This window comes from Pseudorhizobium halotolerans (genome assembly GCF_902153235.2).
In the GTDB taxonomy this organism is placed as follows: Bacteria; Pseudomonadota; Alphaproteobacteria; order Rhizobiales; family Rhizobiaceae; genus Neorhizobium; species Neorhizobium flavum.
Genome location: NZ_CABFWE030000016.1, coordinates 1 through 106,941 on the forward strand (window position 1 = coordinate 1; position 106,941 = coordinate 106,941).

Below are 106,941 nucleotides of genomic sequence, written 5' to 3' on the forward strand. Positions count from 1 at the left end.
CCGCCGCTACCGCCGCAAACACAGCAACCCAAAACCGCCGGAGCGAACTCAAAACTGGATAAAACTTGGGGGCAAGCTCACAACCTGGACACCAGAGAGACTGGAAGTTAAAATTGCAGAAAGCATCGAACGCCGGCGGAATACAGGTCTGCCAGCGCCGCAACTCCAGCCACCAACCAGATGAAACAGAAAGGCCCGGCTTGCGCCGGGCCTCCGAAAACCGCGAACTGCTTACAGCGATTAGTCTTCCTTCTGGAAGTAGCTGTAGTTGCCGTCTTCGCCCTTCTTCCACTCGTACATGACGTAACCCGGGAGCTTCGGGTCGCCCTTCTCGTCGAAGCCCATGTCGCCCAGAGCGGTCGCGAAAGTGTTGGCCTTCATTGCCTCGGCAACGGCTTCCGGATCGTTGGAACCGGCCTTCTTCGCAGCTTCGGCGAGCACCTGCATCGCTGCATAGGAGTACAGCGTATAGGCTTCCGGTTCAAAGCCCGAGGCACGGAACTTCTCGACAAGCTCCTTGTTCTGCGGGGCCAGGCGCGGGTCGGGGCCGAAGGTGTTCAGCGTGCCTTCAACGGCGTCGCCGGCGATCGAGGCCAGTTCGTTGGAGACGATGCCGTCGCCGGAAACGAGCGTGGCGTCGAGGCCCTGGTCGGCAGCCTGGCGGATGATCAGACCAGCTTCGGTGTGGAGGCCACCCCAGTAGATGATCGAAACGCCGGCTTCCTTCATCTTGGCGATGAGGGCGGAGAAGTCCTTGTCGCCGGTGTTGACACCTTCGCGGACGACTTCCGTAACGCCGGCAGCGTTCATCGCCTTCTTCGTTTCCTCGGCAAGGCCCTGACCATAGGGGGTCTTGTCATCGATGATCGCGATCTTCGCGTCCTTGAACTTTTCAGCAAGGTAGGCGCCGGCGATCGAGCCCTGCTGGTCGTCACGGCCGCAGGTGCGGAAGGTGTTCCACAGGCCGCGCTCGGTGAACTCCGGGTTGGTGGAGGCCGGCGTGATCTGCAGGATGCCGTTCTCGGCATAAACCTCGGAAGCAGGAATGGAAACGCCCGAGTTGAAGTGACCAACCACGAACTTCACGCCGTCAGCAACGAACTTGTTGGCAACCGAAATGCCCTGCTTCGGATCGGAGACGTCATCGCCGAGGACAATCTTGACCTGCTCACCATTGATGCCGCCGGCAGCATTGATCTCTGCAGCCGCCTGCTCGGCACCCTTCTGGAGCTGCGCACCGAAGGCAGCGTTCGGGCCGGTGAACGGACCACCGACGCCGATCAGCACGTCAGCCCATGCGCTGCCGCCGAAGGCGACCACAGCTGTCAGTGCGACGGCCGAAAGAAGAGACTTCTTCATCATGTTACTCCCAGTTTTTATAAGCGGGTTGGGTTGAGAAAGCCTGCACGATACCCACCATTATCGCGCCGGAAACTGTTCCACTCTAAGGTCTTGTCACGGTTGAACCTTTCCCCAATCTGAGGCCAGTTTTCCGTGACTGTCAATCTTTCTTCTTCCATGAGAAAGCTGAGGTGCGTTCGTAGAGCCAGTAGTAGTTATTGACCATCTGGCGCGTACGGCAAATGCGGAATCCGATCGTCGAGAACACCAGCAGCAGCACAACGTCAACGACGTAGAAGAAGGGGCTGATGAACGGTCCCTGGAACAGCGCGTAGTGGAGGAACCGCATCACGATCGCGAGCAGCAAGGTGTAGACAATGACGGTGGGATAATTGTCCCACCCCTCGGCCACAGCCTTTCCAGTCCGCCACGCGGTCCAGAAGCCGATCAGCAGGACCAGTGCGCGCAGGACATAGCGAACGCCGGTATCCGTTTCGAAGAATAAACCTTGCATTTCAATCTCTCCCAGTCGCGCCGATCAATGCCGCCCACCCTCGAGGTAGGCAGCGCGCACTTCAGGATTCGTCAGCAGTTCCTTGCCGGTTCCGGACATGGTCACCTTGCCGTTGACCATGACATAGGCGCGGTCCGACAGCTTCAGTGCCGCGAAGGCGTTCTGCTCCACGAGAAAGACCGTCAGTCCCTCTTCCTGGTTGAGTTTCTTGATGGCTTCGAAGATCCCCTTGATGATCAGCGGCGCGAGCCCGAGCGACGGCTCGTCGAGCAGGAGGAGCTTCGGCCGCGCCATCAGCGCGCGCCCGATCGACAGCATCTGCTGCTCGCCGCCGGAAAGCGTGCCGCCACGCTGGCTCTGCCGCTCCTTCAGGCGCGGGAACAGAGTGAAGATCTTCTCGACGTCCTCGTTGAAGTATTTGAGGTTGTCGAGGCCCGCACCCATCTGCAAGTTCTCGTAGACCGTCATGCGCGGGAAGATGCGCCGGCCTTCGGGTGACTGCGCAATGCGACGCCGTGCAATGAGATGCGTCGGTTGCTGCGTGATATCCTCGCCATCGAATATGATCGAGCCGTGGCGGGCCTGCGGGCTGCCGCAGATCGTCATCATCAACGTCGACTTGCCGGCGCCATTGGCGCCGATCAGGCTCACGATCTCCCCACGGTTGACATGCACGTCGACGCCGTCAAGCGCGCGGATATTGCCGTAGAATGTCTGTACGCCCTGGACTTTGAGGAGAGGTTCATCAGCCATCAGATGGTCCCCTCATCCAGTTTTTCCTCGATTTCTTCAACTTCATCATCCTCGACGCCGAGATAGGCCGCGATGACCTTCGGGTCGTTCTTCACGTGGTCCGGCGTGCCATCGGAAATCTTCTGGCCGTATTCCAGCACCACGACATGGTCCGAGATCTCCATCACCACCGACATGTCGTGCTCGATCAGCAGGATCGAGACGCCCTCGTCGCGGATGGAATGCAACAACGCGTTCAACGCCGCCGACTCGCGCGGATTGAGACCCGCGGCCGGCTCGTCCAGGCACAGAAGCTCTGGTCCCGTACACATGGCGCGGGCAATCTCCAGGCGACGCTGAGCGCCATAGGGCAGATCACCCGCAGGATCATCGGCTCGCTCGGTGAGATCCGCCTTGCCCAGCCAGTATTTCGCCTTGTCGATCGCGGCTGCCGATGCCCTGGTATAGGCGGGCAGGCCAAGAAGACCGAGGATCGTGTAGCCTGAAGCCTTCATGAGCGCGTTGTGCTGCGCCACGAGAAGGTTCTCCAGAACAGTCAGCCCGGAGAACAGGCGGATGTTCTGGAAGGTGCGGGATACCTTCGCGACCTTGGTGATCTCGAAGTCCCTTAGCCGCTCGAGAAGATAGGTCTGGCCGTCCTTCTGCTGCAGGGTGATCATGCCCATGGTCGGCTTGTAGAAGCCGGTGATGCAGTTGAAGACGGTGGTCTTTCCTGCCCCGTTGGGGCCGATCAGGGCGGTGATTTCGCCCCGGCGGGCCTCGAACGAGAAGTCGTTGATGGCCATCAGGCCGCCGAACTTCATCGACAGGTGGTCGACCTTGAGGATCGTGTCCTTGTTCATGCTGTTCGTTCCGAGGGTCATCAGCCGTGGCCCTCCTTGGTAAAGCTGCCTGAGACCGCCTTGCGCTCCTTGAGGAAGGCCGTCGGCTGACGCGAACCGACCAGACCACGCGGCTTGAAGACCATGACGGTGATCATCGCCAGTCCGAACAGCAGCATGCGGTAGAGTTCCGGCGTGAAGTCCGGGCCGAAGACGTGCTTCAGGAACTCCATCTCGCGCAACAGCTCCGTACCGCCAACCATGACGACCGCTGCAATGGCGATGCCTGTCAGCGACCCCATGCCGCCGAGGACGACGATCGCGAGGATCACGGCCGACTCCAGGAAGACGAAGCTTTCGGGCGAGACGAAGCCCTGGCGGGTTGCGAAGAAGGCGCCGGCGAAACCACCGAACATCGCCCCGATGGCAAATGCCGTGAGCTTCGTGGTCACCGTATTGATGCCGAGCGAACGGCAGGCGATCTCGTCCTCACGCAAGGCTTCCCACGCTCGGCCAATCGGCATGCGGCGCAGCTTGATACTCACATAGGCTGTCAGCATGCAGAGCGCGAGGATCAGGTAGAAAAGGAAGATCTTGTAGTAGGCGGAGGACATGGAGAGTCCCCACGCCTTGGTGAAATTGTTCGCTGCTCCGACGTCGAAGGACCAGATGCCGAAGAAGGATGCTTTCGGGATACCGGAGATACCAAAGGTGCCCCTGGTCACGTCCGTCCAGTTGATCAGCACGAGGCGGATGATTTCGCCGAAGGCGAGCGTCACGATGGCAAGGTAATCGCCCCGCAGGCGGAGCACCGGAAAACCGAGGATGATGCCCCAGAAGGCGGCAAGGATGCCCGACAACGGCAACAGGACCCAGAAGGACAGGCCGAAATGCTGGGAGAGCAAGGCGTAGGAATAGGCGCCGACGGCATAGAAGGCGACATAGCCGAGATCGAGGAGGCCTGCGAGGCCAACCACGATATTCAGGCCCCATGCCAGCATGACGTAGATGAGGATCTGGATGCCGAAGTTGTCGACATACTTGAGCGATCCCTGCGTTCCGGCGAGCGTTACCGCCACGAACGGATAGATCAGCATGCCAGCGAGCGCGATCTTGAGGAAGTGCGTGTGGAAGAACCCCTTCTCGTCGGATACTTCGGGGACCCCCGCCTTGGCTTTGGCAAGCTTTCGCTTGTCAAGGTGCGGCTTCACGAAGGCAACGACGATGAACCGGCTGACCGCGGCAACGACCACGAAGATCGCCAGCAATCCCCACCGGGTGCGCCAGACCAACTGGTTGTTGATGTTCTGGTACGTCTCGATGCCGACATAGAGAAGGAAGAGGCCGAGGGCCATGGCGCCCGCGAAGAGCGCTTCCTTCAGGGCCTTGCTCATGAGGCCCGTGTTTTCGGAAGTAGAAGCTTGCGACATGTCAAACCTTCTCCACTTCCGGACGACCGAGAATGCCGGTCGGCTTGAAGATCAGCACGAAGGCGAGCAGCGCGAATGTTGCGACGTCCTTGTAGGCGATCGTGAAATAGGCAGACCAGAGCGATTCAATGAGACCGATCAGCAGGCCGCCGAGGACAGCACCCGGAAGGGATCCGATCCCGCCGAGAACGGCAGCCGTGAAGGCCTTGACCCCTGGGATAAAGCCGTCGTTGAACGTCGCGACGCCGTAATACATCAGGTACATCGTGCCGGCGACGGCAGCGAGTGCAGCACCCATCACGAAGGTGATCGAGATCGTGCGATCCACATCCACGCCGAGAAGCGCCGCCATTTTCCGATCCTGCTCCGTGGCGCGCTGGGCACGCCCGAGTGGCGTCTTGTTGACGATATACCAGAAGATCGTCAGCAAAACTGCGGTGACGGCGATGATGATGATCTGCTTCAAGGAGATGGTGATCGCGCCGAAATGGTAGACATCGGTCACGAGCGACGGGATCGGCTTGTTGCGGGGTCCCTGCGTTACCTGGATGAAGTTGGACAGCACGATCGACATGCCGATCGCCGTGATCAGAGGCGCCAGGCGGAATGAGCCGCGAAGAGGCCTGTAGGCCACGCGCTCGATCGTCCAGTTCCACAGGCTGGTCATCAGCATGGCGACCACCAGCATCACCAGCAGCGCCAGCGCGACAGGCACGCCAGCGATGAATGAGGTGAGGATAAGGAAGACGATCAGTGCGGCGAAGGCGCCGAGCATGAAAATGTCACCATGGGCAAAGTTGATCATGCCGATGATGCCGTAAACCATCGTATAGCCGATTGCGATCAGGCCATAGATAGATCCAAGCGTCAGCCCGTTCGCGAGCTGCTGGATAAAGTACTCCATCAATTTTCCCCTGGATGCGGTTCCCGAAGGCCGCATCTTCTCTATTCCCGCCCCGGCGAGTCTCCCGGGCTCCGGCGCGCATCCAATACCGGTTTCAGGTCAAATGTGAAGACAAAAAGCCGAGAACGAGGCGAAAACGCGTCTTTCTCAACAGCCTGCCTATTGAAAAGGCGCAGTTTTCGGTTCCGAGGCAGTCATTCGCCCAAAATTGCTGCGCCTCGCGTCCAAGGCTGTTTCCGTCCCGCGCGCGCACCTGGCAGGCTCGCTTGAGCGGGTGCGAATTTGCGCATGCAGCATCAGAAAAACAACCAGTTGCTTGGTGCGCCATCCCCGCTGTCTCCACCCCGCCTATTCTGAAGCTCCATCAGCGGAGCAAAGACAATGGCCGACAGGACCACCAATCTTGAAATGCCTTTCATCCTTCCCTCTCAGGCACAGAAGCATGTCACCCACAATGAGGCACTGCTTGTTCTGGATACGGTGGTGCAACTGACCGTTGCCGAAGATCGTGCCGATCCCCCGCCCAATCCACCGGAGGGCACCTGCTTCCTGGTCAAAGAAGCAGCTTCCAGCGAGTGGTCTGGCAAGGAGGGACAGATCGCGGCATGGCAGGATGGTGGGTGGACCTTCCACCAGCCTCTTACCGGCTGGCGCGCATGGTTTGCAACGACCGGCGCGCTCAAGGTCTTCTGGGAGGACGAGTGGCGTTCTGTCCTGCCTCTCTCGCCGAGGTTCGAGGGCATCGGGATCAATGCCGACAGTAACGCCACCAACCGGCTGGTTGTCGCCTCCCCCGCCTCGCTTTTCGACCATACGGGAAGCGGCCACCAGATGAAGATAAACAAGGCCGCCGCCGGCGATACCGGGTCGCTGCTCTTCCAGACAGCGTATACGGGCTATGCCGAACTCGGGCTCGCCGGAGAAAACGCCTTTTCGATAAAGGTCAGCGACGGAAGCATATGGAAGACCGCGCTCGCCATCGACGCCGGTGGTCGCCACACGCGACCAAACCAGCCGGCGATGAGGGCCTATCGGACAGGCACCAGCATGACACCGGAGAACGGGCAGCAAACAGGCTTCACGCATTTCGGCGTCAATCGCGGCGGCTTCGAGCTATCGGGCTCGACCTCCGGCGGTGGCAGCGCAATCCTGGTGCCGGCAAGCGGAATCTATCTGGCGAGCCTGCAGGTCAGGACGGCCTCTTCCTCCAGCCATGTGATTGCGGTCGCCGCGAACGGAAGTCCGACCGCCCTCCAGGTCACGGGCGCCTCCGGCTCATCGGGAACACTTTCCGCCAGCATGATCATGGAACTGGAAGCCGGGGACCTTCTATCCCTTCATCACAGCGGTACCGCCACGGTTCTGCTCGGCGATGGCAGCACGAACCTGTCGCTGGCGATGCTTTAGGTGGCGCGAACAGCAGCATTTGCCGACCGATCAGGCAGGTGGAAGAGATATGCAAACAAGTCCGATCGGCACAAAGCCTGAGGCGTCAGACGGATTTCAACCGCTGGCAGCTTCTGGAACAATTGCTTCGCCACATTTAGGTAAATGTTAAAACTGCGGGTCTAGGCTCCCCTCCGTGGTCTTGTGTTTGTGTAGAGAGTCCCATGACCGAATTGATACGACCCCGAGTTAAATATGTCATCGGCCCCGATGGCAGTCCGCTGACGATCGCCGACCTGCCGCCGGCCAATACCCGCCGCTGGGTCATCCGCCGCAAGGCGGAGGTGGTTGCCGCGGTTCGGGGCGGGTTGCTCAGCCTCGAAGAGGCGTGCGAGCGCTATACCTTGACCGTCGAGGAGTTTCTCTCCTGGCAGTCCTCCATCAACGATCACGGGCTTGCCGGTCTACGGACGACACGGATACAGCAGTACCGGCACTAGGTCCGGTACGGAACGACTTGCAACTTAGGCGCCGAACGGGAGACCACACCGCGGCGCCTTTTCGCATTGGCGACCTTGTTCGATGCCTGCCATGGGGTCTTGGAGCCGCGCCAGCCTTCCCTTCGGGGCCGGCCTCCCTATGTGCGCCCGGTATGCGGTGTGTTACCCAGCGCATAGGGGAAATCAATGGACATCGAACATGAGCCGGCGAAATCCGGCGGCCGTTCCGTGGCACGGATCGAGGGCCACGAGGCAGAGCTCACCTACTCGCGCGCGTCAGCCTCGCTTGTTATCGTTGATCACACCGGTGTTCCGGATGCCTTGCGCGGCCGGGGCGTAGGGCAGGCGCTGGCGTTGCACGCCGTAGAAGAGGCGCGCCGCGGCGGCTGGAAGATCCTGCCGCTCTGCCCGTTCATGCGTGCGCAGGCTCTACGGCATTCAGATTGGAAGGACGCGATAAGCACTTAGGCGACCGTCGGCAGAAAGCCGGCGGACGTTCTCGAAAGGTCAGGAGTGAGATGCGCCAGAACCGCTCGTTCAGGCGCGGGCGCGCATTGCGCCGTCTCGCTCCTCCAGGGCTGCTGCCTTGGCGAATTCGGCCTGGGCCTCCTCCAGCGCCAGTTCCGCAGCCTCCTGCTGGACCTTCAACTCGCGGATCGAGACCTGCAGGTTGTCTGCCCTCTGGCGAGCCGCCTTCGCAAAGGTGGGATAGGCGAAATGGGCCGGATCAGAAATTCCGGACTTCTTCTCCTCCAGACCGATCTGGTATTCGAGTTCCTTCGCCATCCGCTCGAACTCAGACATCATCATCTGTAGCTGCTGCAACTGGCGGCGTTTCTCATTGACCTGAAATTCCTTCAGGCGAACTAGGCTGTCACGCGACTTCATACGCAATACTCCGTGGGTAGCGGCACCCCGCCTGTAACCGGATCGATACACTCCCGGTTAAAAATATCCGTTCGTGTTAATCCAGACTCCGTCCGCGTTAACCTTTCGTTTACGGGCATCATTAACAATACGGGTGATCATTTAAGGGTCGGTAAATGCCGAGGCCGAAATTGGGCGCGACAATGGAGAGTCGCATGAATCACTTAGCGGGTTTTCTTCACGCGATGGTTCAAGTCAGGCGATGACCAATCCTCATGGTAAATCAGTTGGCTGAGCTTTATGCTTAATAAGTTCGATATCTCTTGCCAGAGTGAATCAGAATTTGTTAACCATTTGGTGGCAGCTTCCAAATCAGGCGCGGCTGGATCCGTATCGCTCAGGTGGGACGGACTGCCTGAGCGGCGGTAAAGGGGAAAAACATGCGGGTTCTACTCATCGAAGATGACAGCGCGACAGCGCAGAGCATCGAACTGATGCTGAAATCGGAAAGCTTCAACGTCTATACGACCGACCTGGGCGAAGAGGGCGTCGATCTCGGCAAGCTGTACGACTACGACATCATCCTCCTCGACCTGAACCTGCCCGACATGTCGGGTTACGAGGTTCTCCGCACGCTGCGGCTTTCCAAGGTCAAGACACCGATTCTTATCCTCTCCGGCATGGCCGGCATCGAGGACAAGGTACGCGGCCTCGGCTTCGGCGCCGACGACTACATGACCAAGCCTTTCCACAAGGACGAACTGGTAGCCCGCATTCACGCCATCGTTCGTCGTTCCAAGGGCCACGCGCAGTCGATCATCATCACCGGCGAGCTCATCGTGAACCTCGACGCCAAGACGGTGGAAGTCGGCGGTCAGCGCGTTCACCTCACCGGCAAGGAATACCAGATGCTGGAGCTGCTCTCGCTCCGCAAGGGCACGACGCTGACGAAGGAAATGTTCCTGAACCACCTCTATGGCGGCATGGACGAGCCGGAGCTGAAGATCATCGATGTCTTCATCTGCAAGCTGCGCAAGAAGCTCGCCAATGCGGCCGGCGGCGCCAATTACATCGAAACGGTCTGGGGCCGCGGCTATGTGCTGCGCGAGCCGGAAGGCAACGAATACGCCGAGATCGCCTGAACGGGCACCCCGCCCAATCGCCTTGACGACGCCCGCGCTTGCCGCGGGCGTTTTTGTATGTGGCAACAGGTTGCGGTCACGCTCCCTGCAGTGCTTGAACAGTCGCAGCCGTGCAGCTGTCGATATACGCTTGTCCGGAGGGGATATCAGGCGGCGACCGCCAGGCCACCGAAGACCGAGGTGAGGATCTTACGGTCGAAGGGCTTGAGCAGGAAGTCGTTTGCGCCGGCGCGCTTGCCGAGCATCATCTTCTTCAGGTCCGCCTCGATGACACAGTAGAAAATGCGGACATCCTTGCCGTTCGGCAGGCCCCTGACCGCCTGGATCACGTCCAGGGCGCCTTCCAGTGCGGCATCCACGATGAGGAAGGCTGGCAATTCGGCTTGGCAGCGACTGATCGCCTCGCGAGCGCTCTCGGCCTCGACGACCACGAACCCGAGTTCGGACAGGATACGCTTTCCGACCTTGCGGACGACATCCGAACCATCGGCAATCATCAGGCGCTGCATTGACCACTCCCACCAATGGCCCTGCCTTTGGACAGGGACAAGCTCCAGCATAGGCCTATGCCGCTAAGGAATGGTTACCGGACGTCTTAAAGTCGATCAGGTCGGACGGGCTTCGGCGATGAAGACGATCTTGTCCTCCGACACGACGTGCCGGAGATCCATGCGGCATTCCTCCGCCAGAAGCACGGTATAGTAGGGCTGGATGGTGTGAGCGTCGACCGGCTCTTCCAGCGTGCTTTCAGCGATCTCTACAAACTTTGCCGGCACGCGCATCATCCGCCCCTTGATGGTGATGATGAACCGGGCATCGTATTCCGGGTTTTCCAGCGTGACGTCAATCGAGCCGCCGCGCGGGATGCCGCCATAGGCCACCAGGAAGAGGTTGAGCAGGAGCTTGACGCGGTTCTTGGCGACGATGGCGCGCGGTCCGTTCCACGTCACCTCCGTCTTCTTCTCTGCCGAAGCGAAATCCTTCGCCGCCTTCTCCGCCTCGCCAGTGTCGATCGACGCACCGACGGAACCGGATGCGCCGAAAGCAAGCCGTGCGAACTTGAGGCGAACGGCGGCATTGAGCGCCGAGGTGCGGATCAGGTCGAGCGCATCGCTGTCGGACGCGCCCTCGTCGAGAAGTTCCAGGCCGTTGTTGATCGCGCCGACCGGCGAGATGACGTCGTGGCAGACGCGACTGCACAGGAGCGCCGCAAGATCTGGCCCTTCGAGGGTGAGATTCGGGTTCTTGGGCATATTTCTCTCCTGATGCTGGTCACGCGACCGCTGATGCCTCAGCAAGGTTGCGCGAACATGGCGTGACCCCGGCCATAATGACAACATATTTGGTAAACCGATTGTTAAGACCCCTCGACACAATATGGGAAACCCGCACCCGTACCGACAAACAAGACGGACCGAACGATGCGCCTTTATGACAACTCCCCCCTCGCCCGCCTTGCTGCGACGATGCTCGCCCTGCTCGTGATCACCGCGGCAACCGTGCGGCCAGCGCTGGCGCAGGACAGCAGCCAGTACTCGGCGCAGGAAGTGATCGACGCCGGCCACAGCTTCTTCGGCAATACCAGCGGCGGCCTGGCCAAGGTCGTGGAGAGAGCCTTCGAGCAGTATGGCCTTCCGAACGGCTATATCCTGGGCCAGGAGGGCTCGGGCGCCTTCATCGCCGGCCTGACCTATGGCGAGGGCGAACTTTACACGAAGAACGCAGGCCAGCACCCGGTCTTCTGGCAGGGCCCGTCATTGGGCATCGACTATGGCGGCCAGGGGTCTCGCGCGATGATGCTGGTCTACGACCTGCCGGCGATCGAGGCCCTCTACGCCCGCTTCGGCGGCGTCTCCGGCTCTGCCTTCGTCGTCGCCGGTGTCGGCATGACCGTCATGCGCAACAATGATGTCGTCCTGGTGCCCATCCGCACCGGCGTCGGCGCGCGGCTCGGCATCAATGTCGGCTACCTGAAGCTGACACGTTCACCGACGTGGAACCCATTCTGATCCAGCCGATTATCCCTTCCGGCCACAGGGAGGGATTTCATGCATTCCGAACCATTCGACGACGATGCACTCGCTTGCGGGCGAACAGGGGTTATGCTTAAAGGCTTGGCAATCCCTCAAACCATCCAGGCCGGCGGTACCGCATCGTGATCCAGTTCGCCCTTCTTTTCGGCTTGGGTTTCCTGACCGCCGCACTCCTCGCAATGCTGATCGCGCCTGCCATTCACGGCAGGATTGTCCGGTACACGGAGAACCGCCTCAAGGCGACCATGCCGATCAGCCCGCAGGAGGTGCGTGCCCAGCGGGATCTTGCACGCGCTGTGTATGCGGCCGAGAACGCCCGCACAAAGCAGGAGCTGGTGGACGAGCGAGACAAGTCGCTGGCCTTGAAGCTGCGCCACGAAAAACTGGCGGAAGAGGCGCGCCGACTCCAGTCCGAGAACCACGACCTGCAGATGCAGATCAACGACATGGACGTCGAAGCAGCGGACCTGCGTTCGCGCCTGCGCCAGGAAGACAGCTACATCCAGCAACTGAAAGCGGCTGTCGAGGCGGCCGAAGAGGCGGATGCGGCAAAGGGCATGGAAATCGAGACCCTCGAGCGGCAACTCGCGAAGATGACCACCGACCTGGACGGTCTGCGCATCGACATCTCGGCGCGCGATACCGAGATCGAGAACCTGAAGTTCCGCATCACCTCGCTTCGGGACGAGCGCGACGCGCTACGGGCCGACATCAAGCTGCAGACCTCGCGGGCCAAGGACGCAGAAACGAGGCTGTCTCAGGAAGAGCACCGCGCCATGCGCCTGGAGGACAAGCTCGCCCGCGAGATTGCCGCTCGCAGCGACAAGGAGAATGCACTCGAAAGACGCCTTCAGGAGATCGAGCGGCTGAAGGAGAAGCTCAGGAACTCCGGATCGGAAACGCGTGAAGTGTCCCGCGTTTCAAGAAAGTCTGGCAAGTCCAATGGCGTGTCATTGAAGGACGTCTCGACTCCCAGAAACGAAGCTGCCGAACTGCCTGAAGCGAATGGTAACGCAGACGCTTCGATTTCCGATGTGATCGCGGCCTCGCCCGAACTGTCCGCCATGGCCGACGATGTCCACAATCGCTCCAGGGCGCTTTCTGACCGGCTGCTGAAGGCGAAATCGGATGTTCATGATGAAGCCTTGCGAGATGAACTTGCGTCGATCGCCGCGACTATGGTTGCGCTGACGGCGAAGGCGGAAGGACCGGATTCGCCGATCTTTCCAATTCTCGCCACCAAGCAGTCCACCTCATCGGCCGACCGCGAAAGCCTGGCCGCGCGCGCGGCAGCGGCGATCGGTGCGCCCCAGGAGGCCGCAAGCTGACCTAGATGCGGCCTTGTCCGGCGGCGATCTGGTAGAGAGCCACGGCAGTTGCGGTTGCCGCATTAAGGCTGTCTAAGCCCGGCGCTTGGGCGATCCTCGCCGTATCGAACCTCTCCAAAATATCCTGGGGAAGGCCCGCCCCTTCCGTCCCAGTCGCAAGTGCGACACGGGGAGCCGCAGGAATATCGCGGACGTCGGTCGATCCGGAAGGCGACAGCGCCCACACATGAAAACCGGCCTCCACGAGCGCCGAGAGATTGTCCGCGATCGTGCCACCCCTCGCATAAGGCACCTTGAGCACCGTCCCGACGGACACCCGCAAGGCCTTCCGGTAGAGCGGATCGCAGCAGGTCTCGTCCAATAGGACGGCATCGGCTCCGAAGGCCGCAGCATTGCGGAAGATCGCGCCGATATTGTCGTGGTTCGAGATCCCGCAGGCGGCCACCACGAGCGAGCGCTCCGGCAGCCCCTCCAGCAGTTGTGCAGGCTCTAAGCAACTGAGACGCCGGCCAAGGGCGAGCACGCCCCGATGCAGGTGGAAACCCGCGATCGCATCGAGAACCTCGGCCGACGCGACATAGACAGGCACATCAGCGGGGAAGGCCGACAATTCCTCGGATAGTCCGGCGACCCTGTTCTCGAGAAGCAGGATCTTCCCCGCAGCGAAAGCATCTTTCCGCGAATGCGCGGCCGCAAGCATGCTCAGCACCACCGTGCCTTCGGCAATGAACCGGTGCTCGCGGCCGGTCAGGTCGCGCTCACGGATGTTCCGGAACTCGGCGATGCGCACATCGTCCGGATCGCAGATGCGGATCAGGTCAGCGGCCACGGCTCAGGGTGCAGTCCCGACCGAGACGTCGGCGACCATCCGGCCAAGCGAAAGGTCAAAGACCAGTGCCTTCTGCGCGCCCGCAACGCGCCCGTAGAACAGAAGCTGCGAACCGGAGATCGAGACCGACTGGATCTCGAACCCTGCTGGAAGATCGACGGAAGAGGTGAGCGGCTGGTCCGACGGCACTGCAAAGCCCGACGAGGCAACGGGAGCATCATCCGGCCGCTGCGAGACCTTGTAGACAACCGCTGCGAGGACCGCCATAAAGCAGACGAACAGAATGCCGCCCGAGACGAGTTGCAGAAGTACCATCTTCCGGCGGATCCTTTCCATTGCCGGATCAAGCGGTTCTTCCTGTTCCTCGGGATCAGGATGGGCCATTGCTGAACGTCCTCGCTGCTTTCGGATTACCGTGAATGAACGACCCCTTTAAACAAGCCGGTGCGCCAAGGAAAGTGCTGGTTGCCAATGAAGACGCGCAAGGCCGGCTGGACGCCTGGCTGACAACGGCGCTGGAGGGAGAGTTTTCGCGCAGCCGCATCAAGGGCCTGATCGAGCAGGGAGCCGTCTCGCTGAAGGGGACAGTCTGCACCGAGCCGAAGCGGAAGATTGCGCCGGGCGATGCGGTGGAGATTGTTCTGCCCGAACCGGAGGATCCGGAACCGAAGGGCGAGGACATACCGCTCGACGTGCTCTACGAGGACGAGGACGTCATCGTCATCCTGAAACCTCCCGGACTCGTCGTCCATCCCGGCGCCGGCAACTGGACCGGGACCCTGGTCAATGCGCTGATCCACCACTGCGGGGAGAGCCTGTCGGGAATAGGTGGCGTCCGGCGACCGGGCATCGTCCACAGACTGGACAAGGATACCAGCGGGGTGCTGGTTGCTGCCAAGAACGACATTGCCCACCGGCACCTGGCCGCGCAGTTCGCCGATCACGGACGGACCGGGCCACTGGAACGGGCCTATCAGGCGGTCGTATGGGGCCGGCCGAAGCAGTTGAAGGGAACAATCGATGCACCGCTCGGCCGCGGAGGCGGCGACCGTACGAAGCGTGCGGTGAAGCGCGAGGACAGCGACGACGCGCGTGAGGCAATTACCCATTACGAAGTGGTCGAGCGCTTTCACGAGAAACCCGACGCAACCGCCCTCGCCTCGCTCGTCGAATGCCGGCTGGAAACGGGACGCACGCATCAGATCCGGGTCCACATGGCCCATATTGGCTGCCCGCTTATCGGAGATTTGGACTACAGCGGCGGCTTTCGGACGAAGGTGAACCTCCTGCCGGAGCCGGCCAAAACGGTCGCCGGCCGCTTCAATCGGCAGGCCCTTCACGCGTTCCTCCTTGCCTTTGAGCACCCCCGTTCCGGGGAGGTCATGGAGTTCGAGGCTCCGATGCCGGAAGACATGCAGGAACTGGTCGACGCCCTGCGATGTTAGGCACCATATCGAAGGCGCAGCTTCATTACAGATATGTAATGGAATAACGTTCATGTGATGCCGGCCCGCCGCTTGCATCAATGTTCTGCCGTACTTATCTGTCACTTGGGTCGGTGCGGGATCGGAAATGATCCGTGCCGTTTGGCTCGCCTCAGCGCCTGTCGCTCGTGAAGAGGGAGCCAGGAGAAATCTATCGGAAGGGGGTGCTTTATGGCCCGCAATACACTGCCGTCGATTACGGCCGGCGAAGCCGGTCTCAATCGCTATCTTGATGAAATCCGCAAATTTCCCATGCTTGAGCCGCAGCAGGAGTACATGCTCGCCAAGCGTTACGCCGAACATGGGGATCGCGACGCCGCACATCAACTGGTGACCAGCCACCTACGCCTCGTGGCAAAGATCGCCATGGGCTACCGCGGCTATGGCCTCCCCATTGGCGAGGTCGTCTCGGAAGGCAATGTCGGCCTCATGCAGGCCGTCAAGAAATTCGATCCGGAACGCGGCTTCCGTCTCGCCACCTATGCGATGTGGTGGATCAAGGCCTCGATCCAGGAATACATCCTGCGCTCGTGGTCGCTCGTGAAGATGGGCACTACCGCCAACCAGAAGCGCCTGTTCTTCAACCTGCGCAGGCTGAAGGGCCGTCTTCAGGCGATCGAGGAAGGCGACCTGAAGCCCGAGCAGGTGGCCGAGATCGCCACCAAGCTGAATGTTTCCGAGGAGGAAGTGGTTTCCATGAACCGCCGGCTCTCCGGTGATGCCTCCCTGAATGCGCCGATCCGCGCGACGGAAGGCGAATCCGGACAATGGCAGGATTGGCTCGTGGATGACCAGGACAGCCAGGAAGAAGTGCTGATCGAACAGGACGAACTGGATACGCGGCGGCGAATGCTCGCCAAGGCAATGGGCGTCCTGAACGAGCGCGAGCGCCGTATTTTCCAGGCCAGGCGTCTGGCCGATGATCCGATCACACTGGAAGAGCTCTCGGCCGAATTCGACATCAGCCGCGAGCGCGTCCGCCAGATCGAAGTTCGTGCCTTCGAGAAGGTTCAGGAAGCGGTTCAGAAGGAAGCACTGGCCCAGGCCAATGCACTGCGCGTCGTCGACGCCTGATCGCGATACGATTTTGTGACATCCAAAGAAAAGGCCGGCGGATCGCTCCGCCGGCCTTTCCTGTCACTGCCCCGCTGGTGCCGGGGCTGGGGCCGGTGTTGTGCTTCCGCTGAGCGCGCTCCACTCGCGGATTGCTTCGTTGAAGGCCTGGGTTCCCGCCTCCCCCTTCTGCATGGTCAGGAGCGCCCGTCGTCCGTTGCGGTAGGCAAGCGGAATATCGATCCAGTTCCGCGTCCGCAGAAGTTCGATATTGGTCGCCCGGGCGTCGGGGAAATCGTTCAACGCGATCATGTGGAAATCGTCGGTGATCTTCGCCGGCACGGCGATCAGCGCGTCCCCACGATCCTGCTCCGTCTGCTTCATCGCGATCCGCTGGACGCTGTCGATCGCTCCGCCTTCGAAACCGGGCGGAACCGCGAAGACGATCTCCACCAGATGGCTGGCGGGGAGCGATGGATCGGTATTGCGCTTGAACGTCAGGAGCGCGGTCAAACCACGGCCAGGCACGTTGATGCGGCCCTGCACGACAGGTTCCTGTCTGCCATTCTGGCCGGCTTCCTGCTGGAGGGTCCATGACACGGCACCCTCGATGGCCGTCGGCGCCGTCTGGCCAAGACGCTCCTCGTAGAGGAACATTTTCTCGCCAGCGAGCGCCGCGGCATCCGCCGGAGTGGCGGACGGTTCGGCCGGCGCCTCGGCAGCAGCACCCGCTTCCGCAGGCGTTGCAGGTGGAGCGTTCAGCTGCGCAACCGATTGTCCTTCCCCGGTGGCACCTGCCGCTGCGGGACCTTCGTCTACCTCTGTGCCATCGGGCAGCAGCCGCTGCGTGAACTTCGCGTCCGCGGCAACACCGTCTTCCGGCGCCGCAGGAGCGGTGTCGGTTTCGGCGGCTTCACCTTCAGGGGGAGCAGCCTCCTGTACCGTTTCCGGTGGTTCTGCAGCCGGCTCCTCCGTCGTTGCCGTCGGGGCTACAGCGGGTGTCGATGTGTCGGACAGGCCCGCGACATCGGTGATCGCGTCTCTGTTGATCCAGAGCGCATAACCACCGGCGGCAACGATCAGCAGGCCGATCAATGCCAGGATCGGCCCGGTATAGCTGCGCTTCTTGGGCGCCACGCGGTAGGTGCGCGGCGGCGGCGGAACCATGTCCTCGTCGGCCTCGGCGCCGAGAACAGCCGCACCGGCCGCAGGAAGCGCGTCCTTGTTGTAGCCGATGAGTTCCTCGAGATCGCTCCAGGGATCGCTTTCGTCCTTCCGGGGCGGCTGGTCGGTGGCAACCGGCGAGGCATAAGCGGCCTCGTCTTCCGGCCGCCCCAGGCCCGCGTGCTCGGCCTGCCCAAGGGCCGGGAAATCGGCAACCGACGGCATCCGCACGGAGTCGGCGGAGACATGCGTCTCCTCGCCAAAATGCGCCTCGACCGGTTCGATCAGGCGCTGGTGCTCCGGCGAAGCATCCGCAGGCTGAGCGCTGGTCTCGAATGACTCGCCCTGATCCCAGGCAGGCGTGGCATCCTTCCGAGGCTCCTCCGGCGGCCAGATCCACTCGTCCGCGGCAGCGGGTGCGGCTGGCTGAACCTCCTCGGGATGCCATCCCCGGTCCTCTTCCACCGGGGGTACCGGGGAGACCGTCTCCTGCGGCTCGTGATCAACCCGGGGCTCTTCTTGGGCGGGATACGCGTCCTCCTCTGCCGGCCAAGCGGCAGGCTGGACCTCCGTTTCCACGTGAGGCGGTTCGCCGGTTTCCGCCGGTCCGGCCCCAAAGTCCGGATACTGGTCGTGCTGGCTGCGAGCCTCGGTCTCCTGCGCCCACGGCTCCTCTGACGCTTCGGCGAATCTATCGGGTTCCTCCGACGGCGCCACGTAGTCCTGTTCGTGCGCCGCAAGTGGCTCTGCCGCATGCGGATCCGCGACAGGCTGGTCGTACTCGTGAACAGGCTGGCCGTAATCGACCTGGCTCTCCGCCGCCTCGCCAAAAGGCTCTCCGGTGTCTTCGGGCCGCGTCGCCGGAAGCTCGTCGTCCTGCCGCCACTCCATTGCAGATGCCACCGGAGCTTCCGGTTCGGCCTCGGCAAACGGCGGCTGCTCGGGCACCGGCTCCTGCTCATCAACGACATCAGGCGCCAGTGGTATCGGCGCGGCGGAAGGTTCGTCGGCCGGCAGTGCCTCGGCATGCTCCGCCTCGACGGCTTCGATCGCCGCCTCGAGCTTGCCCATCTGCCTGAGGATCATGTCCTCGGACGGCGTGGGCTTCATGTTTTCGAGCTGCCGCCGAACCGCACCGCGCGCCTTGTCGTACACTTTTGCACGCATGTCCGGCGTGTTGTTCGCCAGACCGTCCACAGCGCGGCGGATAACCGCTACAAAATCTGCCATCAGCACTTTCTCATGGTCACCGGTCGATTAACCGGCTGGTAACGATACGTGGCCGGAACTTTAATCCTCAAACGGATCGGTCACAAGTATGGTGTCGTCGCGTTCCGGGCTCGTGGAAAGTAGGGCGACAGGGGCGCCGATCAACTCTTCCACCTGGCGGACATACTTGATCGCCTGCGCCGGCAGGTCCGCCCACTTGCGCGCCCCGACGGTCGATTCCTTCCAGCCTTCCAGCGTGATGTAGACGGGCTCGACACGGGCCTGCGCCGCCTGGCTTGCCGGAAGGTGGTCGATCTCCTGGCCGTCGAGCTTATAGCCGACGCAGATCTTCAGTTCGTCGAGGCCGTCGAGAACATCAAGCTTGGTGAGCGCGATCCCCGTTATTCCATTGGTGGCCACCGACTGGCGCACCAGAGCCGCATCGAACCAGCCGCAACGGCGCTTCCGACCGGTGACGGTTCCGAACTCATGACCCTTTTCGCCGAGGAACTGTCCGATCTCGTCGTGAAGTTCGGTCGGGAACGGCCCCTCGCCGACCCGCGTCGTATAGGCCTTGGTGATGCCGAGGATATAGCCGAGCGTACCGGGACCCATGCCCGAGCCGGCGGCCGCCTGGCCGGCGACGGTGTTCGACGAGGTCACGAAGGGATAGGTGCCGTGGTCAATGTCGAGCAGCGAACCCTGCGCGCCCTCGAATAGGATGCGGGCGCCCTTGCGGCGCTCCTTGTCGAGAAGCAGCCAGACGGTTTCCCGGAACGGCAGAACGCGCTCGGCAACCGAAGTCAGTTCCTCCATAATCGTCTCGTGGGACACCTCCGGCGCACCAAGACCGCGGCGGATAGCATTGTGATGGGTCAGGATGCGGTCGACCTTGCCGCCCAGCGTATCGAGATCGGCGAGATCCATCACCCGGATCGCACGGCGGCCAACCTTGTCCTCGTAGGCCGGACCGATGCCGCGCCGCGTCGTGCCGATCTTCGTGCCGCTGTTGGAGGCCGCGTCCTCGCGCATGCCGTCCAGTTCCCGGTGGAGCGAGAGGATGAGGGTCGCATTGTCGGCGATGCGAAGGTTATCCGGGGTGATCGTCACGCCCTGCTTCGCCAGCTTGTCGATCTCGGCGATCAGCGCATGCGGGTCGACCACGACGCCATTGCCGATGACCGCCATCTTGCCGGGACGCACGACGCCCGAGGGCAGCAGGGACAGCTTGTAGCTGACGCCGTCGATCACGAGGGTATGACCGGCATTGTGCCCGCCCTGGAAACGCACGACGATGTCGGCACGCTCCGAGAGCCAGTCCACGATCTTGCCCTTGCCCTCGTCACCCCATTGGGAGCCGACTACCACGACGTTCGTCATCTTTCGCTTTCCTGTTTCCGCGCAAGCTCTTGCGCCAACTCAAACCGGCGCATCTATAAGGCCTAGTTTCGAGGATTGCGATCTGTTTGTGCCTCCAAAAGAGGTTTTTACGTGACAAAACCGCGGGCCGCGGTCTATCTGCGATCGGCCCACGCTGCATCCACCCTGCTCTCCGACGGAGATGATCTTGCACAGAACCGCATATCTTTGTCTCGTGATCGCAACGCTGTCATGGGGTGGCAATGCCGTGGCCGGCAAGCTTGCGCTCGGGCATATCAGCCCGATGATGCTGACCTTCTGGCGCTGGGCGATCGCAGTCGCAATCATCTTCGCGATCTCCCTGCCGCAACTGAGGAAGGACTGGCCTGTCGTGCGAAAGCGGCTGCCGATCCTGATCTTTTACGGCGTCATCGGCTACACGACCTTCAACGCAGTGCTCTACACTGCCCTCAAATACACCACGGCCATCAATGTCGCGATCGAGCAGGCCGGCATTCCGATGCTGATCTTCCTCATCAACTTCGTGCTGTTCAGAACGCGGGTATCGCTCGCGCAGGTATTCGGCTTCTCCCTGACGCTCGTCGGTGTCGCCCTGACGGCATCGCATGGCGACCTCGCCAGCCTCCTCGACCTCACGCTCAATTTCGGTGATGCGCTCATGTTGATCGCCGTCGTTGCTTATGCCGTCTACACCGTATCGTTGCGGTGGAAGCCGGTCATCGACTGGCGCACGCTGATGGCCATCCCGGCGTTCTTCGCGCTTCTGACGACGGTTCCGCTGGTCCTGTGGGAACATGCCGGTGATGCAGCAATCTGGCCAGATACACGCGGCTGGGTAATCGCCCTCTACACCGCGCTATTCGCGTCGCTGCTCGCGCAGGTGCTCTACATCAAGGGTGTCGAAGGGATCGGCCCGAACCGCGCGAGCCTTTTCATCAATCTGATCCCCGTCTTCGGCACGCTGCTTTCCGTGGCGATCATCGGGGAGGAACTGCAGTTCTTCCACATTGCCGCGCTCGTGCTGGCGCTGGGCGGAATCGCGATCGCCGAAAAGGGAAAGCCCGCCTCCTCTTGAAGGAAGGCGGGTGCGGAGAAGGACCGACACTGCAGAAGATCAGATGTCGGCGTATGCCGGCTGGATCGCGCCCTGCCCCCAGGTGCTTGCCGAAGAACGGGAACCGGCCGTGATGCGCTTGCCGATCATCGTCAGGCGCTCACCGAGGATGACCTGCCCCCGGTCGGTCGAGACGACGAGAACCCGCTCCACACTGCCGGAGCTCGTCAGCGCGTAGGAAATCCGCATAGCACCAGCAGGCCAGCCGAGCGCAGCGAGACGTTCGCGCTTCAGATCCGCACAATCGTGGCAGCGCTCGCTGCCGATTGCGCTGGCGAGATCCGGAGCAAAGCCGTCGAAGTAGCTGTCGATGGCTCTGATGGACGTGTTGACGCTGCGGTTGATGCGCGCCAGTTCCAGGGCGCGTGACCGGGTCAGGGCCGGAACTTCTGCTCCCACACTGGACCGGATCGGACCGTTCATCGCCAGGTCGTACTGGACGGCAGGCGACGAGGCAAAGGAGCGGGCAAAACCGCCGGGGCCGCCAGCCTGCGCGGAGCCGCCAGAGACGAGAGCTGCCATGAATGCCGCAGCCAGGAGAGTTTTCATCGGCATGTTCGAAACCCTGTTTTGATGGACAGCGTTTTCCGCCGTCTCGCTTGATGTTCCGAAGTCATCTCGGATCTATGGGCTTCATGCCGCCTATGCCCTCACCATAGACGAACGCCTTTTCGGGGCGCTTAAGTCGAAAGATGCAATTTTACGGAAATCGGATTTTTTCCTGTCTTGGCACAGGTCGCGACGGGACGCCTTTCGGACACGCGACCGCGGCCCTGAAACCTTTCGTTAAATTTTACGCGTCATTAATCTTCCGAAACGAGAGGTTAAGCGATGCGTATTGCGTTCTCCATCGCGCTCCTGTTGCTGCTGTCTGCCTGCGCATCGGCACCGAGCCGGATCAACAATGCCTGTGCAGTGTTCGAGCAGAAGGACGGGCTATTCAACAACTGGTCGCGAGAGGCGAGGAAGGTCGAGCGCGAGTTCGGCGTCCCGGTGCCGGTGCTGATGGCGACGATCTACACGGAATCCGGTTTCAAGGCACATGCCCGCCCGCCCCGCACCAAGCTGCTCGGCTTCATCCCATGGAAGCGGCAGTCGTCTGCCTATGGCTATGCGCAGGCGCTTGACGGCACCTGGCTCGAATATCAGCGATCCACCGGACGCTGGTCTGCCCGCCGCAGCGATTTCGGCGACGCGATCCATTTCGTCGGCTGGTACCACAACCGCAGCAGCGTCAAGAACGGCATTCCCCGCAACGACACCTACAACCTTTACCTCGCCTATTATTCCGGCCATGCCGGTTATTCCCGAGGCAACTTTACCGCGACGGCCAGGAAGGCAGCGCAGCGCTCCGCCGGCATAGCGCAGAAATACGAGGCCCAGTTGCGCTCCTGCGGCTACTGACGAAAAAGCCGCCGGACAAGCCGGCGGCCGCATGAGACTGTTTCAGCCCGATCAGTAGATATCGAAGGGGAAGTATTTGGCGACGATCTTGCCGTAAGTGCCGTTGGCAACGATCGCGTCGATCGCCTTGTTGAAGCGCTCCTTCAACTCTTCCTCACCCTTGCGGATGCCGATACCGGCCTCTGTCTCCGTGCCCGGCACGTCGCCCACCATGGCGCAGCAATCCTTGCCGTCACCGTTCAGCCAGTCGACGACGACGAACTTGTCGGAGATCAGCGCGTCGATACGACCGTTCTGCAGATCGGCTGCCGCTTCTTCCTGCGTCGGATAGAGCTTCACCTCGATGCCGGCCTTCTCATAGACGTCGGTGGCATAGTTGGCCTGGGTCGTGGAGGCCTGGGCACCGACGACCTTGTCCTTCAGGTCCTCGACCGAGACGCCCTTCACGTCGCCATCCTTCGGCGCGATGACGGCAAGCGGCGTCGTATAGTACTTGTTGGTGAAGTCGATCTGCTGCTTGCGCTCCTCGGTGATGCTCATCGACGCGACGATGGCGTCGTACTTGTTGGCCATCAGGCCGGGAATGATGCCGTCCCAGTCCTGCGCCACGATGGCGCACTTCGCCTTCATCTCCTCGCAGAGTGCATTGGCGATATCGACGTCGAAGCCCTTCAGCGACCCATCCGTGTCCGTGAAGTTGAAGGGCGGGTATGCTCCCTCGGTCGCAATACGAATTTCGGCGTCCTGCGCCGCGGCGAAGGACGTAAAGGCGGCGGTCATGGCGAAGACTGTCGATGCTAGCAGTGTTTTTTTCATGTGCTCCATCCTCTGTGACGGCACAGGGCCGTACGGCATCCTAGCGGCAGGAGACGCCGCTTGAGAAGCCGTTTTCGTCGAACCGGCGCGGGTCATACTGAGGGAAACAAGAATGGCCGGCTCCAGCCAGCGACCGTCGATGAAGAACTTGGTGATTGCTCATGGGCGCGGCTCCGCTGCGGAAGGCGGCCCCACTATCGGGCACACCCGATCCGTCCGCAAGCGGAATGCCTCGCCTTTCTAGCTGCCGTAGCGGGCGAGAAAATGCTTGGCCGCATCGATCTCGACCGCACGGATCTCGTGCCCGCCCGGATGCCATTCGAGCTCCACCTCGTCGCCCGACCGCCGGAAATAATCGGCGAGCGACTGAGTCAGTTCTACGGAGGCGATCGGATCGCGCTCTCCCGCGGTAATGAGGACCCTTCCACCCACCTTCTCCGTCCTTTCCCTTGGCTCGAACGGGATGAGCGGATGCATGAGCACGGCGGCCTCGAAGAGGCCCGGCTTGTGGATCAGCATGCTCGCGAGGATGTTGGCGCCGTTGGAAAAGCCGAGCCCGATGACCGGGCCTGCCTTGTAGAACTCCCGGTTCGCGGCGACGAATTCGCTCATGCGGTTCGTCGCCCGGGCCAGATCCTCGCAGTCATAGACACCTTCCGCCTTGCGACGGAAGAAGCGTGCCGCTCCGTGTTCCGAAATGTCGCCGCGTGGCGAGATGATGGTCGCCTCCGGCAAGAGGTGGCCACCGAAATCGAAAAACTGGTTCTCGTCGCCGCCGGTCCCGTGGAACACGAAGAAGATCGGCGCACCGGCTGCACCGGGCCGCGCCCGGTGCATGTAACTGTCATGGCTCATGATTGCCTCCTTGCGCGCCTAACATCCTAAGCGTCCAACGGTTCGAGATGTTCTTCGAGCATCGCGCGCAGATGTGCGTGCTGCGTGGGCAGTTTCAATGCTTCGCCGAGATGCGCGGTGTCTTCGTCGCGATCGAAGCCGGGTTCGTTGGTGGCGATCTCGAACAGCACGCCGCCGGGCGTGCGGAAGTAGATCGCCCAGAAATAGTCCCGGTCGATAACCGGGGTGACGTTGTAGCCGGTATCCATCAACGCCTTGCGGACCTCGAGCTGCTTCTCGCGGTTTTCGACGGCGAAGGCGATGTGGTGGACGGACCCCGCACCGAGCCGGGCGCCATTGATGTTCGGCATCGTCTCGATGTCGATGACGTCGGCACCGTTGCCACCCGGAATACGCAGGCGCAGGACACCGTCCTTGGCATCGACCTGATCATAACCCATGAACTTCAGGAGTTCCGCCGTCGCCCCCTCGTCCCGCAGCCGCAGCGAGGCCGAGTGGAAGCCGCGGATCGCGTGATCGTCGCCGACGCCATTACCGGTCCAGGCTTCCCGCGGATCATCCTTGACTTCAACGAGGGCAAACCCGTCACCATCAGGCCCCGCGAAGTGAAGCCGGTTTTCGCCAAAGGCGCTGTCCGTCTTCAGTCCCTCGACGCCCGCCTTCGTCAGCCGTTCTCTCCAGTATCCGAACGACCCTTCCGGAACAGAGAACAGCGTGGTCCCCACCTCCCCCGAACCGGGACGGCCGCGGGCGATATGCGGGAACGGGAAGTACGTCATCACCGAACCGGGCGTACCGACCTCGTCCCCGTAATAGAGGTGGTAGACGTCCGGCGCGTCGAAGTTGACGGTCTTCTTCACCCGGCGCAGGCCGAGCGTATCGGTGAAGAACCTGTTGTTGGTGCGGGCGCTCGCCGCCATCGACGTGACGTGATGCAGCCCCTTTATCTGGTCGAGCATGTGAAAACCCTTTCTGGCTCCGTGAGCCTTTCTTGGGGCTATATTTGGCCATTGCGACCGCCTTCGCATAGAGAGCCGAAACGAACGCATTGTTCACATTTCATACGAAGACCCCGCTAAGGGCGTTCAAGAAATCATACCCATTCCGGCAGTTTCCAGTCGATAGGCTGTCTGCCCTTGGAAACGAGGAAGGCGTTGGCCTGCGAAAAATGCCGGCTGCCGAAGAAGCCGTTATGCGCCGACAAAGGCGATGGATGCGGCGCACGCAGGACGAGATGCCGGTCGCGGTCGACAAAGGCCGCCTTCTTCTGGGCGTAGGAGCCCCAGAGCAGGAAGACGACGCCGTCGCATCTTTCGTTGACGGCGCGGATTACGGCATCGGTGAACCGTTCCCACCCCCTGCCCTGGTGCGACGCAGCCTGCGCCTCCTCCACCGTCAGCACGCTGTTCAGGAGGAGAACACCCTGCCTCGCCCAATGCTCCAGGAAGCCATGACTGGCGGGCGAGATACCGAGATCGCTCTGCAGTTCCTTGTAGATGTTGACGAGCGACGGCGGGATCCGCACGCCGGGCTGGACGGAGAAGCAGAGGCCATGGGCCTGGCCAGCGCCATGATACGGGTCCTGCCCGAGGATCACGACCTTGACCTGGTCGAGCGGGGTCAGGTCGAGGGCCCGGAAATATTCCCCTCCCTTGGGGAAGATACGCTTTCCCGCTTCCTTCTCGCTCATGAGGAAGCGGCGCAGTTCGCTCATGTACGGATTGCCGAACTCGGGCGCCAGCGCCTGTCTCCAGCTCTCCTCCAGTCTCACCCCCTCCACCACGGCGACCTCTACTGGAACCGGCCGCCGCGCTGCAGCACCTCGATCTTGTAGCCGTCCGGATCGGTGGCGAAGAAGAAGCGCGCGAACGGCTTGCGGTCGCGCGGCATGTCGACGAGCTTGCCCACGGTGAAGCCAAGTTCACTGAAGCGCCTGTATTCGGCCTCGACGTCCTCAACCGTCACCGCGAGATGGCCATAGCCGTCACCCAGGTCGTAGGGTTTCTCGCGTCCGGCATTGACTGTCAATTCCACTTCGAACCCGGTTTCGGCGTTCGAGAGATAGATCAGGGTGAAGCCATCGAAAGGGACGCGCTCCGCAATCCGGAGGCCGAAGGCACGCTGGTAGAAATCGACCGATCGTTCCTCGTCCAGAACGCGGATCATCGAATGGATCATCTTTGCCACGGCACAGCTCCTCTGATGCATCGGACCGCTTTATCGGAAATCCCGCGTCCTTTGCCAATCGCGCTATCGTGCAATTCACATCAAGCTTGCGGCGTCACGGCTGATTGAAATAGGCGGGCGGGATGATCATATGGCGCTGTGCCCCGCGTCGGCGCCGCATGGCATGGATGGAAACCGGCTGGTCCGGAAAGGGACTTCATGCGCATCGTCTATCTCAGCCTCGGCTGGCTTCTTCTTACGATCGGCATTCTCGGCGCCTTCATGCCGATCCTCCCGACGACGCCTTTCCTGATCATGGCAGTTGCCTGCTTCGCCCGTTCCTCACCACGCCTGGAGGCCTGGCTGCTCGACCACCCGAGGTTTGGCGGCCCCTTGCGGGATTGGCGAGAACGAGGCGCGATACCCCGAAGGGCGAAGATTGCCGCCGTGGTTATGATGTCGATCAGCTACGCGTTCTTCTGGTTCGTCACCTCGCCGCCGGCAACGCCCGCGGCCATCGTCGCGGCTGTCATGATCCTGCCAGCCATCTACGTCGTGACGCGGCCAGAGCCACCATCCGCATGAAGCCCGGCCAGGCTGTCAGGCGCTCGGTCGATGCCGTGCCTGTGGCAGGACAAAGGGAATGTGTTCTGCCGGAAGCCGCCCGACGGCACCGGAAATCCCGTAGACGCCACCAATCGTGGAGTCTTTGACGGTCTCGAGGCACGCCCCCTGCGAGACCACCTTGCCCTTGTCGAGCACCAGCAGGTGATCTGCGAATTCGGCCGCGAGGTTCAGGTCGTGAAGGATGGCAAGCACGATGCCGCCGGCCTCTGCGAAGTTGCGAGCGACCTCCAGCACTGAGATCTGGTGGCCGAGATCGAGGCTTGCCGTCGGCTCGTCGAGGAAGAGCGCGCGCGGCACGCCAACGATGACAGGTTCCGGCACCTGTGCCAGCGCTCTCGCAAACTGGACGCGCTGCTGCTCGCCCCCGGAGAGCGAGGGATAGGGCCGCGCCTCGAAGCCGCGCAGGCCGACGCGCGACAGTGCCTGCCTCGCCTGCTCCGTCGGATGGCGGGAGCCCTGGGCGACCGCGCCCATGCGGACAATCTCCAAGGCTGTAAAGGGAAAGGAGAGCTGCACCGATTGAGGCAGGACGGCCCGCAGACGTGCAAGCTGGACCGGTTGGTAGCCGCCGATCTCCCGACCGTGATAGGCGACACTGCCGACATCCGGCCGCATCTCGCCCGAAAGTACCTTCAACAGGGTGGACTTGCCAGCGCCGTTCGGCCCGATGATGACGGTGAAGCGTCCAGGCTTCAGGTCTACGGCGACATCGTCCAGAAGCTTCCGGTCGCCTCTCGTGACACTGATGGACTGGGCGGAAATCATGGCATTTCTCCCATCCGGATGCCGCCCTTGCCGAGCAGCAGGAAGAGGAAAACGGGAGCGCCAAACAAAGCCGTTATCACGCCGATCGGCAGTTCCGCGGGTGCGGCAACGGTGCGCGCGACGCTGTCGGCGATTAGCAGCAACGCGCCGCCGCCAAGCGCCGATGCAGGCAGCAGGAAGCGGTGCGATGGGCCAGTCACGAGACGCAGGAGATGCGGTACGACGATGCCGACGAAACCGATCGACCCCGCGACGGCGACGGTCGAGCCGCAGGCTGCTGCCACCGCGACGATGACGATCCGCTTCAGCCGCTGCACCGGCACGCCCATGTGAAAGGCGGCCGCGTCTCCGAGGACGAGCGCATCCAGGCCGCGTGCCACGAAGGGGATCGTCGCCATCACGAAGACGATAAACGGCAGGATGGAAAGCACCCGCCCGAAGGTGGCGCCGCCGAGCGACCCCAGGCTCCAGAAGGTGATGTCGCGCAATTGCCGGTCGTCGGCGAGAAAGATCAGGAGCCCCATCACCGCTGCCGCCAACGCGCCGATGGCGATCCCTGACAGGATGAGTGCGGTCGTGGACGTGCGCCCGTCCCGCGTCGCGATGACGTAGAGCACCCACGTGTTCAGGAGGCCGCCCAGGAAGGCCATCAAGGGCAGGAATTGATTGCCCAGCACAATCGCGATTGGGGCAAGCAGCGTCGGAGCGAGGACGATCGAGACGACGGCGGCGAGTGCCGCACCCGACGTGACCCCGACGATGCCCGGATCGGCCAGTGGATTGCGAAACAGGCCCTGCATCATTGCGCCGGAAACGGCGAGTCCTGCCCCGACCAGCAGGCCAAGCGCCGTCCGCGGCAGACGCACCACCTCCAGCACGACGATGTCCTGGTCCGACAATTCTCCCTTGCCAAGCAGGTAGTCAAAGAAATCGCCCAGGCCGACGCCGGTAGGCCCACTCGACAGAGAGATCAGTGACGCCACAGCCACAAGCACGACCAGCGCGGCCAGTGTCAGATAGCCATGCAGCGTCCGGTCTCCCTCCACCCGTGAAGTCTTCGTGGGCAATGCCATCGTGCTCATCAGTTCGTTCCGGCGGGGTAGAGCTCCTTCATCACCGTGCGCGCAGCTTCCGGCGTGCGGGGACCGAAGCCCAGAAGCAGAAGGCCATCCAGCGACACCAGCGCCTTTACCTGAGCCGCGGGGCTGGTCTGCAGCCCCGGAAGGGTAAACACATCCTCCGGCTTCAGTTCATGGTTTCCACGGATCATGGTAAGGACGACGTCGGGCTTGGCAGCGATCACCGCTTCGTCCGACAAGGGCTTGTAGCCGGAGATGCCGGAAGCGGCGTTGATGCCGCCCGCCATTTCGATGATGGCGGCCGCCTCCGTATCTGCGCCGCCGGCCATGACCCGCCCGTTTGCGAGCGACAGCACGAAAAGAACCCGTTTGCGCGGCTCAGCGATTTTCGCGACATCCTCCGCAAGCGCCGCAAGTTCGCTTTCGGTCCTTGCAGCGAGCGCTTCCGCTTGGCTGTCCAGGCCGACCGCTGCCCCGATATCACGGATCTTCTGGCCGATCGCCGTGCCTTCCGGAGGCGTAGGCACCGTCACCATCGGGATCTTGCTGGCATTCAGGATTTCAATGACCGGTGGCGGTCCCGAGCCTTCTTCGGCCAGCACCAGATCTGGCTGCTGCGCCAGAATTCCCTCAGCAGAAAGCGCACGCATGTAGCCGATATCCGGCTTGGACATTGCCTCGCTCGGATAGGTGCTGGTCGAATCCACGGCGATGACACGGTCCCGCGCGCCAAGCGCATAAAGCACCTCGGTGATCGTCCCGCCGATGGATACGATGCGTTGCGCCGAAGGGTTGCCTTCGCTCGCAGCCAGGACCGGCAAAGCCGACATCAACACCGTGGCCACAGCCGCAAGAAAATTCGTCCTCAACATTCCGACATATCCCGTCATGTGCCACTTTGCGCCCTGTTGTGGGGCCGGTGGCGCCCTTGCCCAGATAACTTGAGTTGACTACGCAAGTTTTTTCAGCTTTTCAAGCTAGCGGCCAAGAGATATCTTGAGCATAAAGTGAAACTTTAGAGAGGGATCTTGGAGAATGTACATCGCGATGAACCGCTTCCGCGTCGTTCCAGGCTATGAAGAGGCTTTCGAGGCCATCTGGCGCGGCCGCGAAGGCCGCCTAGCCGAGATGGCGGGCTATATCGAATTCCACATGTTGAAGGGCCCGAAGGCGGAAGATCATACGCTCTATGCATCGCACACCGTCTGGGAGAGTTTCGAGCATTTCCAGGCTTGGACGAAGTCCGAGCAGTTCCGTGCAGCCCACGCCAAGGCCGGCGAGAACCGAGGCAAGGTGGAATACCTCTCCGGTCCGCACTTCGAAGGCTTCGAGGTCATCATCCACGAAGACCGCAGTGGCGCCCGCAAAGCCGATGCTGCGTGAGGGCGGCATGAGCGCACTCGCACAATCTCCTGGCGATCGCCGAGAACGGGCGCTTGCAGCACTTGCGGAAAAGCCCGATGGCGTCGTGGAGGCGCTTGCAGCCAAGGCCGAGGTCACCCCCTCCGAGATCCTCGGCCTCCTGCCCGAAGGCGCGGCGGTCACTGTCCCCGAGGATGCATTCGCTGACATCTGGACCGACATGACCGGCTGGGGCGAGATTCTCCTGATCGTGCACACCGAGGATATCGTGCTGGAGGCGGAAGGCAGCCTGCCGCAGGGATCTGAGGGCCATGGCTGGTTCAACATCCACGGCGACAGCCCGATCGGCGGTCATATCCGCAAGGACAATTGCGCCGCGATCACCTTCGTCGACCGCCAGTTCCATGGACGCCGCTCCTGCTCCGTCTGGTTCATGAACGAGAAGGGCTCTGCCATGTTCAAGATCTTCGTCCGCCGCAGCGAGCAGCGGGAATTGATCAGCGAGCAGTTGGCGAAGTTCGAGGCGCTGCGCGACCGATACGCCGGCGCCTGATTTTCTTATCCGTGGAACATCCGGCACATGCCGGATGTTTGCCCGTCATGAGCGAGAACGACTGGACCGGTGGATGTCTCTGCTGCAAGCGCCGCTATCGCTTCCGGCAAGCACCTTCCAACGCGGCTACTGCCATTGTAGCATGTGCCGCCGGGCAACCGGCGGACCTTTCGCCTTCCTGATGAGGGTAGATGAGGCGGCGCTTGAATGGACCGTCTCCCCGCCAGCCGTCTATCGCTCCTCCCCGATTGCCGAGCGCGGCTTCTGTCCGGATTGCGGCAGCCCGCTTTTCCTCCGCTATGACGATGACAACAGGATCCGCCTTACGGGCGGCTCGCTGGATCATCCCGAACGCGTCAGGCCGCAGTATCACTACGGCGTCGAAAGCCGGCCTCCTTGGATGGACTGCGGGCAAGGGCTTCCGGAGCAGGAAACGGAAGAGAGCTTTTGAGCCGCATCAGAGCGCGGGAACCCACTTCCAGAACACCCCCTCCTGCCTCTCGGGATAATACTTGAATTCGCATTCGAAGCGCCGGCCATAGGCCTCCGCCGCCTTCAGCGCCTCCGCACTGACCGGATTCATGCCGGTTCCCGGCGCAAACCAGTCCTCCAGCAGATCATCCGGCACATACGTCCCCACCCGAAGCGGGAGGGCGGTCAATGTCCTGTCGAGTTCCTCGGGCGGCATCGGAAAGTCCTCCTGTTGCAGCGCAACGCCGCCATCCGCTTGTTAGATGGCGGCGTCAGGTTCACAGATCGGAATATAGCGCGCGCGTTGCGCATCGCTACGGCTGAACCTTCGCTTTATTGCGACGCGTGCTCTGGTTTTCCCTTCCGCTTGGTCGAAGCCATGTCGTGGAGTTCCTTCTCGCTCATCGACTTCTCCATGCTCTTCGATGCGCCCTTCAGTTCGCTCTTCTTAATGTCGCCGCGCTTGGCGGCGAGCGCAGCACCCGCCGCCTTCTGCTGTGCCTTGGATTTTGCCGGCATGTCTGCCTCCTTCGGTTGCAACTGCAGGATTCAACCGGCGTCGGCGCGACTGGTTCCGCCCCATGCAGGGAACCAAGCGGATTGGCTGCCGTTGGAAGGCGGCATAGCTATGAAAGGACCCCGGCCATGGACGCCAAGGACAAGATTGCAGACCAGACGAACTCCTCCGCACGCTTCGAACAGGAAGGTCGCGAGCGATCGGAAGACGCGCTTCACGCAACCACCGACATGACCAGCCTCGACGCGGTCCGGGAGGCAACGAGGCTCGGGGGCGGTGATACCTACCTGGTCGACAGCGATCTGGAAGAGCTCGAACACCGCGAGGACATCGAGAACGACGACGGCAGCATCAGCGCGCTCGCCAATGCGGATAATCCGGAGCGCTGAACGGCGCTCCAAGGCAGCAACCCTCTGGAGAACCCAATGGACGCCGAAATCGCACCGCCTCCGGAGCGGGCCCAGCGAGACATGATCGACACGATGCCGCAAATCGAGGCGAAGGCGGCACCGACGCTGGTCGATGCAGAGGCCGAAGCATTCGTCAGCGAGGCGCTGCAGGAACTGGCGCGCACGGATATACCCTTCCTGCTCGCGGGCACCTATGCCGTCAGCGCCTATACGGGGATCTCCCGACCCACGAAGGATCTCGACATCTTCTGCCGCGCCGGCGACTACGCCCGCATCCTCGCCCACTTCAAGGCGAAGGGGTATGACATCGAGGTTGAGGACGACCGCTGGCTGGGCAAAGTGATCAGGGGCAAGCACTTCTTCGACGTCATCTTCGCGGGCTCCAACGGCACCATGCCCATCGGCGATGGCTGGTTCGACAATGCCCGCCAGATCGACATGAACGGGCATCCGGTGCGGATTGTCGCCCCCACTGAACTCATCTGGTCGAAATGTTTCGTGCAGCTTCGCCACCGGTACGACGGCGGCGACGTCGTGCATATCATCCTGCGCGCCCACGACCAGATCGACTGGCAGCGGCTGCTCAACCATATGGAAGTCCACTGGGAGGTGCTCCTGATCCACCTCCTGAACTTCAGGTGGATCTATCCGACCGAGCGCGACAAGGTGCCTGACTGGCTGCTCGACGAACTACTCGATCGTCTGCAGGCGCAGCGCCAGCTGCCCCTGCCGCAGATGAAGATCTGTCGCGGCCGCATGTTCAGCCGGGTGGATTTCGAGATCGACGTCAAGGAATGGGGGTTTGCCGACGTCGGCGGCGAAGGCGAATGGCGCGAAGGCGTAAACGAGGAACCGGCATAAGGAGGTCTGGCGTGGCAAAGGCGACGACCGAAGACGCGGTGGCGAAGGCGCCGCAGAAGGGTAACGGCAAGCAGAAGATCGCGGCGATGGGGGACCTGCACGTCAAGGAGAATGGCAGCAGTTCCTACAAGGAGCTGTTTGCCGAGATCTCGCAGGCTGCCGACATCCTCGTCCTGACCGGCGACCTGACCGACCTTGGCAAGCCGAAGGAGGCCGAACTGCTGGCGGCGGATATGCGCTCCTGCTCCATCCCGATCGTCGCCGTCCTCGGCAACCACGACTACGAATGCGGCCATGTCGAGGAGGTAAAATCGATCATCAAGGATGCCGGCGTACAGCTGCTCGAGGGACAGGCGGTGGAAATCAATGGTGTCGGCTTTGCCGGCGTGAAAGGCTTCGCCGGCGGCTTCGGCCGGTACATGCTGGGCTCCTTCGGCGAGCCCGCCATCAAGGCCATGGTGGCCGAAAGCGTCGAGGAAACCATGCGGCTGGAAAACGCCCTGCGGCAGGTGAGGTCCGAGCGCGCCATGGTCGTGCTGCACTACGCCCCCATCCCCGAGACGGTCGTCGGAGAGCCACAGGAAATCTATCCCTTCCTCGGCTCCTCGCGGCTGGCGGAAACCATCGACCGCTTCCCCGTCTCGGCCGTCGTCCACGGCCATGCCCATCGCGGCACCTACGAAGGCAGGACGCCGGGCGGTGCGCCGGTCTACAACGTCGCCTCCCACATCGAAAAGCCGACCGGTCGCCCCTATGCGCTGCTGGAACTCTAGGAACAAGCCGGCGTGCCGGCGGTTCGGATAGCAAGGAAGGAGACCGTCACCATGACAGACCCGAAGAACCACCCGGAGCAGGACCCCGCAGAAGGCTCCCGCGAGACCATCGACCGCGAACTGGCGCGGCAGGACAGCAAGGACCGGAACGCAGAACAGGAGAAGACGAGCCGCGAGTCCGGCACCAGGGGCAGCCCTGCGCCGGGACCTTGAACGCAGGCTCTAGATATGGAGGGCGTGCCCGAGCGCCTTTAGCGAGGCCTCCGCAAATGCCTCCGACTGGGTCGGATGGGCGTGGATCGTGCCGGCGATGTCCTCCAGTCGCGCGCCCATCTCGAGCGCCAGCGCAAAGGCGGCGGAAAGTTCTGATATCCCGGCCCCGACAGCCTGGATGCCAAGGACCAGGTGGTTGTCGGCCCGCGCGACGACCCGCACGAAGCCGTCTTCCGATGCCAGCGTCATCGCTCGTCCATTCGCAGCGAACGGAAATTGGCCGACCTTCGTCTCGTGGCCCGCTCGCCGCGCTTCTTCTGGGGCAAGCCCGACCGAGACAATTTCGGGGTCGGTAAAGCACACCGCCGGGATCGCCACCTTCTCCCAGCTACGTCGTTTGCCGGCAACGATTTCCGCCACCATCTCGCCCTGCGCCATCGCCCGGTGCGCCAGCATGGGTTCGCCCGTGACATCGCCGATCGCGTAGATCCCGCGCATGGAGGTCCGGCACTGGCCGTCGATCCGGATGAAGCGGCCCTCCATGTCGAGTTCAAGCTCCTCCCGGCCCCAGCCTTCCGTGACCGGACGGCGTCCGACGGTAACGAGGATCTTGTCGGCAAGAATGCGCCGATCCCCGCCGTTGTGTTCCACCACGAGACCGTCGCCATCCGGGGAGAGCGCCTTGACCGACGTTTTCGTCAGCACCTCGATCCCGAGCGCCGCCATCCGCTTGGCAACCGGCTGTGTCAGCGCAGAGTCGTACAGTGGCAGTATGCGCTCCTGCGCCTCCACGATCGTCACCTTCGATCCCAGCTTGGCGAAGGCCGTGCCGAGTTCCAAGCCGATATATCCGGCACCGACGACCGCAAGGCTCTTCGGCATTTCCGTCAACGACAACGCCTCGGTCGACGAGATTACATTGCCGCCGAAAGGCAGCACCGGCAGTTCCACCGGCGTCGATCCGGTGGCGATGACGACATTCTCGCAGCGGACAACCTGCAGGCCCGTTTCCGTTTCCACCTCTACCGTCTTGCCGTCGCGAAAGCGTGCCCGACCGACAAGTGCCTTCACGCCGGCCTTCTTCAGGAGGTTGACGACCCCCATAGACAGGCGACCGGTGATGCCGTCCTTCCAGGCGATCGTCTTGCCGAAATCGATGGCCGGATCGGCAGCGCCTATCCCCATCGGGTTTCGCCCCGCCGCCATGCCGACCGCGGCGGCGAACTCGTCTGCCGCATGGATGATGGCCTTGGACGGGATGCAGCCGACATTGAGGCAGGTGCCGCCGGCCTTGGTCATCTCGACGATCATCGTGTCGATGCCGAGCTGTCCGGCCCGGATGGCGCAGACATAGCCGCCGGGACCGGCACCGATGACGAGAAGCTTGCAGGTGATGTCCTTCATCTCATCCCTCGACGAATATCATGGCCGGCGCCTCCATGAGCGCCTTGAGGCGCTGCACGAAGGTCGCAGCGTCCCAGCCGTCGATCACCCGGTGGTCGAAGCTGGAGGACAGGTTCATCATCTTTCGCGGCACGAACTGGGTGCCGTCCCACTGCGGGCGCATTGCAATCTTGTTGACGCCGATGACCGCCACCTCCGGATGGTTGATCACCGGCGTCGAGACGATCCCGCCCATGGCGCCGAGCGAACTGATGGTGATCGTCGAGCCGCTCAGCTCCTCCCGCTGCAGGGTGCCGTTGCGGGCGGCATCGCTGAGCCGCGCAACCTCCCGGGCGCAGTCGAAAAGGTCGCGCGCCTCCGCATGCTTGACCACAGGCACGACCAGTCCCGCCGGCGTCTGCGCCGCAATACCGATATGGACACCGCCATGCTGGCGGATGATTCCGGCGTCGTCGTCATAGAGCGAGTTGACCATGGGTTGCTCGGCCACCGCCCTGACGATCGCCCGCATCAGGAAAGGCAGGATCGTGAGCTTCGGGCGTCCCGGCTTCTGGTCGGCATTGAGACGGGCCCGCAGCTCTTCCAGCGCCGTCATGTCGACCTCCTCCACATAGGTGATGTGTGGAATGCGCGACTTCGACAGCGCCATGCGCTCGGCAATGCGGCGGCGCAACCCGACAACCTTGATCTCCGTGATGGCGTTGTTTGGCTGCAGACCGCCCCTGACGGGAGCGGCACTTCCCTGCTGGAGAAAGGCATCCAGATCGTCGTGGGTGATGCGCCCCGCGGGTCCGCTGCCGGATAGCTGCCGCAGGTCGATGCCGGCATCCTTCGCCCGCAATCGCACGGCCGGCGAGGCGAGCGGCTTTTCACCCTGCGCTCGCGGCGGTCCACCGCCGGGCATCGCTTGAGGCATCGGCGATTTCGCTTCCGGCTGGCGCACGGGCTCCGAGACATCTGCCGGCACAACCGCGGCAGGCTTCTCGTCGGCAACGGCGGGTTCTTCAGGAGGAGCCGCCTCCGCTGCCTCTTCGTCGCCGCCCTCGCCTGCGACCTTGATCTTGAGGATGACGGTACCGGTGGCGATCACGTCCCCGACGTCACCGCCCCGCCAGACGACCTCGCCCTCCACGGGCGACGGGATCTCGACGGTCGCCTTGCCGGTCATCACTGCGGCGAGCACCATGTCCTCGCGAACCGTATCTCCCACATTGACATGCCACTCCACCAGTTCGGCCTCGGCAACGCCTTCGCCGACATCCGGAAGCTTGATCGACTGAATTCCCATCCTACGCCTCCATCAGGTCGCGAAGCGCTTCGCCGAGCCGCGCCGGACCCGGGAAATAGTCCCACTCCTGGGCGTGCGGATAAGGCGTGTCCCAGCCGGCCACGCGCGCGATCGGCGCCTCGAGATGATAGAAGCAGTGCTCCTGCACCAGGGCGACGAGTTCGGCGCCGTAGCCGGACGTCAGCGTGGCTTCGTGCACGACCATGCAGCGGCCAGTCTTCTTCACCGACTGCAGTATCGTCTCCAGGTCGAGCGGAACCAGCGTCCTGAGGTCGATGATTTCGGCGTCAATGCCGGTCTCCTCCGCCGTGGCCTCGGCGACATGGACCATGGTGCCATAGGCGAGAATGGTGGCGGCCGAACCTTCGCGTCGCACCACCGCCTTGCCGAGCGGGACCGAGAAATAGTCCTCCGGCACCTCGCCGAGCCGATGGCCCGCCCAGGAGGTCACCGGCCGCTCGTGATGACCGTCGAAGGGGCCGTTGTAGAGACGCTTCGGCTCCAGGAAGATCACCGGGTCGGGGTTTTCGATCGCCGAGATCAGCAGGCCCTTCGCGTCGTAGGGGTTGGAGGGAACGACGACCTGCAGGCCGCAGACATGCGTGAACAGCGCCTCCGGGCTCTGGCTATGCGTCTGGCCGCCGAAGATGCCGCCGCCGGTCGGCATGCGCACCACCATCGGGCAGGTGAAGTCGCCGTTGGAGCGGTATCGCAGGCGCGCCGCCTCCTGGGTCAACTGGTCGTAGGCCGGGTACATGTAGTCGGCGAACTGGATCTCGATGCAGGGCTTCAGCCCATAGGCCGCCATGCCGATCGCCGTGCCGACGATGCCGGACTCCGAGATCGGCGCATCGAAGCAGCGGGTCTTGCCGTACTTCTGCTGGAGCCCCTGCGTGCAGCGGAAGACGCCGCCGAAGTAGCCGACATCCTCGCCATAGACCACCACGTCCGCGTCGCGCCCCATCGCAACGTCCATGGCGCTGCGGATTGCCTCGATCATCGTCATGCGTGCCATGGCTCAGACCCCCGCCTTCTGGCGCTGACGCCTAAGATGAGCCGGCATCTCCGCATAGACCCCCTCGAACATATCGCGCATCGACGGGCGGCCGCCCGAATGCAGCGTACCGTGCCGTTCCGCCTCCTTCTGGGCGGTGACGACGGTGTCGCGGATCTCCGCCTCCATTTGGGTGTGGCGTTCCTCGCTCCAGGCGCCGATGCGGATGAGGTGGTTCTTCAGCCGGATGACCGGATCGCCGAGCGGCCAGGCTTCCGATTCCTCCTTCGGCCGATAGGCGGACGGATCATCGGAGGTCGAGTGGGCTCCAACCCGGTAGGTGACATACTCGACAAGGGTCGGCCCGATGTTCCGCCGAGCCCGCTCCGCCGCCCATTTCGCCACCGCATGGACGGCGAGGTAATCGTTTCCGTCGACCCGGAGCGACGGCAGGCCGAAACCGAGGCCGCGGGCGGCGAAGGTGCCCGAGCCGCCGCGGGCGATCCCCTGGAAGGTCGAGATGGCCCATTGGTTGTTGACGACGTTGAGGATAACGGGCGCGCGGTAGGTCGATGCGAAAACGAGCGCTGCGTGGAAATCCGATTCCGCCGTGGAACCGTCGCCGATCCAGGCGGCGGCGATCTTGGTGTCGTTCTTGATCGCCGAGGCCATGGCCCAGCCCACCGCCTGTACATATTGCGTGGCGAGGTTGCCGGAGATGGAGAAAAAGCCGTGCTCCTTGGAGGAGTACATGACCGGCAACTGACGACCCTTCAGCGGATCGGCATCGTTGGAGTAGATCTGGTTCATCATGTCGACGAGCGGGTAGCCGCCGGCGATCAGGAGGCCCGCCTGCCTGTAGGTCGGGAAGTTCATGTCTCCGAGCTGCAGCGCGCGCCGGAAAGCGCAGGAGACCGCCTCCTCCCCGAGATGCTGCATATAAAAAGAGGTCTTGCCCTGACGCTGCGCCATCAGCATGCGCTGGTCGAAGGCGCGAAGCACCATCATGTGCTTCAGCCCTTCCATCAGTTCCTCGGTCGTCAGCGTTCCGGCCCAGGGACCGACTGCCTCGCCCTCGCGGTTGAGGACCCGGATGATGGAAAAGGCAAGGTCGCGGATACTCTCCGGGTCGGCATCGACCTCAGGCCGCCGCACGGAGCCCGCCTTGGGAATGGTGACATGGGAAAAGTCAGGCTTGTTGCCCGGCCGCACTTCCGGTTCCGGCACATGCAGACTGAGCTTCGAGGCTTCGGTCATTCTCGCTTCTCCTCCCTGAGAACCGATCGGCAGGCTTGTTTCCTCCTCGAAACGAAACCTTCCGCTAATCTAGGGCCGAGTGGCTGGTTGAGCAATTTTATTGCGTGACGCTAAACTGCGAATTGAAGTGCGGGCCGGCAATTTTCTTGCGGCTTCCGCGACGCCTGCGACAGGAGCGGAACCCGCGGCCATTTCGCCCGTTTGGCGCACTCTCTCTCAAGGGGTGATACATGACTTCCGCTATCCAAGCAGCCGACGAATTCCATGTCTTTCCCCGCACCTGGGGTGCCGAGTATACCGCGGTAGGGGAAGTGCGTTTCCGGCTATGGGCGCCGGGCCAGGAGCAGGTCGCGCTTCGCCTCAACGGCAGCGAGACGCCGATGACGCGGGATGCCGATGGCTGGTTCGAGCTTCTGGCCGTCGGTGTCTCCGCCGGAAGCGAGTATTCCTATGTGCTGGCGGATGGCACCGCGCTTCCGGATCCGGCCTCGCGCGGTCAGAAGGATGACGTCAACGGGCCTTCGCTGGTCATCGACCCGACCTCCTACGAGTGGCGGAACGCCGAGTGGCGCGGACGCCCATGGGAAGAGGCCGTGATCTACGAAATGCATGTCGGCACCTTCACCGAGGAGGGGACGTTCCGCGCCGCGATCGAGAAGTTGCCGCACCTCGTGGAACTCGGCATTACCGCGGTTGAGGTCATGCCCGTCGCCCATTTCGGCGGCAATCGCGGCTGGGGCTACGACGGCGTGCTGCTCTACGCCCCGCACAGTGCCTATGGCGCGCCGGAGGAGTTCAAGGCCTTCATCGATGCCGCCCACGGCCACGGCCTGATGGTGCTCCTGGATGTCGTCTACAACCACTTCGGGCCGGAAGGGAACTACCTGCCGCTCCTCGCACCGGAGTTCTTTCACCCCGACAAGCATACTCCTTGGGGCGCTGCGATCGCCTACGAACTGCAGCCGGTCCGGCGCTTCTTCGTCGAGAACGCCCTCTACTGGCTGCATGAGTTCCAGCTCGACGGGTTGCGGTTCGATGCCATCGATCAGATCGGCGACGAGGAGTCCGACCAGCACATACTCCTGGAGATGGCCGAACGGATTCGCCGCGAGTTCCCGGACCGCCACATCCACCTGACGACCGAGGACTCCCGCAACGTCACCTTCCTGCACGAGCGGGGCGAAGACGGCAGCGTGCCGCGCTTCACCGGCGAATGGAACGACGACTTCCACAACGCCATCCACGTTTGCGCCACCGGTGAGACCGACGGTTACTACAAGGATTTCGCCGCGGAGACCGAGCGACTTGTTGCCCGCACGCTTGCGGAAGGCTTCGCTTATCAGGGCGAGGTCTCGCAGCATTCTGGCGAGGCACGTGGCATCACGAGCACCGGCCAACCACCCGTCGCCTTCGTCGACTTCATCCAGAACCACGACCAGGTCGGCAACCGCGCCTTCGGCGAGCGGCTGCTCACCCTGGCCGGCCCGGAGAAGACGAAGGCCCTGCTTTCGGCTCTCCTGCTCTCGCCGCATATCCCGCTCCTCTTCATGGGCGAGGAATTCGGCGAAACCCGGCCCTTCCTGTTCTTCACCGACTTCCACGGGGATCTGGCCAAGGCTGTGCGCGAGGGACGGCGGAAGGAATTCGAGGGCCATGCCGGGCATGGCAAGGAGGATGAGGAGATTCCCGATCCCAATGCGGAAGCAACGTTCACGGACTGCAAGATCGACTGGCACAAGCCGGCCTCGCCGGATGGAGCCGAATGGATGGACCTGACCCGCGACCTGCTGGCGCTGCGCCGCGAGGTGATCGTGCCCATGCTGGGAACAGCGAGGGCAGCAGGCGGTCGCGTCCTGAAGGCAGAGGATGGATTGGTCGCAGTCGCGTGGGACTTCCCCAAGGGAGAGATCGGCATGGCGATCAACCTCGGCGACAAGCCGAAGCCGCTGCCGGAGCTCCCGGGCGCACACGTCCATCGCCTGCCTGCGGATGCGGGCGCGGGCGGCGAGCTTGGTCCCACCAGCATCGTGGTCACCATCAGGGCCGGAGAGCGGGCATGACGATCCCGACCTCCACCTATAGGCTCCAGTTCCGCAACGGCATGACCTTCGATCGCGCGGCTGGTCTGGTGCCTTACCTCCAGCGGCTCGGCATAAGCCATCTCTACGCCTCGCCGGTCTTCTCCGCCACCAACAGCTCCACCCATGGCTACGACGTGACCGATGCCAACGAGTTCGACCCCGTCCTCGGGGGCCGCGAAGGCTTCCTGAGGATGTCGGACGCGCTGCGGGAGCACGGCCTCGGGCTGATCCTCGACATCGTGCCCAACCACATGGCCGCGTCGCTTGAGAACCCATGGTGGCGCGACGTGGTGGAGCACGGGCAAGAGAGCCGCTACGCCCGCTATTTCGACATCGACTGGAGCCGCAGGCTGACCCTGCCCTTCCTCGGCGACACCTTCGAGGAGGTGTTGGCGAGGGGCGAACTCTTGGTGAAGGCAGATCCGCGAACCGGCAAGCCGGCGATCGCCTATTACGAGAGCTTTTATCCCCTCACCCCCTCCTCCTATGAAGGACGGGAGCGAGAGGTCCTGGAAGCCACGAGGCCGGATCAGATTGCGGCACTTCACGACCGCCAACCCTGGCGGCTGATGTCCTGGCGGGACGCTCCGCGCGAACTGAGCTATCGACGCTTCTTCGAGATCACCGGTCTGGTCGGGCTGCGGGTGGAAGATCCCCATGTCTTCGATGCAGCGCACCGGACGGTGCTCGATCTGGTTCGGGAGGGTCGCGTGGATGGCCTGCGCATCGACCATGTAGACGGCCTCGCCGATCCGAAGGGCTATCTAGACCGGCTGCGGGCAGCGGTCGGGCCGGATACATACATCGTCATCGAGAAGATCCTCGGCGAAGGCGAGCAGATCCCGCAGGACTGGCCGGTTTCCGGAACCACCGGCTACGAATTCATCACGGCACTGGGCAACGTGTTCGTGGACGGCAGCACGCATGAAGCGCTGACGGCAGCCTACCGGAGCGTGGCCGGCGACGTTGCGACACCAGAAGATGAGTTGCGCGACGCCAAATTATCCATGGCTAACAACAACTTCGAAGGCGAAGTCGCAACGCTTCTGAAGCTTGCTCTCAGACTGCATGAAGCAGAGGACGTCACGGCCATTCCATCCGAGGCGATGCATGAGGCCCTTCGGGAACTGCTGGTCGCCTTTCCCGTCTACCGCACCTATGGCACGACGGACGGCATGCCCGCCGAAGGAAAGGCGCTTCTGGATCGCATCGTGGGCGACGTCAGAGGCGGCAGCCACGCACCGGACGATCAGGCGCTCACCTTCCTGCATCGCCTGCTTGCAGGAACCGCCGGCGACGACAGTGATGAGGCGCGCCTCTTCCGTACCCGCTTTCAGCAGCTTACCGGGCCGCTGATGGCAAAGTCGCTGGAGGATACGCTTTTCTTCCGCAATCACCGCCTTCTGGCGCTGAATGAAGTCGGCAGCGAAGCCGATCCGTACCCCGCATCCCTCGCCCGTTTTCACCAGGAGATGAAGGCTAGGCTGCAGCATCAGCCGGATGCCTTGTCGGGCACCTCTACCCATGACACGAAGCGCGGCGAGGACGCCCGCGCCCGCCTCTATGCCATCAGCGAGGCTCCCGATCACTGGGCGGAGTCCGTGAACCGCTGGTGCGAGATGAACCGGGCCGCAGTCAAGGCGCTGCCGGATGGGCCGGCACCCGAGCCGGCGACCGAATGGATGCTCTACCAAGCGCTCGCTGGCGTCTGGCCGACCGATCTTGCGCCGGATGACGCAGACGGGTTGAAGGCACTGGAGGAGCGCTTTCTGCAATATCTCGAGAAAGCCCTGCGGGAAGCCAAGCAACGAACGACATGGGGAGATCCGGACGAGGCTTACGAGGGAGCTGTTCGCGCCTATGCAAGCCACCTGCTTTCGTCGAAAAATAGATCCTTCCTCGAAGACTTCCGGGCAACGCTCGAACCTTTCGTCAGAGCTGGACTCGTCAATGGCATCACACAGACGCTCACCAAGCTCGTGGCACCGGGAGTACCCGACATCTACCAGGGCAGCGAGCGGCTGGACCTGAGCCTGGTCGATCCCGACAACCGGCGCGAGCCGGACTTCGACACCCTGACGACGGGACTTGCGGAAGGTAGGCTTCCCACGGAAGAGGAGGATTGGCGATCGGGGCGGCTTAAGCAGCAGATCGTCCGCCGCGTCCTCAACTTGCGCCGCAACCACCCGCTCCTGTTCCGCACCGGCGACTACCTGCCGCTGGCGCCTGAGGGCAAGCGGGCAGAGCACCTTGTCTCCTTCGCCCGGCAAACCGAAGACAAGTCACTTATTCTGATCGCGCCCCGTCTTGTGCTGGGCGCATTCCGGCAAGGGGATCGACCACTGTCGGACCGGTGGCAGGAAACCCTGCTGCCACTGCCAGGCTCTGTCGGCGGCCGGGCCTATCGGGACGTCTTTACAGGTCGGCGGTTCGATCCTGCCGAAAGACTGCCGGTGGCCTGGGCATTCGTCGACCACCCGTTCGCGCTGCTTCTCTCGGCATGAGGCGTGAGGCCACGAAAAAGGGCGCCGATCGCGAGATCGGCGCCCTTTTTCGTGTCGATTATAGTTCCTCTCAGCCGAGGCCGATAAAGGACAGGATGGCGAGAACGATAACGACCGCTCCGACAAGCCAAACAATGCTGTTCATGTCTCTCTCCTTGTTGATCAGATCTCTGGGAAGTGGGGGATCAGGCGAAGCCGACGAGGTTGAGAATGGCGATGACGATCACTACGGCGCCCACCAACCACACGATGCTGTACATAGCGTTCTCCTTTGTTTCTCGGGGAAGGGAACGGCGACTCGTGGAAAAGGTTCCGTCTGTCGAAAGACCCTGGAACATTTTGGCGACAGGCGATGTTGACTTTCGCCAGGGCAAGGAACCAGCGTCAACGAGGGGATCAGCACGTGCTTCAAGCAACGGATCAGAATGCTGCGGCGGCCAGGCGTCACGTCGTGATCGTCGGTGGCGGCTTCGGCGGTCTGGCCTGCGCCCGCGAGCTCGGCAACTCCGACATCGAGGTCACCGTCATCGACCGGCGCAACCACAACCTGTTCCAGCCATTGCTCTATCAGGTGGCGACCGCCGCCCTGTCGCCCGCCGATATCTCTGAACCGATCCGCAGGACGCTGGGGCGCTACCGCAACATCCGAGTGCTGCTGGGAGAGGTCGTCGGTCTGGACCTTCCGGCCAAGCGTATCCTGCTCGATGAGGGCGAGCCGGTCCCCTATGACATCCTCGTCCTCGCCACCGGCTCAGAATACAACTATTTCGGCCACGAGGACTGGCGTGCCTGGGCGCCCGGCCTGAAGACCATCCACGAGGCACGCCTGATCCGCCAGCGACTGCTTCTCGCCTTCGAGAAGGCGGAACTCTCGACCGATCCCGAGGAAAAACAGGCGCTGCTGACCAGCGTCGTGATCGGCGGCGGACCCACCGGCGTCGAGATGGCGGGCGCCATCGCCGAACTTGGGCATTTTATGATCGCTCGCGATTTCCGCCGGCTGCGGCCGGAGCATTTCCGGGTCATCCTGGTCGAAGCCGGCCCCCGCATCCTGTCCGCCTTTCCCGAGGAACTGGCGGATTATGCGCACAAGGAATTGGAGAAGGCTGGCGTCGAGGTACTCACGAACCTGCCGGTGGAGTCGATCAGCAAGGAGGTTGTCGTTGCAGGCGGCCGATCCATCAGGACCGGCAGCGTCATATGGGGTGCCGGCGTCAAGGCATCGCCTGCTGCCTCATGGCTCGGGATCGAAGGAAAGTCCGGGGGCCGGATTCCCGTCAACCCGGACCTGAGCGTCACAGGCCACCCCGACGTCTACTCGGTGGGCGACACCGCGCTCGGCCTGGCGGAAGACGGCAAGCCCCTGCCCGCACTGGCGCAGGTCGCCAAGCAGCAGGGCGAATACCTCGGGAAGGCGCTGCGTCTGCGCCTGACGCAGGACCGGCAGCCTGAATCCTTCCGGTTCAACGACCGCGGCAACACCGCTGTCATCGGCCGAAACGCCGCCATCTTCGACTTCGGGAAACGGCGCCTGAAGGGGCGGTTCGCCTGGTTCCTCTGGGCGATCGTGCACGTCTACCTGCTGGTCAACTTCGAAAAACGCCTGCTCGTCAGCATCCAGTGGATTTGGCGCTATGCCACGAGGCAACGCGGGGCGCGGATCATCGACGAGAATGCCGCCGCGGCAGTTCCCGCATCGACGGAAAGGACAGAGACATGAACACCGCCAATCCTCAACTCGAGGGCCTCTATCTTGCCATTGCGGCCATCAACAGTCTCTTGGTCAGCAAGGGGATTGTCAGCCATGAGGAAGTCGAGCAGGCACTGCAGGCCGCCGAGCAGACCGTGCTCGACGACAGCAAACCGCTGACTGTCTCGCAGTCGCATCAGAAGGCGGTGGCTTTCCCGATCCGAATCCTGCTTCTCGCCAACGAGGCCGCACAACGGGGCGAGAGCTTCGACTTCGAGGACCTTGCACGAGAGGTCGGGCGCCGTACCTGAGCGAAACCGATGAGACGGCACGGCGCCCGCTGGCGCCGCGCCCGGACGTCAGATGATGGGCTTGCCGCCGGTCACGGCGATGGTCGCACCCGAGACGTAGCTCGATAGCGGCTCCGCAAGCATCACATAGGCTGTGGCGAGTTCCGCTGGCTGGCCGGGGCGCTGCATCGGCACCTGCTTGCCGAAGTTCTTCACCTTGTCCGCCGTCATCGTGGAAGGGATGAGTGGCGTCCAGATCGGACCGGGCGCCACGGCATTGGCGCGGATCTCCTTCTTCGCCAGCAACTGCGCGAGGCCGGCCGTGAAGTTCTGAATCGCGCCCTTGGTGGTCGCATAGGCGAGCAGGCTCGGATTGGGACTGTCGGAATTGATCGATGCAGTATTTATGATCGCGCTGCCGGGCTTCATGTGGGGCACCGCGGCCTTGGTGAGGTAGAACATGGCGTGGATGTTGACGCGGAAGGTAAGCTCCCACTCCTCGTCGCTGATGTCGCCGATATCGGCGAAGGTTGCCTGGTGGGCGGCATTGTTGACGAGGATATCGACGCCACCGAGTTCGCTGACCGCCGTGTCTATGATCTTCCGGCAGTGCTCGGCCGACTGGATGTCGCCCGGAACGAGAACGGCCTTGCGACCCGCTTCCTCGACCCACTTCTTCGTTTCCTGCGCGTCCTGATCCTCGTCGAGGTAGGAAATCAGCACATCCGCGCCTTCGCGGGCATAGGCGATCGCCACGGCCCGGCCGATTCCGCTGTCGGCGCCGGTGATGATCGCCTTCTTGCCGGCAAGTCGGCCTGATCCCTTGTAGGACTGCTCGCCATGGTCAGGGATCGGCTGCATCTTGCTCGTGTAACCCGGCATCGACTGCTGCTGGTCGGGAAAGGGCGGTTTTGGATAGTGGCTCATGATGTCCTCTTTGCTGGGAGTTCAACGTCCGAACGGCAACGCTGGAGCTAAGTTCCCGGCGGATCGAGGAGCAGCCAGCCAAGGGGCGAAACAAAAAAGCCGCCGCATCCATGAAATGCGGCGGCATGAAATTGATATTGCTGGAGTGTCTCCGAGAGAGCGGTCGCAGAGCCGCGGGCACTGGTCAAGCGCCAGGGGTCACCTGACCGTCGCCACCGCGCAGCCGCCGCAAGTGATCGATGATGCGGAGCGAACCGGAAGCACGTGCCGCCGAAAAGTCGGAACTCTTCGAGAGTATGCGCAACATGTCTTCGGCCTCGTCGGCCGAGATTGTGCCGCGCGCCGCCAGCCCATCGATCAGCATGAGCATCGCTCCTTCAACGGCGAGAGCGCGGCGGTGGGTTTCGTCATCGTTGTTGTTCTCGACATTCAGCATCATCAGGCTCCGTCCTTATCTGTACCTGACGAATTGTTTCAGGCGGGAAAGGTTCCTTGATCTTCGTGGAGCCCGCGCCGCCCGCGCCCGTCAGACAGGATGTCGCCCATGCTCCCGGTCGATCCGTCCCTGCTCTGCCTTGTAGAAATACTGGCTCGCCACCAGCCACCCCTTCAGCGGCCTCAGTGGCGGAATGCATGTCAGCAGCATGAATGGCAGCGAGGTCAGCAGGTGCACCCAGAAAGGCGGCTGGAAGGCCACTTCGATCCAGACCGCGAGGGCTACGCTCGGAACGCAGGCGAAGCACATGACGAAGAAGGCAGGGCCATCCGCAGGATCCGCGAAGGAATAGTCGAGGTCACACACCTCGCATTTCTGCCGGAGCGTCAGAAAGCCGTTGAACAGGTGGCCTTGGCCACAGCGCGGGCAGCGTCCCCGGACGCCGGTGCTATAGGGAGACAATGGGGGCCACAGGGCATCAGATGACATGCTATTTCCTTTCCCGAACCGGTCCCCTTAAACGCCCAACCCCGGCAGGCGGCAAGGGTTTCGTGCCGTGCGCGTCAAAGTGACCCGATGCGGGAGAGGCACCCTATGGAAAGTCAGGCAGTCACAGATCGTCGAAGGGCCAACCCCGATAGATGCGCCGCCAGACGAGCTTGAGGCTGCGATCCGGCTGGATCACGTAGCGCTCCTCGACCCGCTGGCCGAGATTGTTGGTGAACTGATGGTTGACCGAGCTGCCGACTGGCGCCTTCGTCAACCGTGTGCGCGGCTGGCCGCCATAGGTGATGCTGCCGGGAATTGGCTCCAGACCTGGTGCATCGCTGAGTGAGCCGGATGTGCATCCGGCGACGGTCAGCGCCACGGCCGCAATGATCAGGAAATGCCTCATAGCCCACTCTCCTTGGTCAGTCTGCTTCACCAAAAACGACAAGAGATCGCACCCGTTCCTCCGGCATCAAACGCCCCGCAGCCGATTGTGGACGGCGACCGCGGCGATCTCGCCCTGCGCCATGGCCACTCCCAGCTGATTGAGCCCTGTCACCACGTCGCCGACCGCAAAACAGCCGTCAACCGCCGTCTCCTGATGGGCGCCGGTACCGATCCGTCCATCTTCCTCAAGGACGATCCCGAGGCCGGCCGCAAGGCGCGAGCGTGGACGCACCCCGAGAGCGGAGTAAAGAACCACCTGTTCAAGCCGCCTCCCGTCAGAAAATGTCAGCAAAGTCTCGCTCTCCCCCGCCCGCTCCACCGATGAAAGAGAGCCCGTGATGACTTGGATCCGCTCCTCGGCAAGGGATGCCTCCGTGTCGCCGTCCCATTCCGCAGTTTCGCCCAGCGTGGCGATGCAGACGGCATCGCTGAACGTCTGCAGGAAACGGGCTTCGGCCACTGCCCGCAGGCTATTGCCGATCACGCAGACCGGCCGGCCGGCGATCTCGAACCCGTCGCAGATCGGGCATATCCGCAGATAACCGCCGGCGATCATGTCTTCCGCGTCCGCAAAGGGCGGGAGGTTGTCCTTCAGCCCGGTTGCCAGGATGATGTTCTGCGCCATCAAGCCCGAACCGTTATCCAGGCGGGCTCGGAAGAAACCGTCCTCTGTCTTTTCGAGGCTTGACGCCGCGGCTTCGGCCACCGGGACCCGCAGCAGTGCCAATTGCTCGCGCATTCGCGCCAGAAGAGCCTCGCCTTTGATACCGCCGGGAAAACCTGGATGGTTGTAGGAACGCGGAATGAGCGAGGCACGGCTTGCTCCGCCATCGACGACGAGCGTCTTGCGGTTCATCCGGGCGAGATAGATTGCGGCCGTCATACCGCCGGGCCCACCACCGACGACCACGCAGTCAAATGGCGTCGTTGATACGTCCTGACGCACGGCACCCGCGCCTGTCATACCGCCTCCATACTGTTTCTCGCCTACCGGACCTTCAGGCCGCGACAACTCACCTGGGAGATCAGGGTTCCAGAAGCGGTTTGACAGGATGCTCTCGCGACGCGGGCCTGCCGGTCAACGGACCAGAAGCGTGGGGAGTTTGACACCCTTCATCATCGAACTGGTCACGCCGCCGAAGATCCGTTGCCTCCAGCGGGCATGGCCATAGGCGCCGAGAACCAGCATATCCGCCCATACTTCGAGCGCCCGCTGGTTCAGCACGTCTTCGACGGGCCGGCCGCCGCTTGGTATCTGGTCCACGGTCACATTCACCCCGTGCCGCGCCAGGAATGTCGCAAGTTCGGCGCCGGGCTCGCCGTCATGATCCGCATAGGGGCTCTCCGGATCGACGACGACCACATAAACCGCCTCGGCGGCCATCAGCATGTCCATCGATTCCCGAACCGCCCGTATCGCCTCGATCTTGTTGTTCCAACCCAGCATGATCCGTTTCGGGCGCAGGCTTGCCTGATCGCCCTCGGGCAGGAGCAGCACCGGCGACATGGCGTCGAACAGCCCACCGTTGACAGTGATGCCGATCAGAGAAGCATTTGCCATGACCCGGGGGCCTACCGTTATGAGGTCGGCATAAAAGGCGCGGCGGGTCAGTTCCTCGGTCAGGAACACAGGCTCGTCGTAGAAGCTGGCGAAGTTATAGGAGATCCCGCTGGCAGCGCAGGCCGCATCATGCGCCTCGGCAGCCGCCTTGAAGTCGTGCTGGTGATGATGCCGGCGATCCAGCCAATCCGTGTCCACTGGATAGTCGCTCAGTGTCGGCGACAGCGCGACCTGCAACGCCAGGACCGAAAGATGCGCCTCGCTCCCGGCGCAAAGCGAAATCGCCTGCTGAAGGCCAGCGGCAGTATCCTTGCCCCCGACAACGGCCAAGACGGTCTTGAACGGCATTCCAATCTCCTCTCGTAACAATCTCGAAGCCGTTCACCGGCATCGACAGTCTGCGGGGAGCTACCCCAGGCATGCTGATCCTTGCACAGGGAGCAGAACCGTTGTTGACATATATCAACCTCGGCTTGGTTATCTCGAATAGGCTGGCGGACAACCCCTATGTTTGACAATGACCGGAAAAGCCGAGTGAACGACCCGACCTCTGCCACGATGGGATTGACAGCGCTCGAAGCAGAGGAACGGCTGGCTCGCTTCGGCGCCAACCTCCTGCCCGAGCCGAAGATCCCTTCATTCCTGACGACTTTCCTGCTGCAGTTCCGCAGCCCGCTCATCTACATCCTGCTTGTCGCAGCCGCACTTGCCGCAGCCTTGGGAGACCTTGAGGACAGCTTCTTCATCGGGATCGTGCTCATCTTGAACGGCATCGTCGGCGGCTTCCAGGAGCATTCCGCCGGACGGGCCGCCGCGGCTCTGCGCAAGCTCGAGGAGGCAAGCGCCACGGTGCTGCGTGATCAGGTCGTGACGACCATCCCGGCCCGGCTCGTCGTGCCGGGCGATGTTGTCCTTTTGGAGGCCGGTGCGCGGGTACCTGCGGACGTCAGCGTCTTCCAGGCCAACGACCTTCAATGCGACGAGTCCCTGCTGACGGGTGAATCGGCTCCGGTCAAGAAGATCATCCCGCCCGACCAGGACGATGCCGTTCCCGCCTTTGCCGGCACCCTCGTCACGAGGGGGCGCGGGCGCGGCGTGGTTGTCGCCACGGGCATGTCGAGCGAGATCGGCAGGATCGCGGCGGAGCTTGGAAAGGAGTCTTCAGCCAAGCCTCCGCTGATGATCCGGCTCGCGAGGTTCTCCAACCTCATTGCCTGGCTCGTCGGTTTCGCCATGCTCTTCCTCATCGTGGTCGGCCTGATGCGGGGAATGGTCTGGGGCGACCTCTTCCTGATGGCGGTCGGCCTCGCCGTCAGCGCCATACCGGAAGGACTGCCGGTGGCCATTTCAGTCGCCTTGGCCATCAGCATGCGCCGCATGGCGAGGCAGAACGTGATCGTGCGCCGCATGCCCGCCGTTGAAGCGCTCGGCTCCTGCACGATGATCGCGACCGACAAGACCGGCACGCTGACCCTGAACGAACTGACGGTGACGGATATCGTGCTTCCGGACGGCAGCCGGTTCGAGTGCGAGACCGGGGCGGAACTCGATGCCTGCCGGATCCTCGGCGATGCAGGACACGACGTCTCGGCAAACCACCGTGTCTCCCGTCTTTTCAAGGCAGCATCAATGCCCAACGAAGGCGCATTGATCCGTGATGAGAGCGGCTGGGCTGGGGTCGGTGACACCGTCGACGTCGCCCTGCTGGCCGCCGCACGCAAGGCAGGCCTGGAGCATCAGGCACTGGCGGAGCACTATCCGCTTCTCACTCGTATCCCTTACGAGCCGGACCTGAAGTACGCCGCCTCCTTCCACCAGCGCGGCGATGTCGTGCGCGTCTTCGCCAAAGGTTCCCCGGAGACGCTGATCGGCATGGCGGACCGGATGGACATGGGTACGGAATTCGTGCCGATCGACCGGGAAGCCCTTCTGCGACAGAAGGAGGAGATGGCGGCCCGAGGCCTTCGCGTGTTGGCCTTTGCCGGCGGCGAGATTTCTTCAGGAGAGAGCATCTACCTTGGGGCCCACCACCTCGTCGATCTCGTCTTCCTCGGCATGGTCGGCATGCAGGATCCCGTTCGTCCCGAAGTGCCCCAGGCAGTTGCCGATTGCCGTTCGGCGGGCGTCGAAATTGCCATGGTCACGGGCGACGACCCGCAGACGGCCGCCACCATTGCACGGCACGCAGGACTCTCCTTCAACGAGGACCAGGTGGTTACTGGCCATGACGTCCAACTGGCCGAGGAGACTGGAGAAGCCGGCCTCGATGCACTGACTGGGCGCGCCCGCATCTATGCTCGCGTGGCGCCGGCACAGAAGCTTGCCATCGTTCGGTCGCTTGCCCGCAACGGGCACTTCGTCGCTGTCACCGGCGACGGCATCAATGATGCGCCGGCGCTGAAGCATGCGCATGTCGGCGTAGCCATGGGCCGGAAGGGGACGGACGTCGCAAAGGAGAGCGCCGATATCGTTATCACCGACGATAATTTCTCCTCCATCGTCAGAGGAATCCGCGAGGGCCGTGTCGCCTACAGCAACATCCGCAAGGTCATCCTGATGCTGGTGACGACCGGGATCGCGGAGGTCCTGCTGTTCCTGCTGGCGATTCCGCTCGGGCTGCCCATGCCGCTCCTGCCCGTCCAGTTGCTCTGGCTGAACCTGGTAACCAACGGTATCCAGGATGTGGCCCTGGCCGGCGAGAAGCGGGAGGGAGACGAACTCCAGCGCCCTCCGCGACGCCCCCGGGAGCCGATATTCGACGCCATCATGATCCGCCGCATTCTTGTCACCGTCGCGGTGATGGGCGTCGGGGGCTTTGGCCTGTTCTACTGGCTGCTCGCGCAAGGATACGAGGTTTCCCAGGCGCGCAACCTGCTACTCCTCCTCTTCGTGATGTTCGAGAATGTCCAGACCTTCACCAGCCGGTCCGAGCGCCGCTCGATCTTCTCGATCCCCTTCTTCGGCAACCCGCTCCTGCTGGTGACCGTCATCACCGCACAGGGCCTCCATATCGCTGCCATGTACATACCCTGGCTGCGCGACACCCTTGACCTCGCCCGGATCAGCCTGGCGGAATGGGCCCTGATGCTTCTTGGCGCAGCATCGATTATCGTGGTGACGGAACTGGACAAGTGGCGCCTGCGCCGCGCCGAGGCACGGCGAGGTTCAACATCCGAATGATATGTCGCGGCAAGGTGCCGGAACCTGCGCTGCCACGTATTTTCTAACGGGGAGGCCAAGTTTGGAGGAATTTGCCTCCTGCACCATCCGTCGGTCTGGTAGTCGTCTGCTCCCGCAGTCGAGTACCCGCCCCCATGTCTCTCCTCCGACGTCTCAACCCTTCGATCGTGCCGGTCAGTTCGGCGGAACGCATGCGAGCGTCCGTCGGTGCTTTGGTCGGCATCATGCTGACGGGTCTCCTGTCGCGGATAGCGCTCGGCGATAGCGACGCGCTCCCCCTGCTCATCGCGCCGATGGGTGCCTCTGCCGTGCTGCTTTTCGCGGCGCCGAGCAGCCCGCTGGCCCAGCCCTGGTCGATCCTTGGCGGCAATCTCGTCTCGGCCGTCATCGGCGTCACCTGCGCACTCGCCATTGCGGATCCGGTGATCGCCGCCGGAAGTGCGATCGCGCTCTCGATCGCGCTCATGCTGCTCCTCAACTGCCTGCATCCACCGAGCGGCGCCGTCGCGCTCACCGCCGTTGTCGGCGGCGCCTCGATCCACGAACTGGGCTTCTGGTTCGTCGTGTCGCCGGTCGGGTTGAACACGATCCTTCTGCTGGTCAGCGCCTATGCCTTCAACAATGTCACCGGGCGGCGCTATCCGCATGTCGCGCCGCCGGCCGCGCCAAACGTCCATGGCACTCGCGATCCCGCCCCCTCGCAGCGCATCGGTGTCGTTCCCGACGATCTTCGTGCGGTGCTGGAGCAGTATGACGAGGTCGTCAACATTAGCCTCGAGGATCTCGACGCTCTCCTTCACCAGGCGCAGATCCGCGCCTACGAGCGTCGCTCCGGCGAGATCACCTGCGCCGAGATCATGTCTCGCGACGTGCTGACCGTCTCGCCGGAAACCAGCCTGAAAGCTGCTTGGGAGGTGCTGGTCCGCGCGAAGATCAAGGCGCTCCCCGTAATCGCACCGGACCGCCAGCTTGTCGGCATCGTGACACAGACGGATTTCATGCGCATGTCCGTCCTCAACCAGACAGGCGGGCTGAAGCTCGCCACGCGCGCCGGCGGGCTAGTCCGCCGGCCAGGTGTGCCCCGAACCGTCTCCGACATCATGACGCGGCGCGTCCAGTCCGCTCTCCCCGAAACCATGATCGCCAAGCTTGTGCCCCCGATGGCGGACATGGGCCTGCACCACATGCCTGTTGTCGACCACGACAATCACGTGGTCGGCATCATCACCCAGTCCGATCTTATCGCGGCACTCTTCCAGAATGGTCGAGCAGGAATGGCAACGTTTGCGTCCGGCTACGCTGAAGCCGGGTGACTGCGCGTAGTATTTTCGGACCTCTGAATTTAACCAAGGTACGAAAATACTTCTGGGGGCGGCTTGAATGCAGCGCAACGTGAGTAGAGGATACAATACGCACAAAAACAACTACGTTGAATGCGTATCCATCCAGTGGGAGCGTCATGCAGGACCCGATAGCAGTGATGGCAAGGAGACTGGCAGGCGACGATACTGTGTGCAGCGAGGAGATCGCTGAGGCGCTCGACTATGTGGAGGAGCAGATTCGCTCTGCCCGGGATGGTCAGGGGCCACTGCCGATGGCTGCCTTCCGGACGAGATCGCTCCTTTCCGCCGCGCTGAGGCTACGGCAGGAAGCCGGAAACTCACTCTAGAGAAATGCGGCAGCGATCGATCTAGCCCCTCCGGGGATGCAGCCACGGACGGTGTTGTCTTTGGGGATGCTGGTCCTTTCAATCGTTTCGGAGCAACGGCTTTCGTTGGTCAGATCCGCCGGACGCAGCAGCGACTTGCTGTCGCAGACGATGCTGCGATCTGAGAGGGCGTGAAAATAGCTGCTAGAACAGTCGGATTGCGAAGCGAGGACCGGTTCAATGGCCAACGACTTCAATGCCGAACTGCATGCGCGTCCCTCCATCAAATTTCTTGGACCCGCGATTGTCGAGCACGTTGCACTCATGCCGGCCAAGTTCGTTGGGCAGCATAGTACGCAGGCGGTTGTCGGTGCGTCTGTTGCTGGCGACAGGCATGTTCGCAGCCAGATCGAGTATCATACAGAATTCATCACCATCACCGTGGTGACGCAACTGGACACCCAGCCGGTGGAATGGCCTGAAAGCCAGCTTTCGGTCGCGGACTTTCAGGAACTGGCGGCGACACCCGATGCTGAGCTTATCTGCCGGACGTCCATCCTGGTCGCCGGTCCGGCCCCGCCCGAGATCGCACCGGTCCTCTCGAAGCTCGGTTTCGGCGACACCGCCGTCTCCTCGGTCGGTCGAGGTTCTGCCCATGTCTGCTCCGACTTCCGTCTTCACGGCGACGGGTCGACCCGCGTCGTCCTCTTCAATCAGGACCTGAACGCCTCCCGTCTGGGGCGGATGGTGAGGAGAATCTACGAGATCGAGACCTACCGGGCCATGGCACTACTGGGCCTGCCTGAGGCGCGACGCCTCGCACCGCTTCTGGGAGATTATGATGCGAAACTGGTTGAACTGAGCAATCGCAATCTGGCGACGCCGAGGTCCGAGCATAAGAGATTGCTGGACGACATTACCGCCCTTTCAGCCGAGGTGATCTCGGCGACGGCAGAGACCCGCAACCGCTTCGGCGCAACAGCCGCCTACGCGGCAATCGTCGATGAACGGATCGCGGAGCTTCGCGAAGAACGCGTCGAGGGCTTCCAGCGCTTCGGCGTCTTTGTTGACCGGCGGTTCAAGCCTGCCGTGCGCACCTGCGCCGCGACAGCCGTGCGCCTCGATCAGCTGTCACGCGCGACCATGCATCTGATCGACCTGCTGCAGACGCGCATACAGGTCGAGATCGAATATCAGAACTCTCTGCAGATAAAGGCGATGGCGGAGCGGACCGCCACGCAGATCAGGATCCAACGGGCAGTCGAGGGATTCTCGATCATCGCCATCAGCTACTACCTCCTGAGCCTCCTGAAGGTGGTGATGGAGAGCATGAAGTATGCCGGCTACAACGTAAGCCCTCTGGTGATGCTGATATCCATACCTGTCGTGGTCGGCGCCGTGGCACTGACGATCCTGCGGGTAAGGCATGCCCTCACGTCCGGAAAATGAAGAAGGCCCAGGGGTCGCAGACGCGTCCTGGGCCTCAGCAGATCAATCGATACCGCCACCGGCTGGCTGGTCGTCTTCGCCGGCGTCCTCCGGAGTGACGTCGAGGATGGCAGCGTGCATGCTGATTTCTGCCTTGCCGGGACGGCAATTTTCCATGCACGGCTCTTTCTTCTCCGCATAGAACGGCTCTTCCCGGCGATCGTCGTCGATGAAATTGGGTTCATTCGGCAACTGAATCTCGGTGAAGTTCTCCTTGGACAGCTCGAATTCCTCGTCCGTCACGACATCGTTGAGGTAGAGCAGATAGGCGGTGAGCGCGTAGACGTCGTCGTCGGAAAGGGAGCGTGCGTTGCCGAATGGCATGGCCCGCCGCACATAGTCATAGACTGTGGATAGATAGGGCCAATACGAGCCGATCGTCTTTTCCGGACGTTCCGCCTGAAGCGTTCCCTGGCCACCGGCGAGAACCGGCCAACGTCCGACCGCCTCGCCGAAATCGCCATGGCAGGAGGCACAGTTCTCGTCATAGATTTCCATGCCATGGGCCACGGTTCCGCGACCCTCGGGCAGACCGAGGCCGTCCGGGCGCACGTCGACATCCCATGCAGCGACCTCTTCCGGCGTTGCCGCGCGGCCGAGGTTGAAGTGCTTACCCGCCCCGGGCTCCGTGCCCGCCGATGTCTCCGCAGTGTCGGAAGCATCCTGCGGGGCCGCGGAAGGCGTCGCTTCCGCCACATCCTCTGCCGCTTCTGCCTCGGGCTCCGTTACCGTCTCTGGTGGCGTGGCGGCTGACGCCTGCTTCTCCGAAAACGTCTCGAGATAGGCGATGACATTGCTCAGATCATCTTCGGACTTGAGGCCGGCAAAGGCCATCTTCGTCCCTTTGACGAGGCCGCGCGGATTGGCGAGATAGGCCTTGAGGTTGTCCTCATCCCAGACTAGTCCGCCCGCGCCGGCTTCGCTCATCGCCTTCGAGTACTTGTAGTCCTCGACCGCCCCGGCCTTGCGACCGATCACGTCATTGAGATGCGGGCCAACCCTGTTCTTTGCCCCCTCTCCCACCGCATGACAGGCCGCGCACTTGGCGAAGACCTTCTTGCCGGCTTCCGGATCGTCCGCCAATGCACTGGTCGCGCCTGCGAATGCGGCGAAGCCCAGAACCGCGATCGTCTTAAGAGATCTCGACATTTTCGATGCCTCCGTCCTTGTTGACGTACCACGTCTGGATGCCGTTGTTATGGTAGATGGAATTTGCTCCGCGGACCGATCGCAGCTCGTCCTTCGTCGGCTGAACAAATCCATCCTCGTCGATAGCACGCGACTGCAGAAACAGTTCAGAACCATCCCAGTCGAATTCGTAGTAGAAGCGGTGAAGCGCCTTCGGCAGGCTCGGCCCGTCAATCCGGGCGGTGTGCCAGTTGCGGCCGCCATCCGTCGTCACGTCGACGCGCTTGATGCGGCCATTCCCGGACCAGGCAAGCCCGCTGATCACCAGTGGCCCCTTGCCGTGCGTGATGGGCGCCTGGGGGCTGGGTGTTGTGATGACGGACTTCACATCCATCACGTAGGTAAAGCGGCGAGCCTTCCCATTGGGGAGAAGATCCGTGTACTTCGACGTCTCCTCGCGCTGATGCCACGGCTCGTCACCGATCTCCAGCCGGCGCAGCCACTTGACCCACATATTGCCTTCCCAACCGGGAACGACGAGGCGGATCGGGTAGCCCTGCTCGGGACGCAGAGCCTCACCGTTCATGCCGAAGGCAACCATGCAGTCCTCCATCGCCTTCTCCAGCGGGATGGAGCGCGTCATCGCGGAGGCGTCCGCACCCTCGGCGAGCAGCCACTTGCCCTCCGGCTTGACCCCGGCTTCCTCCAGGATCGTCCGCAGCGGCACGCCCGTATACATGACGCAATGGATCATGCCATGGGTGTACTGGCAGCCATTGAGCTGCGCGCCCCGCCATTCCATGCCGGAATTGGCAGCGCATTCCAGGAAGTAGAGCTTGTTTTCGCGCGGAAAACGCTTGAGGTCCGCCATAGTGAAGACGAGCGGCTTCTCGACCATGCCATTGATCATGAGGCGGTGCTGGGCCGGATCAATTTCTGCAATCCCGCCATGGTGTCGCTCGAAGCAGAGCCCGCTCGGCGTGACAATGCCGTCCAATTCATGCAGCGGCGTGAAGTTGACGGAGGAAACCGCATCCGACGTCAGCCAAGGGACGTTCTTGCGAACGACGTGTGCCTCGAACTGCGATGGCGAACCATAGGGACGGGCATCCACTCCCTCACCGAGGTAACGGTTCCAGTCCTGGATCTCGGTGATCAGTGGATCGCCGGCTGCGAAGGCGCCGCCTGCGCCCCCCGCGATCGCAGCGCCGCCTGCAAGCCCTGCTCGCAGGAAGGATCGGCGGGTGGGTTTGGTGTCAGACTTCATCAGTTCCTCCCGAACAGATGACACAGATAAACATTCAATTTTTCCTATATATCAGGGCGCGCTACTCCTGCCAATGCGGCATGAGCCTAGATTTTGCGGCTTTCCACCTTGACCGACCGATTTTCCTCGACCGTCACGACCGGATTGCGGGCAAGAAACTCCTCGACCACATCCCAGATTGCTGGCCCTTCAGTTGCCTCGTTGATGGATGCCCAGCCAGCCACGGTATATTCCTTCGACGCCTCGATCGGCTCGCCGGTCTTGAGCAGCGTCATTGCGGAAATGCGCGAACCCATCTCGCCTTCCGGATTGATCGCATAGCCCATGCCGCCGACACGGACCATGTCGCCACCCTGCTGATAGTAGGGATCCTTGTTGAACAGGTTGTCGGCCACGTCCTCCAGCACATCCTTCAGCGTCTGGCCGGTCATGGTGTTGCGGTAGGCGCTGGGATACGTCATCGAACATGCGTTATGCACATCCTCCACCGTGATCTTCTGGCCGGGCAGCACGGAGGTGCCCCAGCGGAAGCCCGGCGAAAGCGAAATGTCCGCTTCCCGGACATCAAGCAGAGCCTGGCAGATGAGATCGTCAAAGGTGCCGTTGAAATTGCCGCGGCGGTAAAGCAGGCTCTCCGTGGTGGCCAGCTCGCGCGACAGCTCGGCCTCATACGGCGCCCGAATGTCGGCAATGAGCTTCGCCATATCGGCGTCAGGCTTGATGACGTCGGAGAAGACCGGGATCAGCTTATGGCGATATCCCTTGAGAGCACCATCCTGCACGTCGAGGTCCAGGCGCGTCACGAACTTGCCGTGCGATCCCGACGCGATCAGCAGGGTCTTGCCAACGATGACCGGCTCAGGGATTGCGTCATGGGTGTGGCCCGTGAGGATGACATCGATCCCTTCGACACGCGAGGCAAGCGCGCGATCCACGTCGAAGCCGTTGTGGGAGAGCAGCACGACAATGTCGGCTCCCTCCTCGCGGGCCGCGGCCACGTTCTTCGCAACCTCTTCCTCGCGGATGCCGAACGACCAGTTGGGGAACATCCAACGCGGGTTCGCGATCGGCGTATAGGGAAAGGCCTGACCGATGACGGCAATCTTGGCGCCGCCCTTCTCGAACATCTTGTAGGCATCGAAGGCCGGCTCGTCCCATTCGGCGTCGAAGATGTTGCTGCCGAGGAAGGGGAACGGCAGGCCATCGACGATTTCCTGGACGCGCTCCGTACCGTAGGTGAACTCCCAGTGCCCCGTCATGGCGTCCGGCGAAAGGCTGTTCATGGCATCGACCATGTCCTGCCCCTTGGTCTGGAGCGACGTGTAGCTGCCCTGCCATGTGTCTCCGCCATCGAGGAGGAGTACGTCCTCGCCGCGCTCGGCGCGCACCTGCTTCACGATGGTGGCGATCCGATCAAGACCACCCATCTTGCCGTAGCTTCTCGCGAGCGACACGAAGTCTTCCGACGTGAAGGCATAGGCCTCGGGGGTGCCCGGCTCGATGCCGTAGAGCTTCAGGAAGTCCGCTCCCGAAACATGCGGCGGCAAGCCAGCGACGCTACCGACGCCAAGATTGACCGAAGGCTCCCGGAAGTAGACCGGCATAAGCTGGGCGTGGATGTCCGTAAGGTGCAGGATGGTGACATTGCCGAGGGGCTCGAAAGCCAACAGGTCCTGCTCCGACAGGGACTGTTGCGCCGCCACGCGCGACCACCGGCCGGCGAGGCCGGACCCGAGGATTGCCGACAGGGCGGCTGCACCCATGAGCATCTCTCGACGTGAAAACATCATGAACTCCTTAGCGGGTGCAGCTCATGCTGCACCCTTACAAAATCATCTATGTTTGTATCGGCGACTACTGGCGAACGGCCGGCGTCTCGACGGAGAGACCTGTCCCACGCCAGGTCACGTAAACCTCCAGAGCCATCAACTCATCGGAGAATGCCGCAGGCATTTCAGCACGGGTGTCACGGATGCAGCCGCGGAAGCGGTTGTGCAGGGAGACCATGCCGCCGGTATTGAAGCGATAGGTCGGGAAGCCGTTGTTCTGCCCCTGACTGAGATGGTCCGCCCGTATGTATTTGCCCATGCTCTGTTCGTGGCAGGAGGCACAGGAGAAGTCGAGCTGACCGGTGCGCGTGTAATAGAGCTCCTTGCCCTTGTCCCACCAGGATTGCATCTCGCCTTCCTTGAGGTCGATCGAGACGGGTGTGCCGAGCGACTGGTGCTTGATATAGGTCGTCAGCGCCACCTGCCCCTCGGCGTCGAACTTGTAAGGCTCCGCACCCATCTGTTCGGTTCGACAGTGATTTATCTGCAGCTCGAGGTTCTTCGGCTTGTTGGCAGCGGCATCCCATTTGGGAAAGTGCGCGCCCACGTCCTTCATCGTTTCCGACGCGTCGTTATGGCAGGAGGCGCAGGATTTCCCTGCGGCGCCTTCCACCGTGTTCCAGATTTCCTCGCCCCGCTCGACCGACAACATGCCAGGATTGGCGAAGGAATCGGCTTCCGTCGCCCGCGTCTCAGCTTCCCGGAACAGCCAGCCCGACAGCACTTCGTCGAAGGGATGCCCCTCGGGTGCCTTGGCGCGCGTGATGATCGGCGTGCCGTCGATCTCCAGGCTGTCGTCGACCGGGTCGGCATAAGCGACCACTGCCAAGCTCGAAATCGATGACATTCCGGCCAGCACCAGGACAGAAATTTTCCTCATCGTTACCCCTCCCAAGATAACACCGCCCTCAGGCGAACCGGATTGCGAAGCCCGCCGGATTCCGGCGGGCATGTCTCAGTTGACGGTGATCTCGTGCTCGTCCGTGTAGACAGAGCCGTCGTCATCGGTCCAGGTGAACTTGAACGTGCCGCTTTCGCTCACCTTGGCGGTGAATTCGAAATAGGGGTTCGCCGAAATTGCCGGGTCGATGTCGCACGAGAAGACCGGTGCGCCATTGAACTCGCAGGCGAACTTGTTGATGATCTTGCGCGGGATGACGTTGCCGTCCTTGTCCTTCCGCTGACCGGATTCCATTTCGTGGCTGATCAGGGTCTTCAGCGAGATCACCTCGCCTGCCTTGGCTTCCTTCGGCACCTTGATCCGCGGCTTTGGTTTTGCTGCCATCTCAAATTACTCCCTTGTCGATTCCGTCAGCCGCCGCAGCCGCCGATGGTGACCTTGACTTCCTTCTTGTCCATGAAGACCGAGCCGTCTGCCATCTTGGCGACGGCGATCACGTTCTGCGTCTTCGCAAGGCGCATGCGAGTGGTGGCTGCCGCAGTTCCGCTCATCGCGGTGAAATGGAAGGTCGCAACGTCTGGGTTGGGATTGCCGTCTGCAACGAGCAGGACCGATTCCACCAGATCACCGTCGGTCATCGCGCTTTCCACCTCGACCGACACCGGCACCGTATTGCCGTTCTCCGCAATCTCCGGGGCGGTAAGGGTGATCTTGCCGGTCTCCGGCTTCTTGCCGCCGGTAAACTCCATGATGAACTTGTCCGTCGCCTCGACATCGGCGAGGGCAATGCGCGTGCCCGCTACCGACATCAGCGCAAAGCCGGCTGAAACGCCGAGCATCTGACGCCTGCTGATACTCATAATTCTTCTCCTCTTTCCGGAAATCTCACTCGGGTTCCTTCAGCGTACCGAGATACGCGACCACGTCTTCGACCTGCTGCGCCGTCAAGATGGTCTTACCCTCCAGATCCTTGCGGGGGTTGATCCCGTAGTCGAGGCTGTAGAAGGCCGGCATGACGGTTTGTTCTGTGAATATGTGTTTGGCATTCACCACGATCGCCCGCAGTTCCTCGGCCGACCACCGATCAGCCACACCGTCGAGGGATGGCCCGACATTGCCATGGAATTGCTCGCTCTCGAGCGGCGTCACCGCATGACAGGCAAGACAGTTGCCGAGGCCTCGATTGGCGAGCACCTTGGCGCCTTCCTCCGGGTTGCCCGGCACGCCCGTCAGCGACTGACCGATGCTCGTGTCCTCGAATTTCACATCAGTGGGCGCGATGTCGGACGCTATCGCGACCTGCGAGCCGAGAACACCGGCCATGACGGCACAGACGAAGAAGCGATGCATGTGTCGAGTCCTCCCAAACTCGTCGAACCTGAACGGCGGCTCGAGTCTTGACCGAAACGATAGCTTCATGCCCTGCAGCTATCAATAGATAAATATGATTTCTTGAATGTTTCTGTCGGCAGCTATTCCTCCGCACCCAGCCTGCCCGCTGCCCGCAATTCCTGGATGATGCGCGCGTGATAGGTCTGGAAGTGCTCGTCCCCCTCATAGCCCTTCTCGCGAACCCACCGGAACATGTTGAGGAACGTCCATTTCCCGAAGGCGCCCGGCATGGTCGCAACGGCGGCCTCGCTGACAGGAACATCGCCGGTCACTTCCTCGGGGAAAAAGACGATGGTCGGCGTGAAGACATAGCCCCACTTCCGCGCAGCACTTTTCTCGGTCAGCGTCTCTCCGTCGAGATCCGTCACCTCCTCGTCGCCGAACATGTTGTACTGGACCACCATGAAGTTCGCCTTGATGTAGTCACGAACCTCCGGGTCGGAGAGGATCTTCTCGTGCATCTCCCGGCAGTAGATGCAGCCGCGCTGTTCGAAGACGATCGCGAGGCGTTTTCCCGCGGCCTTCGCGTCCGCGACATCTTCCTTGATGTCGCGGAACGTCATCGAGAACCAGTCCTCTTTATGAAGACCATCTTCGCCCACAGTCACTGCACGGGCAGGCAGGCTCGCCACCATGACCGCTAGCAGGGTCAGGCCTAGAAACTTCAACATCTTCTCTCCTCCTATCCGATGGACTGGAAGACCGGGAAGGTCTCCAGCAGCCAGAATGCTATCGCCGACATCTGCCCTGTGACGAACAGGATGCCGGTCATGATCAGGAACACGCCGAGCGCAATCTCCACCTTGCGCATGTGCCTCCGGAACCGTGCCGCCCAGTCCAGAAAGCGGCTGGCGAAGACGGCCGATGCAATGAAGGGAAGGCCGATCCCCAGCGAGTAGGCCGCGAGTAACAGGCTGCCCTTTGCCGCCGTCCCCTCCCCGCCTGCGACGAAGAGAATGGCGGCAAGAACCGGGCCCACACAGGGGGTCCAGCCGAAGGCGAAGGCCAGGCCCATGACGAAGGCGCCGGCAAATCCGGCAGGCTTGGACGCCACCTGGACGCGCGCTTCCCTGTAGAGCAGGCCGATCTGGAAGACCTTCAGGAAGTGCAGGCCCATCAGGATGATGAGGACGCCCGCGATGACGGACAACACATCGAAATACTGCGCGATCGTCTTGCCGATGACGCTGGCAGTCGCACCAAGCGCGACGAAGACCGTTGAAAAGCCAAGCACGAAGAACACCGCCGACAGCACGATCTGGCGACGTTCGGCTGCACCCGGATTGCTGTCCTTGAGGCGATCGAAGCTCACGCCGGCAAGCCATGCGAGGTAGGGCGGCACGATGGGCAGGACGCAAGGCGACACAAAGGAGAGAAGCCCCGCCAGGAACGCCCCCCACAGACCGACGTCAAGCATGCAATTCCTCCCGAACACGCCGCACTATTGACTGTCCTATGTATTCAGAAATTGCTATGTATTGCAAATGACGCTTTCGATCCTTCACCGCACAATTCTCCTGCTGGCACTTCTTTCGGCTCTTGCACTGCCGGTGCGAGCGGATGCCCAGACGCAGCTGATCATGCTGGAGCAGCCGGGCTGCCCCTGGTGCGCAAAGTTCAACGCCGAGATCGCGCCGGCCTGGCCGCGCACTGCAGAAGGCGCGCGCGCACCGCTTCGCCGGGTCGACATCACGCAGCCGTGGCCGGAGGACCTTCCGAAACTTGAACCGGAGCGGTTCACGCCAACCTTCATCCTCATCGATGACGGCAAGGAACTGGGGCGCTTGCGGGGATATCCCGGCGACGAGTTCTTCTGGTTTCAGATCGGTGAACTCATTGACAGGCTTCCCAAAGACTAGCTATCCACGAAAGCTAGCCGCGCCACCGGAGACGTGACCCCAGGAGCATTCGCATGAGCCTCCCCAAGTTCAGCACGCTGCAGACGCAGGAGGAGCGAGGAAAGCTCTTTGCCCAGGCGCGCAAGGCCAGCGAACTGCTGAAGGCGCTATCGCACGAAGACCGACTGGTCATTCTCTGCCTTTTGACTGAGGGGGAAAGGTCCGTCTCGGAGCTTGAAGAGATTATGGGCATGACCCAGGCCGCCGTCTCCCAGCAGCTGGCACGCCTGCGATTCGATCGACTGGTGAATACGCGCCGGGATGGCCGCGTGATATACTATTCGCTCGCCAGCACGGAAGTCGCCCCGGTTATCGGCACCCTATACGACCTGTTCTGCGCACCTGTCAGGAATAGCGAAAGCGAAGCCTGACGGCCTCGACAGAGCGGCAATTGCCGAGAAAGGCAGATCTCGGTCTGCAGGAGGAGTTCGATGGAGGAAATCGCCTCATCAGCCTGGTTCTTGCCTCTGGCTGGCCTGCTCGCCGGCACCCTCCTTGGTTACGTCGCCAGGAGCCAGCGCTTCTGCACGATGTCCGCACTCGAGCGATACTGGTATGTCGGCGACGGAACCGGCCTGCGCACCTGGATCCTGGCAGCCACATCGGCGCTGCTGTTCAGCCAGACGCTCCAGCTATTTCAACTCGCCGCCATCAACGAGAGCTTCTATGTCCATTCGAGCTTTGCCTGGACCGGCGCCATCCTCGGAGGGTTGATGTTCGGGATGGGCATGGCTCTCGTCGGCACTTGCGGCTTCGGTGCGCTCGTGAGGCTCGGCGGTGGAAGCCTGAGATCCCTCATCGTCCTTCTCGTGCTGGCCGTGACTGCCCTTTCAGCCCAGAAGGGACTGATTGCACAGGGGCGGGTCTACATCATCGACAATCTCGCCATCGATTTCGGCTTTGCCGGCGGCCAGTCGCTGGGTCTGATCGCCAGCTATTTCGCGGGAGTTGATCTCAGCATCCTCGTCACACTCCTGGTGGCGGCACCTCTTCTCTTCTGGATCTTCTCCGATGGCACCTATCGACGTCGGCCAAGATCAATCGCAGCCGGTGTCGTTATCGGCGCCATCATCAGCTTCGGCTGGGTCGCCACGACCCTCGCCTCGGAGCAATCCTTCGAGATCGTCCAGATCGAGGCTGCCTCTTTCGTTGTTCCGGTTGCCGACACCCTGATGCAGTTGGTGGCGTTTACCGGCACCGTCCCCGACTACGGCGTCGGTCTCGTCGTCGGCGTGGTGCTCGGCTCCACCATTCATGCGTTGGCGCATCACACCGTGCGCTGGGAAGCCTGTGACGATGCCCGCGAACTGGGCAGGCATCTGTCAGGCGCAGCCTTGATGGGCATAGGAGGCGTGTTTGCGATGGGCTGCACCATCGGTCAAGGCGTCACGGCCGTGTCGGCGCTGGCACTGTCAGCGCCGCTGGTCTTCATCTCGATCGCATTCGGAGCCCGGATCGGACTAGCCTACCTGATCGAAGGCTCCGGCCTGGCCGCCTTCCGCTCCAACGCCGCCGGAGCCTGACGCCCGCCTATGCAAGCGGCACAAAGGCGTAGGCTCCATCCTTCGCCTCGACGGCACCTGCGCCGGAATGGTCGAAGTGATACCCGATCAGGTGCAGCTTGTCGGCGACGAGCCGGTCAAGCAGGCGGCGGCGCGTCTCCACTCCCTTGTCGGGGTCCTGATCGCTGCCGGTTCGCCATTCCGGATGCTGGAAGGAGATGGTGGCGTGGCTCAGCGCATCGCCGCCGATCAGCGTACCCGCTCCCTGGCCATGCACCAGGAACGAGAGATGACCCGGCGTGTGACCGGACGTGTCGATCGCCTCCACTCCGGCCAACACCTCCTGCCCCGGCTTGATCATCTCCACCTTGTCCTCGATCGCGGCGAAGCGGTTCTGCGCCCCGATCACGAAGGTCTGGCGGTCCGCTGGGACGCTGTCCAGCGTATCCTTGGACGACCAATAGGCCCATTCCGCCTCACCGATCTGGTATCGCGCTTCGGGAAAGACGAGCTCGTCGAAGTCGTCCGTCACCCCCCAGAGGTGATCGGGGTGGGCGTGCGTGAACAGCACGTCCGTGACCTCGGCCGGATCGATGTCCGCAGCAGCCAGGTTTTCGAGAAGCTTCCCCGCTGTCGGCATGAAGTTCGCTCCCGACCCGACGTCGAAGATGGCGAGCCGGTCGCCCTGGCGCAGCAGGGTGACGTTGCAGGGCGGCTGCAATGCGTCCGTGGGCAGGTCGTTTGCTTTCAGGAAGGCCTCGAGCTCCTCCTTCGGGACGTCCGGGTAGAGAAAGTTCATCGGCAACGAAAGCGCCCCGTCGCTGATGACGATCAACTCGCCGTTGCCCACCTGCTGCCGCGTGACCGCAAGACTGCGGAACGGCATGAGCGTGGAACCTGCGGCCAAGGCAGTGGCCATGAGAAAGTGGCGTCTGCCGAGAGCGCTTAATCTGTTCGGGGTCACTTCATATTCCTCCACCATTAATACATATATATTTTTGCATATTTCATTCCATTGAGCTAGAGTGTCCTCAGCGGTCTCGCGAGCGGGAGGAACTCATGACCAGGTGGATGTACGCATGTCTTGTTGCCGGGTTGGCGCTGTCGCCGATGGGAGCCAGTGCGCAGGATTCCCCTTTGACGATCCGCGAGACGGACGCGGCGTTTGAAGACGTCGTGGCTGACCTGCAGGATGCAATCGTCAATCGAGGCTATGTGGTGGACTACCATGGCCGGATCGGCGATATGCTGGCGCGGACAGCTGATGATGTCGGTGCCGCAAAAGCACTTTATCGCAATGCCGAGTTCATGCAGTTCTGCTCGGCAACGGTCTCTCGCAAGGCGATGGAAGCTGATCTGGAGAATATCGGCTTCTGCCCCTATGTCCTCTTTGCCTACGAAGCCGAGACGGCTCCGGGAACGGTACGCGTCGGCTTCCGCCGCTTGCCCGCCGGTGACGGCCGCGACGAGGTGAATACTCTTCTTGAAGAGATCGTGGACGAAACGACCGGCGATTAAGCATGCGCTCGATGACCGGGAAAACGACCGGCGATCGACAGCCTCGGTCGCCCAGGCTATCACTCATTCCAACGGAATAAGGCGGTGGTAGGCTCGGCTCCTTCACGCTGGGCGGGAGCGAGGCCTTGTGGCATCGCGTGGAGTATCTCGTGGGGGCAGCTTGAGATCGAACCTCAGCCGTCGACGGCTTCTTGTCCTGGGCGGAGCATTCCTGCTGGCGCTCTCAGCAGCGATATTTTTCGGGGTTCGGCTTCTCATCCACACCCTGTACTGGGCATCCCATCGCGACGAACCCATCGAGGAGTGGATGTGGGTGGGGTATGTCGCGCGCTCCCATCAGGTCGCCCCCGCCGCGCTCCTCGGCGCGCTAGGTCTTCCGACCGATATACGGGATCGCCGTCCGCTGGGAGAGATTGCACGGGAGCAGAACAAGCGGTTCGCAGATATCCGCACACTGCTGGAAGCGGCGATCGCCGAGGAAAAGCGGAAGGCCGCGGAAGCCCCTGCCTTGGGACAGGAGCCGTAGGTGCCGGAACAGCTCATCGCCATCGTCCAGGACTATGGCGCGCTAGGCCTTGCCGCGATCCTGATGGCGAGCTGCGTGGGTCTGCCCATTCCCAGCTCGCTCGTGATGATGGCGCTCGGATCCTTCATCCAGCATGGAGACATGGACATCCTCCCCTACTTCCTCATCGGCTTCGGTGGAGCGGTCGCCGGAGACCAGGCCGGCTACATGATCGGCAGGCTTGGTTCCGGTTTTCTCGAGCAAAGGAGCGGCGGACCGGACTGGCTGGCCACATCGCTTGCCAGAGCCGCGGCCTTCCAGAGTCGCTGGAGCGATCTCGGCATCTTTCTCAGTCGTTGGCTGCTCAGTCCGCTCGGTCCCTGGGTCAACCTCTATTCCGGCCTCACCCGCTACTCGTGGGTCAGGTTCTCCTTTCTCGTGATCGCAGGGGAGTTCGTCTGGGTTTCCGTCTATCTTGGTGCCGGGATGCTCTTCAGCAGCAGCGTTGCAGCGATGGAAAATATCCTCGGATCCCTGACGTGGTTCCTGGTTACGGGGACCGTCGCCATAGGACTCGGCTGGAAGCTTGTGACTACGCTTCGGTCGAAGTCGAATCCCGACAAGGTACGGAGCTAGCGCTATCGCCGGTCCCGTTTGCAGGAGCTAATGGACCGTCTCGTCGGTTCTCGTGGAAACTCGCGCCTCATCGACGGCCTTAGAGCTGAGTCCAGTCGAGACATCCTGCGGGCAGGATCGAATTGCTGATCAGGAGGGCTCCATGGTCGTAGAACCGGTTCGCATCCCCTCCACCGGAAATGTCGACAGCCCAGACCGTCTCGGACGCGTGGGACCAAAGGAGGCGTCCGCCGCTCGCCTCAAGTCCCTCGATGGCCTGTGCCGGAGTGGTGCCGGGACCGAACACGACCATCACGGTCCCGTCGTCTGGGGCAGGCAGCGCTGCGAGGGCGCCTGCGATGAGGACCGCTAAGGCCAGTCCGGCCGGTCCCTTCGGCACCCGGCGCCCGCCGCCTCCATTACCGTTCCGGCGCAAGTAGGCGCCAAGGGCCAAGGGGACGAGGCCGAAGACGACGAACCAGAGGAGGTCCCAGAACAGCTGGTTTTCGACGTCCATCCGGATCCGGTGAATTCCCAGTATCCAGTGGGAAAGGACACTGTCGAGGATGTGCCAGGCGCCGAAACCGATCATCGCGTTCGCGAACAGAAGCCTGTCTGCACCGCTGGCAGCGAAGGCAGCGCGAGAACGCCACAGCAGCCAGAACCCCGCCGCGGCGATGGCATACATGAGAGCGTGGAAAAGACCATCTGTCAGGATCAGAAGGCGGATGTCCTGACGCGCCTCCTCCAGGCCGCTCAGGAGATGATGCCATTGCAGGATCTGATGCAGCAGTATCCCGTCGAAGAATCCACCTAGCCCGAAGCCCAGCGCGTATCCGGCCCAGATCAGCGTTGCGGGCAAGCCACCGCGACCAGCCTCTTCCGGACCGACGGACGCCGCTGTCATGGGCTACCTCGTCTCAGGCCCACGGCACGCAGGACAGCATCGAACCTGTTGCCATCCTTTGCCTCGAAGTCGCCCCTCAGCGCCTTCAGCGCATAACGTTCCTGATTGATCTCCTCTGCTGTTCGGAAGCCAAGCCTGCGGAGGATTGGCAGCGGTGGGCACCAGCCCTGGACGGCGTGCTGGAAGAGAAACCCCGTGACAATGGCAGGCAAGGCCAGCCATCGACGGTCCACCGTGGCCGCCAGGACCGTCCCCGTGAAGGCCAGGGTGGAAGCAATTGCCTCCAGCGTTCGTTCGACATCCCACTCCCTGTCGAGCTCCGCCAGCCGCGCTTCGATCTGGTCGGGATGAGCCTCGTAATAGGCGAGCCTCTCTTCCATCTGCCAACGCAGGCGTCGATTGATTTCGTCTGATGTCTGGGCGCTCACCCGGTTCGCTGTCGTGGCCATGGTCATTCTCCTCTGCCCGGGAACTATAGGAGGAGCACAAAGTTCCGAGCCTGACCTTGAAGGATATCATTTTTACAATATGTAATTCCATATAATGATGTGAACACGGAGCTGAACGTGAAGATTACCACCATTTCCGAAAAGTTGTCGGTCTCGTCGCAGCCGAGCCTCGATGACATCCAGTCGCTTCGCGAGCAGGGGTTCAAGACGCTGATCAACAATCGTCCGGACGACGAGGATCCGGATCAGCCAGGAACGCAGGCGGAAGCGCAGGAAGCGAAACACTGCGGCCTGTCCTATGCCTTCATCCCCGTTACGGGTGGCACGATCACTGAGGCGGACGTACGGGCTTTCCGACGTGCCGTCGATCAAGCCGAAGGTCCCGTCTTGGCCCATTGCAAGAGCGGCACTCGATCGCTGAACCTCTATCTGATCGGAGAAGTTCTTGACGGCCGCATGTCTGCCGACGAGGTGGTCGGGTTCGGACGCAGCCGCGGCTACGATACGAGCGCCGCTGCCCAGTGGCTAGAGAAGCACGCTGCTCGCCGGCCGCATGTGAAGGGCTTCTTCGACAAGCGCACCTGGAGCGTTCAGTACGTGGTCTCCGATCCCACGACCCGCAAGTGCGCCATCATCGATCCGGTGCTCGACTTTGACGAGAAGTCAGGCGCGACGGCGACCATCAACGCAGATGCAATCCTGGACTACATCCGCGACGAAGGGCTGACGGTCGAATGGATCCTCGACACCCACCCGCATGCCGACCACTTTTCCGCAGCACACTATCTGAAGGAAAAGACCGGCGCCAAGACGGCCATCGGAGAACGCGTCGTGGACGTCCAGAAGCTCTGGAAGGGCATCTACAACTGGCCCGGACTTGCCACCGACGGCTCGCAGTGGGATCAGCTGTTTGCCCATGGCGAGACCTTCAAGGTCGGGTCGATCGACGCGAAGGTGCTCTTCTCTCCGGGACACACGCTGGCCTCCATCACCTATGTCATCGGCGATGCAGCCTTCGTGCATGACACGCTCTTCATGCCCGACAGCGGCACTGCCCGCGCCGACTTCCCGGGAGGTGATGCGCGCATCCTGTGGAAGTCGATCCAGGACATCCTGGCGCTTCCAGACGAAACGCGGATCTTCACCGGCCACGACTACCAGCCGAACGGGCGGGCACCCCGCTGGGAAAGCACCGTCGCCGAGCAGAAGAAGGCAAATCCGCATCTTGCAGGCGTGACGGAAGAAGAATTCGTGGCGCTCAGGACGAAGCGTGACAAGACGCTGCCAATGCCGAAGCTCATCCTGCATGCGCTGCAGGTCAACATTCGTGGCGGCCGTCTTCCGGAGCCGGAATCCAATGGCAAGCGCTACCTCAGGTTCCCGCTCGATGCCTTGCAGGGAGCAGCCTGGGAATGAACATCGAGCTTGATGGACTTGTGAAGCCGGGAATGTCCCCGGCTGATCTCGCCCTGCCCGCGGCAGAGGTTGCAAACCTCCTGAAGACGCTCTCCCACCCAGCGCGCCTCATGATCGTGTGCGCGCTGGTGGAAGGGGAGTATTCGGTCGGCGAACTGGAAGACAAGATCGACGTCCACCAGCCGCATCTGTCGCAGCACCTGACCGTGCTGCGCGGCTCCGGCATCGTCGAAACCCGTCGGAAGGGAAAGCAGGTCTTCTATCACCTGACGGAAGAAAAGGCTGCCCAGCTGGTTGCCGCCCTCTATGACATCTTTTGCGTGAAAGAATGAGAATGAACACCTATCTCCTCTCCTTGAGCGGAGGACTGCTGATCGGCGCGTCGGCCGTCATGCTCCTGCTCCTCAATGGACGGATCGCCGGCATCAGCGGGATCGTCGGCCGCCTCGCTCAGGGCATCGGACTGACCACCAATCTCGCCTTCGTGCTCGGGCTGCTGCTCGGACCAATCGTCTACATGCTCGCCTTCGGCGGCTTTCCGGCAGCCGAGATTACCGTCGGCTGGCCACTGATCATCGTCGCAGGACTGCTGGTCGGCTTCGGGTCGAGGATGGGCTCAGGCTGCACCAGCGGCCACGGCGTGCTCGGCCTCGCGACCCTGTCCCGCCGTTCCATGGCGGCAGTTGCCACCTTCCTGACGGCCGGTGTTGTCGCCGTGGCGACCTTGCGAGGGCTGAGTATATGAGCAGGAATGTCTACCAGTTCGCCGCAGCGCTCGCTTCCGGTATCGTCTCCGGCTTGGGACTTTCCCTGTCCGGCATGTTGAATCCGGCTCGCGTCCAGGGGTTCCTAGACGTCTTCGGAGCATGGGATCCGAGCCTCGCCTTCGTTCTCGGAGGCGCCGTGATCGTCGCCTTCGTCGGAGTGCAGGCAATGAAGCGAATGCGGCGTCCGGTCCTCGGCGACCGCTTTCACCTGCCGGTGAACAACCGGATCGATGCGCCGCTCCTGATCGGCTCGGCCCTGTTCGGCCTGGGCTGGGGGATCGGCGGCTTCTGCCCGGGTCCGGCCGTCGCGTCGCTGTCGATCGGACTTCCCCAGACGGCGCTGTTCGTTGTCGCCATGCTGGCCGGCATGACCTTGCATGACCGGGTATGGAGAAACCGGTCGTGAGCACTTCGGTTCTTGCAGCCGTCGGCTCCGGCGGGATCGTCGGCTTCATGCTCGGCCTGCTCGGCGGCGGCGGATCCATTCTTGCCACCCCACTCCTCCTCTACGTCGTCGGGGTGGCACAGCCGCATGTCGCCATCGGAACGGGCGCGCTTGCCGTATCGGTGAACGCCTTTGCGAACTTCGCAAGCCACGCATTCAAGGGTCACGTCTGGTGGCGGTGTGCCGCCGTCTTCTCCGCACTCGGCGTCATCGGCGCGCTTGCCGGCTCCAGCCTTGGCAAGGCGATGGGTGGCGACCGGCTGATCTTTCTCTTCGGCGTCCTGATGGTCATTGTCGGCGTGCTGATGCTGAAGCCAAGGAAGGCGCTGACGACGGAATGCCGGCCCGTCGATCTCAGGATGTGCCTTACCACTGCGGCAGTGGCACTCGCCGCTGGCGCAGCATCCGGCTTCTTCGGCATCGGCGGGGGCTTCCTGATCGTTCCCGGGCTGATGCTGGCGACGGGCATGCCGATGATCAACGCCATCGGCACCTCGCTCCTTTCCGTCGGCGCATTCGGGCTGGCAACCGCCCTGAACTATGCAAGCTCGGGACTCGTCGACTGGTGGCTCGCAGCGGAGTTCATCGGCGGCGGCATCGTCGGAGGCGTGCTGGGCATGCTCCTCGCCACACAACTCAGCGCCTACAAGAATGTCCTCAATCGCCTGTTCGCAGCCCTCATCTTCATCGTCGCGGCCTACATCCTCTACCGGAATCTGGGGGCGGTGGTGCCGGGCTAGCGCGCCACCTGTTCCGATCCGGGGACCGATGCCGTGACCAGCACCCTCCCCCGTCGAACAGAAACGGCAATCGCGAGGAAGGCTGCGGCCGCTACGATCCCGATCACTGCCGTCAGCCAGATCGAGACGCCGACGCCAATCCCCGCCAGCGAAAGCGACATGGCGATTGGCGCGATCGCCGACGTCATCTGCTTTGCCGACGTGACCCAGCCGATACGCCCCCCGTAGCCCTCCTTTCCGAACAGCTCCAGCGGGAGGGTCCCGCTGACGATGCTGATCAGCCCGGACCCGAGGCCGAAGAAGATGGCGAAGACGGCAGCACCGGAGATGGAAGGCGTCGTCATCATCAGGATTGCGAGGCCGAGCGGAATCAGCGATGCCGCAATGATCGCGAGCCACCTCTGCGGCAACTCACGGCCGAAGAAGAGGTTGATCAGGCGGCTGGCGACCTGCGACGGTCCGAAGAGCGACGCAACGAAAAGCCCTGCGGCCCCCATGCCCAGCGCCTGCGTCAGCGGAACCATGTGGACCAGGATGGCCGACAGCACATATCCCTCGATGGCGAAGCCGAACAGCATCAGCAGGAAGAGGCGGTTCCTGTTGCCGGCCGGTGTCGTCGGCAATCCGGAAGGAACTGCAGGAGCCGAACCTTTGACGGCGCTGGTGGTCAGTCGCGAAAGAGCAAGATGAACGGGAACGCAGACCATGAGGTTCATGGCGGCAAAGACGAGATAGACCTCACGCCAGGAGAGAAACCCATGCATCCAGGACGTCAACGGCCAGAACATCGATGATGCGAAGCCGGCAATCAGCGTCAGGTGCACGATGGAGGTCTGCGCCTTTCTGCCGCCCGCCTGAACGATGGCGGTGAAGGCTGTCGCATAGAGAACCGCTGACGATACCACCTCCGTCAATGTCAGCGCGACCGCGAAGCTAAGTGGACCCGACGACATTGCCATCGCCACCAGGAAGACAGCGGCAAGGAAGGAGCCGATGGCCATGAGACGTCCCGCGCCGATCCTGTCCGCAAGACGTCCGGACAAGGGTGCTGCAAGGCTCCCGACGAGCAAGGCGACGGAGAACGCGCCGAACACCCATTGCTCCGACCTGCCAATGTCATCTGCAATATCGGGGACCAGGACGCTGAAGGCGTAGTAGAGCGTGCCGTAGCCGATATTCTGTGATGCGCCGAGGCCGACAAGTGCCCATATCGGCAGCTTCTGCCCATCCGGCATCATGCCCGCTCGACTTCGACCGTCGCCGATCCGCAGCCGCAGCCCGACCTGCCTTCGGCTTTCGCTTCCGCATCGGCAGCGCAGCAGGCGTCCACCGCCGATGGAGCTGGGCCACCGCAGCATCCGGTAGACGTAGAGGACGTGGATGGGGATGGAGAGACCGAACAGACGCCCGTCTCCGGCAGCACCAGTTCGATACGGCGTGCGGCAACGGGATCACCCGCCAGTTCGGCGACGACCGAGCGCACCTGTTCATAGCCGGTCTTCATGAGGAAGGTCGGCGCTCTTCCGTATGACTTCGAACCCACGATGTAGAAGTCCTTCTCCGGGTGCGCCAGTTCATCGACGCCATGCGGAGGTACGGTACCGCAGGAGTGCAGGTTTGGGTCGATGAGTGGAGCCAGTGCCGGGGGCGCTTCGACCGCAGGATCAAGTTCGATGCGCACTTCGCGCAGGAAGGAGAAGTCAGGTCGGAAGCCCGTGGCAACGACGATCCGGTCCAGGTCCAGTTCCACCGGACTGCCCTCGGCCATTGCCGCCACAACAATCCGATCGTCCGTGGTTGTCACCTTGGTCGCCGAAAAGGAGGTCAGCATCCGGAGGTGACCTGCTTCCATGGCAGCCTTCGCCTTCAGGCCGAGGGCTCCCCGCTCCGGAAGTTGATCGTTCAATCCGCCCCCGAGCAGTCTCTCGACGCCGTGACGTCGAAGCGCCCAGTAGATGACAGTGGATGGATCAGCCTCCTGCAGCTCGAGCAAGGCAAGGGCGACATTGATGGCCGAATGGCCGCTCCCGACGACGAGCGTCCGCTTTCCGAGGAACTCGGACCGCCTCTCCCCCGCAACATCCGGAATGCCATAGGAAATCCGGTCGCAATCGTCTTCCCCGAGAACCGGCAGGCCGTTCACACCCATCGGATTGGGCCGCAACAATGTCCCAGAGGCGTCGATCACCGCCCGCACGGTGACCTCCTGCTCGCCGTTCTTATCACGATATCGAATGAGGAACGGCGCGTCCGTCCTTCTCGTCGAAGAGACCTTGTCCAGCCCCACTCGCGCGACGGCCGTCACGGTCGCCCCGAGCTTCAACGTGCGCGCGATGGCGGGAACACGTGACAGAGGTACCAGATACTCCTCGACGATCTCGCGCCCAGTCGGCAAGGCGACCGGGGAAGGAGCGGCCCATCCTTCTGCGTCGAGGAGCCGTCGTGAAGCGTCATCGACATTATATTTCCACGGCGAGAACACCCGCACATGACCCCATTCGAGGAGCGATGTGCCGACCGAGCTGCCGCGCTCGAGGATCAACGGAGTGAGACCGGCCTCGATGAGCCGGGCGGCGGCTGCCATACCGACAGGACCTGCTCCAAGCACCGCGATAGGAAGGATCTCAGTAGCCGTCATCGCAGATCTCCAACGGTGTTTCCGGAATTATGGAAATATACGCCGAAAAACTTCATCAGCCAGCCACTCGTGTCGCCGCCTGGCCACACCCCTGGTCGGCGCAGCATTCGTTGACGAGATAGCCGATCAGGTCGTTCATGTGCTTGTAGTGCGCAGTGCAGATGAGCGTCGTCGCCTGACGATCCTGGACGACCAGACCCGTCTCGACGAGGCGCTTCAGATGGTGCGACAGCGTCGATCCCGGAATGTCGAGCTTCTCCTGGAGCCGCCCGACAGGCAGGCCCTCTTCACCGGCGCGCACCAGCACGCGGTAAATCCGCAGGCGCGTGACGTTTCCCAAGGCTTCCAGCTGAGATGCGACTTTTTCGATGATCATGGAAATAGGTTAATAGCGACATGATCTGCCGTCAACGATATTTCCACAATCCTCGAAATAATCAGATGGAGCTCAGCCTCACTCTGCTCTCGAGCTTCGCCGCATCTTCCTTCCGCTCGCTATAGCGGTTCGTTAGATAGGAGGATGCGTCTCTCGTGAGTATCGTGAACTTCACCAGTTCCTCGCAGACATCCACGACACGGTCGTAATAGGAGGAAGGCTTCATCCTGCCGTCCGCATCGAATTCCTGATAGGCTCGAGCCACTGACGACTGGTTCGGGATGGTGATCATCCGCATCCAGCGGCCAAGTATGCGCATCTGGTTCACGGCATTGAAGGACTGGCTGCCGCCGGAAACCTCCATCACCGCAAGCGTCCTGCCCTGCGTCGGGCGTATCGACCCAAGTGACAGGGGAATCCAGTCGATCTGCGCCTTCATGATGCCGGTCATTGCACCATGCCGTTCGGGGCTGACCCACACCTGCCCCTCGGACCACTCGGAGAGTTCCCGGAGCTCCTGGACCTTCGGATGGCTCGCAGGCGCTTCGTCCGGAAGCGGCAGCCCCTTCGGATCGAACATCCGCACTTCGCAGCCCAGGCGCTCCAGCAGGCGCCTCGCCTCGTGGGCAAGCAGCCTGCTGTAGGAGACCTCGCGGAGAGACCCATAGAGGATGAGGATACGGGGCTTGTGTGTCGAGAACGGGGGCCGCAAGCTTTCGAGGTCTATTGCGTGGAGATGCCCTTCGTCCAGGGCAGGAAATGACTCAGCCAATGCGCTTGCCCCTCTCGTCCAGGACCTGCTCGCCGTCCTCCTTGACGAAGGCCCCCTTGAACGTCTCCGGCAGGATGTCGAGGACAGCCTCGGAGGGGCGGGCAAGCCGCGTGCCCAAGGGTGTCACGACAAACGGTCGGTTGATGAGGATGGGGTCCTTCAGCATTGCGTCCAGCAACTGCTTATCGGTCAGGTCCGGTCTATCGAGGCCAAGTTCCGCATAGGGCGTCCCCTTTTCCCGGATCGCCTGCCTGACCGTCAGCCCTGCATCCGCAATCATCCTCGCCAACTCGTCGCGTGTCGGAGGCGTCTTGAGGTACTCGACGACCTTCGGCTCGATCCCGGCAGCCCGGATCAGGGCGAGCGTGTTGCGCGACGTTCCGCAGGCAGGATTGTGATAGATGGTGACGTCCATGGTCATGCCCTTTCGCTGAGCGTGTTGCGGGAAACGGAGGGTGCAGCCTCGTACCAGCCCTTCGATCGGTTAACGATCGCCACCAGCATCAGCATCACCGGAACCTCGATGAGAACACCGACAACGGTGGCAAGTGCGGCCCCGGAAGTGAAGCCGAAGAGACTGATTGCGGTTGCCACGGCCAGCTCAAAGAAGTTCGATGCGCTGATCAGGGCGGAGGGACCGGCGACGCAATGCATCTCCCCCGTCATGCGGTTGAGCATATAGGCGAAGCCGAAGATGAAGATGGTCTGCAGGAAGATCGGCACGGCGAGGATCGCGATCACGACCGGCTGCGCCAGTATCTGGGTGCCCTGAAAGGCGAATAGCAGCACCACCGTCAAAAGCAGCGAGCCGATCGACAGCGGCTGGATCTTGTCCTGGAAGCGTTGCAGGGCGCGACCATCCCCGCCGGCCAGAATCCGCCGCAGCACCTGCGCCACGACGACCGGAACCACGATGAAGAGGGCGACCGAGATCAGCAGGGTTTCCCACGGCACGACGATCGAGGATACCCCGAGCAGGATCGCAACGATGGGCGCGAAGGCGAGAACCATGACGGCGTCGTTGAGCGCAACCTGCGTGAGCGTGAAGGGAGCGTCACCCCGCGTGAGATTGGACCAGACAAACACCATGGCTGTGCAGGGTGCGGCTCCGAGCAGGATCAGGCCGGCGATGTAGCTGTCGATCTGGTCGGAGGGCAGCAGAGGTGCAAAGAGCCAGCCGATGAATATCCAGCCGAGCACGGCCATCGAGAACGGCTTGACCGCCCAGTTGGCGAACAGTGTCACACCCATCCCGCGCCAATGCCTTCCAACCTCGCGGATCGCCGCGAAGTCGATCTTCATCAGCATGGGAATGATCATCAGCCAGATCAGGACGGCGACCGGCAGGTTGACCTTTGCGATTTCGGCCGCGCCGATCAACCGGAACAGATCGGGAAAGATTGAGCCAAGAGCGATGCCCGTACCAATCGCGAGGGCAACCCAGAGGGTGAGATATCGTTCGAACGTCGACATGTCAGGACGCCTTTCCTTCCAGGTTCGTGCTTCCCTCCATGGAGCCGATCTGCCGCAGCTTCGCCTCCAGGGCCATCCGGTCGATGGATTGGAGCGGAAGGGCGAGGAATGCCGTGATGCGGTTCTTCAGGAAGCGGGCAGCCCGAGCGAAAGCACGCTGCACCTCCGCTTCCGTTCCAACAGCGGATGCCGGGTCCTCGACGCCCCAATGAGCGGTTACCGGATGGCCGATCCAGACCGGGCATGATTCGCCGGCCGCGCTGTCGCAGACCGTGAAGATGAAATCGATCTCGGGAGCGCCAGGTTCGGCGAAGACCTCCCAACTCTTCGAGGAAAACCCTTCCGTCGGATAGCCGAGAACGGCCAGCTCCCTGAGGGCATGCGGGTTCACCTCGCCCTTCGGCTGGCTCCCGGCAGAAAATGCCCTGAAGCGTCCACGGCCCTCCTTGTTCAGGATGGCTTCGGCAAGGATGGAGCGGGCGGAATTGCCCGTGCAGAGGAACAGAACATTGTAGAGGCGGTCCGACATGACTTTGTCCTCGGTAAAGGCGGATGACAGACATCTGGTTTCCGGCTCAGCACTGGCAGCCGGATGACTTCATGAGCTCACGACGTGGCTTCAACGGGCGCTCTGCAGGAGGCCGCCTGAACCGCAGGCGCGCACACTTCCGGATGCCCGGCACAGCAATCTTCCATCAGGAAGCGAACCAGGTCTCCAAGCATCCCGATATTCGCGCGGTAGATCATCGACCGGGACTCCCTTTGCTGGGACACCAGCCCTGAATGTTCGAGTTCCTTCAGATGGAAGGAGATGTTGGAAGGAGAGACGCCTGCCTTTTCGGCGAGCAAACCCGCCGCCATGCCGTCAGGCCCTGCGACCACGAGCAGTCTCACGATCGAGAGGCGGGTCTCCTGTGAGAGGGCACTGAAGGCCCCAAGTGCCTGCTTCCGATTCAACATTTCTACGGTCCTTGAAATATTGAAGAGTAACTAGCGCAGCCGGATGGAGATTGCAACCGGGCGTGCGGAGAACGGGGCGAGTTTCGCTTGAGAGCGAAGGTATCCAGCTTACCTCATCCCTTGCCGGAAAGTCTCCTCAGAACCTCGATGCCCACTGGGGGAACGGCCTGGAACGGCAGGATATAGGCTCTCTCGGCTAACTGGTGCTTGATTCGGTCGATCTGGGCCCTTTCTCCCGCAAGCCGCGACTGCAGAAGCGGATCCGTAGTCCCACTCGCCGACATGGTCCTGTTGACGACCCAGCCATAGGGCTCGATCTTCGCGCGCCGCAGGTCTTCCTGCAGCATCGCCGCTTCGGAGACCGGCGTTGTTTCCGGAAGGGAAACGAGGATGACGCGAGTATAGTCCGGATCCTGAAGGCGCATCAGTGGCGTGACGATCCGACCAGGAACGACCGTTTCCATCTGTCGCGTCATCTGGCGGTGATAGGCCCCCGTCGCATCCAGGAGGAGGAGCGTGTGGCCCGTGGGGGCGGTATCTATGACCACGAAGGCGTCGCGGGCTTCTGCCACGATCCTGGAGAAGGCATGGAAGACAGCCACCTCCTCGGTGCACGGAGATTCGAGATCCTCCCGAAGCAGTGCCTTGCCCTCCTCGTCGAGATCGCGGCCCCGGGAGGCCATCACCTTGTCGATATACCGTTTCGTCTCGGCCACGGGGTCTATCCGGTCAATCGTGAGTCCGCGCATCGCTCCCTCGACCACAAAGGACAGATGTGCTGCCGGATCGGTAGTCGTGAGATGAACGGCATGGCCACGTTCCACGAGGCCGACTGCAATCGCAGCAGCGACTGTCGTCTTTCCCACGCCCCCCTTCCCCATCACCATGACGAGGCCCTTTTCACCTTCCGCGATCTCGTCAACAAGCGTACCCAAGGGCGGCAGGCCGAGCCTAGCCTCCTCCACCGACCCTGAGGCCGCCACCACAGGTGATCCGGGCGTGACCAAGGCGCGCAAGGCGTCGAGGCCGACCATGTCGAAGGGCAGCATCGGAAACTCGTCGCGTGGAAGCGTCGACAGCGCAACTGGCATCGTTGAAAGCGCGGAATCCTGGGCTTGCTCTATACCCACCGCAATCGGATCATCGATCTTCGTCGCACGGAAGCGGCCGTTGATCGCGAGCAGTTGGTTCCTCAGCCCGAGAGCCGACAACTCCGCGGATGTACGCGTGGCCTCGCGAAGAGCGCTCGCATCCGGACGGGCAACCAGGACGATCGTTGTCCGCGCCTGGTCTCCCAGGCATGCAAGCGCCGCCCGGAAGCGCACCTCCTGCATCTTCAGGCCGGAATGCGGCCCCAGACAGGATGCGCCCCGATCGTTTCCTTCCAGGAAACCCGTCCATGCCTTCGGTAGGCTGAGAAGCCTCAAGGTGTGCCCCGTGGGTGCGGTATCGAAGACGATATGGTCGAATTCCGACATATCCTCCGCAAGAAGCCCCACAAATGCGTCGAACGCCGCGATCTCGGTCGTGCAGGCTCCCGAGAGCTGCTCCCGGACAGTGTTCCGTTCATTGTCGGAGGCGTCGGCGGCCATTTGTGCCAGCACGCGCTCGCGATAACCGTCAGCGGCCGCCTCCGGATTGATGTTCATGGCGTGAAGGCCGGGAACGGATGGGACTGCGGTGGGGATATCCCGGAGCGGCGTCGCCAGCATTTCGTCCAGATTGGAGGCGGGGTCGGTACTGACGAGAAGCACGCGCTTGTCCCTATCGCACAGCGTGATGGCGCTTGCACAACTGAGCGATGTCTTTCCGACCCCGCCCTTCCCTGTGAAGAACAGGTAGCGGGTTGGTTCGGTCAGCATCTTCGGCTCGATCATCATCATTCTCCTTCGACAGGAGCATTAGCGATGGATGCCGGGCGATCCTTGATTGACGTCAATCAGCCACGCCGCAGCCGTTCCAGGATTTGCAACAGCATTATCAGGTCCGTTCACCGGGTAAGGGCCCAAGCGATTGCGGACAGGGCACCACGGCTGTTGTTTGTCAGAGAGATCCGGAATAACCGGGATTAGGTGGGAAGAACCGGGATCGAACGGGAAGCGCCTGTAAAATAAGGGCTTCGGGCAGATCGAGCGGCGACCAGGCCGCGCCGTTTTTGACAGGCCGAGACGCTCGATCCCGGCGTCGGCGGCGCCAGCGGCGGCAAAAACGGCGATCCTTTGAGAGCGGCTTCAAAACTCGCCGAAAAGCCTTTGAGGCATCTTCAAGCCATTGAAAAAGCTACACCAGCCGCGCGGCCGTCGCTTCGGTGGAAACCGCCATTACTGCCGCGATCCCCTAGCGATTTCCAATTCTAACATGCAAGGCCGTTGCATGTTGCCGTTTTCGTGGGCGATGGGCCGACAAATCAAGGGGAAGCCGCCGCGCGGACGATTTGCGAACATGCAAATGGCTTTCCGGCGGAAGGTCGCTAGGCCGCTCCTGCAGGCTGTCGTTCCAATCACCCTGGTAGTTGAAGAGCGGCGCATCGATCGGCCCCTTATCCCAGGGCGGCACATAGTCAGGAACCTCCGGAGAACGGTACCAGTGCGCCTTTCCGCAAACGTCGACCGCCCACCAACGGGTGCCCAGCGGCGCCTGGCGCCAATCTACATCAGCCATGGCAGGACACCTTTCGAAGTTCCCGCCCCCGCATAATCCGGCTCTCAAGATAGTGCCGCCCAAGTCTAGGGCAAGGCATCCGTTAGAGGGATGCCATTTACCATCCGAGCACGTTTCGGTTGCACCAAAACGTAACACTTTCTTAACTTTCACCTATGGGATGGGGGGAATGCTGGTCGGCTTCACGATCATGAAGCCGAGCGTTTCCCTGTACCCGGTTCTGCGGCAGCGTCGCCGAGTTCTCGGTCGATGGCCTTTTCCAGCCACGGCAACAGCGAGAAAAGCTCCTCCATGTCCTTCGGGTTGTCCGCCTTCTTGTATAGCTGGGACAGCCGAGCGATCACCTCGCGAGCGAGTGTGGCCTCGGGCATTTTGATGCCATTTCGCCGGTAGCATTCCACGACCAGGTCGGCGACGCGAACCCCGATGATCGAGATATCTACGGACGCGATAAAACCACTGTCCACGTCCGTCGACGCGGCCTCGCCCGCGACAAGCCAACTAAAATCGACATTTGCAGCGTTTGCCAGCGACTTTAAGCCATCTGCCGGCACCTTCACGGTTCCTGCGATCCACTTATTCAGTTGCTCAACCGAGACGCCCGCAGCGGCCGCCGCCTCACCTTTAGTGGGAAACCGCCCGGCAATCTTCCCAATTCTCGCGCCCAGCTCGCGCCTAAAGCTCTGCTGCTCCTCAGTTTCCATACGCCCATCCACACGAGCACACCTCGTCTCGCGCTGCTCGATTAAAATCTTGCATCACGATTAAAATCGAGGTACACCCTACATATGCAGCCAGCGCAAGCGGGCTGCGATTGCTCATAAACCACCAACAAAAAGCGGATGCGCCAACACCCGCTTCCAGGAGTAAACGGATGGCAAAGCCCCAGAAGTGGGACCGTCATGCCATCCTCGGCGAGCTACGTCGCCGAGGCATGACACTAACCCGCCTCGCCGAGCTGAACAATGTCAGCCCAGGCGGATTCCGGCTCGTTTGGAGCCGGCCGAACTCGAAGTCAGAAGCTGCCATTGCAAAGTTCCTCAACGTCCCTGTCGAGGAACTTTTCCCCGATCGCTACCCCAAGCGCCGCACCACGGTCCTCGATCCCCAATACGCCGAGGATTCGAAGAGAGCGCAGAGCGCCGCATGACTGGTGTGACGACGGGACGCGCAGGCTCTGGCCTTTACCATTCGACCGGGATTTCTCCCGTCCGACAGAGCGCGATCGCCCCCAAGGGCGCTCTTTTTTGCTCCGGCCGTCCATGACCCCGTCACCGCCGCCACCCCCCATCAATCGCGGAAACCCGCCGGTGCCACAATGACGAAAAAGCGCGCTCAATTCGACAACCGCAACCCCTTCATACCGTCACTTGATCCCGCCTGCAGAGTGGCCGACCGGGTCCTCTTGCTCGGTGTAGTCGCGATCGCGCTGGCCACCTCCCTGGCGGCCCTGTTCTCGCAATTCTGAGGAGCCCCAATGTTCAATCCGTACTCTGAGGAAGAGCGCCTGCAGGCAATGACCTCCGCCTGCTATCGCGCCAGCCGATCGCACTTCAACCACCTGCCCCTGCGCTTCATCATCGACCCGCCGGTTGACATGCTGGATGCCAAGCTTGCGCGCCAGGTCGCCATCCACGTCCTTCACGTCCAGTTCGATGTTCCCCGCCGCCGCCTGGTCAAGCTGCTCGGCCTCGCCCGGTGGAGCGTCATGCAGGCGGTTCGCACCGTCGATTACCGCTGCACTGAACCCTGCTTCGAGCGTGCGTACCGCATGATCTCCGCTCGCGCCCAAGACCTCTTCATGACCGAGCTGCACCAAGCGGCCGAGGATGCCGCATAATCATGGCCGACTTTCTCAGAACACCCATCGCGAAGATCCACATCGGCGAGCGGCTACGGCCGATCGATCAGGCTTACGTTGAGGTCATCGCGGCATCGATGTCGCAGCGCGGGCAGATCAGCCCAATCATGATCCGCAAGACGCCTGCCAAAGGGAAAGGTGCAACGCCTTACACCCTCGTCGCCGGCGGCTATCGCATTACTGCCGCCACGCTGCTCGGCTGGACGGAGATCGACGCCATCGTCGTCGAGGCAGATGGCCTCGAAGCGCAGCTCCTGGAGATCTCGGAGAACCTCTACCGTAACGAGCTGAACCCGCTCGACCGGGCAATCTTCGTGATGAAGTACCGAGAGCTGTGGGAAGAGCAGCACGGCAAGATCACCGCCGGCGGCGACCAGAAATCAAAACCGCACGATGCGGATTTGATCTTCGCACCGGGACGTGAGGTCGCCAAGCAGGTTCAAGAGCGCCTCGGCATCTCCAGCGACAAGTATGAGCGCGCCGTCCGCATCGGCAGGAATATGCACCCGACACTGCGCCAGGCGCTGCGCGGTACCGAGGCAGAACACGATCAGTCGAAGCTCCTGAAGCTCGCGAAGCTTCCTGCTGACGAACAGGTGAAGGTCGCCGCCGCGCTCAAGGAAAACCCGGACATCAAGCCGGTGCTGCAGTGGCTGAAGGGACCAGTCGCCGCTCCAGCCGCCGCCGACCAGGCGAAGATCCTGAAGACACTCACCGAAGCCTGGGAGGACGCAGACGAAGACACCCGCAGCCAGTTCCTGGAGCACATCGGCCTGGCCGACCCATCGGGCGAGATGGCCGCGCTGATGACCTCTATCCGTAGCGAGGCAGCGTGATGAAGCGCGATCCAGACCAGTTCGACTTCTTCAGCGAGCCGCTGTTCCCGGTGCGGGCCGCATCAGAGCGCATCGACCTGACGCGGTTCCGCTCTCGCCTGAAGCGGGAGATGGCCAAGGCCATCCGCGAATGCCCCTACGATCGCCCGACGATCGCCGCCCGCATGGCGCAGTATCTCGGCCTCGCCTCCATCTCGAAAGCCGCTCTCGATGCCTACACGGCCGAGAGCAAGGAAAGTCACGACATCAGTCTCGTCCGCTTCAAGGCCTTCGTCCGCGCCACCGGAGCCGTCTGGCTTTGGGACGTGGTTGTTTCGGAGGATGGACTTCTGCTGCTCGAAGGCGACGAAGCCCGCCTCGCTGAAATTGCCCGCCTGCAGCAAGAGCAAAAGGCGCTCGCCCAGGAACTGCGTGTCCTGCAGTCGAAGCCGGTGACCATCAAGCGGAGGGCACGCTGATGGCGAAGATCTCACTGGTAGGTCAGATCTCTGAAGTCGACCGGGAAATCCGGATGCGCGAGCAGGTTTATCCGAAGCAGATCCGAGACGGGAAAATGCGCCAAGCAGAGGCGGAGCTGGCCATGGAGCGCATCCATGCCGTCCGGGCCACCCTCGTATTCATCCAAGAGAACGAAGCAGAGATCCGCGCCTTCATCGAGCAGCGGAAGCAGGAACGGGCGGCAACGTCCAGGGGGCAGGCTTGAAGGACTGGTTCACGTCGCAGGAGCTGGCCGAGGCCAAGTTGCCCGGCCTGCCACATACCCGCCAAGGCATCGAGAATTTCATTCTTCAGACAGGCGTGCGCTCGACTGACAAGGCGCGCCAGCGCTCCGGTCGCGGCGGCGGCTTCGAGTACCACTATTCCTTTCTGCCCTCCGCAGCCCGGCAGAAGATCGCCTTCATGAACGCGCCGCTGCCGGCCGCCGACAGCAAGGCGTCAAAGAGCCTTTGGGCACGGTTTGAGGCCCTCTCGAAAGATCACAGGGCAATCTGCCAGAAGCGGCTCGACTTGCTGGTCGATGTCGAGGAGATGCGGACCTCCGGCATCCCGGTCAAGCTTGCCGTGGAGCACTGCACCCGCCGCGCCGGCATCGGCAGGGCAACCTACTATGAGTGGAAGGCGATGGTGGAAGGCCACGCCCGGCAGGACTGGCTTGCAGCCCTTGCGCCGTCTTTCTCGCCAACCGCCAGCGGCATTGTTACCGACCGCGCCGACTGCCATCCGAAGGCTTGGTCGGTCCTGAAATCCGATTACCTCCGCCCCGAGCAGCCGAAATTCTCCGCCTGCTATCGCCGCATGTTGCAAGCCGCCACCGCCAACGGCTGGCAGCCGATCCCTTCCGAACGCACCCTTCGCCGCCGCCTGGACGAGGAGGTGCCGAAGTCTGCCCAGGTGCTCGCCCGCGAGGGCCGCGAGAAGGCCGCCCGGCTCTTCCCGGCGCAGACCCGCTCCGTCCTTCACCTGCATGCCATGCAGATGGTCAACACGGACGGCCATAAGCTCGACCTCATGGTCAGAGTGCCATGGAAGGACGAACCCACCCGCGTCATCCTGATCGGCATTCAGGACATCTACTCGCGAAAGGTTCTCTCCTGGCGTCTCGCGGAATCGGAAACGTGGGAAGTGGTCCGCGCCTGCATCGGCGACATGATCGAGAACCATGATGGCATGCTGCCCGAGCACTTCTACATGGACAACGGTCGCGCCTTTGCATCGAAGAAGATCTCCGGCGGTGCCGGCCGACGCAACCGCTTCAAGATCACGGAAGACGAGGTCGCCGGCCTCTTGAAGACGCTCGGCATCGAGCCTCACTTTACCAAGCCCTATTCCGGCCAGTCGAAGCCGATCGAGCGCGCCTGGAAGGATCTGGCCGAGGAGATATCCCGGCATCCTGCCATGTCCGGTTGCTACACTGGCCCGAATGCCCTGGCGAAGCCGGAGAACTATGGCAAGCGGGCGATCGCGCTCGATGAGCTGCAGGAGCATGTTGCCGCCTGCGTGGCCGAGCACAATGCCCGCACCGGCCGACGCACCGAGGCCGCCAAGGGCCGCAGCTTCAACCAGGTGTTCGACGACAGCATCGCCGAAGCCTCCACCATCGTGCGCCATGCCACGAAGGCGCAGCGCGCGCTCTGGATGCTTACAGCCGAGACCCTGAAGGCTCGCAAGCCGGATGGCGCCCTGCACTACCTCGGCAACCGCTATTGGGCACCGGCGCTCAACCAGTGGATCGGCAAGACGCTCACCATGCGCTTTGATCCGACCGACCTGCACAATCCGGTGAAGGTCTACGATCCAGCCGGCCGCTTCATCTGCGATGCCGAGTGCGTCAGCCATGCCGGCTTCGAGAGCACCGGCGATGCTAAGCGCAAGGCGAAAACACAGGCCGAGTTCAACAAGGCCACCCGCAGAGTTCTCGACATGCACCGCACGCTCGATGCGCAGGAGCTTGGCGAGATCTACGCCAAGGCAAACCGCGACAAGAAGCGGCAAGAGCCGGAACCGCCGGTGCGCCCCGTCGTGACGCGCCTGGTCACGGGCAATGTTGCCAGAGCCGTCCCGATCGAGGCGGCAGACGACGATCAGTTTGATGCGAATTTCTCGCGAGGCCTTGCCCGGATCATGGGCGAGGAGAGCGCGATCATCCCATTCCCCACGGGGAATATCGGCACGGCGAGTAATGCGTCCGGCCGAAAGTCCAGAGCCGAAAAGTAGTGCGTACGGTTCCGAACAAAAAAACGGGCGCAACCAAAAGGCGCGCCCGAGTGATCAAAAGCTAAGGAACCTTGTAAATGAAAAAACCGATCAGCACAAGCACCGCCTGGGAACACCCGCAGCCAGCGGCCGAGTTCATTGCCAAGCATCCCGAGCCGGATGTCGCGGCATGGCGGGTCTTGATTGACCGCGTCATCCAGGCGGCCACCGCCAACGGATGGAAGAAAGCTGAAGTCGCCCGCCGCATGAACATGGCGGAGGGCACGTTCTCACAGTGGGCGTCCGGTAAGTACATCGGCGTCCTCTCAAACCTCAACATACAGGCCGAGAACTGGCTCAGCGCGATCGAGGAAAGCGCCAACCTGGCCGCCTCGGTGCCGGTATCGCCACCATTCCAAATGACAGGCGTCGGTCATGAAGTCATGCAGACACTCGCCTGGGCGCAGGTGACCTCCGGCTTCGTGGCCATCAAACTCGATTCCGGCGTCGGGAAGAGCATGGCCGCCCGCCACTATTGCAACACCCGGCCGCACGCCTTCATGGCAACGGTCAGCCCGCACACCAAGACGGTGCACGGCATGCTGGTCGAACTGGCGGCAGAGCTTGAGGTCCAGGAGAACAACCCGGCGCGGCTGGTTCGTGCCATCGGTCGCAAGCTTTCCCGCATCGGTGACGGCACCCTGCTGATCATCGACGAGGCGCAGAACTTGACCGGCGACGCGATCAACCAGCTCCGCCACTTCGTCGACATCTACAAGTGCGGCATCGCGCTGATCGGCAACGAGGATGTTGCAAACGACTTCCTTACCGATCGCACCCGCTCAGTCTCCAGCCGGGCGCAGGTGCTCTCCCGCTTCGACAAGGTGCTGCGGAGAGAGCCGAACCGGACGGACGATGCGATCCGCATGATCCGCGCATGGAAAATCGAGGACGAGGCCTGCACCAACTTCCTGCTCGGCATCGCACTGAAGCAGGGAGCGCTCCGCCAGATCGACCGGACGGTCAAGAGCGCCTTGCCGGCCGCAATCGGCGCCGGCGAGGAGCTGTCCTTGAAGCATCTTCAGGCCGCCTGGAAGCGCCGCGACCTGGGGGACATGGTCTGATGGCGGAGGATCTGAAGCTTTCCGCAAGCCTTCAGCGGCTCCTCACTCCGATGCTGCCGCATGCGGACCTCCCTGAAGGCGCAACTGTCGAGATCGAGGCCGCTGGTATGCGGTCGATGATCAACGCCCTGCAGATCATGCAGAAGATGGCGCTGAATATGGAACTTGAGCTTGCCTGCCATCGCGATACCGAAGCCGGCCGCGAGATGCGCACGACAATGGAAGGTGAAGCCACCGACCAGCTCGACGACCTGATCGCGGAAACCAGCGGCAAGATCATCCGCCCGAACTTCGGGAGGAAGCCATCATGAACGAAGGCCTCCTGCCCTCCGACAAGATGATCGCCTGCCGCCGCACCTTCCAGACCATCGTCCGGCCTGGCGAGGCTCCCTCGGCCGCAGCCATCCAGATGTTGCTGATGGAGTTCAACACCGCCGTCGCGCTCGCCGAGGATCTGGAGGAGGAACATCGCCTCCTCCAGAGCCAGATCGAGAACCTGAAGGTCTTCACGGGCGGCCGGCGGCTTTCGCCGGTCAGCATCCCCGGCAGCAATGTCACGGTGCTGATGTCCCGGCCGACGCCTCCCGATGGAGGCACGGCATGAAGTCGATCGAAGTCACCGCCCGCGTCGTCATCCCGATCGACGATATCGTGGAAGCAGTCGGTCCCGAGGTCAGCAAGACGCTGATCTCGGCCGGCGCCGCCAGGGCCAAAACCCGGCCGCCCGCACTCTCACTGCGGCTATCGGTCCAGCGCGTCATCGCCGCGCTCGACCAGCTCGAAACAGTCACCAACACGGTGGGCGAGACGAACGCCCGGAAGGTGCTGATGCAGCGCCTCCTGGATCTCCGCGTCACCTTCAACAAAACAGGGAGCATCTGAAATGGAAGCAGTCATTCTCGAAGAGCGCCAGGACGGCGTCACCCTCATCAACGGCAAGGAGTTCATGACCGATGCGAAGGGCGGCTACATCCCGCTCTCCATGGTCAAGCCACAGCACAAGCTCGAAGACGAGGCGGTGCGCAAGATCATCAGCTTCGCATTGAACTTGAGTTCTCAAATTGCCCGGTTCCGTGAGCACTCCATGGGCGACCTCGCCGCGCTCGACGCGCTGCTCGCCCAGGAGTACGGCGTCAAGATCGGCGGCGCCAAGGGCAACCGGACATACCAGACGATTGACGGCCTGATGAAGGTTCAGGTGCAGGTTGCCGAGCTGGTTGATTTCGGGCCGGAGCTTCATCAGGCCAAGAGCCTGATCGACGAGTGCCTCAACGAATGGTCGGCGGATAGCCGGCCGGAGATCCAGGCGATCGTCACCCGCGCCTTCAATACTGACAAGGAAGGCAAGATCAACCGCTCCGAGATCTTCATGCTGCTGCGGCATCAGATCGAGGACGAGCGCTGGCAGCGGGCCATGGACGCGATCCGCGATGCCATGCGGGTGACTGGTTCGAAGGAATACCTGCGGTTCTACCTCCGCGAAAAAGCCACCGATGGCTGGTCGGCCGTCACCATCGACCTTGCGAAGGCATAGGTGCAGCGATGGCGGATCTAATCAGCTCCATCAAGTACATAAAGGACGGTCTGGCGAAGCTACCGCCGGGCGGTCCCGATGGCTACCAGGAGCGCCGGAAGGCTCTCGAAGAGCTGGCGCGGGGCATCGCTAGCGATCTCCCAAAGGTCAAGATCAACGAGCGCTACGATGGCGCGAGGGTCAGCATCGCCGGCGTCCGCGCGTCATCCACGAGCGGTATCGACGGGGCCTTGAACAACTGGATTGCCGCAGCTCGGCGCCAACTCGACAAGACTGGCTTCATCGCCACCAATGGCGAGAAGGAGAACGTGCGATGAAAACGCCTTCCTTCGAGCGGATCCTGGAAGTCCTGATCGAGGAGTATCGCAACGATTGCCATGAGGTCTTTGAGCAGGAGGGCGTGCATTACGCGCGCCTTCCCATCGACATCGATCCCGCCGGCGGCGTCCTGACCGAGATGAACCTGACGCGCCTGGCCGACCTGATCGGGAGGAAGCTGTCATGAGGGTCGCCGGACTAGCTACCCTCGCCATTGCCAGCCCCGCGATCATTCTTAACGACGATCCCGTCAAAGAATTCATCCACCGTTCTCAAGGCCGCTTCAACATAGGACAACTCGACTTCATAGGGGGCGTCCGACCAAGAGGTCTTGAGATCCTGTTTAACCGCCTCTCGGATGTCGCCAAGATAGACGGTTGTACGCGAGTTTCGGGCCAACTCCTGCAGGAGCGCGATGCTGATTTGGCGGAACGCCATCATACCTGCCGCCATCTCCAATTTGCCCTCAAAAGTGTGCTCGACCATCTCTTTCTCCTCTTCCATTGGAGCAAATGGAACAGTGAGTCCCTGCACAAGCGCAATACCCAAACGCGATCTTTGAAAGAGGCAGGCCGGTGAGCAACTCCATTGCCGCCATCCATGTCGCGAAGAAGCAGCTCGGCCTGGACGAGGACACCTATCGAGGCAAGCTTCGCCTCATCACCGGCAAGACCTCGACGAAGGACATGAGCGAGGCGGAGCGCCAGCAGGTGCTGGCCGTCTTCCGCAACGAAGGCTTCGCACCGGTTGGAGCTGCTCGCCGCGAGGGCGGCCGGCAGAAGTTGGCAGGTAAGTTCGCGAAGAAGCTGCAGGCACTCTGGATCGCTGCCTACAACCTCGGCATCGTTCGCGATCGTGACGACGCGGCGCTGGAGAGCTTCATCAAGCGCCAGACCGGCATCGAGCGCGAGCGCTGGCTCCGCCATGCCGACGATGCCTCGAAGGTCATCGACGCGCTGAAGGTCTGGATGGCTCGCGAAGGTGGCGTTGACTGGTCAAGCGCCGGCATGCACCCGCAGAGCTACATGCGCGCGACCGGCTACAAGATTGCCGCCGCGCAGTGGGCCATCCTTTCGCCCGGAGATCGCAACGGCATGTGGCAGGCGATCGTCGCCATCGTGGGCGGCAGTGTCCTCGACCGGCATCTCGACGATCAGCAGTGGATCCGCGTGATGAACGCATTCGGCGAGCGCATCCGCTCGCGGAAGGCAGGTGCGTGATGAAGTCGAACCACATGGAGTCGCGGAAGCTTTCGAAAGGCTCGCTGGAGTATTTCCCGACGCCACCCTGGGCGACCCGCGCCTTAATCCACGAAGTGCTGCACCGGGAGCCCCTTGATCTTCGCTCAAAGCGCGTCCGGGAGCCCTGCGCCGGCGGCGGCCATATGGTGCTGCCGCTGCGGGAAAGTTTCGGTGCGGTCGACGTCTCCGACCTTGCCGATTGGGGCATCAATCCAGAGATCCGCGACTTCCTGGAAGAGAGCCGGGAGCGGCTAATAGAGGACGGCCACGAGGTGCCGGACTGGATCTTCATCAATCCACCCTTCGAACAAGCCGCAAAGTTCGTTCAAAAGGCCCTCGAAATCGCCATCGAGGGCGTTGCTGTTTTCTGCCGCCTCGGCTGGCTGTCCGGTCAGGAGCGGTACCACACGATCTTCGGCCCGCGCCGGCCGACCTACGTCTGCCCCTTCTCCGAGCGCGTGGCGCTGATCGAGGGCGTGTGGGATCCCGAGGCGAGCAGCGCAACTGACTACGCCTGGTACGTCTGGATCAAGGGCGCGGTCCCTGAAGAGGCCGCGCCCTGGTCGTACCCGACCTTACGCCACCTGCGCCCCGGCATGCAGGATCTCTACACCCGGCTCGCCGATCGCGATCTGGCTACGCCTGGCGAGGCCGCGCGCCGGCTTGCCGCGAGGAAAGCCGCAGCAAACAAACAGTCCAAACAAGCAGCTCTATTTTCGGAGGCATGAAATGAGCCGCAGCAAGAGACGTACGCGTACCTGGAAGCTCAAGCTCTCGATCGAGGAGTTGGAGAAGCATGCGCCGGCGATCTTTGGTCCTCTCCTCCATCTCGTCGAGGAGGGGTTTGTCCTGCAGACCTCCTCCGGGATCTGGCGCAAGGCGGACGGAACGGGCACTGCCCGCTACGTCTACCGCTGCGGGACCAATCGGGAAGGCCGGAGCATCGTGCTCACCAGTCGCAACATCCCGCTGCGCTACGAGGCCGCCTGACGATGACCGAGGCGCTCCCGCTCTTGAACTGGCAGAAACAGGCAGAGCATTTCCGTCTCCAGGAAGACCGGGAGCGCCTGCTTGCGCGCATCGCCACCCTCCGTCCTCGGGAGCACAAGCGCGTCCTGTTGGAGGCGCGGGTGCGGGAACTGACGCTGCGCCAGATGGCGCTGGAGAACGAACTCTATCGACCGGAGGGACATCGTGACCGACCTTCCTGATCGCGCCTGGTTCACGCCACTCCTCAACCGCATTGCTGACGCCGCCGGAGAAAGGGCGGCGTTGGTGCTTGCTACCGAAAAGGCATGCCAGGAGATCCATATTCCGACGAAGGTTCATGCCGGCCACTGGCTCGCCAAGCTGGTAGGGCTTGACGAGGCCAAGGCGATCGCAGAAGTATTCGGGGGCAGGAACATTGTGCTTCCTCCCTCTGTCGGTGGGCAGAAGCGCAAACGGGCCAGCATCCTTGCGGAGATGATCGACAAGGGCCACACGGTCAATCGGATCACGGCCGCTACCGGTGTTGCGCGTTCCACCGTTTACGATCACCGGGCGAAGCTCAAAGCATCGCCGAAAGATGATCCTCAAGGCTCCCTCTTCTAAGTTTCGATCGGTTCCGCATCGTCCGATTTCGGACGGTGCCTGATCGTGTTTCGTTGAGCGACTGTGCCCCTGGGACTGAAGGGGCAAATCATGCGGACCATCAACGAGATCATCGTGCATTGCACGGCGACACCGGCCGGTAGACCGGTCACCGTAACCGAAATCAATGCCTGGCACCTTGCCCGCGGATGGTCTGGCATCGGCTACCACCGCGTCATCGGCCTGAAGGGTGAGCGCTGGCAAGGCCGGCCGCTGGACAAGATCGGCGCGCATTGCGAGGGCCACAACAGCTCGACGATCGGTGTTGTTTATGTCGGCGGAGTTCTCTCGGACGGCCGGACGCCGGCCGACACCCGAACTCCAGCACAGAAAGATGCGTTGCTGGCAGAGATCCTCGCGCTCCGGGACCGCTTCGATATCCGCAAGATCTCCGGTCACAACGAATATGCCGCGAAGGCCTGCCCGTCTTTCGATGCCTCCGCAGAGTACGACAGCTATTTCGAGGGAGGTCGCGGCATCGCCGGAACGGTCGACCCGCTCCTGCGCCGTGGGGACGCCGGCCCCGCTGTCCTCGCCTGGGCCGACGACTTGGCTGCTTATCGCAAGCTCATCGGCCACCAGTGGCCGCTCCGCCCGACGGCGGTGTTCGATCAAGACCTCGAAATGGTCACCCGCTGGTTCCAGAAGGAGCGTGGCATCCTTGTCGACGGGAAGGTCGGGCCGCAGACGCGCATGGAAATGGAGCGCGCCCTTGCAGGCGTCGGTCCGTACAGCGCGCTGTTCAGCTGAGACGGCATCATGCAGAAGCCGTCTTACCGGACCTCCAAGCTTGCCATCTGGCTTTCTTCCTTTCTCGCCTGGCTGGTGATCCTCGCCCTTACCGCAGGCGCGGTTGCCTCCGGCCAGGTCATCGCCTTTGCCCAGATTGCCCTGCCGATGATGGTTGGCTTGATCGCCGTCATGCTCGGCATCCATCGCGGCCTCGGCTCTCTCGATATGTGGACGATGACCCGTTCGCCCGCACTGCCTTCCTCCTCCTACCACCCGCGCGACGATCCGAAGGAGAACGGACGATGACGGCGTGGCTTTCGAAGGCGGTCACGCCGCTCATTGTGATTTCCCTGATGTTGCTTGCTGCCGCCTTCCTCGGTTGGCTGGCGCTGCACACCGTAGACGGCATGGTGGATGACGCCCGCCTCAGTGCGATTGCGGAGCGGGACGCCCACTGGAAGGGCGAAATCGCAGAGGCCAACACCAAGGCCGCCCTCGCCGAAGCCGCACAGGCGAATAGCGCGTTGCGGATCCAGGCTGAGGCAACCGCCAAGATCCGCGCCGCCGAAGAAAAGCTCACCGAACTGGAGAAAGAAAATGCGGCTCTGCCTGATGGCGCTGCTTGCGGCCTCGACCATGGCCGTGTCCGCTTGCTCGCCCGCTGATGGCGAGAAGCCGGTCGTGAAGATCGTGGAGCGGAAAATCACCCTGCCGCCGGAATCGGAAATTCCGTGTCCGCAGCCGGCCAGCCTTCCCGATAGAGCGATGACCGCAACTGAAGTCACCAGCTCCTGGGGCAGCGATCGCGCCAGCCTGCGGATCTGCGAAGAGCGGCGCGCTGCTGCCGTTGCCTCAGTTCGGGGGCCGCAATGAATTTCGGCAATGGTGCCTTCGACCTCGCAGCCAAGCGGGAGCAGGAAGAGCGTGAGGCGCTGATCGCGGACGCCGCCCATGCAGTGAAGCAAAAAGGCTCCGTCATCTGTTGTGACTGCGACAGACCAATTCCCGAAGCGCGCCGCCTCGCGGCTCCCTTCGCCCGGCGCTGCATCCAGTGCCAGACGATCCACGAGGAAGAAAAGTACCACCGATGAACATCGACCTTACCACCGTCGCGGCACTGGTCGCCCTGGCACTTGGATGCCTCAACCTGATAGCTGCGGCCCGTGCCATGCTCTCCGCCGGCGAGAAGAAGCTCGACGATCGGCTGAAGGTCGCTGAGAAGACGCTGATCGTTCACGACCGTCGCATCCAGACAATCGAAGGCGAGATCAAGCACCTCCCTGACAAGAGCACCGCCCACAAGCTGGAGCTGGCACTGGCGGACATCGTCGGGCGGCTCAACGCGATGGACGAGCGCATGAAACCGATCGCCGCTACCAGCGAGCGGCTGCATGACCTTCTCCTGGAGCAAGCACGCAAATGACCGACCTCGGAACCGACTTCGCCCGTATCGTCCGCGAGGAAGCGCGCCTGATCATCCTGAAGGCGCTCGCCGAGCAGACCAACGAAAGTCTCTCGTCCAGCATGCTTGAGCAGGTGCTCTCGCGCTTCGCGATCCACCAGGAGCGGCCGTGGATCCATCAGCAGATGGAGTACCTGCGGACGATGGAGGCAATCACCGTCGTCGACGCGGGCACCGTCAAGATCGCCACCCTGACGGATCATGGGCACCGCCACCTCAGTCGCCATATCGCGATCGAGGGCGTGAAGCGTCCGTCGCGGCCGGGAGCCTGATCCATGGCGAAGGGACGCGGCCGGCTTACCGCAATCGATCTGTTGCCCGAAGAATGCGAGGCAATCGTCAGCTGGGCGGCGCAGGCTCTTGCCGATCGCGAGCGCACCCAAGTCGAGATCTATGGCGAGTTCAAACAGAAGCTGATCGCGCTGCAGGGCGAGCAGGGCATCGACTTCGATATTCCGTCATTCTCGGCCTTCAACCGGTATTCGATCCGTCTCGCCATGGTGTCTCGCCGGCTGGAGCAGACGCGAGAAATCGCAGCCACCCTATCAGAGCGGATGGATGCTGCAGGCTCCGACGACCTCACCCTAATCGCGGCAGAGGCGATCAAGACCCTGATCTTCGAGGTGCTGCAGGCGAAGGGCGAAGCCGGCATCGATCCGAAGGGCGCGATGGAGCTGGCAAACGCGCTGCGCGCCGCCTCGGCCGCCCAGGTCAACAGTTCAAACCGGCGCATGAAACTGGAAGCCGAAGAGAAGGCACGCAAGGCAGAGGCCGATATGCGCGCCAAGGCCGAGCAGGCGCTTGATGTCCTGTCGAACGAGCCCGGCGTCTCCAAGGAAGCAATTGCCCGCGCCCGCCGGGAGTTCCTCGGCGTCCGGCCAAAGAAGAAGAGCGACGATGGCTGACCTGCAGCTTCCCCAGGGTGAATGGAAGGATCCGCCGGTCCTCGGGAGAAATCCCGAGGATCTTCCGCACGAGCTGCCGCGTGGCGCCGATATCCCCGACGATCTCGACCCGCTGGCAGAGGGCGTCCTTATGGCCCACCAAGCCGACTGGATCGCCGACGAAAGCACGCTCAAGATCTGCGCCAAGGGTCGACGCACCGGCATTACCTTCGCCGAGGCGCTCGACTGCACCCTGATCGCGGCCGCCAAACGCTCGGCCGGCGGGCAGAACGTCTTCTATATCCCCGACAGCAAGCCGAAGGGCCGCGAGTTCATCGGCTATGCCGCGCACTTCGCCAAGACGGTGGCAAAGGAGATGCTGACGATCGAGGACGGCATCTTCTTCGACCAGCGGGCCGATGGATCGACGAAGGCGATCTCCAGCTTCATCATCCGGTTTGCCTCCGGCTTCCGGATCGAGGCGTTGTCTTCCCGGCCGGAGAATATCCGCGGCCTTCAAGGGACCGTCGTCATCGACGAAGCGGCGTTTCACCGCGATGTCCGCGAAGTCATCGACGCCGTTGGCGCGCTCCTCATCTGGGGCGGCAAGATCCGGATCATCTCCTCCCACAATGGCATCAGCAATCCGTTCAATGAGTTGATCAAGGAAGCCGGCGCGAAGAAGAACGGGTTCAAGGTCCACACCTACAGTTTCGGGGACGCGGTCAAAAACGGGCTCTACAAGCGCGTCTGCCTGATGAAGGGCGAGGACTGGAGCCAGGAGAAGGAAGACGCCTGGGAAGCGGAGATCCGCAGCGCCTACGGTACCCGCACGGCGAAGATGAAGCAGGAGCTGGATGCGATTCCGGCCGAGGCCGAAGGCTCCGCCCTCACCCGCGTCCTGATCGAGAGCTGCATGTCCCGTGATCTGCCGGACGTGGTGCGCTGGGATCGCCCCGACGATTTCAAGAACCTCGACGACTTTGCCCGCGAGGAGCAGGCAGCGGAGTTCTGTGAAGGCGTCCTGAAGCCGCTTCTCGATCGTCTCGATCCGAACCGGCAGCACTGCTTCGGAGAAGACTTCGCCCGCAGCGGCGACAAGACTGCGATCCTCGTCTTCGAGCTTGGCGCCGACCTGGTCCGCCGCGCCCGCCTGACGGTGGAGCTGAAGAACATACCCTTCGACCAGCAGCGCGACATCCTCTTCTATATCGGCGATCGGTTGCCTCGCCTGATAGGCGGGGCGCTCGATGCCCGTGGTAATGGTCAATATCTGGCGGAGAAGGCGCGTCAGCGCTGGGGCGAGTGCATTCAGGAAGTGATGCTGTCGGCCAAGTGGTATGCGGCGAACATGCCGCCCTATATTGAAGCCTTCTCGGACAAGAGCCTGCTGCTGCCGGTCGATGCCGACGTTCTCGCCGACCACCAGGCGCTTGCCTACGTCAACGGCATCATCAAGGTACCTGACGAACATTCGAGCAAGGGCGCTGACGGCTACGATCGCCACGGCGACACCGCACCGGCCGGCGCACTTGCCTTCTACGCCAGCCGCCAGGACTTCGCCGAATACGCCTACCAGCCGGCCCCGCGCGCGCCGTCCCGGTTCGATACTCCCAACACTGATCGCGACGACGGGGCGCCCTATCGCCTCGGCTCCATGCGTCGATCGAGAGGACTTCACTGATGGCCCAGCTCCTCGACCAGTTCGGTCGCCCGCTCAACACCGCCGCCCTCAAGCAGGAATATGCCGCTCCGACCACCACGGGAGTGCGCCGGCCCAATACCGAGCATCAGGCGACAGGCCTCACGCCTGGCAAGCTCGCGCGTCTTTTGCGCTCCAGCGTCAATGGAGATCCCGAAGCCTATCTCGGGCTAGCCGAGGACATGGAAGAGCGGGACCTGCACTACGCCGGCGTGCTCGCCTCTCGCAAGCTGCAGGTGGCCGGGCTGGAGACCACGGTGGAAGCCGCAAGCGACAGTCCGGAGGATGTCGAGAACGCCGACATGGTCCGTCGCTTCATCGAGCGGGACGCTTTCGAGAGCGAGCTGGTCGATATCCTTGACGCGATCGGCAAGGGTTTCTCAGCCACGGAAATCATGTGGGACACGTCCGAGCGGCAATGGGAGCCCAGGGAACTGAAGTGGCGCGATCCGCGCTGGTTCCGCTTTGCAGATGAGGACGGCGAAACGCCTCTCCTGCGCGACGCGGCTGGCGATCAGCCGCTGCAGCCATTCAAATGGGTGTTCCACCAGGCGAAGGTCAAATCTGGCCTGCCGATCCGTGGCGGCATTGCCCGCGCCGTCTGCTGGACCTTCCTGTTCAAGAGCTTTACCGGCAAGGACTGGGCGATCTTCTGCGAGGCCTACGGCCAGCCGCTCCGCCTCGGCAAGTATGGCCCCGGTGCCAGCGAGCCGGACAAGGAAGTGCTTCTCAGGGCCGTGGCCAACATCGGCGTCGATTACTCTGCGATCGTTCCCTCATCGATGGCAGTCGAGTTCGTGAAAGCCGACATTGCCGGCTCACATGAGCTGTACGAAAAACGCTCCGACTGGCTCGATCGGCAGGTGTCGAAGCTCGTGCTCGGCCAGACCGGCACCACAGATATGAGCGGCTCCAGCGGCTACGCCCAGGCGAAGGTTCATGACGGTGTCAAGGCGGACATCGAGCGATCGGACGCCAAGCAGCTCGCCGCCACCCTGAACCGCGACTTGGTCAGGCCGTACATCGATCTCAACAAGGGACCGCAGAAGGCTTACCCGAAGATCAAGATCGGCCGACCGGAATCGCTCGACCTGAAGCAGTGGATGGAAAACGTCCGCACCTTCGTCTCCATGGGCGGCAAGGTCGGCATGTCCGTCGTCCGTGACAAGCTCGGCGTCGAGGATCCCGCCGCTGAGGAGGAATTGCTCATCGCGCCGGGCCGCAGGGCAGATCCCGACTATGCCGACGATGCGCCGATCGTGCCGCCGGCACCTGCCGGAAAGCGTGCCGGTGTCACCGCCCATCGCGCGGCCGCTGGCGCCAAGCCTTCCGACGCCATCGACCTCTCGATCGAGACACTCCTCGAGGAGGACGGATGGGCCGCAATGGTGGAGCCTATTGTCTCCGGCCTCGAGGAGCAGCTCGCCGGCGCCACGAACCTTGAGGAGGTCCGCGAGATCCTGGCGACCCGGTACCGGACGATGGATGTTGCCGCGATGACCGACATGCTGGCCCGCGCCGCCTTCAATTCCAGGCTGGCGGGAATCGGTGGCGACGATCTGACGGATGAGGGCTGACCTTGGCTGTCACGATCAAGCCGCTGCAGCCTCTCGACGCCATCGCCGCCTTCGAGGCGCGTCACGGCAACCTGCTGGAAACCTTCTCCTGGCAGGACGCATGGCAGGAAGAGCATGCGACGATGTTCACTGTCGCGAAGTCGGCCGGCTTCGATATCCTGAAGGACATCCAAACGGCCTTTGAGCGCGCATTGAGGGACGGCCAGACGCCGCAAGACTTCGCACGCCAGCTGCGGCCCGTGCTTCAGGAGAAGGGATGGTGGGGTCGCAAGCTGGTGGCTGATCCCGCGTCCGGCGAGTTGGTACCGGCGCAGCTTGGCAGCGCGAGACGCCTGCAGACGATCTTCGACGCGAACATGCGCGTCTCCTACGCCGCCGGTCACTGGACGAACTTCGAGCGCAACCGGCGCACCCGCCCCTACCTCCGTTACGTCGCACTCCTGGATGACAGGACGCGCCCGTCGCACCGGGCGCGCCACAACCTCGTCCTGCCGGTCGATCATCCCTATTGGGATATGTGGGCACCGCCCTGCGGCTGGAATTGCCGCTGCACGCTGCAGAGCCTCTCCCAGCGGGACATCGACCGCCTGCAGGGCGAAGGCGAGAAGCTGGTATTCGAGCCGCCGACGGACACCTTCCGGAACTTCGTCAACAAGCGCACCGGCGAGATAACCCGAGTGCCCGATGGCATAGATCCCGGCTGGGCGTACAACCCCGGCCGGGCCGGATACGAGGCACGCGTTAACCAGGCGCTGGCGGAGAAGATCGCGGATGCGCCGCCGGCGATGGTGCAGGCGGCCGTCGAGGAGCGCGTGTCGAGCAGCGCCTTCGATCGGTTCTTCCGCAATCCCCAGGGAAGCATGCCCGTGCTCGCCGTGCCGGCCGAGATCTCGGCTGCCATCGGTACGGACATGCGCGTGGCGATCCTGACGGCCGACCGGATGCGCCAGCAGCAGATGCGCCGGCCGGAGCTGACGCTGGAAGACTATCGGGCCATTCCCTCGATCGCCGCCAACCCCGCTCTTGTTGTCCAGGACGGATTGCGAACCTTCTTCCTGGCGAAGCATCCGGATGGCCGCTGGCGCTATGTGACCGTCATGGTCCGCGACGACAATCGTTCGGCCGGAGCCGTGACGTCATTTCGCTATGCCGGCGATCGCGACGTTGATAATCTCCTCGCACGGGACGGTGCTCGAATCGTCATCGACAGGCGCCAGAAATGACAGATGCCCTTGCCTCAGGCGCTGATTTTCATATTTCGCCGCAGAGCGCAGCAGCCGGTCAAGACGGCCAGACGGGCGTTCGGAGCCGAAAAACGCTTCCAGAGGCTTTGAAACGGCTTCAAAAACGATCCTGAAGCCTGTTGCTCGATCCTTCGTCCGTGATTAAGGTCACGACATCCCTCCCCGCCCAGAGCAAGGTTCCGCACCGTCCGATTTCGGACGGTGTATCGAGACGCCGCATCCGCCTTAGATGCGAGCATGAAAAACGCTCTCGCCGCCCTCGCTGCATCCGTGCTGTCTGCTCACGTCGCCGACCTTTCGGTGGCGGATGCCGATGGCAGCTGGATCCAGCTCATCCCCGCCGGGACGTTTAGCGGCCGCGACGGTCGCGGCCCGTATCATTCCGGCGACCAGGCTGGCCTGCAGCAGATCGCGGCACTCACCCAGCGCTATCACGGCCCGACCGACATCGTCATCGACTACGAGCATCAGAGCCTCCATGCCGACAAGAGCGGCAAGCCTGCTCCGGCCGCCGGCTGGATCAAGGAAGTGCAGGCGCGGGCGGACGGCCTCTATGGCCGCGTTGAATGGACCGCCAATGCGGCGGCCCTGATCAAGGCGAAAGAGTACCGGTACCTGTCGCCGGTCTACTTCCACACAAAGGACGGCAAGATCCTCGCACTGCAGAATGCGGCGCTGACCAACGTGCCGAACATCAACATGGCGGAAGTCTCCGCCCACACGATCTTCCAGCAACCGCCTCAAGAGGAAAACATGAAGAAGGTAATCGCCGCCCTCGGCCTGGCCGACGGCGCTGGCGAGGATGATGTGCTTGTCGCCATCAACTCGCTCCTGACCAGCTCGACGGCGATCGCCGCTGCAGCCGGTCTCACCAAGGACGCCAAGTCCGATGCAATCGCCACGGCGGTGCAGACCGCTTTCGCCGATCGGAAGAAGATCGCGATAGCGGCCGGCCAGAAGGAGGATGCAACCACGGATCAGATCGTGGCCGCCTTCCAGTCCGCCCATACTTCGAGCACGCCCGATCCGACGAAGTTCGTTCCGGTCGAGCAGGTTTCCGCGATGCAGGCCGATATAGCGGCTTTGCAGAAGCAGCTGCAGGACGACAAGGCGGAAGAGGCCGTCGATGAAGCCATTCGCGGTGGGAAGCTCGCTCCCGCACTTCGTGAATGGGGCCTGTCGGTGCATCGCACTGACCCTGCCAAGTTCGAAGCGTTCGTCGACAAGGCACCGGTCCTTACGGCCGCGCAGCGCACGGCGACCGCCCAGGCGCGAGGAGGCGAAGCCGCTTCCGAGCTGGATGAAGCCGAGACCGCCGTCATGCGGCAGATGGGTCTCACCAAGGAGCAGATGCTCCAGGTCAAGAAAGGTGACGCATGACGCAGCTCGCAGCTGATCGCAACACGCCGGAGCGTTCCGGCGGCACCCGTGAGGTTCCGGCAGCCGCCGGCGCCCTCCTCTTTGCTGGCGCGATGGCGGCAGTGAATGCGGCAGGCAATGCCGTCCCGGTGACGGAGGCTCTCGGCCTCAAAGGAGCCGGCCGCGTCGAGAACCGCGCCGACAATAGTGACGGTGCGGCCGGTGACGTGCGGGTGAAGATCCGGGCGGGCATCTTCCGCTACGCCAACTCCGCCGGCGCCGATGAGCTGACGCAGGCCGACATCGGTTCCGACGTCTATGGCGTCGATGACCAGACGGTCGCGAAAACCTCAAACACCAACACGCGCTCAGTCGTCGGAAAGGTCTTCGATGTCGATGACCAGGGCGTCTGGGTCAAGTTCTCCTGAAGGTGACACATGGAACTTAATTCAACCACGCTTCGAGCCGCCGGCGTCGGCTTCAGTGCCGCCTTCGCTGCCGGCCTCGCCTCGGCCCAGCCGATCTACGAGCGCATCGCCACCACCGTGAACTCAACCACCAAGTCGAACGAATACGGCTGGCTCGGCAAGTTCCCGCGCTTCCGTGAATGGATCGGCGACCGCGTCATCAACGCGATGGAAAAGCACGGCTACACGCTGACCAACCGTTCCTTCGAGAGCACGATCTCCGTCGATCGTGACGACTTCGAAGACGACAACCTCGGCATCTATGCGCCGCTCTTCCAGGAGCTGGGCCTCAACGCCCGCCTGTTCCCGAACGAGCTGGTCTTTGCGCTGCTTGCAACCGGCTTCACCACGAAGTGCTATGACGGCCAGTACTTCTTCGACACCGATCATCCGGTGCTGGACAAGGACGGCAACAAGATCTCGGTTGCCAACACGGACGGCGGCGCCGGCGCTCCCTGGTTCCTGCTCGATGTCTCCCGGCCGCTGAAGCCGATCATCTACCAGAACCGCAAGCCATTCACGAACCTCGTCCGCAAGGACAAGGCCGATGACGACAACGTCTTCTTCAACAAGGAACTGATCTACGGCACGGACGGCCGCTGCGAGGTTGGTTTCGGCTTCTGGCAGATGGCTTGGGGTTCGAAGCAGGCACTCGACGCCACGCACTATGAGACGGCCCGTGCCGCCCTCACCGGCATGAAGGGCGACTATGGCCGCCCGCTGGCAATCAACCCGACGCTGCTGGTCGTACCGCCAAGCCTCGAAGGCGCTGCCAAGGGCATCGTCCAGAGCGTCCTGGTCAACGGCGGCGAAACCAACAAGTGGGCCGGCACTGCCGAAGTCCTCGTGGCTCCCTGGCTGGCGTAAGGGGGTTAGCGCCAGACTGGAGAAAACCGCCCGGACCGCCATCCGGGCGGGCTTTTCGAAGCGGATCGACCGCGATCCTCTCCGCAAAGCCCGAAAGGAAAGCCCATGGCTCCCCGTAAGACCAAACCTTCCACTGCTCCGACCAATGACGCGGCCAAGTCTGCGAAGGACGATACCGCGGTGCATTCGGAGCAAGCTGCTGCAGCCGCCGCAAATGGCGCCGCAGCAACCCCGCCGGGCGAGAGCGTGCCTGGCGGTACCAATACCGGCTCGGCAGACGGCAAGCGGTCGGCAACGACTTCCACCGAAGGGCATGACCAGGCTGGCGCGGGTGCTGCTACCGCGCCGGTCACCTCCAATACCTCCCAAGGTGATGATGCCACCGGGGCCGGCAATACGGCCGGTCCCGACGCGGCTCCCGCCTGGAAGTCAATGAACAAGGAAGAGTTCGTCGCGGCCTATCCGCTCATCTCTGCACTGATCGCCTCGCTGGAAGAGCCTCCGACGTCCGGAGAGTTCCGAGTTGTCGCAAAGACAAATGGTTTCCGCCGCGCCGGCTTCGTCCACTCCAGCCAGGGCCGGACCTTCCGGTCTGACGAAGTGACGCCCGACCAGCTCGAAGCGATGCTGGCCGAGCCTGAGCTGACGGTCGAGATCGTCTGATGAACTACGCGACGCAACAGGATCTGGTTGACCGCTTCGGTGAGGAGGAGCTGATCCAGCTCACCGACCGCACCAATATTCCCGTGTCGACCATCGATCCCGTTGTTGTCGATCGAGCCCTGTCGGACGCTTCCGAGCTGATCGACGGCTACCTGAAGAAGGTCGCAAAGCTGCCGCTCTCGGCCGTGCCCGGTGTCCTGGTCAAAACCTCCTGCGACATCGCCCGCTACTATCTCCACGGCAAGTCGGCCGACAAGGACAGCGCCGTCACCCGCGCCTACAATGAGGCGGTCAACTGGCTCCGGGACGTCTCCCGAGGACTGGTCGAGCTTTCGATCGATGGCGGTGATGCACCGGCAGCAGGCGGCGGGTCCGTCAAGGCCGTCGCTCCCAACCGTGTCTTCACGCGCGACAGCCTGAGGCACCTCTGATGCCGGGCGCCTCCATCATCATCGATGACGAACTGACGCCGGTCATCTCGGCCATCGGCATTGCCGTCTCGCATCCCGGTGAGCTGACCGCTGCTTTCGCCGCCTACCTGCTCGCCTCCACACAAAGGCGGTTTGAGCGCCAGACGGGGCCGGATGGTACGAAGTGGCCACCGCTCTCGAAGCGCACGAGCATGCAGAAGGTTCGCGGCCGGCGTCGCGGCACCGCCAACATTCTGCGCGTATCAACCAGGCTATACTCCAGCCTCGTTGCCAGTTCTGACGATGCCTCGGCCGAGGTCGGCACCAATGTCGAATATGGGCGCGTCCACCAGCTCGGCGGCGAGATCAATCACTATGCCCGAAGCCAGCGCGCCAGCTTCAAGAAGATCCGCAAGCGGTACCGCTTTGTCAGGCCCGGCACCAAGGGCGCCGTCGATCGCAACATCACGATCGGCGAGCACAGCGTGAAGATCCCAGCTCGCCCCTACCTCGGCTTCTCCGAGCAGGACCGGCAGGAGCTGATCGCCATCGGCCGCGACTGGCTCGCACAGGAGACGCCCCGATGATCCCCGCTATCATCAACCGGCTGATGGAGGCCGGAACGCCCTTCAGGATCTCCGGTGGCGCGGCACAGCTGGCAGACGTCAAGGATGCTCCGCCGCAGACGCCGGCGGTCTACGTCTACGTGGCCCGCGAGCAGTCGACCCCGAACGAGCGCATGAACACGATCCTGCAGCGCACGGCAGTCGACATCGGCGTCGTCATGGTGACGTCCAATCTCTCGAAATCGAACAATGCCGCAGCTGCCGGCGACATCGAGGCGCTGAAGGCTTACGTCCGCCAGAAGCTTCTCGGGTTCCTGCCTGAAGGCGCGGCCGACCCGCTGGAGCATGTCGAAGGCGAGCTGCAGTCGGCCCTCTCCGGCACCGTCTGGTTCGAAGACGTCTTTTCAACCGCACACTACCAGGAGGGCTGACATGGCCGAGAACGCCACCAAGGGCGGCTCATACACCCGCAACGAAGATGGCTCGCTGACGCTGGTCGAGCGCACCAAGCAGCCTGAAGCGAAAACGAAGGCGCCGGCAGCGACACCGGCCAAGCGCACCACGAGGGAAAAAGAATGACCCGCTTCTGGCGAAACCGCGCCCTGCTGGCGAAGATCGAAGACACTTATGGCGTTGATGCCGCTCCGACCGGCGCGGCCAATGCGATCGTTGCGACCAACGTGAACCTTGAGCCGCTCCTCGGCGAAGACGTCAGCCGGGACCTCGTGCTGCCCTACATGGGCCACCAGGGCGTGCTCCACGTCGCCAACTATGCCCGGCTCTCCTTCGAGGTCGAGATTGCCGGCGCCGGCGCGGCCGGGACTGCTCCCGCTTACGGCCCGCTGCTCCGGTCGGCCGGGATGGCCGAAGTCATCGCCGCCGGCGTCGACGTCCAGTACACGCCGATCTCCGGTGATTTCGAGGCAGCCACGCTCTGGTTCAACGGCGACGGCGTCCGCCATGCGCTCCTGGGGGCACGGGCGACCTTCACCATGAGCCTAGCGCCACGTCAGATCCCGCGCTTCGCCTTCACCTATACCGGCCTCCTCGGGACGGTCACTGATGAGGCGCTACCGGCACAGACGCTCGCGGCCTGGCAGACGCCGGTACCGGTCAACAAGGCCAACACGACCTTCTCTCTCCATGGCCTCGCGACGGCCGGCGTGGAAGGGATCACGATGGACGTCGGTGGCCAGATCGAGCCGCGGATGCTGATCAACCATGAAAGCATCCAGCAGGTCGATCGGCAGATGACGGGCAGCGCCATCATGGATGCCGTAAGCCTTGCCGAGAAGAACTGGTTCCAGATCGCGCAGGCGCATACCAAGGGCGCGCTCCTGGCGACCCACGGCCTCACAGCCGGCAACATCGTCGAGTTTGAGGGACCGGCCGTGCAGATCGGCCGCCCGACCTATGGCGAGAGCCAGCGGATCCTCAACAACACCCTGCCGCTCATGTTCACGCCGATCGCCGGCAACGACGAATTCAAGATCACGGTCAAGTAGGCCGCGATCAAACCCCGCTCAAAGGACCTTCGAAATGGGCTTCAAGCTGAAAAAGGAACTGATCTTTCCGTGGCCGGTGAAGGTCATCGAGCCTGATCCGGACAATGCCGGCAAGCATCTGGAGCGGGAATTCACCGCTCTGTTTGCGATCATCGATCCGAAGGACGCCAAGGCAGCGGAAGAGAAGCGGCGCAAGATCGTGGCCCAGATCACGCCGGAGCTTTCCCTGGACGAGCTGAAGGTCATCCAGGCCGAAGTCGATGCGCACGATCTTGCCGCGATCAAGCAGGTCATGA

133 protein-coding genes and 1 pseudogene (1 of these 134 only partly in view) are annotated in these 106,941 nt (G+C 62.6%); 77 read left to right on the forward strand and 57 right to left on the reverse strand.

The annotated features are described in order from the left end of the window. Positions 1–184, forward strand: a pseudogene (locus FN060_RS20130) (hypothetical protein); the annotation flags it as partial. Positions 185–240: 56 nt separating this feature from the next. Here FN060_RS20130 and FN060_RS20135 read toward each other — a convergent pair. From FN060_RS20135 to FN060_RS20160, 6 genes are all read right to left on the reverse strand, one after another. Next, a complete protein-coding gene (locus FN060_RS20135) occupies positions 241–1,359 on the reverse strand; it encodes a branched-chain amino acid ABC transporter substrate-binding protein (RefSeq protein ID WP_142589759.1) in 1,119 nt (372 codons plus the stop codon). Positions 1,360–1,501: 142 nt separating this feature from the next. Beyond that, positions 1,502–1,855 (reverse strand): DUF6867 family protein, encoded by a 354-nt coding sequence (locus tag FN060_RS20140; protein WP_142589760.1) that lies wholly within the window; start codon positions 1,853–1,855, stop codon positions 1,502–1,504. A 24-nt stretch (positions 1,856–1,879) separates the two neighbouring features. Next, positions 1,880–2,608 carry an ABC transporter ATP-binding protein gene (locus FN060_RS20145; RefSeq protein ID WP_077549489.1) on the reverse strand — a complete coding sequence of 243 codons (729 nt, stop codon included), beginning with the start codon at positions 2,606–2,608 and terminating at the stop codon, positions 1,880–1,882. Then, a complete protein-coding gene (locus FN060_RS20150; RefSeq protein WP_142589761.1) occupies positions 2,608–3,471 on the reverse strand; it encodes an ABC transporter ATP-binding protein in 864 nt (287 codons plus the stop codon). The genes FN060_RS20145 and FN060_RS20150 overlap by 1 nt, the downstream gene beginning before the upstream one ends. Then, the gene (gene livM / locus FN060_RS20155) at positions 3,471–4,859 is read right to left on the reverse strand and encodes a high-affinity branched-chain amino acid ABC transporter permease LivM (RefSeq protein ID WP_142589762.1); all 1,389 of its coding nucleotides are present in this window, start codon (positions 4,857–4,859) and stop codon (positions 3,471–3,473) included. Before livM ends, FN060_RS20150 begins: the two co-directional genes overlap by 1 nt. 1 nt (position 4,860) lies before the next feature. After that, entirely contained in the window at positions 4,861–5,763 is a 903-nt protein-coding gene (locus FN060_RS20160; protein ID WP_052639077.1) for a branched-chain amino acid ABC transporter permease, read from the reverse strand. 381 nt (positions 5,764–6,144) lie between these two features. On the opposite strand from FN060_RS20160, the gene FN060_RS20165 reads away from it, so the two are divergent. From FN060_RS20165 to FN060_RS20175, 3 genes are all read left to right on the forward strand, one after another. Next, positions 6,145–7,170 carry a DUF2793 domain-containing protein gene (locus FN060_RS20165; RefSeq protein WP_142589763.1) on the forward strand — a complete coding sequence of 342 codons (1,026 nt, stop codon included), beginning with the start codon at positions 6,145–6,147 and terminating at the stop codon, positions 7,168–7,170. A gap of 203 nt (positions 7,171–7,373) precedes the next feature. After that, positions 7,374–7,649, forward strand: coding sequence for a CtrA inhibitor SciP (gene sciP / locus FN060_RS20170; RefSeq protein WP_007769470.1), 276 nt, complete (start codon positions 7,374–7,376; stop codon positions 7,647–7,649). Positions 7,650–7,835: 186 nt separating this feature from the next. Next, complete coding sequence (locus FN060_RS20175) at positions 7,836–8,117, forward strand: GNAT family N-acetyltransferase (protein WP_142589764.1); 282 nt, start codon at positions 7,836–7,838, stop codon at positions 8,115–8,117. Positions 8,118–8,186: 69 nt separating this feature from the next. Here FN060_RS20175 and FN060_RS20180 read toward each other — a convergent pair whose 3' ends face one another. Continuing rightward, positions 8,187–8,537 (reverse strand): flagellar export protein FliJ, encoded by a 351-nt coding sequence (locus FN060_RS20180; RefSeq protein WP_142589765.1) that lies wholly within the window; start codon positions 8,535–8,537, stop codon positions 8,187–8,189. A gap of 419 nt (positions 8,538–8,956) precedes the next feature. Between FN060_RS20180 and ctrA the strand changes: the two genes are divergently transcribed. Continuing rightward, entirely contained in the window at positions 8,957–9,658 is a 702-nt protein-coding gene (ctrA, locus tag FN060_RS20185) for a response regulator transcription factor CtrA (RefSeq protein WP_077549495.1), read from the forward strand. Between the two features lie 146 nt (positions 9,659–9,804). Here the strand turns inward: ctrA and FN060_RS20190 are convergent, their stop codons facing one another. Next, positions 9,805–10,167: a response regulator gene (locus FN060_RS20190; protein ID WP_142589766.1), complete on the reverse strand. Its 363-nt coding sequence runs from the start codon at positions 10,165–10,167 to the stop codon at positions 9,805–9,807. A gap of 96 nt (positions 10,168–10,263) precedes the next feature. Beyond that, positions 10,264–10,911, reverse strand: coding sequence for a histidine phosphotransferase ChpT (gene chpT / locus FN060_RS20195; protein ID WP_142589767.1), 648 nt, complete (start codon positions 10,909–10,911; stop codon positions 10,264–10,266). 168 nt (positions 10,912–11,079) lie between these two features. Between chpT and FN060_RS20200 the strand changes: the two genes are divergently transcribed. Beyond that, positions 11,080–11,667: a DUF1134 domain-containing protein gene (locus tag FN060_RS20200; protein WP_142589768.1), complete on the forward strand. Its 588-nt coding sequence runs from the start codon at positions 11,080–11,082 to the stop codon at positions 11,665–11,667. 146 nt (positions 11,668–11,813) lie between these two features. Beyond that, positions 11,814–13,019 carry a coiled-coil domain-containing protein gene (locus tag FN060_RS20205; RefSeq protein ID WP_142589769.1) on the forward strand — a complete coding sequence of 402 codons (1,206 nt, stop codon included), beginning with the start codon at positions 11,814–11,816 and terminating at the stop codon, positions 13,017–13,019. 1 nt (position 13,020) lies between these two features. On the opposite strand, the gene FN060_RS20210 is transcribed toward FN060_RS20205, so the two are convergent. Beyond that, a complete protein-coding gene (locus tag FN060_RS20210; protein WP_142589770.1) occupies positions 13,021–13,848 on the reverse strand; it encodes a TrmH family RNA methyltransferase in 828 nt (275 codons plus the stop codon). A 3-nt stretch (positions 13,849–13,851) separates the two neighbouring features. Continuing rightward, a complete protein-coding gene (locus FN060_RS20215) occupies positions 13,852–14,232 on the reverse strand; it encodes a hypothetical protein (protein ID WP_142589771.1) in 381 nt (126 codons plus the stop codon). Between the two features lie 35 nt (positions 14,233–14,267). On the opposite strand from FN060_RS20215, the gene FN060_RS20220 reads away from it, so the two are divergent. Both FN060_RS20220 and rpoH read left to right on the forward strand, forming a co-directional pair. Continuing rightward, complete coding sequence (locus tag FN060_RS20220) at positions 14,268–15,293, forward strand: RluA family pseudouridine synthase (protein WP_142589772.1); 1,026 nt, start codon at positions 14,268–14,270, stop codon at positions 15,291–15,293. A gap of 210 nt (positions 15,294–15,503) precedes the next feature. Beyond that, complete coding sequence (gene rpoH, locus FN060_RS20225; protein WP_142589773.1) at positions 15,504–16,406, forward strand: RNA polymerase sigma factor RpoH; 903 nt, start codon at positions 15,504–15,506, stop codon at positions 16,404–16,406. 63 nt (positions 16,407–16,469) lie between these two features. Here the strand turns inward: rpoH and FN060_RS20230 are convergent, their stop codons facing one another. Next, entirely contained in the window at positions 16,470–18,779 is a 2,310-nt protein-coding gene (locus FN060_RS20230) for a hypothetical protein (protein ID WP_142589774.1), read from the reverse strand. A 60-nt stretch (positions 18,780–18,839) separates the two neighbouring features. Continuing rightward, complete coding sequence (locus FN060_RS20235; RefSeq protein WP_142589775.1) at positions 18,840–20,138, reverse strand: adenylosuccinate synthase; 1,299 nt, start codon at positions 20,136–20,138, stop codon at positions 18,840–18,842. Between the two features lie 187 nt (positions 20,139–20,325). Between FN060_RS20235 and FN060_RS20240 the strand changes: the two genes are divergently transcribed. Further along, positions 20,326–21,213 (forward strand): DMT family transporter, encoded by an 888-nt coding sequence (locus FN060_RS20240; RefSeq protein ID WP_142589776.1) that lies wholly within the window; start codon positions 20,326–20,328, stop codon positions 21,211–21,213. A gap of 39 nt (positions 21,214–21,252) precedes the next feature. Here FN060_RS20240 and FN060_RS20245 read toward each other — a convergent pair whose 3' ends face one another. After that, positions 21,253–21,807, reverse strand: a complete 555-nt coding sequence (locus tag FN060_RS20245) for a transglutaminase-like cysteine peptidase (RefSeq protein WP_142589777.1) — start codon at positions 21,805–21,807, stop codon at positions 21,253–21,255. A gap of 276 nt (positions 21,808–22,083) precedes the next feature. Here FN060_RS20245 and FN060_RS20250 point away from each other — a divergent pair, with 276 nt between their 5' ends. After that, positions 22,084–22,656, forward strand: coding sequence for a transglycosylase SLT domain-containing protein (locus tag FN060_RS20250; RefSeq protein ID WP_142589778.1), 573 nt, complete (start codon positions 22,084–22,086; stop codon positions 22,654–22,656). A gap of 51 nt (positions 22,657–22,707) precedes the next feature. Here FN060_RS20250 and FN060_RS20255 read toward each other — a convergent pair whose 3' ends face one another. From FN060_RS20255 to FN060_RS20275, 5 genes are all read right to left on the reverse strand, one after another. Then, positions 22,708–23,472 (reverse strand): ABC transporter substrate-binding protein, encoded by a 765-nt coding sequence (locus FN060_RS20255; RefSeq protein ID WP_142589779.1) that lies wholly within the window; start codon positions 23,470–23,472, stop codon positions 22,708–22,710. Positions 23,473–23,712: 240 nt separating this feature from the next. Continuing rightward, complete coding sequence (locus FN060_RS20260) at positions 23,713–24,327, reverse strand: alpha/beta hydrolase (RefSeq protein WP_142589780.1); 615 nt, start codon at positions 24,325–24,327, stop codon at positions 23,713–23,715. Between the two features lie 26 nt (positions 24,328–24,353). Then, on the reverse strand, positions 24,354–25,286 hold the full coding sequence (locus FN060_RS20265; protein ID WP_142589781.1) for a VOC family protein: 933 nt from the start codon (positions 25,284–25,286) through the stop codon (positions 24,354–24,356). A 134-nt stretch (positions 25,287–25,420) separates the two neighbouring features. Continuing rightward, the gene (gene ung, locus FN060_RS20270; RefSeq protein ID WP_142589782.1) at positions 25,421–26,110 is read right to left on the reverse strand and encodes a uracil-DNA glycosylase; all 690 of its coding nucleotides are present in this window, start codon (positions 26,108–26,110) and stop codon (positions 25,421–25,423) included. Positions 26,111–26,118: 8 nt separating this feature from the next. Continuing rightward, complete coding sequence (locus FN060_RS20275; protein ID WP_142589783.1) at positions 26,119–26,514, reverse strand: VOC family protein; 396 nt, start codon at positions 26,512–26,514, stop codon at positions 26,119–26,121. A 198-nt stretch (positions 26,515–26,712) separates the two neighbouring features. On the opposite strand from FN060_RS20275, the gene FN060_RS20280 reads away from it, so the two are divergent. After that, positions 26,713–27,078, forward strand: a complete 366-nt coding sequence (locus tag FN060_RS20280) for a YbaN family protein (protein WP_142589784.1) — start codon at positions 26,713–26,715, stop codon at positions 27,076–27,078. Positions 27,079–27,093: 15 nt separating this feature from the next. Here the strand turns inward: FN060_RS20280 and FN060_RS20285 are convergent, their stop codons facing one another. The 3 genes from FN060_RS20285 to FN060_RS20295 are packed head-to-tail and all read right to left on the reverse strand — an operon-like array spanning position 27,094 to position 29,836. Further along, entirely contained in the window at positions 27,094–27,885 is a 792-nt protein-coding gene (locus tag FN060_RS20285) for a heme ABC transporter ATP-binding protein (protein WP_142589785.1), read from the reverse strand. After that, positions 27,882–28,967 (reverse strand): FecCD family ABC transporter permease, encoded by a 1,086-nt coding sequence (locus FN060_RS20290; protein ID WP_142589786.1) that lies wholly within the window; start codon positions 28,965–28,967, stop codon positions 27,882–27,884. Before FN060_RS20290 ends, FN060_RS20285 begins: the two co-directional genes overlap by 4 nt. Then, positions 28,967–29,836: a heme/hemin ABC transporter substrate-binding protein gene (locus FN060_RS20295; RefSeq protein ID WP_244665897.1), complete on the reverse strand. Its 870-nt coding sequence runs from the start codon at positions 29,834–29,836 to the stop codon at positions 28,967–28,969. The genes FN060_RS20290 and FN060_RS20295 overlap by 1 nt, the downstream gene beginning before the upstream one ends. A 163-nt stretch (positions 29,837–29,999) precedes the next feature. On the opposite strand from FN060_RS20295, the gene hmuQ reads away from it, so the two are divergent. From hmuQ to FN060_RS20310, 3 genes are all read left to right on the forward strand, one after another. After that, the gene (gene hmuQ, locus FN060_RS20300) at positions 30,000–30,347 is read left to right on the forward strand and encodes a heme-degrading protein HmuQ (protein ID WP_142589788.1); all 348 of its coding nucleotides are present in this window, start codon (positions 30,000–30,002) and stop codon (positions 30,345–30,347) included. Between the two features lie 7 nt (positions 30,348–30,354). After that, a complete protein-coding gene (hutX, locus tag FN060_RS20305; protein ID WP_142589789.1) occupies positions 30,355–30,879 on the forward strand; it encodes a heme utilization cystosolic carrier protein HutX in 525 nt (174 codons plus the stop codon). A gap of 73 nt (positions 30,880–30,952) precedes the next feature. Beyond that, complete coding sequence (locus FN060_RS20310; protein ID WP_244665898.1) at positions 30,953–31,330, forward strand: GFA family protein; 378 nt, start codon at positions 30,953–30,955, stop codon at positions 31,328–31,330. A gap of 6 nt (positions 31,331–31,336) precedes the next feature. Here the strand turns inward: FN060_RS20310 and FN060_RS20315 are convergent, their stop codons facing one another. After that, entirely contained in the window at positions 31,337–31,567 is a 231-nt protein-coding gene (locus FN060_RS20315) for a hypothetical protein (RefSeq protein WP_142589790.1), read from the reverse strand. A gap of 116 nt (positions 31,568–31,683) precedes the next feature. Next, on the reverse strand, positions 31,684–31,869 hold the full coding sequence (locus tag FN060_RS20320; RefSeq protein ID WP_077549521.1) for a DUF3008 family protein: 186 nt from the start codon (positions 31,867–31,869) through the stop codon (positions 31,684–31,686). Between the two features lie 126 nt (positions 31,870–31,995). On the opposite strand from FN060_RS20320, the gene FN060_RS20325 reads away from it, so the two are divergent. The 4 genes from FN060_RS20325 to FN060_RS20340 all read left to right on the forward strand — a co-directional run bounded on the left by FN060_RS20325 (position 31,996) and on the right by FN060_RS20340 (position 34,124). Further along, positions 31,996–32,256: a hypothetical protein gene (locus tag FN060_RS20325; protein WP_142589791.1), complete on the forward strand. Its 261-nt coding sequence runs from the start codon at positions 31,996–31,998 to the stop codon at positions 32,254–32,256. A gap of 81 nt (positions 32,257–32,337) precedes the next feature. Continuing rightward, positions 32,338–33,138, forward strand: coding sequence for a nucleotidyltransferase family protein (locus tag FN060_RS20330; RefSeq protein WP_244665917.1), 801 nt, complete (start codon positions 32,338–32,340; stop codon positions 33,136–33,138). Positions 33,139–33,224: 86 nt separating this feature from the next. Next, on the forward strand, positions 33,225–33,911 hold the full coding sequence (locus FN060_RS20335) for a metallophosphoesterase family protein (RefSeq protein ID WP_142590131.1): 687 nt from the start codon (positions 33,225–33,227) through the stop codon (positions 33,909–33,911). Positions 33,912–33,962: 51 nt separating this feature from the next. Then, positions 33,963–34,124 carry a hypothetical protein gene (locus tag FN060_RS20340; protein WP_156157143.1) on the forward strand — a complete coding sequence of 54 codons (162 nt, stop codon included), beginning with the start codon at positions 33,963–33,965 and terminating at the stop codon, positions 34,122–34,124. A 9-nt stretch (positions 34,125–34,133) separates the two neighbouring features. Here the strand turns inward: FN060_RS20340 and lpdA are convergent, their stop codons facing one another. Genes lpdA through FN060_RS20360 form a run of 4 tightly spaced genes read right to left on the reverse strand, consistent with a single transcriptional unit; the run spans position 34,134 to position 39,067 of the window. Then, positions 34,134–35,528 carry a dihydrolipoyl dehydrogenase gene (lpdA, locus tag FN060_RS20345; protein WP_142589793.1) on the reverse strand — a complete coding sequence of 465 codons (1,395 nt, stop codon included), beginning with the start codon at positions 35,526–35,528 and terminating at the stop codon, positions 34,134–34,136. A gap of 1 nt (position 35,529) precedes the next feature. Continuing rightward, entirely contained in the window at positions 35,530–36,816 is a 1,287-nt protein-coding gene (locus FN060_RS20350) for a dihydrolipoamide acetyltransferase family protein (RefSeq protein ID WP_142589794.1), read from the reverse strand. 1 nt (position 36,817) lies between these two features. Beyond that, a complete protein-coding gene (locus FN060_RS20355) occupies positions 36,818–37,831 on the reverse strand; it encodes an alpha-ketoacid dehydrogenase subunit beta (protein WP_052639111.1) in 1,014 nt (337 codons plus the stop codon). Between the two features lie 3 nt (positions 37,832–37,834). Further along, positions 37,835–39,067, reverse strand: a complete 1,233-nt coding sequence (locus tag FN060_RS20360) for a 3-methyl-2-oxobutanoate dehydrogenase (2-methylpropanoyl-transferring) subunit alpha (protein ID WP_142589795.1) — start codon at positions 39,065–39,067, stop codon at positions 37,835–37,837. A 230-nt stretch (positions 39,068–39,297) separates the two neighbouring features. On the opposite strand from FN060_RS20360, the gene treZ reads away from it, so the two are divergent. The 4 genes from treZ (at position 39,298) to FN060_RS20380 (ending at position 45,653) form a co-directional block, all read left to right on the forward strand. Continuing rightward, positions 39,298–41,127 carry a malto-oligosyltrehalose trehalohydrolase gene (gene treZ, locus FN060_RS20365; RefSeq protein ID WP_142589796.1) on the forward strand — a complete coding sequence of 610 codons (1,830 nt, stop codon included), beginning with the start codon at positions 39,298–39,300 and terminating at the stop codon, positions 41,125–41,127. Next, positions 41,124–43,652 (forward strand): malto-oligosyltrehalose synthase, encoded by a 2,529-nt coding sequence (gene treY, locus FN060_RS20370; RefSeq protein ID WP_142589797.1) that lies wholly within the window; start codon positions 41,124–41,126, stop codon positions 43,650–43,652. The genes treZ and treY overlap by 4 nt, the downstream gene beginning before the upstream one ends. A gap of 403 nt (positions 43,653–44,055) precedes the next feature. Then, positions 44,056–45,372 carry an NAD(P)/FAD-dependent oxidoreductase gene (locus FN060_RS20375; protein ID WP_235864359.1) on the forward strand — a complete coding sequence of 439 codons (1,317 nt, stop codon included), beginning with the start codon at positions 44,056–44,058 and terminating at the stop codon, positions 45,370–45,372. Further along, on the forward strand, positions 45,369–45,653 hold the full coding sequence (locus tag FN060_RS20380; protein WP_077549531.1) for a hypothetical protein: 285 nt from the start codon (positions 45,369–45,371) through the stop codon (positions 45,651–45,653). Before FN060_RS20375 ends, FN060_RS20380 begins: the two co-directional genes overlap by 4 nt. A gap of 48 nt (positions 45,654–45,701) precedes the next feature. On the opposite strand, the gene FN060_RS20385 is transcribed toward FN060_RS20380, so the two are convergent. From FN060_RS20385 to FN060_RS20410, 6 genes are all read right to left on the reverse strand, one after another. After that, complete coding sequence (locus FN060_RS20385; RefSeq protein ID WP_077549532.1) at positions 45,702–46,559, reverse strand: SDR family oxidoreductase; 858 nt, start codon at positions 46,557–46,559, stop codon at positions 45,702–45,704. 184 nt (positions 46,560–46,743) lie between these two features. Continuing rightward, the gene (locus FN060_RS20390; protein WP_139346356.1) at positions 46,744–46,998 is read right to left on the reverse strand and encodes a hypothetical protein; all 255 of its coding nucleotides are present in this window, start codon (positions 46,996–46,998) and stop codon (positions 46,744–46,746) included. Between the two features lie 87 nt (positions 46,999–47,085). Further along, complete coding sequence (locus FN060_RS20395) at positions 47,086–47,484, reverse strand: DUF983 domain-containing protein (protein WP_142589798.1); 399 nt, start codon at positions 47,482–47,484, stop codon at positions 47,086–47,088. Positions 47,485–47,605: 121 nt separating this feature from the next. Beyond that, positions 47,606–47,890, reverse strand: a complete 285-nt coding sequence (locus tag FN060_RS20400; protein ID WP_142589799.1) for a hypothetical protein — start codon at positions 47,888–47,890, stop codon at positions 47,606–47,608. 66 nt (positions 47,891–47,956) lie between these two features. Beyond that, positions 47,957–48,895 carry an NAD(P)/FAD-dependent oxidoreductase gene (locus FN060_RS20405; protein WP_142589800.1) on the reverse strand — a complete coding sequence of 313 codons (939 nt, stop codon included), beginning with the start codon at positions 48,893–48,895 and terminating at the stop codon, positions 47,957–47,959. A gap of 114 nt (positions 48,896–49,009) precedes the next feature. Then, positions 49,010–49,840: a universal stress protein gene (locus FN060_RS20410; RefSeq protein ID WP_142589801.1), complete on the reverse strand. Its 831-nt coding sequence runs from the start codon at positions 49,838–49,840 to the stop codon at positions 49,010–49,012. Between the two features lie 159 nt (positions 49,841–49,999). Here FN060_RS20410 and FN060_RS20415 point away from each other — a divergent pair, with 159 nt between their 5' ends. From FN060_RS20415 to FN060_RS20430, 4 genes are all read left to right on the forward strand, one after another. Then, positions 50,000–52,672, forward strand: a complete 2,673-nt coding sequence (locus FN060_RS20415) for a cation-translocating P-type ATPase (RefSeq protein ID WP_142589802.1) — start codon at positions 50,000–50,002, stop codon at positions 52,670–52,672. 134 nt (positions 52,673–52,806) lie between these two features. Continuing rightward, entirely contained in the window at positions 52,807–53,985 is a 1,179-nt protein-coding gene (locus FN060_RS20420; RefSeq protein WP_142589803.1) for an HPP family protein, read from the forward strand. A gap of 146 nt (positions 53,986–54,131) precedes the next feature. Next, entirely contained in the window at positions 54,132–54,341 is a 210-nt protein-coding gene (locus FN060_RS20425) for a hypothetical protein (RefSeq protein ID WP_142589804.1), read from the forward strand. Positions 54,342–54,560: 219 nt separating this feature from the next. Then, positions 54,561–55,769 carry a DUF3422 domain-containing protein gene (locus FN060_RS20430; protein WP_142589805.1) on the forward strand — a complete coding sequence of 403 codons (1,209 nt, stop codon included), beginning with the start codon at positions 54,561–54,563 and terminating at the stop codon, positions 55,767–55,769. A 42-nt stretch (positions 55,770–55,811) separates the two neighbouring features. Here FN060_RS20430 and FN060_RS20435 read toward each other — a convergent pair whose 3' ends face one another. From FN060_RS20435 to FN060_RS20475, 9 genes are all read right to left on the reverse strand, one after another. After that, entirely contained in the window at positions 55,812–56,957 is a 1,146-nt protein-coding gene (locus tag FN060_RS20435; protein WP_142589806.1) for a c-type cytochrome, read from the reverse strand. Further along, positions 56,941–58,203, reverse strand: a complete 1,263-nt coding sequence (soxC, locus tag FN060_RS20440; protein WP_142589807.1) for a sulfite dehydrogenase — start codon at positions 58,201–58,203, stop codon at positions 56,941–56,943. Before soxC ends, FN060_RS20435 begins: the two co-directional genes overlap by 17 nt. Positions 58,204–58,289: 86 nt before the next feature. Next, entirely contained in the window at positions 58,290–59,990 is a 1,701-nt protein-coding gene (gene soxB, locus FN060_RS20445; RefSeq protein ID WP_142589808.1) for a thiosulfohydrolase SoxB, read from the reverse strand. Positions 59,991–60,057: 67 nt separating this feature from the next. Further along, positions 60,058–60,912: a sulfur oxidation c-type cytochrome SoxA gene (gene soxA / locus FN060_RS20450; protein WP_142589809.1), complete on the reverse strand. Its 855-nt coding sequence runs from the start codon at positions 60,910–60,912 to the stop codon at positions 60,058–60,060. 75 nt (positions 60,913–60,987) lie between these two features. Then, positions 60,988–61,317 carry a thiosulfate oxidation carrier complex protein SoxZ gene (gene soxZ, locus FN060_RS20455; RefSeq protein WP_142589810.1) on the reverse strand — a complete coding sequence of 110 codons (330 nt, stop codon included), beginning with the start codon at positions 61,315–61,317 and terminating at the stop codon, positions 60,988–60,990. Positions 61,318–61,343: 26 nt separating this feature from the next. Next, complete coding sequence (gene soxY / locus FN060_RS20460; RefSeq protein WP_077549547.1) at positions 61,344–61,793, reverse strand: thiosulfate oxidation carrier protein SoxY; 450 nt, start codon at positions 61,791–61,793, stop codon at positions 61,344–61,346. Positions 61,794–61,818: 25 nt separating this feature from the next. Beyond that, positions 61,819–62,283, reverse strand: coding sequence for a sulfur oxidation c-type cytochrome SoxX (gene soxX, locus FN060_RS20465; protein ID WP_142589811.1), 465 nt, complete (start codon positions 62,281–62,283; stop codon positions 61,819–61,821). A gap of 122 nt (positions 62,284–62,405) precedes the next feature. Beyond that, positions 62,406–62,996, reverse strand: coding sequence for a SoxW family protein (locus tag FN060_RS20470; RefSeq protein ID WP_077549549.1), 591 nt, complete (start codon positions 62,994–62,996; stop codon positions 62,406–62,408). 11 nt (positions 62,997–63,007) lie between these two features. Then, positions 63,008–63,742, reverse strand: coding sequence for a cytochrome c biogenesis CcdA family protein (locus FN060_RS20475; protein ID WP_142589812.1), 735 nt, complete (start codon positions 63,740–63,742; stop codon positions 63,008–63,010). A 67-nt stretch (positions 63,743–63,809) separates the two neighbouring features. Between FN060_RS20475 and FN060_RS20480 the strand changes: the two genes are divergently transcribed. From FN060_RS20480 to FN060_RS20490, 3 genes are read left to right on the forward strand one after another with little or no spacing between them, the layout of a single operon-like run. Next, positions 63,810–64,184, forward strand: a complete 375-nt coding sequence (locus tag FN060_RS20480) for a thioredoxin domain-containing protein (RefSeq protein WP_183949956.1) — start codon at positions 63,810–63,812, stop codon at positions 64,182–64,184. A 53-nt stretch (positions 64,185–64,237) separates the two neighbouring features. Beyond that, entirely contained in the window at positions 64,238–64,594 is a 357-nt protein-coding gene (locus FN060_RS20485; RefSeq protein WP_142589813.1) for an ArsR/SmtB family transcription factor, read from the forward strand. 60 nt (positions 64,595–64,654) lie between these two features. Continuing rightward, complete coding sequence (locus FN060_RS20490) at positions 64,655–65,746, forward strand: YeeE/YedE family protein (RefSeq protein WP_142589814.1); 1,092 nt, start codon at positions 64,655–64,657, stop codon at positions 65,744–65,746. Between the two features lie 7 nt (positions 65,747–65,753). On the opposite strand, the gene FN060_RS20495 is transcribed toward FN060_RS20490, so the two are convergent. Beyond that, a complete protein-coding gene (locus tag FN060_RS20495) occupies positions 65,754–66,689 on the reverse strand; it encodes an MBL fold metallo-hydrolase (protein ID WP_244665899.1) in 936 nt (311 codons plus the stop codon). Positions 66,690–66,784: 95 nt separating this feature from the next. Here FN060_RS20495 and FN060_RS20500 point away from each other — a divergent pair, with 95 nt between their 5' ends. The 3 genes from FN060_RS20500 (at position 66,785) to FN060_RS20510 (ending at position 68,384) form a co-directional block, all read left to right on the forward strand. After that, entirely contained in the window at positions 66,785–67,243 is a 459-nt protein-coding gene (locus FN060_RS20500) for a DUF302 domain-containing protein (RefSeq protein WP_142589816.1), read from the forward strand. A 160-nt stretch (positions 67,244–67,403) separates the two neighbouring features. Beyond that, positions 67,404–67,769 carry a hypothetical protein gene (locus tag FN060_RS20505; protein WP_142589817.1) on the forward strand — a complete coding sequence of 122 codons (366 nt, stop codon included), beginning with the start codon at positions 67,404–67,406 and terminating at the stop codon, positions 67,767–67,769. Continuing rightward, entirely contained in the window at positions 67,770–68,384 is a 615-nt protein-coding gene (locus FN060_RS20510; RefSeq protein WP_142589818.1) for a DedA family protein, read from the forward strand. It abuts the gene before it with no gap. Between the two features lie 79 nt (positions 68,385–68,463). On the opposite strand, the gene FN060_RS20515 is transcribed toward FN060_RS20510, so the two are convergent. Together FN060_RS20515 and FN060_RS20520 are read right to left on the reverse strand one after the other, a co-directional pair. Further along, positions 68,464–69,270, reverse strand: a complete 807-nt coding sequence (locus FN060_RS20515) for a DUF2243 domain-containing protein (protein WP_142589819.1) — start codon at positions 69,268–69,270, stop codon at positions 68,464–68,466. After that, the gene (locus tag FN060_RS20520; protein WP_142589820.1) at positions 69,267–69,719 is read right to left on the reverse strand and encodes a hypothetical protein; all 453 of its coding nucleotides are present in this window, start codon (positions 69,717–69,719) and stop codon (positions 69,267–69,269) included. The genes FN060_RS20515 and FN060_RS20520 overlap by 4 nt, the downstream gene beginning before the upstream one ends. Before the next feature lie 117 nt (positions 69,720–69,836). Between FN060_RS20520 and blh the strand changes: the two genes are divergently transcribed. From blh to FN060_RS20545, 5 genes are read left to right on the forward strand one after another with little or no spacing between them, the layout of a single operon-like run. After that, a complete protein-coding gene (blh, locus tag FN060_RS20525) occupies positions 69,837–71,135 on the forward strand; it encodes a bifunctional sulfur transferase/dioxygenase Blh (RefSeq protein WP_142589821.1) in 1,299 nt (432 codons plus the stop codon). After that, positions 71,132–71,467, forward strand: a complete 336-nt coding sequence (bigR, locus tag FN060_RS20530; protein WP_425312205.1) for a sulfite-sensing transcriptional repressor BigR — start codon at positions 71,132–71,134, stop codon at positions 71,465–71,467. Before blh ends, bigR begins: the two co-directional genes overlap by 4 nt. Before the next feature lie 2 nt (positions 71,468–71,469). Next, a complete protein-coding gene (locus tag FN060_RS20535; protein ID WP_142589823.1) occupies positions 71,470–71,880 on the forward strand; it encodes a YeeE/YedE family protein in 411 nt (136 codons plus the stop codon). After that, positions 71,877–72,308, forward strand: a complete 432-nt coding sequence (locus FN060_RS20540) for a YeeE/YedE family protein (protein WP_142589824.1) — start codon at positions 71,877–71,879, stop codon at positions 72,306–72,308. Before FN060_RS20535 ends, FN060_RS20540 begins: the two co-directional genes overlap by 4 nt. After that, complete coding sequence (locus tag FN060_RS20545) at positions 72,290–73,087, forward strand: sulfite exporter TauE/SafE family protein (RefSeq protein WP_142589825.1); 798 nt, start codon at positions 72,290–72,292, stop codon at positions 73,085–73,087. Before FN060_RS20540 ends, FN060_RS20545 begins: the two co-directional genes overlap by 19 nt. On the opposite strand, the gene arsK is transcribed toward FN060_RS20545, so the two are convergent. The 10 genes from arsK to FN060_RS20595 all read right to left on the reverse strand — a co-directional run bounded on the left by arsK (position 73,084) and on the right by FN060_RS20595 (position 82,671). Further along, a complete protein-coding gene (arsK, locus tag FN060_RS20550; protein WP_183949958.1) occupies positions 73,084–74,325 on the reverse strand; it encodes an arsenite efflux MFS transporter ArsK in 1,242 nt (413 codons plus the stop codon). The two genes, FN060_RS20545 and arsK, sit on opposite strands and share 4 nt — an antisense overlap. Next, positions 74,322–75,725 (reverse strand): FAD-dependent oxidoreductase, encoded by a 1,404-nt coding sequence (locus FN060_RS20555; RefSeq protein ID WP_142589826.1) that lies wholly within the window; start codon positions 75,723–75,725, stop codon positions 74,322–74,324. The genes arsK and FN060_RS20555 overlap by 4 nt, the downstream gene beginning before the upstream one ends. Positions 75,726–75,780: 55 nt before the next feature. Then, entirely contained in the window at positions 75,781–76,101 is a 321-nt protein-coding gene (locus FN060_RS20560) for an ArsR/SmtB family transcription factor (protein WP_142589827.1), read from the reverse strand. Positions 76,102–76,162: 61 nt separating this feature from the next. After that, the gene (arsH, locus tag FN060_RS20565) at positions 76,163–76,873 is read right to left on the reverse strand and encodes an arsenical resistance protein ArsH (RefSeq protein WP_280514349.1); all 711 of its coding nucleotides are present in this window, start codon (positions 76,871–76,873) and stop codon (positions 76,163–76,165) included. After that, on the reverse strand, positions 76,866–77,288 hold the full coding sequence (gene arsC / locus FN060_RS20570) for an arsenate reductase (glutaredoxin) (protein ID WP_142590135.1): 423 nt from the start codon (positions 77,286–77,288) through the stop codon (positions 76,866–76,868). The genes arsH and arsC overlap by 8 nt, the downstream gene beginning before the upstream one ends. 2 nt (positions 77,289–77,290) lie before the next feature. Then, on the reverse strand, positions 77,291–78,346 hold the full coding sequence (arsB, locus tag FN060_RS20575) for an ACR3 family arsenite efflux transporter (protein ID WP_142589828.1): 1,056 nt from the start codon (positions 78,344–78,346) through the stop codon (positions 77,291–77,293). Between the two features lies 1 nt (position 78,347). Then, complete coding sequence (locus FN060_RS20580) at positions 78,348–78,875, reverse strand: arsenate reductase ArsC (protein WP_142589829.1); 528 nt, start codon at positions 78,873–78,875, stop codon at positions 78,348–78,350. 77 nt (positions 78,876–78,952) lie between these two features. Next, complete coding sequence (locus FN060_RS20585; protein ID WP_142590136.1) at positions 78,953–79,303, reverse strand: ArsR/SmtB family transcription factor; 351 nt, start codon at positions 79,301–79,303, stop codon at positions 78,953–78,955. Between the two features lie 116 nt (positions 79,304–79,419). After that, positions 79,420–81,183: an arsenical pump-driving ATPase gene (arsA, locus tag FN060_RS20590; RefSeq protein WP_142589830.1), complete on the reverse strand. Its 1,764-nt coding sequence runs from the start codon at positions 81,181–81,183 to the stop codon at positions 79,420–79,422. A 972-nt stretch (positions 81,184–82,155) separates the two neighbouring features. After that, positions 82,156–82,671: a helix-turn-helix domain-containing protein gene (locus FN060_RS20595; protein WP_142589831.1), complete on the reverse strand. Its 516-nt coding sequence runs from the start codon at positions 82,669–82,671 to the stop codon at positions 82,156–82,158. A 170-nt stretch (positions 82,672–82,841) separates the two neighbouring features. Between FN060_RS20595 and FN060_RS20600 the strand changes: the two genes are divergently transcribed. From FN060_RS20600 to FN060_RS20665, 14 genes are all read left to right on the forward strand, one after another. Next, positions 82,842–83,117 carry a helix-turn-helix domain-containing protein gene (locus FN060_RS20600; RefSeq protein WP_142589832.1) on the forward strand — a complete coding sequence of 92 codons (276 nt, stop codon included), beginning with the start codon at positions 82,842–82,844 and terminating at the stop codon, positions 83,115–83,117. 168 nt (positions 83,118–83,285) lie between these two features. Continuing rightward, positions 83,286–83,435, forward strand: coding sequence for a hypothetical protein (locus tag FN060_RS20605; RefSeq protein WP_183949960.1), 150 nt, complete (start codon positions 83,286–83,288; stop codon positions 83,433–83,435). A 9-nt stretch (positions 83,436–83,444) separates the two neighbouring features. After that, positions 83,445–83,807, forward strand: coding sequence for a hypothetical protein (locus FN060_RS20610; protein WP_142589833.1), 363 nt, complete (start codon positions 83,445–83,447; stop codon positions 83,805–83,807). 2 nt (positions 83,808–83,809) lie between these two features. Next, positions 83,810–84,664: a ParB N-terminal domain-containing protein gene (locus tag FN060_RS20615; protein WP_142589834.1), complete on the forward strand. Its 855-nt coding sequence runs from the start codon at positions 83,810–83,812 to the stop codon at positions 84,662–84,664. Continuing rightward, positions 84,664–85,122 carry a hypothetical protein gene (locus FN060_RS20620; RefSeq protein ID WP_183949962.1) on the forward strand — a complete coding sequence of 153 codons (459 nt, stop codon included), beginning with the start codon at positions 84,664–84,666 and terminating at the stop codon, positions 85,120–85,122. Before FN060_RS20615 ends, FN060_RS20620 begins: the two co-directional genes overlap by 1 nt. Further along, complete coding sequence (locus FN060_RS20625) at positions 85,122–85,367, forward strand: hypothetical protein (RefSeq protein WP_142589836.1); 246 nt, start codon at positions 85,122–85,124, stop codon at positions 85,365–85,367. The genes FN060_RS20620 and FN060_RS20625 overlap by 1 nt, the downstream gene beginning before the upstream one ends. Further along, positions 85,364–87,379 carry a transposase domain-containing protein gene (locus tag FN060_RS20630; RefSeq protein ID WP_142589837.1) on the forward strand — a complete coding sequence of 672 codons (2,016 nt, stop codon included), beginning with the start codon at positions 85,364–85,366 and terminating at the stop codon, positions 87,377–87,379. The genes FN060_RS20625 and FN060_RS20630 overlap by 4 nt, the downstream gene beginning before the upstream one ends. 77 nt (positions 87,380–87,456) lie before the next feature. After that, positions 87,457–88,482, forward strand: a complete 1,026-nt coding sequence (locus FN060_RS20635; protein WP_142589838.1) for an AAA family ATPase — start codon at positions 87,457–87,459, stop codon at positions 88,480–88,482. Next, positions 88,482–88,793, forward strand: coding sequence for a hypothetical protein (locus tag FN060_RS20640; protein ID WP_142589839.1), 312 nt, complete (start codon positions 88,482–88,484; stop codon positions 88,791–88,793). Before FN060_RS20635 ends, FN060_RS20640 begins: the two co-directional genes overlap by 1 nt. Next, a complete protein-coding gene (locus FN060_RS20645; RefSeq protein ID WP_142589840.1) occupies positions 88,790–89,086 on the forward strand; it encodes an RNA-dependent RNA polymerase family protein in 297 nt (98 codons plus the stop codon). Before FN060_RS20640 ends, FN060_RS20645 begins: the two co-directional genes overlap by 4 nt. Next, a complete protein-coding gene (locus FN060_RS20650) occupies positions 89,083–89,364 on the forward strand; it encodes a hypothetical protein (RefSeq protein WP_142589841.1) in 282 nt (93 codons plus the stop codon). The genes FN060_RS20645 and FN060_RS20650 overlap by 4 nt, the downstream gene beginning before the upstream one ends. A gap of 1 nt (position 89,365) precedes the next feature. Further along, complete coding sequence (locus FN060_RS20655) at positions 89,366–90,016, forward strand: DUF3164 family protein (protein WP_142589842.1); 651 nt, start codon at positions 89,366–89,368, stop codon at positions 90,014–90,016. An 8-nt stretch (positions 90,017–90,024) separates the two neighbouring features. Next, the gene (locus FN060_RS20660) at positions 90,025–90,333 is read left to right on the forward strand and encodes a hypothetical protein (protein WP_142589843.1); all 309 of its coding nucleotides are present in this window, start codon (positions 90,025–90,027) and stop codon (positions 90,331–90,333) included. After that, on the forward strand, positions 90,330–90,521 hold the full coding sequence (locus FN060_RS20665) for a hypothetical protein (RefSeq protein WP_142589844.1): 192 nt from the start codon (positions 90,330–90,332) through the stop codon (positions 90,519–90,521). Before FN060_RS20660 ends, FN060_RS20665 begins: the two co-directional genes overlap by 4 nt. 11 nt (positions 90,522–90,532) lie before the next feature. Here FN060_RS20665 and FN060_RS20670 read toward each other — a convergent pair whose 3' ends face one another. After that, entirely contained in the window at positions 90,533–90,820 is a 288-nt protein-coding gene (locus FN060_RS20670) for a hypothetical protein (protein WP_142589845.1), read from the reverse strand. Between the two features lie 89 nt (positions 90,821–90,909). Between FN060_RS20670 and FN060_RS20675 the strand changes: the two genes are divergently transcribed. From FN060_RS20675 to FN060_RS20795, 25 genes are all read left to right on the forward strand, one after another. Further along, entirely contained in the window at positions 90,910–91,554 is a 645-nt protein-coding gene (locus FN060_RS20675; protein ID WP_142589846.1) for a gp16 family protein, read from the forward strand. Beyond that, positions 91,554–92,303, forward strand: coding sequence for an SAM-dependent DNA methyltransferase (locus FN060_RS20680; RefSeq protein ID WP_142589847.1), 750 nt, complete (start codon positions 91,554–91,556; stop codon positions 92,301–92,303). Before FN060_RS20675 ends, FN060_RS20680 begins: the two co-directional genes overlap by 1 nt. 1 nt (position 92,304) lies before the next feature. Next, complete coding sequence (locus FN060_RS20685; RefSeq protein ID WP_142589848.1) at positions 92,305–92,565, forward strand: hypothetical protein; 261 nt, start codon at positions 92,305–92,307, stop codon at positions 92,563–92,565. Between the two features lie 2 nt (positions 92,566–92,567). Beyond that, positions 92,568–92,786, forward strand: a complete 219-nt coding sequence (locus FN060_RS20690) for a hypothetical protein (RefSeq protein ID WP_142589849.1) — start codon at positions 92,568–92,570, stop codon at positions 92,784–92,786. Beyond that, the gene (locus tag FN060_RS20695; protein WP_142589850.1) at positions 92,770–93,168 is read left to right on the forward strand and encodes a helix-turn-helix domain-containing protein; all 399 of its coding nucleotides are present in this window, start codon (positions 92,770–92,772) and stop codon (positions 93,166–93,168) included. Before FN060_RS20690 ends, FN060_RS20695 begins: the two co-directional genes overlap by 17 nt. A 90-nt stretch (positions 93,169–93,258) precedes the next feature. Next, positions 93,259–93,957: a peptidoglycan recognition protein family protein gene (locus FN060_RS20700; protein ID WP_142589851.1), complete on the forward strand. Its 699-nt coding sequence runs from the start codon at positions 93,259–93,261 to the stop codon at positions 93,955–93,957. Positions 93,958–93,966: 9 nt separating this feature from the next. After that, positions 93,967–94,245: an NAD(P)+ transhydrogenase beta chain gene (locus tag FN060_RS20705; RefSeq protein ID WP_183949964.1), complete on the forward strand. Its 279-nt coding sequence runs from the start codon at positions 93,967–93,969 to the stop codon at positions 94,243–94,245. After that, complete coding sequence (locus tag FN060_RS20710; RefSeq protein ID WP_142589852.1) at positions 94,242–94,604, forward strand: hypothetical protein; 363 nt, start codon at positions 94,242–94,244, stop codon at positions 94,602–94,604. Before FN060_RS20705 ends, FN060_RS20710 begins: the two co-directional genes overlap by 4 nt. Before the next feature lie 204 nt (positions 94,605–94,808). Continuing rightward, positions 94,809–95,030, forward strand: coding sequence for a TraR/DksA C4-type zinc finger protein (locus tag FN060_RS20715; protein ID WP_142589854.1), 222 nt, complete (start codon positions 94,809–94,811; stop codon positions 95,028–95,030). Next, positions 95,027–95,362: a DUF2730 family protein gene (locus FN060_RS20720; protein WP_142589855.1), complete on the forward strand. Its 336-nt coding sequence runs from the start codon at positions 95,027–95,029 to the stop codon at positions 95,360–95,362. Before FN060_RS20715 ends, FN060_RS20720 begins: the two co-directional genes overlap by 4 nt. Continuing rightward, on the forward strand, positions 95,359–95,673 hold the full coding sequence (locus FN060_RS20725) for a VpaChn25_0724 family phage protein (protein WP_142589856.1): 315 nt from the start codon (positions 95,359–95,361) through the stop codon (positions 95,671–95,673). Before FN060_RS20720 ends, FN060_RS20725 begins: the two co-directional genes overlap by 4 nt. Before the next feature lie 3 nt (positions 95,674–95,676). Further along, complete coding sequence (locus FN060_RS20730) at positions 95,677–96,306, forward strand: phage protein Gp27 family protein (RefSeq protein ID WP_142589857.1); 630 nt, start codon at positions 95,677–95,679, stop codon at positions 96,304–96,306. Then, positions 96,299–97,969: a hypothetical protein gene (locus FN060_RS20735; RefSeq protein ID WP_244665900.1), complete on the forward strand. Its 1,671-nt coding sequence runs from the start codon at positions 96,299–96,301 to the stop codon at positions 97,967–97,969. The genes FN060_RS20730 and FN060_RS20735 overlap by 8 nt, the downstream gene beginning before the upstream one ends. Next, positions 97,969–99,564 (forward strand): DUF935 domain-containing protein, encoded by a 1,596-nt coding sequence (locus tag FN060_RS20740; protein WP_142589858.1) that lies wholly within the window; start codon positions 97,969–97,971, stop codon positions 99,562–99,564. The genes FN060_RS20735 and FN060_RS20740 overlap by 1 nt, the downstream gene beginning before the upstream one ends. Before the next feature lie 2 nt (positions 99,565–99,566). Further along, positions 99,567–100,787, forward strand: a complete 1,221-nt coding sequence (locus FN060_RS20745; RefSeq protein WP_142589859.1) for a phage head morphogenesis protein — start codon at positions 99,567–99,569, stop codon at positions 100,785–100,787. Between the two features lie 258 nt (positions 100,788–101,045). Beyond that, a complete protein-coding gene (locus FN060_RS20750; protein WP_142589860.1) occupies positions 101,046–102,188 on the forward strand; it encodes a phage protease in 1,143 nt (380 codons plus the stop codon). After that, a complete protein-coding gene (locus tag FN060_RS20755; RefSeq protein WP_142589861.1) occupies positions 102,185–102,595 on the forward strand; it encodes a hypothetical protein in 411 nt (136 codons plus the stop codon). Before FN060_RS20750 ends, FN060_RS20755 begins: the two co-directional genes overlap by 4 nt. A gap of 9 nt (positions 102,596–102,604) precedes the next feature. Further along, the gene (locus FN060_RS20760; protein WP_142589862.1) at positions 102,605–103,501 is read left to right on the forward strand and encodes a Mu-like prophage major head subunit gpT family protein; all 897 of its coding nucleotides are present in this window, start codon (positions 102,605–102,607) and stop codon (positions 103,499–103,501) included. Positions 103,502–103,606: 105 nt separating this feature from the next. Continuing rightward, positions 103,607–104,164, forward strand: a complete 558-nt coding sequence (locus FN060_RS20765; RefSeq protein WP_142589863.1) for an HI1506-related protein — start codon at positions 103,607–103,609, stop codon at positions 104,162–104,164. Beyond that, entirely contained in the window at positions 104,164–104,595 is a 432-nt protein-coding gene (locus FN060_RS20770) for a gp436 family protein (RefSeq protein ID WP_142589864.1), read from the forward strand. The genes FN060_RS20765 and FN060_RS20770 overlap by 1 nt, the downstream gene beginning before the upstream one ends. Further along, on the forward strand, positions 104,595–105,161 hold the full coding sequence (locus FN060_RS20775) for a phage virion morphogenesis protein (RefSeq protein ID WP_142589865.1): 567 nt from the start codon (positions 104,595–104,597) through the stop codon (positions 105,159–105,161). Before FN060_RS20770 ends, FN060_RS20775 begins: the two co-directional genes overlap by 1 nt. Next, positions 105,158–105,571, forward strand: coding sequence for a phage tail terminator protein (locus tag FN060_RS20780; protein WP_142589866.1), 414 nt, complete (start codon positions 105,158–105,160; stop codon positions 105,569–105,571). The genes FN060_RS20775 and FN060_RS20780 overlap by 4 nt, the downstream gene beginning before the upstream one ends. Position 105,572: 1 nt before the next feature. After that, on the forward strand, positions 105,573–105,719 hold the full coding sequence (locus tag FN060_RS20785; RefSeq protein ID WP_183949966.1) for a hypothetical protein: 147 nt from the start codon (positions 105,573–105,575) through the stop codon (positions 105,717–105,719). Continuing rightward, complete coding sequence (locus FN060_RS20790; RefSeq protein WP_142589867.1) at positions 105,716–106,645, forward strand: phage tail tube protein; 930 nt, start codon at positions 105,716–105,718, stop codon at positions 106,643–106,645. The genes FN060_RS20785 and FN060_RS20790 overlap by 4 nt, the downstream gene beginning before the upstream one ends. Positions 106,646–106,679: 34 nt before the next feature. Beyond that, positions 106,680–106,941, forward strand: partial view of a phage tail assembly chaperone gene (locus FN060_RS20795; protein ID WP_183949968.1) — the 5' portion only. The gene runs 155 nt beyond the window's last position; the window shows 262 of its 417 coding nt (coding positions 1–262); its start codon is at positions 106,680–106,682; its stop codon lies beyond the right edge, outside the window.

Excerpts from the sequence above, each read along its gene's own strand:
- FN060_RS20580 (WP_142589829.1), bottom strand. The coding sequence starts at position 78,875 with ATGTCGGACCGCCTCTACAATGTTCTGTTCCTCTGCACGGGCAATTCC.
- FN060_RS20670 (WP_142589845.1), bottom strand. The coding sequence starts at position 90,820 with ATGGTCGAGCACACTTTTGAGGGCAAATTGGAGATGGCGGCAGGTATG.
- FN060_RS20290 (WP_142589786.1), bottom strand. The coding sequence starts at position 28,967 with ATGAGCACGATGGCATTGCCCACGAAGACTTCACGGGTGGAGGGAGAC.
- hutX (WP_142589789.1), top strand. The coding sequence starts at position 30,355 with ATGAGCGCACTCGCACAATCTCCTGGCGATCGCCGAGAACGGGCGCTT.
- FN060_RS20690 (WP_142589849.1), top strand. The coding sequence starts at position 92,568 with ATGACCGAGGCGCTCCCGCTCTTGAACTGGCAGAAACAGGCAGAGCAT.
- FN060_RS20600 (WP_142589832.1), top strand. The coding sequence starts at position 82,842 with ATGGCAAAGCCCCAGAAGTGGGACCGTCATGCCATCCTCGGCGAGCTA.
- FN060_RS20385 (WP_077549532.1), bottom strand. The coding sequence starts at position 46,559 with ATGAGCCACTATCCAAAACCGCCCTTTCCCGACCAGCAGCAGTCGATG.
- soxZ (WP_142589810.1), bottom strand. The coding sequence starts at position 61,317 with ATGGCAGCAAAACCAAAGCCGCGGATCAAGGTGCCGAAGGAAGCCAAG.
- FN060_RS20150 (WP_142589761.1), bottom strand. The coding sequence starts at position 3,471 with ATGACCCTCGGAACGAACAGCATGAACAAGGACACGATCCTCAAGGTC.
- FN060_RS20355 (WP_052639111.1), bottom strand. The coding sequence starts at position 37,831 with ATGGCACGCATGACGATGATCGAGGCAATCCGCAGCGCCATGGACGTT.
- FN060_RS20720 (WP_142589855.1), top strand. The coding sequence starts at position 95,027 with ATGAACATCGACCTTACCACCGTCGCGGCACTGGTCGCCCTGGCACTT.
- FN060_RS20405 (WP_142589800.1), bottom strand. The coding sequence starts at position 48,895 with ATGACAGGCGCGGGTGCCGTGCGTCAGGACGTATCAACGACGCCATTT.
- soxA (WP_142589809.1), bottom strand. The coding sequence starts at position 60,912 with ATGAGGAAAATTTCTGTCCTGGTGCTGGCCGGAATGTCATCGATTTCG.
- arsB (WP_142589828.1), bottom strand. The coding sequence starts at position 78,346 with ATGTCGACGTTCGAACGATATCTCACCCTCTGGGTTGCCCTCGCGATT.
- FN060_RS20380 (WP_077549531.1), top strand. The coding sequence starts at position 45,369 with ATGAACACCGCCAATCCTCAACTCGAGGGCCTCTATCTTGCCATTGCG.
- FN060_RS20420 (WP_142589803.1), top strand. The coding sequence starts at position 52,807 with ATGTCTCTCCTCCGACGTCTCAACCCTTCGATCGTGCCGGTCAGTTCG.
- sciP (WP_007769470.1), top strand. The coding sequence starts at position 7,374 with ATGACCGAATTGATACGACCCCGAGTTAAATATGTCATCGGCCCCGAT.
- FN060_RS20615 (WP_142589834.1), top strand. The coding sequence starts at position 83,810 with ATGGCCGACTTTCTCAGAACACCCATCGCGAAGATCCACATCGGCGAG.
- FN060_RS20255 (WP_142589779.1), bottom strand. The coding sequence starts at position 23,472 with ATGAAAAAAACACTGCTAGCATCGACAGTCTTCGCCATGACCGCCGCC.
- FN060_RS20260 (WP_142589780.1), bottom strand. The coding sequence starts at position 24,327 with ATGAGCCATGACAGTTACATGCACCGGGCGCGGCCCGGTGCAGCCGGT.
- FN060_RS20660 (WP_142589843.1), top strand. The coding sequence starts at position 90,025 with ATGGCGGATCTAATCAGCTCCATCAAGTACATAAAGGACGGTCTGGCG.
- FN060_RS20395 (WP_142589798.1), bottom strand. The coding sequence starts at position 47,484 with ATGTCATCTGATGCCCTGTGGCCCCCATTGTCTCCCTATAGCACCGGC.
- FN060_RS20535 (WP_142589823.1), top strand. The coding sequence starts at position 71,470 with ATGAACACCTATCTCCTCTCCTTGAGCGGAGGACTGCTGATCGGCGCG.
- FN060_RS20180 (WP_142589765.1), bottom strand. The coding sequence starts at position 8,537 with ATGAAGTCGCGTGACAGCCTAGTTCGCCTGAAGGAATTTCAGGTCAAT.
- FN060_RS20310 (WP_244665898.1), top strand. The coding sequence starts at position 30,953 with ATGTCTCTGCTGCAAGCGCCGCTATCGCTTCCGGCAAGCACCTTCCAA.
- FN060_RS20230 (WP_142589774.1), bottom strand. The coding sequence starts at position 18,779 with ATGGCAGATTTTGTAGCGGTTATCCGCCGCGCTGTGGACGGTCTGGCG.
- FN060_RS20780 (WP_142589866.1), top strand. The coding sequence starts at position 105,158 with ATGATCCCCGCTATCATCAACCGGCTGATGGAGGCCGGAACGCCCTTC.
- FN060_RS20160 (WP_052639077.1), bottom strand. The coding sequence starts at position 5,763 with ATGGAGTACTTTATCCAGCAGCTCGCGAACGGGCTGACGCTTGGATCT.
- FN060_RS20735 (WP_244665900.1), top strand. The coding sequence starts at position 96,299 with ATGGCTGACCTGCAGCTTCCCCAGGGTGAATGGAAGGATCCGCCGGTC.
- FN060_RS20750 (WP_142589860.1), top strand. The coding sequence starts at position 101,046 with ATGAAAAACGCTCTCGCCGCCCTCGCTGCATCCGTGCTGTCTGCTCAC.
- soxX (WP_142589811.1), bottom strand. The coding sequence starts at position 62,283 with ATGCATCGCTTCTTCGTCTGTGCCGTCATGGCCGGTGTTCTCGGCTCG.
- chpT (WP_142589767.1), bottom strand. The coding sequence starts at position 10,911 with ATGCCCAAGAACCCGAATCTCACCCTCGAAGGGCCAGATCTTGCGGCG.
- FN060_RS20200 (WP_142589768.1), top strand. The coding sequence starts at position 11,080 with ATGCGCCTTTATGACAACTCCCCCCTCGCCCGCCTTGCTGCGACGATG.
- FN060_RS20730 (WP_142589857.1), top strand. The coding sequence starts at position 95,677 with ATGGCGAAGGGACGCGGCCGGCTTACCGCAATCGATCTGTTGCCCGAA.
- FN060_RS20790 (WP_142589867.1), top strand. The coding sequence starts at position 105,716 with ATGACCCGCTTCTGGCGAAACCGCGCCCTGCTGGCGAAGATCGAAGAC.
- FN060_RS20485 (WP_142589813.1), top strand. The coding sequence starts at position 64,238 with ATGAGCCTCCCCAAGTTCAGCACGCTGCAGACGCAGGAGGAGCGAGGA.
- FN060_RS20650 (WP_142589841.1), top strand. The coding sequence starts at position 89,083 with ATGAAGTCGATCGAAGTCACCGCCCGCGTCGTCATCCCGATCGACGAT.
- FN060_RS20700 (WP_142589851.1), top strand. The coding sequence starts at position 93,259 with ATGCGGACCATCAACGAGATCATCGTGCATTGCACGGCGACACCGGCC.
- FN060_RS20760 (WP_142589862.1), top strand. The coding sequence starts at position 102,605 with ATGGAACTTAATTCAACCACGCTTCGAGCCGCCGGCGTCGGCTTCAGT.
- arsC (WP_142590135.1), bottom strand. The coding sequence starts at position 77,288 with ATGGACGTCACCATCTATCACAATCCTGCCTGCGGAACGTCGCGCAAC.
- FN060_RS20360 (WP_142589795.1), bottom strand. The coding sequence starts at position 39,067 with ATGACCGAAGCCTCGAAGCTCAGTCTGCATGTGCCGGAACCGGAAGTG.
- FN060_RS20410 (WP_142589801.1), bottom strand. The coding sequence starts at position 49,840 with ATGCCGTTCAAGACCGTCTTGGCCGTTGTCGGGGGCAAGGATACTGCC.
- FN060_RS20545 (WP_142589825.1), top strand. The coding sequence starts at position 72,290 with ATGGAGAAACCGGTCGTGAGCACTTCGGTTCTTGCAGCCGTCGGCTCC.
- FN060_RS20490 (WP_142589814.1), top strand. The coding sequence starts at position 64,655 with ATGGAGGAAATCGCCTCATCAGCCTGGTTCTTGCCTCTGGCTGGCCTG.
- FN060_RS20330 (WP_244665917.1), top strand. The coding sequence starts at position 32,338 with ATGATCGACACGATGCCGCAAATCGAGGCGAAGGCGGCACCGACGCTG.
- livM (WP_142589762.1), bottom strand. The coding sequence starts at position 4,859 with ATGTCGCAAGCTTCTACTTCCGAAAACACGGGCCTCATGAGCAAGGCC.
- FN060_RS20725 (WP_142589856.1), top strand. The coding sequence starts at position 95,359 with ATGACCGACCTCGGAACCGACTTCGCCCGTATCGTCCGCGAGGAAGCG.
- FN060_RS20705 (WP_183949964.1), top strand. The coding sequence starts at position 93,967 with ATGCAGAAGCCGTCTTACCGGACCTCCAAGCTTGCCATCTGGCTTTCT.
- FN060_RS20640 (WP_142589839.1), top strand. The coding sequence starts at position 88,482 with ATGGCGGAGGATCTGAAGCTTTCCGCAAGCCTTCAGCGGCTCCTCACT.
- FN060_RS20320 (WP_077549521.1), bottom strand. The coding sequence starts at position 31,869 with ATGCCGGCAAAATCCAAGGCACAGCAGAAGGCGGCGGGTGCTGCGCTC.
- soxY (WP_077549547.1), bottom strand. The coding sequence starts at position 61,793 with ATGAGTATCAGCAGGCGTCAGATGCTCGGCGTTTCAGCCGGCTTTGCG.
- FN060_RS20175 (WP_142589764.1), top strand. The coding sequence starts at position 7,836 with ATGGACATCGAACATGAGCCGGCGAAATCCGGCGGCCGTTCCGTGGCA.
- FN060_RS20665 (WP_142589844.1), top strand. The coding sequence starts at position 90,330 with ATGAAAACGCCTTCCTTCGAGCGGATCCTGGAAGTCCTGATCGAGGAG.
- arsA (WP_142589830.1), bottom strand. The coding sequence starts at position 81,183 with ATGATCGAGCCGAAGATGCTGACCGAACCAACCCGCTACCTGTTCTTC.
- FN060_RS20555 (WP_142589826.1), bottom strand. The coding sequence starts at position 75,725 with ATGACGGCTACTGAGATCCTTCCTATCGCGGTGCTTGGAGCAGGTCCT.
- FN060_RS20265 (WP_142589781.1), bottom strand. The coding sequence starts at position 25,286 with ATGCTCGACCAGATAAAGGGGCTGCATCACGTCACGTCGATGGCGGCG.
- soxB (WP_142589808.1), bottom strand. The coding sequence starts at position 59,990 with ATGTTTTCACGTCGAGAGATGCTCATGGGTGCAGCCGCCCTGTCGGCA.
- FN060_RS20430 (WP_142589805.1), top strand. The coding sequence starts at position 54,561 with ATGGCCAACGACTTCAATGCCGAACTGCATGCGCGTCCCTCCATCAAA.
- ctrA (WP_077549495.1), top strand. The coding sequence starts at position 8,957 with ATGCGGGTTCTACTCATCGAAGATGACAGCGCGACAGCGCAGAGCATC.
- FN060_RS20645 (WP_142589840.1), top strand. The coding sequence starts at position 88,790 with ATGAACGAAGGCCTCCTGCCCTCCGACAAGATGATCGCCTGCCGCCGC.
- FN060_RS20400 (WP_142589799.1), bottom strand. The coding sequence starts at position 47,890 with ATGAGGCATTTCCTGATCATTGCGGCCGTGGCGCTGACCGTCGCCGGA.
- FN060_RS20685 (WP_142589848.1), top strand. The coding sequence starts at position 92,305 with ATGAGCCGCAGCAAGAGACGTACGCGTACCTGGAAGCTCAAGCTCTCG.
- FN060_RS20415 (WP_142589802.1), top strand. The coding sequence starts at position 50,000 with ATGTTTGACAATGACCGGAAAAGCCGAGTGAACGACCCGACCTCTGCC.
- FN060_RS20765 (WP_142589863.1), top strand. The coding sequence starts at position 103,607 with ATGGCTCCCCGTAAGACCAAACCTTCCACTGCTCCGACCAATGACGCG.
- FN060_RS20655 (WP_142589842.1), top strand. The coding sequence starts at position 89,366 with ATGGAAGCAGTCATTCTCGAAGAGCGCCAGGACGGCGTCACCCTCATC.
- FN060_RS20620 (WP_183949962.1), top strand. The coding sequence starts at position 84,664 with ATGAAGCGCGATCCAGACCAGTTCGACTTCTTCAGCGAGCCGCTGTTC.
- FN060_RS20250 (WP_142589778.1), top strand. The coding sequence starts at position 22,084 with ATGCGTATTGCGTTCTCCATCGCGCTCCTGTTGCTGCTGTCTGCCTGC.
- treZ (WP_142589796.1), top strand. The coding sequence starts at position 39,298 with ATGACTTCCGCTATCCAAGCAGCCGACGAATTCCATGTCTTTCCCCGC.
- FN060_RS20480 (WP_183949956.1), top strand. The coding sequence starts at position 63,810 with ATGACGCTTTCGATCCTTCACCGCACAATTCTCCTGCTGGCACTTCTT.
- FN060_RS20595 (WP_142589831.1), bottom strand. The coding sequence starts at position 82,671 with ATGGAAACTGAGGAGCAGCAGAGCTTTAGGCGCGAGCTGGGCGCGAGA.
- FN060_RS20140 (WP_142589760.1), bottom strand. The coding sequence starts at position 1,855 with ATGCAAGGTTTATTCTTCGAAACGGATACCGGCGTTCGCTATGTCCTG.
- FN060_RS20715 (WP_142589854.1), top strand. The coding sequence starts at position 94,809 with ATGAATTTCGGCAATGGTGCCTTCGACCTCGCAGCCAAGCGGGAGCAG.
- FN060_RS20335 (WP_142590131.1), top strand. The coding sequence starts at position 33,225 with ATGGGGGACCTGCACGTCAAGGAGAATGGCAGCAGTTCCTACAAGGAG.
- FN060_RS20295 (WP_244665897.1), bottom strand. The coding sequence starts at position 29,836 with ATGTTGAGGACGAATTTTCTTGCGGCTGTGGCCACGGTGTTGATGTCG.
- treY (WP_142589797.1), top strand. The coding sequence starts at position 41,124 with ATGACGATCCCGACCTCCACCTATAGGCTCCAGTTCCGCAACGGCATG.
- bigR (WP_425312205.1), top strand. The coding sequence starts at position 71,132 with ATGAACATCGAGCTTGATGGACTTGTGAAGCCGGGAATGTCCCCGGCT.
- FN060_RS20625 (WP_142589836.1), top strand. The coding sequence starts at position 85,122 with ATGGCGAAGATCTCACTGGTAGGTCAGATCTCTGAAGTCGACCGGGAA.
- FN060_RS20285 (WP_142589785.1), bottom strand. The coding sequence starts at position 27,885 with ATGATTTCCGCCCAGTCCATCAGTGTCACGAGAGGCGACCGGAAGCTT.
- FN060_RS20425 (WP_142589804.1), top strand. The coding sequence starts at position 54,132 with ATGCAGGACCCGATAGCAGTGATGGCAAGGAGACTGGCAGGCGACGAT.
- FN060_RS20635 (WP_142589838.1), top strand. The coding sequence starts at position 87,457 with ATGAAAAAACCGATCAGCACAAGCACCGCCTGGGAACACCCGCAGCCA.
- FN060_RS20605 (WP_183949960.1), top strand. The coding sequence starts at position 83,286 with ATGACGAAAAAGCGCGCTCAATTCGACAACCGCAACCCCTTCATACCG.
- FN060_RS20500 (WP_142589816.1), top strand. The coding sequence starts at position 66,785 with ATGACCAGGTGGATGTACGCATGTCTTGTTGCCGGGTTGGCGCTGTCG.
- FN060_RS20435 (WP_142589806.1), bottom strand. The coding sequence starts at position 56,957 with ATGTCGAGATCTCTTAAGACGATCGCGGTTCTGGGCTTCGCCGCATTC.
- FN060_RS20470 (WP_077549549.1), bottom strand. The coding sequence starts at position 62,996 with ATGTTGAAGTTTCTAGGCCTGACCCTGCTAGCGGTCATGGTGGCGAGC.
- FN060_RS20245 (WP_142589777.1), bottom strand. The coding sequence starts at position 21,807 with ATGCCGATGAAAACTCTCCTGGCTGCGGCATTCATGGCAGCTCTCGTC.
- FN060_RS20145 (WP_077549489.1), bottom strand. The coding sequence starts at position 2,608 with ATGGCTGATGAACCTCTCCTCAAAGTCCAGGGCGTACAGACATTCTAC.
- FN060_RS20775 (WP_142589865.1), top strand. The coding sequence starts at position 104,595 with ATGCCGGGCGCCTCCATCATCATCGATGACGAACTGACGCCGGTCATC.
- arsK (WP_183949958.1), bottom strand. The coding sequence starts at position 74,325 with ATGATGCCGGATGGGCAGAAGCTGCCGATATGGGCACTTGTCGGCCTC.
- FN060_RS20610 (WP_142589833.1), top strand. The coding sequence starts at position 83,445 with ATGTTCAATCCGTACTCTGAGGAAGAGCGCCTGCAGGCAATGACCTCC.
- FN060_RS20190 (WP_142589766.1), bottom strand. The coding sequence starts at position 10,167 with ATGCAGCGCCTGATGATTGCCGATGGTTCGGATGTCGTCCGCAAGGTC.
- FN060_RS20280 (WP_142589784.1), top strand. The coding sequence starts at position 26,713 with ATGCGCATCGTCTATCTCAGCCTCGGCTGGCTTCTTCTTACGATCGGC.
- FN060_RS20220 (WP_142589772.1), top strand. The coding sequence starts at position 14,268 with ATGAACGACCCCTTTAAACAAGCCGGTGCGCCAAGGAAAGTGCTGGTT.
- hmuQ (WP_142589788.1), top strand. The coding sequence starts at position 30,000 with ATGTACATCGCGATGAACCGCTTCCGCGTCGTTCCAGGCTATGAAGAG.
- FN060_RS20770 (WP_142589864.1), top strand. The coding sequence starts at position 104,164 with ATGAACTACGCGACGCAACAGGATCTGGTTGACCGCTTCGGTGAGGAG.
- FN060_RS20315 (WP_142589790.1), bottom strand. The coding sequence starts at position 31,567 with ATGCCGCCCGAGGAACTCGACAGGACATTGACCGCCCTCCCGCTTCGG.
- FN060_RS20785 (WP_183949966.1), top strand. The coding sequence starts at position 105,573 with ATGGCCGAGAACGCCACCAAGGGCGGCTCATACACCCGCAACGAAGAT.
- lpdA (WP_142589793.1), bottom strand. The coding sequence starts at position 35,528 with ATGAAGGACATCACCTGCAAGCTTCTCGTCATCGGTGCCGGTCCCGGC.
- FN060_RS20350 (WP_142589794.1), bottom strand. The coding sequence starts at position 36,816 with ATGGGAATTCAGTCGATCAAGCTTCCGGATGTCGGCGAAGGCGTTGCC.
- FN060_RS20475 (WP_142589812.1), bottom strand. The coding sequence starts at position 63,742 with ATGCTTGACGTCGGTCTGTGGGGGGCGTTCCTGGCGGGGCTTCTCTCC.
- FN060_RS20235 (WP_142589775.1), bottom strand. The coding sequence starts at position 20,138 with ATGACGAACGTCGTGGTAGTCGGCTCCCAATGGGGTGACGAGGGCAAG.
- FN060_RS20740 (WP_142589858.1), top strand. The coding sequence starts at position 97,969 with ATGGCCCAGCTCCTCGACCAGTTCGGTCGCCCGCTCAACACCGCCGCC.
- FN060_RS20165 (WP_142589763.1), top strand. The coding sequence starts at position 6,145 with ATGGCCGACAGGACCACCAATCTTGAAATGCCTTTCATCCTTCCCTCT.
- FN060_RS20680 (WP_142589847.1), top strand. The coding sequence starts at position 91,554 with ATGAAGTCGAACCACATGGAGTCGCGGAAGCTTTCGAAAGGCTCGCTG.
- FN060_RS20325 (WP_142589791.1), top strand. The coding sequence starts at position 31,996 with ATGGACGCCAAGGACAAGATTGCAGACCAGACGAACTCCTCCGCACGC.
- FN060_RS20755 (WP_142589861.1), top strand. The coding sequence starts at position 102,185 with ATGACGCAGCTCGCAGCTGATCGCAACACGCCGGAGCGTTCCGGCGGC.
- FN060_RS20215 (WP_142589771.1), bottom strand. The coding sequence starts at position 14,232 with ATGGCCCATCCTGATCCCGAGGAACAGGAAGAACCGCTTGATCCGGCA.
- FN060_RS20560 (WP_142589827.1), bottom strand. The coding sequence starts at position 76,101 with ATGATCATCGAAAAAGTCGCATCTCAGCTGGAAGCCTTGGGAAACGTC.
- FN060_RS20340 (WP_156157143.1), top strand. The coding sequence starts at position 33,963 with ATGACAGACCCGAAGAACCACCCGGAGCAGGACCCCGCAGAAGGCTCC.
- rpoH (WP_142589773.1), top strand. The coding sequence starts at position 15,504 with ATGGCCCGCAATACACTGCCGTCGATTACGGCCGGCGAAGCCGGTCTC.
- FN060_RS20390 (WP_139346356.1), bottom strand. The coding sequence starts at position 46,998 with ATGATGCTGAATGTCGAGAACAACAACGATGACGAAACCCACCGCCGC.
- FN060_RS20520 (WP_142589820.1), bottom strand. The coding sequence starts at position 69,719 with ATGGCCACGACAGCGAACCGGGTGAGCGCCCAGACATCAGACGAAATC.
- FN060_RS20135 (WP_142589759.1), bottom strand. The coding sequence starts at position 1,359 with ATGAAGAAGTCTCTTCTTTCGGCCGTCGCACTGACAGCTGTGGTCGCC.
- soxC (WP_142589807.1), bottom strand. The coding sequence starts at position 58,203 with ATGAAGTCTGACACCAAACCCACCCGCCGATCCTTCCTGCGAGCAGGG.
- FN060_RS20515 (WP_142589819.1), bottom strand. The coding sequence starts at position 69,270 with ATGACAGCGGCGTCCGTCGGTCCGGAAGAGGCTGGTCGCGGTGGCTTG.
- FN060_RS20540 (WP_142589824.1), top strand. The coding sequence starts at position 71,877 with ATGAGCAGGAATGTCTACCAGTTCGCCGCAGCGCTCGCTTCCGGTATC.
- FN060_RS20710 (WP_142589852.1), top strand. The coding sequence starts at position 94,242 with ATGACGGCGTGGCTTTCGAAGGCGGTCACGCCGCTCATTGTGATTTCC.